This is a genomic window from Hymenobacter swuensis DY53 (genome assembly GCF_000576555.1).
In the GTDB taxonomy this organism is placed as follows: Bacteria; Bacteroidota; Bacteroidia; order Cytophagales; family Hymenobacteraceae; genus Hymenobacter; species Hymenobacter swuensis.
Window position 1 is genome coordinate 974,546 of sequence record NZ_CP007145.1, and the last position, 113,658, is coordinate 1,088,203.

Here is a 113,658-nt window from a genome sequence, read left to right on the forward strand (position 1 = left end):
GAGAACGAGCAGGCCCATGCCCTCGGCAAGCTACAACGTAAGAATTTTGACCTCGTGGTATTGAACTCCCTGCGCGACGCCGGGGCTGGTTTCCGTCACGATACCAACAAGATTACGTTGCTGGAAGCTGACGGGCAGGTGACTATCTTCGACCTAAAATCCAAAGCTGAAGTGGCTCGTGATATTGTCCGCGCCGTTTTGGCCCGTTTGCCCCATCCTCATGCGTAAGTTTCTGCTGTTGTTTTTGCTGCTGCCCGCTCTGTTGCTCACGCTTCCGGCACAGGCGCAGGAGCTGTTATCCGAGGTAACGGTGACCACCGAAAACGTGACCATATCGGACCGGCAGCTAGTGCAGGATATGAAGAACGCCATGCAGACGTTCCTGAATACCCGTGCCTTCACTAACCAGGTGTATCGCCCGGAAGAGAAGATTCGGTGCAAGGTTTTCGTGGGCATTACTGAAATTCCGCAGAACGGAACGTACAAAGCCACCGTCCGGATTTTGAGCACTCGCCCGGTGTACGGTACCGGTTACGAAACCAACGTGCTGAGCTTTGCCGACCGGGGCTGGATTTTCAACTACTCGCCCCAGAACCCGATTGACTACTCGCAGAACACGTTTGTCGGGAATCTGTCGTCTTTGCTGACCTTCTATGCCTACATCATCATTGGGATGGACCAAGATAGCTTTGCGCCCCTGAGCGGCTCGCCGTACTACGACCGCGCCCGCACGATTCTGGTAAATGCCGCCTCCCAGAACGTGACCAATGAGACTGATGAAGGCTGGAAGGACACCAACAACGGCAACCGGTACTGGCTGCTCAATAACCTGCAGGACCCGCAACTGGAAGCTTTCCGGAGCGCCATTTATGCTTACTACCGGCAGGGAATGGATATCTTCATCACCAAGCCCGAAGAGGCCCGCGCCGGTATGGCCACGGCGCTGCAGGGAGTGCAGCAGGCTGTGCAACGGCGGCCTGGCACACTGCTGGCCCGGGCCTTTTTCACCACGAAAGCCGCCGAAATTTCGGATGTATTCCGCACTAGTCCCAGTCAGGAGCAGAAAACTCAGGTAACCACGTTGCTCACGGAAATGGACCCAACCAACTCGGCTAAATACCAGACCATTCTGCGGCAACCCTAATTCGTGAAAATTCGTGAGCAAAATTAATTAGCATCTGACTAAATGAACTAGTAGCTTTGCTAAAGCTACTAGACCCGGTTTTGTGCAGCCGGCCCGTAGCCTCACTTTTTTGGCAGCTACGGCCGGCGCTCCGGCCTCATTTGGTTCACGTTATGCTGGTTGATCTACGAATTCAGAATTACGCCCTGATTGAAAAGCTGGAGCTTCGGCCCTCCGCTTTGCTCAACATCATTACCGGCGAAACAGGAGCTGGTAAGTCGATTATGCTGGGGGCCATTGGCCTGCTTTTGGGCAACCGCGCCGACTCCCGCATGCTCTTCGATACGGAAAAGAAGTGTGTGATTGAGGGGCAGTTTGATATCAGCGGGTATCAGCTTCAGGATATTTTCGAAGCCGAAGACCTGGACTATGACCGGCAGTGTATCCTGCGCCGTGAAATTAGTCCGGCCGGGAAAAGCCGCGCTTTCGTGAACGACACGCCCGTTACGCTGGAAGCCCTGCGTAACATTGGTGCTAATCTCATGGATATTCACTCCCAGCACGATACGCTGCTGCTGGGCGACTCTATGTTTCAGCTGAATCTGCTGGACCTATACGCTGGTTTGGTACCCACGCGGGGGCAGTACAGCAACGCCTATCGGCAGTACCGTAAGCAGGACGCCGACCTGAAGGCCCTGGAAGACCAGGTGGCTCAGGCTAATAAAGAGTTGGATTATCACAGCTTTCTGCTTAATGAGTTGGAAGAAGCCAGCTTGGATAATGAACATCAGGACGACCTGGAGCAGGAAGTAAAGCAGCTGGAACACGCCGAGGAAATCAAGTTCAAGCTGACCCACGCGCTGCAGGGCCTCTCGGAAAACGAGTACTGCGCCACCGGAGCCCTCAAGGATGCCGCCACGCTGCTGGGGCAAATTGCAGCTTATTCAGAACCGGTGCGGGAACTGAAGCTGCGCATTGACAGCTGCCTGATTGAACTGCACGATATTGCCGACGAAATTGAAGCCGTAGAGCGCCGCACCGAAGGCGACCCGGCCCGCATCGACGAGCTGCAGAGCCGCCTGAACGTACTCTACAGTCTGCAACGAAAGCACCAAGTGCGGGATGTGGTAGCGTTGCTGGCCGTGCGCGCCGACCTGCGCGACAAAGTAAGCTCCGTCCTCAACCTGGATAAGCAGATCAGCCGGCTCCGCCGCGACGTGGAAACCAGCCTGGCCGCCGTGCAGAAACAGGCCCTGCGTCTCTCGGAGGCCCGCCGTAAGGTGTTTCCGAAGTTTGAAAAAGAGCTGGCCGCTCTGCTCATGGATCTGGGAATGCCCCACGCGCGCATTGTGGTGCAGCACCAAGAATGCGCACCCAGCGCCAGCGGCACCGATGTTATCAGTATTCTGTTCACGGCCAACAAAGGTGCCCAGCCCCAGACGCTGAGCAAGGCTGCCTCGGGCGGGGAGTTTTCGCGCCTGATGCTGTGCATTAAGTACATGCTGGCCGATAAAACGGCTCTGCCGACGATAGTGTTCGATGAAATTGACACCGGCATCAGCGGCGAAATTGCGGTGAAAGTGGGCCGCATGATGCAGCAGATGGCCAAAAAGCACCAGCTCATTGCCATCAGCCACCTGCCTCAAATGGCCGCCGCCGGCGACGCGCATTACTTCGTGTACAAGGAAGACCGCGCTGACCGCACCGTGAGCCGCATCCGCCAGCTCAGCCAGGAAGAGCGTATTCAGGAAATTGCCCAGATGATTTCCGGTGCCAACCCCAGCCTGCACGCCACCCAGAGCGCCCGGGAACTGCTGGCCCTGCGTGGGGTAGAAATGGCGGGGTAAATGGTGATTTAGTGATTCAGTGATTTGGTGATTGTTTAACTTGCTGCCTCTTGCTGGTAATGCAACGGAAAGGGATGTACTACTTTCCTGCTCGCTAAATCACTAAATCACTAAATCACTCAAGATGTCAAACCTGCTCGCGGGCAAAGTCGGTATCATTTCCGGCGCGCTGAATGAAGAATCCATTGCCTGGAAAGTAGCCCTGAAGGCCCACGCCGAAGGTGCCCGCTTTGTGCTCACCAACGCCCCGCTGGCCATGCGCATGGGCGAAATCAACAAGCTCTCGGAGCAGTGCAACGCGCCCATCATCCCGGCCGATGCCACTTCTATGGAGGACCTAGAGAAGCTGTTCTCGGGGGCGCAGGAGCACCTCGGCGGCAAGCTCGATTTCGTGCTGCACAGCATTGGTATGAGTGCCAACATCCGCAAAGGCAAGCACTACGGTGAACTGAACTATGAGTGGTACCAGAAGACGCTCGATGTATCGGCGCTGTCGTTCCACAAGATGCTGGCCGTGGCGGAAAAGCAGGACGCCTTCAACGAGTGGGGCTCGGCCGTGGCCCTGAGCTACATTGCCGCCCAGCGCGCCTTCCTAGACTACACCGACATGTCGCAGGCCAAGGCCATGCTCGAAAGCATTGCCCGCAGCTACGGCCAGCGCCTCGGTAAGCTCAAGAAAGTGCGCGTGAACACCATTAGCCAGTCGCCCACCAAAACCACGGCCGGCACCGGCATCAGCGGCTTCGATGCGTTTTACGAGTACGCCAACCGCCTTTCGCCGCTGGGCAACGCCCCGGCCGAAGCCTGCGCCGACTACTGCATTTCGCTGTTCTCGGACCTGACCCGCTACGTGACCATGCAGAACCTCATGCACGACGGCGGCTTCAGCACCACCGGCATCTCGGAGGAAATCGTGGAACTGATTACGAACGCTAAGCAGTAGTCTGTGCGGATTTTCCAGTAAACGACAACGCCCGGCCGGTTTGGCTGGGCGTTGTTGCGTTCAGGGGCTAGGAGTTGTAGCTGCTGAAAACAGCGCGTCTATGGTTGTCCTGTCGTAGTCAAGAATCCAGTCGTTGTATTTTTGATATAGAGGCCGGATTGTTTCCGGGCTATTGCTGCTGATGACTAAGCCACGATCATCATACATGAAGAAAATAAGCCCCCGGGTCTGGTTGAAAAAGTAGAGCTGACCGTGGAGCGTTTGTCTGTTCTGGTCCGGGAAATCCAGGTGGCTGATGGCGGCCAGCAGCGTTCGGTGCGGTATTTGGGCTGCGACGGTGGAATAGAGCGCCTCACTCCAACGTCCTTCATGATACGTTTCCGGATTAGCTATGGCCCGTCGATTGCGAAACGTGACGTCGTGCTTGTGGATGCCCAATTGTCGGAACAAATAGCCGCTACTATGGATACGGTGGCGTTTGTAGCGGTGTTCCTGATACACCAGTAGCACCTCATCGGTCGGCGCAAAGGCCGCTTCGAACAAGGTAGTAGCCCGATGCAGAACCTGAGCAAAGTAGCCGGTATCATCAGGCGAAAGCAGGACTTGCAGGTCAAAGCGAATCCAAGCCGGCAAGTGATAAGACAGCAAGCGGGAATCCGGTGAATTAGTGGCGTGCTGCTGAAAAAACTGGGTTAGAGGCGAGGACATAAATAGAATACGCTCTGACGACATGGCAACGTTCCCGACATCGTTTGCGGCGAAATAACGACACTTTCGCTGTCATAAGCCAGTCGTTAGTAGTATCATGTAGCTTGATGCCGCTGAAGAATCAGCGGTGATTCCTCGCGAAGCAATGTCTGTTTTCGGTGGCCGCTGTTCAGTTCCGTTTATGTCTTTCCTTTCTTCAACAATCTGCTATCTAACCAGCCTTTCCAACCATATCAGCCTGAAGCGTCTGCTGCTTGTGCTGGCGTTGCTCTGGCCTGTACTGCGTCAGGCAGTAGCAGCCGCGCCCATCTACGATTTTGTGGTAGCGCAGGATGGATCGGGGCAGTTCCGGACGGTGCAGGAGGCGTTCAATGCCGTGCCTGATTTCCGGAAGAAAGTCACGACCATTTTCATTAAGAAGGGCGTGTACAAGGAGAAGCTGCTGCTGGCCGGCTCCAAGCAATTTGTGAAGCTGGTGGGCGAAGACCGGGAGCAAACCATTCTCACTTACGACGACTACAACCAGAAAAAGAACATTTTTGGGGAGGATAAGGGCACGTCGGGTTCGGCCAGTTGCTACATCTACGGCTTCGATTTCACGGCCGAAAACCTCACGTTTCAGAACTCCTCGGGGCCGGTGGGGCAGGCGGTGGCGGTATGGGTGGCCGGCGACAAAGCTCGGTTCAGAAACTGCCGCTTTCTCGGTTTCCAAGATACATTATACACCTACGGCTACGGCAGCCGCCAGTATTACCAGGACTGCTACATCGAAGGCACCGTAGATTTCATCTTCGGCAGCAGCACGGTGTGGTTTGAGAAGTGCACCATCTTCTGCAAAACCGGTGGCTTCGTCACGGCCGCTTCCACGCCCGACAGCACCCGCTACGGCTACGTGTTCAATCAGTGCCGCATAACCGGCGACGCCCCGGCCGGCAGCTTCTACCTGGGCCGGCCCTGGCGGCCCTACGCCAAAACCGTGTTTATAAGCTGCGAGCTGGGCCGGCAGATCAAGCCCGAAGGCTGGGACCATTGGGATAAGGAAAGCAACAAGCAAACCGCCCGCTACGCCGAGTTTCAGAGCCGCGGCCCCGGGGCCGCCCCAGCCAAGCGCGTCAACTGGGCTGGGCAACTCTCTGAGGCCGAAGCCCGGCAGTATACCCGCCAGAACGTGCTGCGCAACTGGGACCCCACAACCAACTGAAAATCAACTGAAATTCTCCTAACGGTCATGCTTCGAGCAGGCTCAGCATAACAGTTTTTGCCTCGTCCAGCATTGCACCGCCACCATCTAGAAATTCAGCTGGGCCTGCAGGCGCAGCAGGCCGCCGCGCTGGCGGTTGTCGGGCTTCTGGAAATCCTCGAAGCGGCGGTTGGAAAGGGTGTACATCGTCACCAACTCGAAGCTCGGGAACGGCTGCCACTCCACGCCCAACTCGGCCTCGCGCACCTGGTAGCTACGAGCGTCCCGCTCGTGTTTCTTGCCGCCGTCGTAGTACTGGGCGCGCAGGAAAGGGTAGAATTGCTGCCCTTTGTGCTGGAGGCGGTAGTTGAGCAGCAGGTAGCCGCCGTGTAGGCGTTGGGTTTCGATGCTGTCGGTGCGCGGGTTGAACTCGGGGCCGCGGCCCACGTTGTACTCGGCCTGGAAGCCGAAGGGCTGGGGATAGAGCACGAAGGTGGCGGCCATGCGCTGGTCGGGGTAGCGGAGGTCGGGGCGGTGCTTCACGCCGCTGGAAAGCTGGTCGCGGTTCACCACGTACTCGCCGGAATATGCCTGCAACGCCGGCTCGATGAGTTGCCCACCGATTTCCAGCGGATACGTGACGCGGGCCACAACGTGGCGCTGGTTGTTGAGCTCGGGGCGGTTGGCCGTCTGGCCGTTGAAGGCCCCGATGCCCACCACGCCGTAGTCGCCGGAGCCTTTCAGGCCGTCTTTCACTAAGCGGCTGAACCGCTGGCGCACGGCCGTCGGGGCCCAGTAAAGAAAGGCACCCAAATCCCGCTCGTTGGAAAAGGAGCTGTTGATCCCGTCGCTGCGGTCCAGGGCCAAACGGTTCTGGCTGGACTGCATGTTCTCGAAGCCGAACGGAATCTTGCTCTGCCCCAACCGCACCCGAAACTGGCTGGCCTTATCTAAACCCACGTCGAAGTAGGCGTCGCGCAGGAGGGTGGCGTTCAGGGAGGAACTGCCGCTGAGTGTGCTGGCGAAATCGGGCTGGAGGTAGAAGTACACCCGTTCATGCAGCTGCCCGAAGAAGATGATGCGAATCCGCCGCAAGGAAAACCCGCCATTACGGCCCCACGACCGGTCACACTGCTCGCAGGTAAGGTCGGGGTTGGTTTCCAGCAGCCGGTTGTAGCGGGCCTGCACGTAACCCCGAATGGAGACAGTTTGATACCACTTGGGCGTCGGGGCCGGCTCCGAGGAAACCGAGTCGGCGGCCTGACCGTGGGCGCTGCCGGCAGCCAGCAGCAGCAGAGGGATTAACAGTTTCTTCATGAAATGATAATGCTGGCACAAAGTGCGGCATTATCTATTACCTGAATGTGTCCGTCGTATTACGGCAGTGTTACCAATACCTGTATACGCCATTCGGCCCCCGACAACTAGAGTTATCGGGGGCCGAACGGTAGTTGCGCTATTGCCGAGCTACTAAAAGCTATTCAGCCGTTTCAGCTACTGCGTCAGCTTGGGTGGTAGCTTCGTAGGTGTCGGCGTATTTGAAGTCATCAAGCCAGTAAGCGGAACTGACCACGTCGAAGATTACGGAACTGTCCGTCTTCTTCGAGGGCATAAGTTGCCAGATGATGCTAGGTGCTTCGGGAAAGCTGGTGCCGTCCAGTTGCTCGTGGAAGAGGCGCTTGAGGAGCGTATTATGGGGCATGCCCTGGGCCAGCAGACGGAGTAGCGGGGCTTCGGGCTGCTGGTTGAAGATGGTTAGTGCCTCGGCATCTTCGGTAGTAAGCTGCACCTGGAATTGCACGGCCTCGGCGCGGGGAAATTTGCCGTTGTAGGCCGTGTACAGGAGTTGAGTAGCCTTGAAAAAGCCCTCGTGCTGCCCCAGTTCGGGGTTTTCCTCCCAGAGCTTTTCGGTGAGCATTTGGTGGGCCAGGTTTTCGATCTGGCCGGTAGTGAGTTGGTCCTCGAACAGATATTCCAGTACCAACTGAGCTGCCTCAGTGGGTTCCAGATCGGTGAGGGCCATGTGGGTCATGTCGGTCAGCTCGTTAGCAGCTATTTCGTCGGGGTTGTCGTAACCGGTTTTGGTGAGCAAAGCCTTATAATCGGCCGGCTCCCAGGAGTTGGGCAGTTGGGTGAGGGTATCGAAGGTGAGGCGTTCTACGGTGAACTTATGCATGAGAAAAGGCTGAATGGAGTACGCGGCCACAAGTGCGCCGCTGAGTTGCCGTATACGTTGCCTTGCAGTAAAGGCTCAGATAAAAAGCCAAACCGACGCTAACGGCCGCGTTAGCGTCGGTTTGGCTTAGATGGTAAAGCTGTTCAAAACCTAGTAGCACGTCATTCCGAGCTTGCCGAGGAATCTCGCGTGCTGACGTTAGAATTAGTGTCACAATATCAGCACGCGAGATTCCTCAGCAAGCTCGGAATGACGTGCTACTATCCCGAAATAACGTTCAGTTATGCATGCAGCCCTGCGAATTACGGAATCAGGCGGTCGGTACGGAGCTGCTCAAATAGGTCGAAAAAGGAATCTTCGGTGGACTGGTAGGCCAGGAAGCCCCGCTTGCGGCTGTTGGCCATATCCGTCATCACCTCAATGGGGCGGCCCAGGTCGAGGTCGGTATGCCAGGGGGAGGCGAGGCGATCGAGGGCGGGCTCTTGAAGCTGGTGCCGCTCGGCTATTTCGCGCCACACGGCGGCATCTTGGCTCAGTTCGGCCTCTAGTGGGTGAATCGTGCCATCGAAACCCAAGGCTTCCACGCCAAACCACGCAGCCAGGCGCGGCCACAGCCAGCTCCAGCGGAAAATGTCGCCGTTCACTATGTTAAATGCCTGGTCACGGGCAGTTTCGGCGGTGGCGGCCCAGCGCAATTGCTGGGCAATAATGCGGGCATCTGTCACGTCGGAGAGGCCGTTCCACTGGGCTTCCGAGCCGGGCCAGCGGAAGGGCCGGCCGGTTTCCTTGCAGATGCTGGCGTACACGGCCAGGGTAGTGCCCAGGTTCATGAGGTTGCCCACGGCCTTACCGATGATGGTGTGCGGGCGGTGGATGCTCCAGGTAAACCCGTCGCGAGCGGCGGCAATGTACACTTCATCTTCCTGGGCATAATAGAAGTTGTCGAGCGGGAGCCGGGGCTGTTCCTCGCGCAGGGGCGTGGGCGGTGGTGTGCCGCCGCTTACATAGGCCTCAAACGGTCCGAGGTAGTGCTTGAGGCCGGTTACCAATGCCACGTGCTGCACCGATTTTTGGGGCGCCAGCGCATCCAGCAGGTTGCGTACCATCAAGCTGTTGACGCGGATATTCTCGGCCTCCGTATCCTGGCGCATCCAGCTGGTGATGAAGACGTGGGTAGGCGCAAGACCAGCCAGCGCGTTTTGCAGACTGGCAGGGTCGAGCAGGTCGGCGGCTACGGGGTGCAGGCCGGCTATATCCGGGCGGGGCGAGCGGGCCAGGCCGTAGGTAGGCCAATTGTGAGCCAGCAGTTCCTGAGCTAGGTTGCTGCCGATAATGCCACTTGCGCCAACTATCAGGGCAATGTTATTCATGTTGTATGGAAAGGGTATGCAGTTGCGCCAGATGAGGCGGAAGCCTCTATAACAGTCCGGGGCAGGAATCTTCTTTTGTCGCCGTCAAATTCTGCGTCCAGCCTAGTAAAAAAGCCCGGCCTTTTAGGGCTGGGCTTTAACCGAAATGCCGGATAGCAATGCTATTTCGCGCTTTCGTTGCCGTCGACGGGCTGGCTTTCCTGGTGGACTTTGGCGGCAATCAGCTCGTTGGGCAGTACGTTGCTGGTAGTTACCTGCACTTTGTTCATGAGGCCGGAAACAATGCGGTTGTCACCCGCCATCAGGGCTTTATAGCCATCTTTGGCCACGTCTGCTGGCTGCATCATGCCGCTTTTTTCGGCTACGTTTTTGGCCCGGGTCATATCGGCTTTGTTGAAGAAGTCGGTATCGGTTAGCCCGGGCAGCAGGTTGGTGATGGTCACGCCCTTGTCCTTGTTCTCATTCTGAATCGACTCGGCAAAGGAATTCACGAAGGCTTTGGTGGCGTGATACACGGATTGCAGCGGCCCCGGCAGCTCGCCGGCAATGCTGCCCACCAGCAGAATTTTACCCTTGCCCCGGCTCAACATTTCCTGCAGGTACAGCTTGGTAAACACCACGTAGGCCCCGATATTCAGCTGAATAATATCCAGCTCCCGGTTGATGTCGGTAGTATCAAAGGTACCGTACTGGCCCTGGCCGGCATCGTTTACCAAGGCATCTACCTGTTTGCCGGTGGCTTGCACCTGCTCATACACTTCAAACGGGGCTTCCCGCTTAAACAGGTCTTTGGCAATAGTGGTGACTTCCACGCCGTATTGCTGCTTGATTTCCTGTGCGGTCTGGTCGAGCTCCTGCTGATTGCGGGCTACCAAAATGAGGTTGTATTTATCCTGCGCGAAGCAGTTGGCCAGTTCCCGGCCAATGCCGCTGGTGCCGCCGGTAATGAGGGCTGTCTGGGTTGTAGTTGCCATGTGGATGGAAAGGATAGGTTAGGCTATGGCTAACGCATCCGGCTACCGGTCGGTTATTGTCGGGCTGTGCGTTTTCGGCTTCTACGGTTCAGTTTCGCGCTTTTTCTGCCTTGTTGCGCCTGCTATGAAGTCAGCGGGCCGGGGCCGGAATCGATTTCGTCCGGAAGAACTCATCCACTTTGCGGTTGAACTCGTCGGCGTGCTCGTGCAGGGTGGCGTGGCCGCTGTTGGGCACCAGCCAGAGCCAGGCGCGGGACAGGCTCTGGTAAATGGCCACCGTGTGCTCCGGCCGGATTACGTCCCGGTCGCCGGCAATGATGAAGGCCGGCGCCTTGATGCCCGCCAGGGTTGGGAGCGGGATATGCGGGTGCCGCCAGTCGAGTAGAAATACTTTCCAGTCGTTGCGGCGCTTGGGGTCAGTGAAGGCTTGGCGGCGGCCTTCCTGGTAACCACGCCGCATCTGCTGCCACAGCTCCGGCATCAGGGCCGTGGAATCGGGCCAGAGGTTGGCGCCGGTGGCGGCCAGACGCTTCACTTTCCCGGGGTGACGCTGAGCCAGCAACAATGCCGTAATGCCTCCGTCGCTCCAGCCCAGCACGTACACCGAATCGAGGCGCAGGTGCGTGAGCAGGGCCGCGCAGTCGTCGGCCAGTAGCTCGAAGCTCAGCGAGTCGCCCGCATCCACCGATTTGCCGTGGGCCCGGCTGTCCAGCGCAATAACCCGGTACTTTTTCGCGAAGTAGGGAATGGTTTTCGTGAAATCCTGGCTGTTACCACCGTTGCCGTGCAGCAGTAGCAAGGGCGCCCCGGTGCCGTAGGTTTCGTAGTATAGCTTCATACCGCGCACTGTGGCGTACTTACCAGCGGCGGGGTTGCTGCCGTAAGCTACCGCCTGTTGCCCTAGCACCAGACGACCGAGTAGTAGAAACGACAGAAGAAGGAAGGTACGGAGCATCTGGAAACGCTTACGATGTTTTAGAGTCAATCAGGAACGTCATTCCGAGCTTGCCGAGCTACCGGATTCCTGCAGACACGCTTACTTTTTCTGAAGATACAGCAGCGTAGACTGGCCGGAGGGACCATACTTGTCGTTGATCAGAAAATATCCGCCCCGGTAGGCCGCCAGGCCTTCCCAGTTGTAAGTCATATACTCGCGCGGCAACTCAAACAGCGGCTTCCAGGTGATTTTATCGTGCCTGTAGCGCAGACTGATGAGGCGGCAGTAGTTCTGGTAGCCGCTGCCGTTCCGGAGGAACCGGGCGTTGGGGTCGGGGCTCGGGGTGCGGTACACGCTGTCGTCGGCACCGTTGTAGAAGTAGTTAATGGCTGTAAAGCGGTTTTTGCCTTTGTACGTCAGGTCTGTTACGCGGAAGGGCAGGCGGGCCACCGGTACGTAATGCGGAATGTCGTTCCGAATGGCGGCCGTGGGCAGCCGGAACGCCACGTTGTCGTGCGTGAAGTAGTTGTATTCGAAGAGAAACAGCAGACTCTGGTTGTAGCCGGTGGCAGCCTCAAACCCGGCGTTGCTGATGTGCGTGCCATCGGTGAGGGCCGGCTTGGCCAGCGGCACCAGATAGCGCGTGTCAATGGTGATGCTGGCGTTTTCTTCACTGAGCCGGCCTTTAATTAGATAACAGTAGGTAGAAGCCGTGGTGGTTTCGATGGTGAAATAGGCGTCGTCGCCCAGCATCGTCAGGCCCTCCAGGCCCTCGTAGAGCTGGCAGGCACTGTCAATCCGGGCCTTTATTCGGTCGAGGCCCAGAATGCTGTATTTCCTGTATCCTACGGTCTTCGCCTTCCCCGCCAGTTGGTTGTCGATGCTGCCCAGGTTGATGCCGTACACTTTCGCCTCGGCGCGCTCCTGCAAGCGGCTCTCCGAAAGCAGCAGCAGTTCATTGGGGCGCAGGTACAGGCCGGAAAACTGGTTGTTCTTGTCCGCAATTTCCGGGGGTAGCGGGATAGTGTGGAACGTAAACGGCGCTTTCTGAGCGTGAGCCAGCGTGGCCGTTAGGAGCAGGCAAGACAGCAGGAAGCGTTTGAAGTGTGACATCTGTTGGCGAGAACCAAAAAGCGAAGGGATGTGCAAAGGTTACCAAGGATTTTCGAACCCCACGAAACAGGAAACTGCCCAACCCCGAACACGGCCGATGCTTGTACGAGGTTCGATACAGCAAAATTTGTCCGGAGGCTGATTTCTGATGTCATACAGCCGTTTACATTTGCTGGGTATAGTTAGGGAAACTGAATACTGCCCGACTGCTTCCATGATGCCAGTACCGCAACTTCTGGCGAAAGCAACAACATGAAACGAACAAAGGCGGCCCTACTGGCACTGGTAAAATGGGGCGTAATTGGTTTGTGCGGCTATGGCCTAATCACTACGGCGGTTTTCGGGCAGGACAGTCTGGATGAAGAGGCGGGCGTGTATACCTACAGTTGGTCGGGGCTCGATGCCCTGTTCAACGAAGAAGAATTTGGCCTTTTCACGCATAAGCGGGCGCAAACTCCGCTGAATGGAACAGACGGGCCATATCTGCTGGGCACTACCCAGTTCAACATCGACGAGCACAACCAACTGACGAGCGCGCCGCTGGATATTCGTCGGCCGGTGCGCGTCCGGGTTCCTAACGCTGACCGGGACTCCTTCACCTGTGTGGTGCGCCCGGTGCATGCGCTACCGCCGCACACGTACCCCATGCCCGCCCGGCTGATTGCCCTTTCCGACATCGAAGGAAATTTCAATGCCCTGGCTGGTTTTCTGCAACGCAACGGCGTTGTTGACCGGCACTACAACTGGACGTTCGGGCAAGGGCATCTGGTGCTCAACGGTGATTTTATGGACCGGGGCGACGAGGTGACGCAGGTGCTGTGGCTGCTGTATAAGCTGGAGGGCCAAGCCGAGCAAGCGGGTGGAAAGGTACATTTCATCCTGGGTAACCACGAAATAATGAACCTCTACGGCGACGCTTCCTACGCGCAACGCAAATACATCGGGGCGGCCCAACGCATCAGCGGGGAGCCGCGCTGGGATAAAGCCGGACAGGCGCTGTATTCCCCGCAGTCGGAGTTGGGGCGCTGGCTAAGAAGCAAAAACGTTATTGAGCAGATTGGCCCTTACCTGTTCGTGCACGCCGGGCTTAAACCCAAACTGATTGAGAGCAACCTGGCGCTGGCGGACCTCAACCAGATTGCCCGTAAGTATTACGGTTTCCGAGCAGCCAAACGACTCGAGGGTTCCCGGGAAGGTATCGTCCTGAGTTCCTATGATAGCCCGTACTGGGATAGGGGTTTATCGATGAGCCTGCTGTACAAGGCCTTCTTTCTGGTGAATGATCCGTTGCACGCCGCGTACCATAGCACCACCCAGGCCGAGTTGGAGCAGGTGTTACAGTTCTATCACGCTTCCCGGCTGGTTATCGGCCATTCGGTAGTTGAGAATGTAATGACCGATTACGAAGGCAAAGTGCTGAAGATAGATGTTAAGCACGGCCAGGAAAAGCACAGCCCCCGCACCCAGGGCCTGCTGATTGAAAACGGGGCCGAATACCGGATAAACGCAAAAGGCGAGAAGGTCCGCATTGGCACTGCCGCTTAGCCCAGCACCATCCGCTTCGGACGCATTTCCTCCTCGTAATCCTGGATAACCTGCCGCAGAATCTCCATGTCGCGGGGGCAGCAGCGGGCAAATTCTTCCCAGTTCTTCATCGTGAGTACGGGCGGCATTTCCACAATAGCCACGATGGAATCCCAGAAGGCGTCCCAGCTTGGGCCGTACCATTCCTCAAAGCCCAGCTGCTCCTTGAATAGCTGGTGCAGCGCCACTTTGCTGGTAATGCCGGTCAGGTCGAGGGTCATAATGAGCATTAAAACACGGTTGAGAACTGCGTCAAACTGAACACACGCTGAATGCGCAGTTTTCAAAGGTGCCATCTAGTTTACAGGCGTAACTCGTGCACACCTCTTTTGCCATTCATTCCTAATCTTTTTATCGAAACAGCACCATGGTCGAAACTCAGCACAACTACTGCTGCAATTTTATTCTTTACCTCTTTCCACTGAAGTTTGCTATCAATATTCTCTTTTAAGCGTAGCCGTTTAGTTTTTAGGTTAGTGTCATTTTTTACACTTAGCAAACACGATTGGCCATTTTTTTCAACGATAATCTGTAGAGCTAGTGTGCCTGTTACATTTTTACCTTCCTCCGCGCTTAATGAAGCGGTAACAACGGAAATGAGAATCTGAGAATCAACCTTAGCTGTTTGGGGTGGTCCAGTAAAAATGGACAGTGCGCTAAGATAGGTTCGTTTTCAGGTCGTGTTCAAATTGGTGGGGCGAGCAGTAGCCGAGAGCGGAGTGGCGGCGGTCCAGGTTGAAGTAGGTATCTAGGTAGTGGGCCACTTCCAGACGGGCTTCTTCGAGGGAGGCAAACGCAGTGCCGTGGGGCAGCAGTTCGGTTTTGAGTGTGCTCCAGCCGGCTTCGGCCTGGGCGTTGTCGTAGGGGTTGCCCGGTCGGCTAAAGCTGGGCACGGCCCCGGCTTGGTCGATGCGGGTCCGGCAGGCGGCGCTGGTGTACTGACTGCCGCGGTCGGCGTGGATGATGAGGCCTGGTGCGGGCTGGCGCAGGGTCAGGGCCTGTTCCAGGGCTAGCAGCACGAGTTCGGTAGGCATCTGCGCGGCCAGGTGCCAGCCAACCACCCGCCGGGAACACGCGTCGCGCCACGTAGCCAGGTAACACCAGCGCCCGCCTACCAGGGGCAAGTAGGTGATATCGCCGACCCACACCTGGTCGGGGGCGGTGGGCGCGGGCCGGCCGAGCAGTTTGTTTTCGGCCACCACGGCGGCCGGGTCGGCCACGGTGGTACGGGGCCGATGCGGGCGGGTGCTCAACGCCCGCAGTTCATGCCGGTGTAGCCACGAGCGCAGCGCGTACCGGCCCACGGCATGCCCCTCGGCGTGTAGTTCAGCCCGCAAGCGCCGGGTGCCGTAGCGCCGGGCATGGCGTGTGAAAGCGGTATGTGCCGCTTCTTGCCACAGCCTAGCGGGCTGCGGCGGGCGGCGCCGCCACTGGTAATAGCCGGCCTTGCTCACGGCCAGTACCCGGCAGAGTACCTGCACCGGCCACGGCTCGGCACACCCCTCGATGAACCGGTAACGACTCATGATTGAGGCGGTTGCGCAAAGATGGTCACGACTTTTTTTAAATATCACGCTCCATTTCCACGCGCTTGAGCTCGGCGCGCAGGTGCTTGATTTCGTCACGTTCGGCGCTACTAGGCACGGCCTGCTCCAACGCCAGGCGCTGCCAGCGCCCCAGCAGGGCGGGCGAAATGCCTTGCGCGCGGGCCACATCGCTTTGCCGAGCACCGGTCGCCACTTGGCGCACGCATTCGGCCTTGAACGCCGGCGTATATTTCTTGCGGGTATCGGGTGCCCCGCCAGGATTCGATTTTTCAGTCATGGGCAGCGGAAGTTAAGACTTCGCACTGTCCGTTTTAGCTAGACCACCTCAGTTACAGTATCACTCTCAAGACTAAACTGATCAGTATTACAGCCGTTAAACTTCTCGGAAAAGAGATTTTGTCCATAGCTACTAGTTACTAGTAGACTAAATAAAATAGCTAGTACCAGTTGGGTAAAGGACAACTTTTTGAGTTGTGAAGGGCAATCCAGAGTGTGCATAACAGCAAATTTTAGAAGATAGCCAAAGATATAAGGTGACTAATTACTGGTTAGCTACTAGTGTATTTACCCCGCTGTGTCGCCCACTTCATCCTCGTCGTCCACCATCACGCGGGCTAGTTTCTCGATGTTGAGGCTGCGGGCGGAGGCGTCGAAGATTTCGCGGTAGGTGCCGCGTAGGTCGTAGAGGTACTCGTGGGTGCCGCTTTCCACCATGCGGCCCTGCTTCATCACGTAGATGCAGTCGGAATCGACAATCTGAGCGAGACTGTGGGAGATGATGACCACTGTGCGGCCCTTTTTGATGGCGTCGAGGGAGTTTTTGATCTGCTCGGTGGCAATGGCGTCGAGGGAAGCGGTGGGCTCGTCGAGGAAGATGATGGGTGGGTTTTTGAGGAATAGCCGCGCAATGGCAATGCGCTGCTGCTGCCCGCCGGATAGCTGCTGGGCGTCGGACTGGTAGCCGTTGGGCAACTCCATGATCTGCTCGTGCAGGTAGGCCTGGCGGGCGGCGGCCTTGATCTGGTCGAGGGTGGCATCCATCACGCCGTAGCGGATGTTCTCCTCGATGGTGCCCTTGAAAATGTGGTTTTTCTGGAGCACCAGCCCGATTTGCCGGCGCAGGGCGTGGGTGTCGTAGTCGGCCAGCGGGCGGCCGTCGAGCAGCATCCGGCCCGAGTCGGGGGCGTAGAACTTGCAGAGCAGGTTGATGACGGTGCTCTTGCCGGCCCCGCTCAACCCCACCAGCGCGGTGGTTTTGCCGGCCTCAATGGTCAGGCAGACGTCGTGCAGGGCCTGGGTGCCGCTGGGGTAGGTGAAGTCCACATTACAGATGTCGAAGGTGCCGCATAGGTGGTCGGGCCGGAGCGGGCCGGTGGGCTCCACGGCGTCCTCGGCGTCCAGAATGTCGAAGAAGCCCTCGGCATAGGTGAGGGCGTCGTTCATTTCATCATAAATGCGGTGCAGCTGCCGAATGGGGGCTGATACGTTATTGAACAGCAGGATGTGGAACATGATGGCCCCGATGCTGATCTGCCGATCCAGCACCAGATAGGCCGTCAGGATGATGATGAGCACCACCCCGATCTGTTCGGTGAAGGTTTTGAGGCCGTCGTAGAGGAAGTTGGTTTTGCGGGTCTGGAGTTGGGCTTCCTGGAGGTTCTGCTGCACTTGGGTCTGCTTCTGCTCCTCGTAGTCCTCGCGCACAAAGCTCTTGATGACCACGGCCGAGTCGATGAGATTCACGAGGCCCTGGCTGCGGGCTTCGCGCAGACCACGCAGGGCCCGGCGGGTTCCGTTGAGCTTATCGGCTTGGCGGTAGCTGAGCCAGAAGTACACTGGCAGCACCGCCACCGCCACCAGCCCCACGTACAGATTGTTGGCAAACATGACCACCAGGGCCACAATGGAGTTGGCAAACAGCGGCAGAATATCAATGAAGAAGTTCTGCACCAGCTTCATCAAACTCTCCACGCCTCTATCAATTCGGGTCTGAAGCTTGCCGGTCTGGTTGCCGCTGTCGGAGTAGAAGCCCAACTGGTAGCTGAGCACCTTGTGCACCGCGTCGCGCACCAGCGTGCTGGACACATTGATGCGGATTTTCTCACCGTAGAACTTCTGCCCGAACTGGATGCCGGTGTTGATGATTTCCTTGCCCAGCAGCAGCCCGCTCACCAGCAGCAGCAACTCCGCGCCCTCGGCCAGACCCTGGTTACGGTCCAGCAAACCCTGCACCGTGTCCACGGTGTAACGCAACACAAACGGATTGACTTGCGCCGCCAACGAGCCTACCAGCGTGAGGAGCAGCGTGGCAAGTACGAGTCCCCGGTACGGACGCACGTACGGCAGCAGGCGCTTAATAATTTCCCAAAGACTCATGCAGCAGCGGCTAAGTAAGCAGTAGCCGGTTAGACGAGCGGGGCGGGGTGGGGGTTATTCGTCAATGACTTCCGGCCAGAAATTGCCTTCTACATACAGATCAAAATCCAACGCTAGATTCAGATTACTGATCCGTTTCAATGTGCGCGCATCCAGAAAATGCCCACCGAGCACAGTGTTGCCGTTGTGGAAATACGAGGCCACGCGGATTATACACTCTGTTTCGTTAGCTAGGGCTCTGATGCCATCCGCATCCTGTTCCAGTAAATCAAGCAGCTTGCCGACATGATTTTCGAAGGTGTCAGGCTCATGGTGTGGTCGAAAATCAACCACACTATGTGTATACTTGAAAGTACCCCGACGGCTGTCTCCTCTTGTATATTGCCTCAGCGGAGTAAGTGAGGTAAGCTGTAACATGTGGGCCGTAGTTAGCTTCTCAGAAGTAGCCCGGAGCCAGACGTCGTGAAACGCCTCAGTGTGCACGTTGGTAATTTTAGCGGCCGTGGTATCTATGCTGATAGCCAGATAAAACCTGGTTTCCTCAACTGCTAGATACGCTGTAGCATATCCCTCTTTTGTATCTGCAATGTGCAGGACTACTGCTTCACCTTCTTGTTGTTCGATGCGGTGGATAGTCAAGAACTGCTTGGTTACTTCCCAAGTTGGGGTAGTGAGTTCCTGTGCAATTAACTGTTTAACCAGTGGTCTTATCATTCAATTGAATAGTGTCTGCTCCTCCACCATATAGTGGTTCATTTCTTGAATACTGGCGTAAAACGGCTTCACCAGCTGAAAAAACGCCCCGAACTCCGCGCTTTTGCGGAAGCCCTGCAAGTGCTGCTCCACTGAGGTCCACTCGATACGCCAGATGAATAGCTCGGCATCTTCCTCACAGTGGGCGAGTTCGTAGCGCAGGCAGTCGGGCGCGGCAGCCAATAGCTCGTTGGCACGCCGGATGGCTTCAATAAACGCCGGCTGCTGCCCGGCGGTAATACGGTAGCGGATGTATTCGACAGTCATGGCAGGAAGCGAAAAAGGTCAACTGAAGTTACCCTTTTCGCTCCGTTTTCCGCAGGAACTTGATCAAGGCCGGGAAGTAGTGCTCGGGGTCGTCCCACATGGCGTAGTGCGAGCCCTCGGGGCAGACGTAGGCCTGGCAGTTGGGAACGTGCTTTTGCATGTAGGCAATATCGGCCGGCGGCACGAAGTCGTGCTGCGCGCCGATGACCAGCGTAGGCGGCTTGATGGTGGCCAGCCGGTCGGAGAAATCCCAGGCCAGCATAAAGGGCATGAAGGTGGCCGCGTAGGTGCGGGTAATGTGGGCTTGGCTGCGCGTGAAGATGGGGTGCTCCGGCACCCGGCGCATCATATGCAGGCTGCGAAACTCCTTGGTAACGGCCGGCGTGATGTAAGCCACCAGCCGGGGCAGCCCCATCGTATCGAGGCCGGCAATGACCTTGCCCTCCTGCGCCGCCTGCCGCCGAATGATATCCGCGTATTGGCTGAATCGGTGTTTGTTGAACACCGTGGCCTTGTAGCCGATGTTGGATGTGATGAGTCCTTTGATATGTTCGGGATGCTTGGCCGCGTATTCCAGGGCCAGCATCCCACCCCAGGAGTGGCCCAGCAGGTAGAGCTGATCCAGCCCCAGGCCCTGCCGCACCTGCTCTACTTCCTCCACGAAGCGCGCAATGGTCCAGATGCTCAGGTCGTCGGTCTTATCAGAATGGAAGGAGTTGAGCTGGTCGTAGTAATAGATTTCCACCCCTTCCTTGGCCAAATACTGCGGGAAGTTCTCAAAGTACTCATGGGTGTTGCCGGGGCCGCCGTGCAGCACCAGCAGCTTGATTTTGCCCGCGCCCACCTTCTGGGTCCACACCTTGTACTTGCCGTCGATGGATATCATGTTCACCCCGGGGGCCGTCAGCTTGGCGGCGTAGCTGCTGTCGGGGGCGGGCGACTGGGCGCTGGCGAAAAGCGGGAGAATAAGCAGGAAGGGGAGTAGCAGCAAACGAAGTAGCACGGAAGGATAGGGTAAGAGTGGAAATCGGACGGGCCGAATATCCGCAAAGATTCCCTTTTCAGGGTAGCTGGCCGTGCGTGAGCCGTTGTTATCAGGCCGCCATGAAGGCTTCCAGGGCGGTTAGGGTCTCGGTGGGGGCACTTACGTGGGGGCAGTGGCCGGCTACAGGCAGCGTAATGAGGGTAGCGTTGGGCAGGCAGGCCTTCAGAAAATCACCTACCTCGAGGGGAGCAATCAGGTCCTGGGCGCACTGAAGCAGTAGGCAGGGTGTTTTCAGACGTGCAACGTCCTGGCGGTTATCCGAAAGAAACGTGACGCGCGCAAACTGCTTGGCAATGGAAGGGTCGTTCTGGCAGAAGCTATGCGCCAACTCGGCGGTAAGATTAGGCCGGTCGGGGTTGCCCATAATGAACGGCGCGAATGAATCGGCCCAGCCTACAAAGTCCTGCTCCATAAACCGCAGCATATCCTCCATATCCTGCCGGTCAAAGCCACCCCGATAGCCAGCCTCGTTAAGGTAACAGGGAGAAGGGCAAAGCATCAGGATCTGCTGAAAAAAAACAGGCTCCTTAATAGCAGCGAGCATGCCAATCATGGCTCCTACCGAATGCCCAATGAGCGTAACGTCATGCAGGTTTAGCTCCTGGCAGATGTCCAGTACATCCTGAGCGTAACTGTCGAGGGACGTGTACTTGCCTGGATCGTAGGCGGCCACGTCGGACAGGCCAGCTCCCACATGGTCGAAAAGTACCAACTGAAAATGCTCGTAAAAGGCTGGCGTAACGTAGTGCCAGATGCTTTGGTCACAGCCGAAGCCATTCACGAACAGCAATGTCCGGGAGCCCCGTCCGGTTACGCGTACATTGTTGCGTTTGAGCACGTTCATAGCATGTAACCAACTTAAGGAGTAGGAGTAAGGTAGTTACGAAAACCCGGTGGCAGAGTCAATATATTGTCAAAATAGGATATATGCTTTCGGGCTGTTTCTCCGGTTGGTGGCAAGAATGACCGAAGTCGTTTCAGAATAGGAAAAAACAGGGGTAACAAGCGTAACACGATTGTTCAGTGCAGCATTGTGCTGCCTACAGCCGTAAATACAGGCATACTTGGGCCAAATAGCCAATAAACATCAGCCCGGACCTCATTGAGCCGCAACTATAGCAATGGACGATAAACAACCTGCCGCTCCCAGTATCGGCCAGCCCCTCAGCCGCGTAGACGGCCGCCAGAAAGTAACCGGCCAAGCCCGCTACGCTGCCGAGCATGCCGTGCCCGGCGTGATACACGGTGTACTGCTGACGAGCAGTATTGCCCGGGGGCGCATCAAAACGCTGGATACGGCGGCGGCCGAAAAAGCGCCCGGCGTGCTGGCCGTTCTCACCCACCGCAACTCGCCCGGCGTGCCCGCATACCGGGATGCCCAGGCTAACAGCAACCCCCGGCTGGAAGGGCAGGAACTGCGTGTGTTCCACGACGACCAGATTCACTTCAGCAACCAACCCGTGGCCCTGGCCATTGCCGATACGCTAGAACACGCCCAGCACGCCGCCGCGCTGGTGCGGGTGCAGTACGAGGCCATAAAGCCTGAAACCGACCTCAGCGCCCACCGCAGCCGTGCCATCAAACCCAAAAAAGCCGACGACTACCTGCGCGGCCAGCCCGATGCCTACCGGCAGGCCCCGGTGCGAGTGGAGCAGGAGTACCGCACGCCGGTGCAGGTGCATAACCCCATGGAGCCGCACGCCACCATTGCCCGCTGGGACGGCCCGGAGCAACTCACGGTGTACAACAAAACCCAGGCCCCGGCCCTGGCCCGGCAGGATCTGATGCGCATGTTTCAACTGCCCGAAGCCGGTGTGCAGGTACATTCCCCGTTTGTAGGCGGCGCGTTTGGCGGGGCTTCCCGCATCTGGCCCCAGGAAGTAGCCGCTATTCTGGGGGCGAAGCTGACGGGCCGGCCGGTGAAGGTGGCCCTTCGGCGCGACCAGATGTTTAATCTGGTGGGCTACCGGCCCTATTCCATCCAGAAAGTGGCCTTGGGAGCTACGGCCGATGGACAGCTGACAGGCATCACGCATGAAGCCTTGGGACAGACTTCCCGCCATGAAGAGTTTGCGGAGCGCATCGTGGACCCCACCAAATCATCCTACCGCTGCCCTAACCTCAATACCAAATACCAGCTGGTGCCCCTTGACCTGAGCACACCCGCCTGGACGCGCGGCCCCGGCGAAGCCAGCGGCTCGTTTGCCATGGAATCGGCTATGGATGAGCTGGCCTATGCCCTAAAGATGGATCCGCTGGCGTTGCGGCTGCGGAACTTTGCCGACGTGGACCCCGTGGGCGACAAGCCGTGGTCAAGCAACCAGCTGCGCCAGTGCTACGAGCGGGGTGCCGAAAAATTCGGGTGGAGCAAGCGCCCTGCTCCGCCCCGCGCCACCCGTGACGGGGAGTGGCTGGTGGGCTGGGGCATGAGTATGGGCATCTATAAATCGGAGCGCACCAAGGCCAGTGCCCGGGCCCAGCTCTTTGCCGATAGCCGTCTGCTGGTACAAAGCGCCACCGCCGACGTAGGGCCCGGTACGGCTACCATTATGAGCCAGATTGCGGCCGATGCCAGCGGCATACCGGTGGAAAACATCCGGTTTGAATTAGGCGACTCCGCCTTGCCGCCCGCGCCGGGGCAGTTCGGCTCGCACACGGCCACTTCGGTGGGTACAGCGGTGCACGCCGTGTGCACCGCCCTGCGGCAACAGCTGCTGGACTTGGCTGTGCGCAACCCCGAATGGACGAAGCACAAGCTGCAACCCGATGACCTAACGCTGGAAAACGGAGTAGTGCGCCAGACGCGGCGGCCCAAGGAGCAGCTCACCAATTCCGACCTGTTGCGCCGACACAGCCTCATGGGCCTCGACCTCACCCGCGAAGCCGACAAAGGCCCGGAGCAGGAAAAATACTCGGGCAAGTCGTTCTGCGCCAATTTTGTGGAGGTGCGGGTGCACAAAGCCACCGGGCAGGTGCGGGTGAGCCGGGTAGTGTCGGCGCTGGACGTGGGGCGGGTGCTGAATCCCAAAACGGCCCGCTCCCAGGTGTACGGCTCAGTAGTATGGGGCATCGGCATGGCCCTGATGGAGCAGGCCCGCATGGACCACCGCTTCGGCCGTTACCTAAACAACCAGCTGGCGGAGTACCACCTGCCCGTGGCCGCCGACGCGCCAGATATTGACGTCCTTTTCATCGATGAGCCCGACCAGCACCTCGACCCAATGGGCGCGAAGGGCATGGGCGAAATCGGACTGATTGGTTTCACGGCGGCCGTCGCCAATGCTGTGTACCACGCTACCGGCAAGCGCATCCGGGAACTGCCCATCACGCCGGATAAGCTGGTGTAGGAGTAACAGGGGATAAGTGAAGAGTAACAGGTAAAGGAGTAACAGAAAGAACGTCATTCCGAGCGGAGCCGAGGAATCTCGCGTGCTGATGTTGCAATGGTAGTACATACGTCAGCACGCGAGATTCCTCGCGCTGCTCGGAATAGCGTTCTATTCGGAGTGATGTTCCCGCCGAAGTGATATTCTACCTGGAATGACGGTTTGTATGGCTCCCAACCCAGGCTTTTGCCTGAACTGGCTGGCGGCGCAACGTGGGCGGGTTTTCCGGTTCTTTAGCATCCTGAACATCCACTCTACAACCAACCCGAATGAACACATTCCGACTTCTCGCCCTGGCCGGTGGCTTGGCAGCTGCCGCTCCGGCGCTGGCCCAGCAAGGCACCAAAGCCGACCCGGCCATGCTCGCCAAAATCAAGGACGAGGGGATGAACCGCTCCAAAGTGATGGAAACGGCCTTCTACCTCACCGATGTGTGCGGCCCACGCCTAGCCAACTCCGAGGGCCTGACCCGCGCCAACCAGTGGACACAGAAGCAGCTCACCAGCTGGGGCCTCACCAAGGCCACCATTGAGCCCTGGGGCACCTTCGGCCGCGGCTGGGACATCGAGAAGTCGTACGTGGCCATGACGGCGCCGTACTACCACACCCTCATCGGGGCACCCAAAGCCTGGACGCCCAGTACCAACGGCCCGCTGAAAAAGCAAGTGATTGTGGTAAAAGCCACCACCGAGGCTGAGTTGGAGAAGTACAAAGGCCAGCTGCGCGACAAGATTGTGCTGCTGGACGTGGCCAATCCGCCCAAAACCAGCTTCGAGCCCGACGCTAAACGCTACACCGCCGAGGAACTGCAGAAAATGGCCGACTTCAAGCCTGAGCCGCCCGCAGCCAAGCCCGACGACGCCGAAATGGAGAAGCGTATGGCCCAACGCCGCACCATGATGGCCCTGCGCACGAAGATGTCGGACATGATTCTGAGTGAGGGTGCGGCGGCTATCCTGAGCACCCGTGGCGGCTCCGATGGGACCTTCTTCACCAGCAACGGCGCACCCTACGCCGCTGATGCCAAGCCCGTGCTGCCCGAGTTGGAAATGGCTCCCGAAGACCAGCTGCGCCTGATTCGGCTGGTAGATGCCGGTATTCCGGTAGAGTTGGAGCTGGAAACTCGCACCAAATTTCAGAGCCAGGATCTGAAAGGCTACAATGTGGTAGCTGAAATTCCGGGCACCGACAAAAAGCTGAAAAGCGAAGTTGTAATGCTGGGTGGCCACCTCGACTCCTGGCACGCTGCCACCGGCGCCACAGACAATGCCGCCGGCTGTGCTGTGATGATGGAAGCCGTACGCATCCTGAAAGCCAGCGGCGTACAGCCGCGCCGGACCATCCGCATTGCGCTGTGGGGGGAGGAGGAGCAGGGCTTGTTCGGCTCCAGAAACTACGTGAAAAACCACTTTGCCGACCCCGCCACTATGAAGCTGCTGCCCGACCACGAGAAGCTGGCCGCGTACTTCAACCTTGATAACGGGGCCGGTAAAATCCGGGGCATCTACGCGCAGGGCAATGAGGCCGCCGCGCCTATCTTCCGGGAGTGGCTTCAGCCCTTCGCCGACCTGGGGGCTACTACCGTGACGCTGCGCAACACCGGCGGCACCGACCACCTTTCCTTTGACGCCGTGGGCCTACCAGGCTTCCAGTTCATTCAGGACCCGCTGGACTACGGCACCCGTACCCACCACACCAACATGGACACCTACGAGCGGCTCCCCGCCGACGACCTCAAGCAGGCCTCGGTACTGGTAGCTTCCTTCGTGTACCAGGCCGCCATGCGCGACGCCAAACTGCCCCGTAAGCCCTTGCCTGCCGCCAAGCCTGAGCAGCGGATGTAGGGCAAAGGTGAAGTGGTGAAATGTAAAGGTCATTACGAGGCCGGAGGCCGAAGTAATCTGTCCTTCACGAAGTACAATACCTCTGACCTACACAAAAGCCCCTGACGCCAACTCGGACGTCAGGGGCTTTCTGCTGTGTAAGGCGTGAACCATGGAAGAGTAATGGACACTATGAGGCATATTCGAGCCTCACAAGTTCACCGCTTCACTAGTTTACTTTACCCTTGCTTCTACTGCACCACCAATTTCTTCGTGGATTTGCTGGTGGCGGTGGTTACCTGAATCAGGTAGATGCCACTGGTCAGACGCAGGCTGCGGTCCACCTCAAGGTAGGAGCCGAAAACTGTATTCTGCCACACCTGCTTCCCGCTCACATCCAGAATCTGCACGGTGGCGGGCTGAGTCTGGTCATGGTTCTGTAGTTGAATGGTGAGCGGCGCGCCGGCTATCTGCGGGTTAGGGAATACGGCTACATCCAAGGCTTCCGTTTGGGCCGGGGCTGCCGTGGTGCTAGCGGCGCGGGCACTACCGGCCGGCGTAATTCGAATCCAGTTGAGGTTCCAGCCGCCGGTCTGGGCAAATACCCCGAAGTTGTAGGTACCCGCATTCACGTAAACCGTCCGGGAAACCGTAGTCCAGTTCTGCCAGCCACCGGTGGCCGGAATGGCCATGTTGCCCAGTTGCACCGCACCCGCATTCAGGTCCGATGAGAGCGTGCCGCCCGAGGGGCTGGCCACGCGGTATTCCAGCAGATAGTTGCCGGAAGTCGGGAAGTTCACGCTGTTGTAGGCCATCCAGTCGCCGGCGTCAACATAGGCCACGTTCTGGCCCCCGCCGGCATCGGTAGTGGTTTCCAGCTGCACTCCGTTCATGGCCGAGTAGCTTTCGGCCTGAATAGTCTTGCTGGTGGCGGCGGTGGTTTTCTGGTAAACGCGCACGTAATCCACGTACATGGTGGCGGGAAGCTTGCTTTCATCCACCGTCTGCCCGGGCCAGTTGCCGGCCACGGCCAGGTTCAGGAGCAGGAAGAAGGGCCGCTGAAATTCCTCGGTGCCGCCCGCATTGTTGCTGATGTTGATTTCGTGGAACTTCACCCCATCCACAAACCAGCGGATATACGCCGGCTCCCACTCAATGGTGTAGACGTGGTAGTCCTGGGGCGTCGTCACGATGTTGCCGCCGTACTCGGCGTGGCCGTTATTGTCCCAGTGCACGGTGCCGTACACCTTGTTTTCGGCGTTGATGTGCTCCATCACGTCAATTTCGCCGCAGGCCGGCCAGCTAACCGTGTTGATGTTGCTGCCCAGCATCCAGAAAGCCGGCCACAAGCCTTGGCCCAGCGGGAGCTTCATGCGAGCCTCAATTTTGCCGTACCGGAACTCCTTGGTACCCTGCGTTTTCATGCGCGACGACGTGTACGGGTAGCCGCCCACATTTTCCTTCCGGGCCGTAATCTGCAGGATGCCGTTGGCCACGGTGGCGTTGGCGCGCTGGTAATACTGCTTCTCGTTGTTGCCCCAGCCGCCGCCGCCGGTTTCAAACACCCAACTCGGGCTGATGCCGGAGGTAAATTCATCGGCCCATACCTGCTGGTAGGTTTGAGCCTGGGAAGAGAAGGAGCCAAGCACGCACAAGGCAGCGGCTCCCAACAGGGAGGTAAACGAGTGTTTCATTGGTTGTGTGGGATTTGGTGGATAAGGAGCAGTGAAAACGCTCGGGCTGGGCCCAAACCGTCCCGTTGCTAAGGCGCTGGGATTGGCTAAGGTTTCACCCATTTTCCATCAAATGCAAGCCCTGCGCTAATGCGTAATTGCCATCTGCCGATGAGGTTATACACCTACCGCACAACGCTCAAACCGCCACACACCGGCAAAAAAGCGGCCCGCGCAGCTGGGTAGCTGGCGGGCCGGTGCGGCTAAAAAACAAGAAAAAAGTGCGGGCGTTGCAGTGCAGTAAGGGCGTCTGCTGTAGCGTTGCCGACCCACCTGTTACGGAAGCAGTTCCCGCAGCTCTACTGTCATACGAAGCAAAGCGGCTTTGTCAGCGGCAGATGATAAGCCGGAATAGTCGATGTGGCCCTGGTCGTAGCGGCGCAGGAAGTCCCGGATGGCTGGCTTGCTCAAGTACTGTAGCGACGAAGCCGCCGGATGCCAGCCACGTTGCGTTTTCCACCAAGTAAAGTCGGCCTCGGTATTTTTATCTGCAGCGGCGGCAGTACCCGTCGGAAATAGGGGCTGCTGCTGGATGTGCTCCACAAACTCGTCCGGTAGCCGTACCGCATGCTGCGCCAGGTAGTGTACCAAGCTTTCGGGCCAGTAATAGGTGCCGTCGGTGCAGCCGGTAATATGTAAGTTTTGGCCGCAGCCGAACAGGCAGGTTTCCATACCCATCCAGTAATGCAGTTTTCGCTCTTGTTGCAGATAGCGCAACGTTGCGAGACGCATTGTTTCCGGCCAGGTTTCGTCCACGAAGCAGGCTACATCCGGGTACTGTGGCCGCAGCAGACTGCGCCATTCCCCCATTCCAACCAACCCGACGGCCATTATCCCAACTGCTCCTTAAACAGTTTCAGGGTGCGGCCCCAAGCCAGCTGGGCGGCTTCGGCGTTGTAGCGAGCGGGGGAGGAGTCGTTGTTGAAGGCATGGTTGACGCCCTCATACACGTACTGCTCGTATTGCACGCCGGCCGCTTTCAGGGCGGCGGCCCAGGCGTCTTTGCCGGCGTTTACCCGCTCATCGAGGCCAGCATAGTGCAGCAGCAGATGCGCCTTGATGGCGGCGGCTTCGGGAGCGGCGGGCTGGGTGCCGTAGTAGGCCACGGCCGCATTCAGCTGGGCATCATGCACGGCGAGGCTGTTGGCCATGGCCCCGCCCCAGCAGAAGCCCACGCAGCCAGTCTTGCCGTTGGTGTCGGGGCGCTGGCGCAGGTAGCGTAAAGCCGCCAGGTAGTTATTCAGATTCTGCTGCTTATCCAGTTTGCCGATAAGCGTGCGGCCCTCGTCCTCGTTGGCGGGCGTGCCCCCGAACACCGACAGCGCATCCACGCCCAGCGCGAGGTAGCCGGCCTGGGCCACGCGCCGGGTTACGTCCTTGATGTGCGGCGTCAGGCCCCGGTTTTCGTGGATGACGACCACTGCGCCGCGCTTCTTCTTGCCCTTCGGATGCACCAAATAGCCTTTCATGGTCACGCCCGCGTCGCCGGGCCAAGTTACTTCTTCGGTTATCAGGTCGTCGGCCTGCTCGCTTACGGTAGCGGCCTGGGCGTAGCCCGGCTCCAGCACGGCCAGGGCCGCCGCTGCCAGAGCCGCGCCGCCCGCCAGCTTATGCAGCCGGTCCAGGAAGTCGCGCCGGCCGAGCGGGGCGTGGGTGTATTCGTCGAAGAGGTTGATAATGCGCTGATCCATGCGGCTGTGGGGAAGAAGTGGTGGTGGAGAAAGATAGACAAACCCGCCCGAAGCTGCACCGAAGCTGCCAGGCACTCGCGCCCCGGTTTCCGGCACTCGCATGATTTTTCCGGCACTCCCGCGAAAGGCCCTGTTTCGGGGCCGGCGAACCAGCAGCTTTGAGACATCAATCACCCGCAACCATTTCAGCTCATGGACAAGCACAAACTCGCCCGCGACGTAAAATTCCTCAAAGCCTACGCCCTGGGTGCCACCCTGGTGCCGGTGGTGGCGCTACTTTGCGCTTTTGGTAAGCCCGATAAGCCCGTGCGCTTCGGCGAAATAACGGTGGAGCGTCTCAACCTGGTGGAGCGCGACGGCACTGTAAAGATGATTATGAGCAACAAGGAGCGGTTTCCACAAGGTGTCACCATCGACGGCAAGCACATCGACTACAAGCGCCCGCACCCCGGCATGCTGTTCTACAACGCGAAAGGCGAGGAGTGCGGCGGCCTCATTTTCGGGGGTGAGAAAGGCCCCGACGGCAAGACCTCGGCCGGTGGCCACTTCTCCCTCGACCGGTTCGGGCAGGATCAGGTTATTGCCCTCAACTACCAGGAGCAGGGTGGGGGCTATAAGGCGGGCCTCACCTTCAATGATGCGCCGGAGGAATCAATAACCGCGCTGGAGGAAAAATACAGGAACGCCACGCCCGCGGAAAAGCAGAAAGCGGTGCAGGAAGGTAAGCTGGGCTTATTGACGCGCATGTACGTGGGCACTACTGCCGGCCGCTCCTCGGCCATGATTATGGCCGACCAGCGCGGGGCCACCCGCATGATGATGGTGGCCAACACCGAGCAGTCGACCCTCGATTTTAAGGATAGCCAGGGCCGCACCCGCCTCACTATCGGCGTCGATAAAAACAACCAGCCCGTACTCCGCTTCCTCGACGAAAACGGAAAGGATGTTAAGCCAGTCGGGCAGTAAGCGCCAGGCTGTAAGCCAGTCCGTGATGCTGAGCATGTGGCGCATCGGGCCAGGGTCCGGAGGCGAAGTCGAAGCATCTCTGCCGCTGGCTAATCAATGCCGTTGCAACGAAGCGGAAGCCATGCTTCGGCAAGCAGATGCCAGATGAAGTAGGAAGGACTGTATTCTACTACCCAAAACGCCTGTAGCTTGCAGCCGCAATTCCTTCCTCATGCGCAAAAAGCCCTGGTTTTACCTGTTCGTTCTGGCACTGTCGGTCATGCTGGCGCTATACACGCGGCTGACCATGGCGGTAACGGCGGCGGAATTTTACCTGTTTCCGGATGCGCCTTTCTGGCTGTTTCTCGAAGCCCTGCTGGTGGTGTCTATACTCGACCGGCTGCACGCCCGCGCCACGCGCCGGAGCCAGGTCAGCGGCCGGGCCAGCTACTACTTTGGGCTGCTGTGGCGCGGGGCTTTGCTGTTTGTGGGCGGGCTGCAGCTGCTGAACGGTGCACTGGTGCTGACCGGCGTTGCGCACGGCGACTTCGGCAGCTGGTATTCTCTAGTCCGGAGTTTATCGGCGGATGGGTTTCTGTACCTGCTGGTGGGCAGTGTATACCTGCCGTTTCTGTATCAACAGCACGCGGGCCAGGTGCGGGTGGAGGTAGAACGGCTGGAGAAAGAAGCCACCCAGGCCCGCCTGCAAGCCCTGCAGCAGCACGTTGATCCGCACTTTCTGTTCAACAACCTCAATATCCTGGCGGCGCTCATCGAGCCGGCCAATACCGCCGCCCATGACTACGTGACCCACTTGGCCAGCCTCTACCGCTACCTAGTGCGCACCCGCCAGCAGGATGCCGTGCCCGTAGCCGAGGAGCTGGCTTTCCTGCGTGATTACCAGTTTTTGTTGCAGCGGCGCTTTGGGGCGGCCTACGTGTTTGAGGAAGACGTGCAGGTACCGGCTGAGGAGCTGCAGCATTTGCTGATTCCACCCGGAGTGGGGCAGGAGTTACTCACTAATGCCCTCAAGCATAATTTGGGCAGCCGCAGCCGGCCCCTGCATGTATGCCTTACCCTCACCGCCACCAGTCTGCAGGTGTACCACGCCCATCGGCCCCGTCCGGTGCCCGCCCCTGGCGAGGGCAGCGGCCTGACGGGCCTGCGTGCCCGTTTGGCTCTGCTCCATGATACGCCTGTGCGCGTCGATGCCACCCCCACGCAGTTCAGCGTCACGCTGCCGCTGGTGCGCCGCGCCCCGGTTTCGGCGTAAAACAGGAAAGAACGTGTTTTGCTGCTTTTACTTTTACGTTTTCTACCCAGTTCCATCATCCAATACGCCTAGCTTTTCACTACTCACTACTCACTACTCACCTATGCTGCGCCTGCTGCTGATTGAAGATGAGGAACCGGCCCTCGACCAGCTCCGCCGCTTCGCCCTGCAGTATGCCCCGGCGGCTACCATTGTGGGGGAATGTCAGCAGGTAAGTGAGGCGTTGGAATTCCTGCGCCAGCACCCCGCCCCCGACCTGATTCTGTCGGACATTGAACTGCTGGATGGCAACGTCTTCCAACTGTTCGGGCAGGTGGCCGTCAGCAGCCCCGTCATCTTTGTCACGGCCTACGACTCGTTTTTGGTGCAGGCTTTCGAGCAGAACGGTATTGCGTATGTGCTCAAACCGGTACAGTACGCGCAGTTTGCCGCCGCCATGCAGAAGTTCGAGCGGCTGCGGCAGTCGTTTCAGGGGGCTGCGCTGCAACAACTGGCCACTACGCTGAGCAGCGCGCCCATGTCGGCCTATAAGCAGCGGCTGGTAAGCAAAACCCGTCAGGGCCTCTACTTGCTCGATGTGGCCGACCTGCCCTACTTTCAGCTGCGCAACGGCGTCACGCACGCCCTCGATGCCCAGGGCCGCGCCTTTGTGCTCAATGAAACCCTCAGCCAGCTTGAAGCCCAACTCGACCCGGCTGACTTCTTTCGCCTTAACCGTACTGAAATCGTGCAGCTCAGCGCCATTGAGCGACTGGAGCCTTATTTCAACGATACGCTGGTGGTGCATTTGCGCAATCAGCCGGTGAGCCTTACGGCCAGCACCCACCGTACCCCCAGGCTGCGCCACTGGCTGGGCCTGAAGTAACAACCGGCTAGCACAGAAAAGCCCGCCATTCCTCAATAAGCAAGGAATGGCGGGCTCTGGGCGTTGCCGAAACGGCCAGCCAGGCCTACTCTTCGCGGTGAACGGTAGCGGGTGAGAAGGCTGGCACGCAGAGGGACCAGTACTCGCACTCAGCATCAAACGGGTTGGAGTAGCGCACCCGGGCCCCCGCTTTAATCAGCAACGACTCGCCCGCGCCCAACTCAATTACGTCGCCATCTACCTCAAACTGCTTGCGGCCGCGCACCACAATAGTTACCTCGTCAAACTCGGGGCGCTGGTGTGGTTCGCTCCATTGGGGTGGTGCCACCATGTGCGCTACACTGTACGCGCCAGTGCCGGTGCTGGCCTGCCCGATATGCTCTTCTATGAGTTTGCCATCTGTGGTGGGCACTATGAATGGGTTCTGCTGGCGGAAATAGCGTTTTTCTGACATGATACAATGGTGGGTGCAGGGTGGAAAAGATTAGCTGCGCGCCTATTGGCCCGCACAGGCTCCCTGAGTGAATTTGGTAACGCCGGCGTTGGTAGCCTGACAGGCGTTGCCGTACGTTTTGCCGTCGCAGCCGCACACGGGCGCGTATTCCATGGTACACATGGCGTCCTTCCGGATTTTGCTGGTATCAATACAATCGGAAGTGGGAGCGGTTTCGCGCTGACAGGCGGCCAGCAACAGCGGCAGAGCCAGCAGAGAAAGGAATTTCTTCATGAGATGCGAAAGAAAGGCGGATACTGAGGCAAAATACGGTAGTCGTGCCCAGCCGGCCAGTATGGGTAGAATATTTTTGAACGCTAATTTTTACTTTGCCGCAAAACCCCGGCCGCGTGGCTTCGTATAGTTGCCCATATCCGACATCCGGCTATGCCAGCGCACAAAGCGGGCAGGCTCTGCTTCGGCAGCCTGGGGCGTCGCTACTCTTGCAAATCCTATTTTCAACCCTTTCTCTCCCCTACAGATCATGTCGTATCACGAAGAAGACAACTCCGGTAAAATTCTCCTCGCTGCTTTGGCTGGTGCTGGCGCTGGCATCATTGCCGGTCTGCTGATGGCTCCCGACAAAGGCAAGGCTACCCGCGATAAAATCGGCACGGCCGCTACCAAATACAGCGGCCAGCTGGGCGAGCAGCTTTCCAAATATGGTGAAGACCTCGACTCGAAGTTCAAAGGCTACATCGAAAAGCTGGAAGACCTGGGCCTGACCGGTGCCGGCTCTAAGCTGAAACTCCAGGGTGACTGGGATACTGCCAAGGGCAAGCTGAAGCAGCAGTATGCGCAGCTCACTGATGAGGATCTGGAGTATGCCGAAGGCAAAGGTGATGAGCTGGTAGGCCGCCTGCAGAACAAGCTGGGCAAAGCCAAAGGCGAAATCGTAAAAATGCTGAACGACCTGTAAGCCGTTTCAGTCACTGAAAACGCCGCCCCTTCCGAAGAAGGGGCGGCGTTTTTTATTAACCTCCGGGGGCTGGCCTGCGTTATAAACTACCCGGTCCGAAACCGGTGGCTTCATCCTGTCATTCAATCCTTACTCCTATGCAAAACGACACGAAAGGCAAAGTCATTCTCTCTTTGCTGGTTGGTGCCACGGCCGGTGTGGTGGCTGGCCTACTGCTGGCTCCCGAAACCGGCGACGAAACCCGCACAGGCCTCAAGAAATCGGCATCAAAACTCGGTGACGACCTCAATAAACTACTGAAGGAAGGCAAATCCCGGCTGGCATCCCTGAAAGACCAGGCCCCCGCCGACTCCGAGCAGCACTCCACCGACCGCACCACGGCCGATGATCTGCTGAGTTCCATGAATCAGCCCATTGACCACCAGCAGGACCTGACTGAGGAAGGTGATTCTGACTACGATGGGATAGGGGGCGATACCCGCCATTTTCCGGGATATAAAGCCTAAAAAAAATAGTTATGCGTAACCTTCTGCCTTGTATGTCGTTAGAAAATATACAATCGGCTTGAAAGAAGATTGGAGAAGTTACGGTGAGCAAAATTGCCGACCGTGGACGTTCTGGCAGGATATGGTCAAACAACCCGCCAGTAAAATCACACGCTGTCCATCGCACATTTCTTCTGTACACCCCAATCGGAAGGGTAAGCCAGTTGTTTTGATAGGAAAGCCTCCCGCACTGTATTTAGCGGGGGGCTTTCTTTTTTAGAAAAACCCCATAGTTGTTTACAACCTGTTAGCTATCAGCAGCGTAACAAAAAGTAGTAACCAGCCTTTCAGGCTGTTCAGTCCAGACCGGGAGCGAGAAATTGCTGATCATAGCTTTTGTTCCGTACTATTCCAACAGTCGGTCGGAGGCAGGTAGTTAGTAACTTTCAGTAAGCCTCTTTCCCGCACGTTCTGTCCATTTGGCAAGGCTTGGTAAAAGAAAAGCCTCCTGCTCATTCAGCAGGAGGCTTTTTGATATATTGGCTGACCAACCGGCCAAAACTACGCTTCTGGTTTTGGGGCGTTTTCCGATTTAGTATTTTCCGGCTTCATCTGCGGGAAGAAAAGCACATCCTGAATGGAGTTGGAGTTGGTCATAATCATGCTCAGACGGTCAATACCGATGCCCAGGCCGGCAGTGGGCGGCATACCGTACTCCAGCGCGCGCAGGAAGTCTTCATCCAGCACCATGGCCTCTGTATCACCACGCTTGCCCAGTTCCAACTGATCCTCGAAGCGCTGCCGCTGGTCGATGGGGTCGTTTAGCTCGGAGAAGGCATTGCAGATTTCCTTGCCGTTGCAGATGGCCTCGAACCGCTCCACCAAGCCCGGCTTGCTGCGGTGCTTCTTGGCCAGCGGCGACATTTCCACCGGATAGTCGGTGATGAACGTGGGCTGAATCAGCTTCGGCTCCACATGCTCTCCAAAAATTTCGTCGATGATTTTGGCTTTGCCCATGCTTGGGTCGAGGCCAACTTTCAGTTCCTTAGCAGCGGCGCGCAGTTCATCCTCACTCTTGCCATCAATGTTGAAGCCTGTAAAGTGCTCAATGGACTCGGCCATCGTGAAGCGTTTCCAGGGCCGTTGAAAGTTGATGAGATTTTCGCCCACCTGCACCTCGGTTTTGCCGTGCAGGGCCAGCGCAACTTTCTCCACCATTTCTTCCACCAAGTCCATCATCCAGTAGTAGTCCTTGTACGCCACGTACAGCTCCATCTGGGTGAACTCGGGATTGTGGAAGCGGCTCATGCCCTCGTTGCGGAAGTCCTTGCTGAACTCGTACACCCCATCAAAACCGCCCACGATGAGGCGTTTCAGGTACAGCTCGTTGGCAATGCGCAGATACAGCGTCATGTCCAGCGTGTTGTGGTGCGTTTTGAAGGGGCGGGCGGCGGCCCCACCGTACAAGGGCTGCAGGATGGGGGTTTCCACCTCCAGGTACCCCTTGTCGTTGAGGTAATTGCGCATAGCCTGCACCAGCTGGGTCCGCTTGATGAACGCCTCCCGGACGTGGGGGTTCACCACTAAGTCCACGTACCGCTGGCGGTAGCGCTGCTCAGGGTCGGAGAAGGCGTCGTAGGTTGTTTTCTCGCCGGTGGCCTCGTCAGTGCGCTCTTTCACCACGGGTAAAGGGCGCAGGCTCTTGCTGAGCACCGTGAGTCCGGTTACATGGATGGAGGTTTCTCCCACCATTGTGTTGAACACATGGCCTTTCACACCCACAAAATCCCCAAGGTCCAGGAGTTTCTTGAATACGGTGTTGTACAGTTCCTTGTCTTCACCGGGGCAGATTTCGTCGCGGTTGATGTAGAGCTGAATCCGGCCCGAAGCATCCTGCAACTCCGCAAACGACGCCTTGCCCTTCACCCGGATGGACATCAGGCGACCTGCCAGACTCACGTCCTGGAAGTTGTTGAGCTCGGGGTGGTAGTTATCCTTGATTTCCTGGGCGTAGAAGCTCACGTCGAACAGCTCCGAAGGGTAGGGCTCGATGCCGAGCTTCTGTAGCTCTTCCAGTTTGTTCCGACGGATTATCTCCTGTTCGCTGAGGTGCTGCATATGGCGAGGGGTAACGGGCCCCACTCGGGGCCGGACAAATCAAGCTGCAAAAATAATCAGGGATTCAGACGGATTTTCCGGATTGCCCGAATTAAATCACGGACCTAGTCGGATTCATCGGATTTATTTCCTGTGGCTCACCCACACAGGTAGCAGTTTGCGGGAATTGTCACAAGCAAAAAGTGCCAGCCCACAGGGCCGGCACTTACGTGTATATGAAGTCGGGAAGAAAAGAAACAGAGCAGAAAAGATCCGTTAAATCTGTGATTTAAGCGGCCATGCGCAACATGGGCGCATCATCGCGCAGGGTGGGGGCAACCCGAGTGCGCAGGCGTTCTTCCACAAAGGAGTTCTGCAAATGCCGGGGCAGTTCAGCCACCAGTTGTTGGTAACGCTCCAGCCCCATGGCCTTTGCCACGTAGGTTTCGTGGATGCCGTTGAGGTAGCTCACAATATTGAGCAGAGAATCGTGGAACAGCTTGAAGTCAATATCTGCCTCCACGAAACGCTCGATTTCCCGGCTGGTTTGGGAAATACGCAGGCGGCCCAGCAAATCAAAAATAGTCGTATAGCCCAGACGCCAGGTAATCTGCTGCCAGTGCGCCGTTGTCCATTTATCCAGCACTTTGCCGGTCTTCTGGCTGCGCAGGGCCGTATTCGGATTACTCTGCACCTGCAGGCGGGTAGCCTGCGCCTTGATCTTGCGGGTAGTGCGCAGAAACTGACCAATCTGGGCCTGTGCATCCAACTCCTTACCCGCAATGTGCAGCCCGGCCTTGTAGCCGGCCAGCGGCAGACGATGGATGCTGAAGTCGCCATGTGCTCCGGCCGCATAAAACGAAACCGGGCGCGGATACGCATTGCGCACCACCAGCCGGCCCACCTCCCGCCGAATCAACGAAGGGTTGGTGCTACGTACCCCGGCGGTGTACAGGAAGGCCTGCAAGCCAGCCAGGATAGCGTGATAAGCCTGCGGGAACGTCCAGTGCAGCGCGTTACGCAGGTAATCCTCATCGCCTAGCTCGGCGGTAGAGCGCAACGCATACTCTGTACTCCAGCAGGAGTGGAGCAGCTTGGTAACGGCCTGGATCTCCGTGTCGGTCAGCTCTGCCTGATGCGCCCGAAAAAACGGCAGGTGCTGCAGGCCGCCCATAGCGTCATTGGCTTCCTGAATGTGGTAATTAATGGCGAAGAAGTAGTTGAGAAACACCTGGGCGGGAATAGACTTGCGCCAGGTTTCCTCAGCTTGTTTCTGCTCCTCCGTAATCAGCGGAATGATGGGGGTTTCCATGTTCATCGTCGTCATGCTTTATAAACCAAGATACTAAGTATTTGGTTCTTGTTTGCTAAAAATATTGTCATTGATTTTTTGGCTGCAAAATGACGCTTTTGAGCTTAAAACGATGGTTTTTGCTAGCTGTGAAAAGCGTATTAAGTAAAAAAAAGCGGGCTATAATTAGCTTCGGAAAGAACCAAAAAAAAGCCTCTGCACATAGTGCAGAGGCTTCCATAACGGTATCTCCCTTACGAAGAAGGAGAAGGCTAGATCTGGTCTTTGAGTACAGCTACAGCTTCTCGCAGGGTGATGTCCTTTTTCAGGGGTTTCACAAAGCGCGAAGTGCGGTTTACCTTGATGGTGTCACTACCCAGCTGGCGCAGATCAAAGGCCAAAGGAGCAATGGTCATCGGCTGGGCCGCGTTCTGAATAGCTTCATACTTGTCAGCTTCAGTTTTTGCCTGCACCTGCTCAGTGCGGTAGTTTGCCAACTTCAATGACACTTTCGTATCGTCCTTGCGCTTGACCATACGCTGTACCATATCCGACAACTGCTTAAAGCTGGGGCTGGCGTTTACGCGGGCCGTGCTGGCCTGGCGGAGCTTGTCGATGGCAGGCGCGCCGTTCCAAGAGCGGTACTTGGCTGGTGTGATTTCATCCCACTTCAGCGGATAATCAGTTTCCTTCTCGCCCTGGTCGAGGTAGCTATACGCGTCGGGCAGAATGATATCCGGAATTACACCTTTGAACTGCGTAGAGCCACCGTTGATGCGGTAAAACTTCTGGGTAGTCAATTTCAGTGAACCAAAAGGTTTGATGGCATTGAATTCGGCGGGCATTGCATCATCTAGATCGAAAATGCGCTGTACCGTGCCTTTGCCATACGTGCTGGCCGAACCCATGATTACGCCGCGCTTGTAGTCCTGAATAGCTGCCGCCAGAATCTCGGAAGCCGATGCGCTGTACTTGTTCACCAGAATAACCAAGGGGCCACCGTACTGAACGCGCGGGTCCCGGTCATTGAGGATGGTAGCTGCACCCTGGCCGCCACGCACCTGCACTACCGGACCGCTGTCAATGAACAAACCGGCCATTTCCACAGCGTCCTGCAACGAGCCGCCGCCATTGAAGCGTAGATCAAGTACCACGCCCTGTACATTCTCCTGCTTCAATTTTTCTAACTCCTTCTTCACGTCAGCGGCCGAGCTACGGCCACCATTGTCGTTAAAGTCGGCGTAGAAATTAGGCAGCTTGATATAGCCCAGCTTCTTGCCGTTTTCATTGATGGTAGCCGACTGAGCGTAGGTTTCTTCGATAACCACCACGTCGCGGATGATGGGAATAACCTTGGTGCTGTTATCCGGCTTACGAACGGTAAGACGTACTTCCGTGCCCTTCTTGCCTCGGATCAGACCAATGGCCTTATCCAGACGCCAGCCTTCCACTGAAACCGGCTCCTCAGCTCCCTGAGCCACCCGAATAATGGCGTCGCCGGCTTTCAGGCCTCCCTGACGGTACGATGCTGAACCCGGAACAATGTCAGCTACTTTGATCTGACCATCCTTCTCCTGCAACGTTGCGCCAATGCCTTCGAATCGGCCAGTCATGGCAATATCGAAGTTGTCTTTGTCGCGGGGAGCAAAATATTCAGTGTGAGGGTCGTAAGTGTTAGCAATGACGTTGGCATACGTGGCCAGCCGGTCATTGGCATCTGTTTGCGAGAGGTCTTTGAAGTAGTCATCAAAGTATTTCAGCACCCGCTTGCGGGCTTCTGCTTCCATCTGTGCCGGCGTACGCGTGGGCTCGGAAGTAGTGGCAGCCGAAGGCGTGGCTGTAGTGGAAGCCAGCGGCTTGTCCTTTTTCTTCGTCTGTTCGTCCATCATTTCCGAAACGCGTACCAGCGTCTGGTACTTCAGAAACTTGCGCCACTCTTCGCGTTGCGCGGCGGCATTGGCGGCAAACGTAGCCTTATCCGGCTCCGTTTCGAAGGTTTCTTCGGTCGTGAAATCGAAAGGCTGGGCCAGGATTTCGCGGTACAAGCCCTGCACGTCTTTCACGCGCTGGCTCATGATGAGTGTGCTCTTGTCCAGAAATTCATGGGTGCCGCGCTGCACCTCATCATCAATTTCCTTCTGGTACTGGCTAAGCTGGGCTACATCCGTCTGAAGCAGGAATTTCTTGCTGCCATCCAGCCGCTTGAGATATAAATCAAATACGCGTTTCGAGAAGGCGTCATCAATACGCTCCGGCTGGTAGTGAGCAGCACTTAGGCCCTGCAACATGGCCTTAATAAGCACTTCGTCCTTCTGCGGAGAGTTGCCGTCGTTGCGCCGGTACAGCTTGTAAGAAGCCAGCACAAACACCGCCAGCAACACCGAGGCATATAAGCCTATTTTGAGTCGGGGGGAAGACATGAACTAACGGGGGTGAAAATGAAGAAAAGTCAGGTGGCAGACAGCAGCCCATCCAATGGCCTACGCACGTTGTGAGCTACCGGTTGTACCACTCAACGCAGATATCAGCCTAATAAGTGCCCTTCACGTAGTGGCGGTTACACTGATGAAGGGGTGAAAATGCGACTAAGGGTTGCACCGATATTCTGACTGCCTACTCGTGAATATAAGGGTTCAGCAAATAACCACCCAAAAATGAATTAGCGGTGAGCAATATTGTCTTCGACAACAAAAAAAGGCTCTTCCTGCGAGAGGAAGAGCCTTTTTTTAGAAGGGCCTGACTACTTGACTAGTAGCGACGAACTTTGTCACCGCTGTGGCGACGGAACTCGTCTTCGAAATAACGAGCATCATCTTCGTTGCGCGGACGCACGCCCATTACAATGTTGCCGTTCTTCACGTCAGTCTCGTATTCAGCGGCGTGCTCCTCAGGAATACCCGAACCTACCAGAGCACCTACTAAGCCACCCGTGAGGCCACCGGCACCGGCACCAGCCAGAGCAGCAGCAATAGGGCCGGCAATGATCAGACCCAAGCCTGGCAGTGCTACCGAAGTACCGATGGCAGCAATAGCACCGATAATGGCACCAGCCGTACCGCCAATGGCCGAACCTACGCCAGCACCTTCCATGGCTTTATCGCCGAGGTCTGTGTCAGGTGTGTTGTCGCCAAAATGACGGTCACGCGTCTCATTCGACATCAGCAGGTTCACATCGTCCTTGCTGTAGCCCCGTGAGGAAAGCGACTCATAGGCACGCTCGGCGCTGGCACGGTCACGGAAAGTGGCCGTGGCGTAATTGTTGCCTGAACCATACGTCTCGTTGTTGCCGGTTACAGCACGGGCGGCGTCGCCAGCCGTGTTCTGAACAGCATCAACACCAGCACCTACTGCGGCACCTACCGAACCAGCTACTGCAGCACCCTTCTGGGTTGCGCTATGGTCATGGTGCGGGTTAGAATCGGTAGAAGCACTGAGGGAAGAATCACCGCTAGTGGCATTGCCCATGTTGCCGCTGGATGTAGTATTAGCACCTGTGCCGTAGCCGGTACCAGCCGAACCGGTACCGTAGTTAGCGCCTGAACCAGTACCTGAATTAGTGGGGTTAATCGAATCGTTGTTCATGGGGTGGGGGATTAATGAATGAGTAGGAGAGAGTTACCCAACCGGCAATTTGGAAAGGAAAGCCGGGGTAGGTTTCGATGGTGCTTAACGCAGCCGCCGAAAACGGGGTTGCGGAAAAAATATCGACCCTTCCTCCCTCTAGTACTCATTATGCCCTTTTTAGAGCCCTGAACGCGGTTTTTGCTTACGCAAATTTTTCGAAATTACCATCATTCTGCCAGAACGCCCGGCATTCCCGACGCATATTTTTTAGAAAATCTTCCTGTTGCTTCAACTCACGCCATTCACCCAGGCCCAGCCGTTCGCACAGCTTATAGAAGTTGTCGCCCTGGCCCTTGGATCCTTCCACTTTTACCAGGCAGCTCAAAATTGGTCGGCCAGCCTGATACTCATTCTCAGAAATTTCGGCGAGGATTTCATTAAGCCGGGATTTTTCGTGGGAAATATCCAGATTGAGGCCAAGCTCAGCCTCCTGAACTAGGTTTAGGTAGCTGGTAGTGCCTACCTGAGTGCGGGAAAAACGAATTAAATGGCTGCGTACTCGGCCGGTCATGGGCGGGAATAATGGGAGGAAACAAAAGCGGAATGTAGCAAAAAAAGCCCGTCGTACCGGGGCTAAAACCGGCGCGACGGGCAACGGCAGCCAAAAACTGTGCCGTTCAACTATATAGGCTATTGAATTTTATCTAAGATCGAGCTTTTCGGCGGCTCATTTCCTTCTGAATCAGCATAAACTCCCGGCTGGTCTGGCCGGCAATGGCGGTGTTTTCATCGGCCCGCCGCAACAGGTAAGGCATAACCGCCTCTACCGGTCCGTAAGGCACGTACTTGGCCGTGTTGTAACCGGCGTTAGCCAAGTTGTAGCTCAGGTTGTCGCTCATGCCATAGAGCTGGGCAAACCAGATACGAGGGTCGCCGGGACGCAGGCTGTGTTCCTGCATCAGCTCGGTGAGCAGCAACGAGCTGGCTTCATTGTGCGTGCCGGCGCAGATGCTGATGCGGTCAGCGTGCTGCACGCAGTAACGGAGCGCTTGGTTATACAAGTCGTCAGTAGCTTTTTTGGTGGAATTGATGGGGTTCTCACGGCCCTGCTGTGCAGCTACCCGACCTTCTTTTTCCATGTATGCCCCGCGCACCAGCTTCCCACCCAGGTAGTAACCACCGGCCACGGCATCTGCCTGCGCCTTCTTGAGCGCCTCCAGCCGGTCGTGCCGATATAGCTGATACGTGTTCCAGACGATGGCTGACTCCCGGTTGTAGCGCTGCATCATCTCATAGGCCAGTTGGTCGATGGTATCCTGAAACCAGCTTTCCTCCGCATCTACAAATACTCGTACCCCGTGCTGATGGGCCCGGGCACAGATGGCATTTATGCGCTTCTTGGTCTTTTCGAAGCTGCTCTGCTCGGCAGGCGTTAGGGCTTTGCCGGCTTGCACCTTCTCCAGAATAGCGGCGTCGCCAACGCCGGTGACTTTAAATACGGAGAAAGGAATGTGCTGGGAGCGATGCGCCAAGTCAATGGTTGCCAATAACTCGGTAGTAGTCGCATCGAAGCTCTTGTCGTTGCCTTCGCCTTCCACTGAGTAGTCGAGGATAGTGCCGATATGGTAACGCCCCAGTTCCTGAATGACCGGCAGACATTCCTGAATGGTTTCACCGCCGCAGAACTGCTCGAAAATGGATTTCCGGATAAGAAACTTGGTGCCGGGAAGATGCCACTTCAGCGCGGCTTTCATGAGGCCGCCTCCGGTTTTTACCAGAGAGCTGTTGTTCATGGCCGCAAACAGGGCGTACATCTTGCGCAGCTCGCCATCCGACTTGGACGCAAAGGCTACGGCAGTATCATCGAAGGAAATGGGTGGGGCTTGCGTTACAGGCATGGGTGGTAGCGTTGAACGGCAACGCGGGTGGTACGCTGCCGGTGCAAAGATAACCGGTAAACAGTGCGTACAGGCAGATGGTTGCCGCAAGCTTTTCGCGCTGATTCAAGCTAACTCCCCCACTATATTATATCTGTATTCCAAGCCTAATTCTTGCGGGGCGAACTGCCTGTTTACCAATATGCAACTTATCGCAGGCTAGTGTCGAAACTGTTGGGTTTCAACACTAGCCTGCGGTAAGTTGCTTGGATACGCTGTGCGTTAGTAAGGTTTGTGGTCGGGCAACTGAGCCGATACCTCTGGAACTACCCGGGTATAGGTATGCGCCAGCAGCTTGCCGTTGGTGTCCTGAAGCTGAAGCTTATTGCCCGCAACGGAGTAATATTGGTTGTTCTGGTAGCCGCGGTAGATGATAAGGTGTTTGGATTGCTTACCGAATCCTCCCAACTCGCGCCGGACCGAAAAAGCGGCTGCACTGATCAAGGTGCCATCCTGATAGAACCGGGCCCGGCCCCGACGGTCAAACTCCACTACTACCCGATGGCCGGTGTTATCAGGAGTTAATAAGCGCTGACTTTGGGCGGCAGTCTGCTGCCATTCCCAGCGGCCCACCAGGCCTTCTTCAAAAGTGGGCAGTGCGTCCTTGCTACAGGATGTAATAAGACTGCCCACGGCAAGAAAGCTTGTGACGAATAAGCCACGAACAAAAGATTTCATAACTGAATAGAAAGTAAGTTGCGTTTTCATGAGCGGAATCAGACCATGATAGTTGCATCAAAGCAAGCTATTTTTGTCTGATTTCTTGCAACCGTTGGTCGAAAACTTTTAATAAAACTCATTTAATTTTGAATGATACCTTGTTCATCGGAGCGGATGCTCTGCCGGCATTAGCTGAATTAGTGGCTGGTAGAGCAGTAAGCCAGGTTTTCGTCCTCGTTGATGCCAATACCAGCCGGCAGTGCCTGCCAGTAGTGGCGGCTCTACTGCCGGCTGGCTACCACCTCATCGAAATTGCGGCCGGGGAAGAGTACAAAACGCTGGCTTCGTGCGAAGTGCTTTGGGCGGCTCTCACGGAGCAGTCGGCTGACCGCCATACGCTGCTGGTGAACCTGGGGGGCGGGGTGGTCACCGACCTGGGTGGTTTTGCGGCGGCTGTGTACAAGCGCGGCATCCGGTTTGTGCAGGTGCCTACCACGCTGCTGGCGCAGGTAGATGCCAGCGTGGGTGGCAAAACCGGCATCGATTTTATGGGCTTTAAAAACCAGTTGGGCGTATTTCAGGAGCCTACGGCCGTGTGTATTGAGCCTCGGTTTCTGCAGACGCTCGACCCGCGCCAGCTCAAATCGGGCTACGCGGAAGTGGTAAAGCACTGGCTAATTGCCGACGCGGAGGCTTTTAGCCGTAACCGCTACGTAGGCGTGCTGGGAATTGAGGACTGGATCCCGATCATTGAGGAGTCAGTAGCGCTGAAGAAGCGCATTGTGGCGCAGGACCCGCTGGAAAGCGGTTTGCGTAAGCTGCTCAACTTTGGGCATACCGTAGGCCACGCGCTAGAAAGCTACCTGCTACAACAGCCGGGCCGTGAGATTCTGCATGGGGAGGCCGTGGCCGCTGGTATGGTGTGCGAGGCTTGGCTGAGCCAACAGAAGGGCCTGCTGAGCGCCGAGGAACTGGATAACATCGAAACTTTCTTGTTCTCTGTATTTGAGAAAGTGCAGTTCGTGAGCTTGGAAACCGAAGCCATTGCGCAATTTGCCCTCCAAGACAAGAAAAACTCAGGCTCCATCATCAATTGCACGCTGCTGGAAGGCATCGGGCGCGGGGTGTACGACCAGCCGGTTACGCCGGCCGAAATTGCTGAGTCGTTGCGGTACTACCACCGCCTGTAGGTTGGCTGCGTGCCGGAATATTCACTTGTATCACTCGGGAGCACGGCTTCGGCTTGGCTCTGTAAGGCTTCTTCGTCATCAACTCTTCTCTGACTCTTACTTGGTCTACGGGCCAGCTTAGGGGTACGGCCCAGGTGCCGGCCTCTAAAAGTGAAAGCAACCGCGCCCTCATCATCCGTGCCCTGGCCGGTGGGGGGGAGCTGGATAACCTTTCCGATGCCAACGATACGCAGCTCATGCAGCGGCTGCTGGCCGATCCGACCGCGCCGGTATTCGACGCCGAGGATGCTGGTACCGTCATGCGCTTCCTGACGGCCTACCTGGCCATGACCGGTCGCCAGACTGAGCTGACTGGCACCGCTCGCATGCAGGAGCGCCCCATTAAGGTGCTGGCCGATGCGCTGCAGGAACTGGGTGCCCGCATCGAGTACCTGAACCAGGAAGGCTACCCGCCGCTGCGCCTGCTGGGCCGCACGCCCCAGCCGGCTATGGAGGAAGCCGATTTTACGGAGCTGAAAGTACGCGGTGACATTAGCAGCCAGTACATTTCGGCCCTGCTGATGGTGGGGCCTACGTTGCCTCATGGCCTGCGCATCTGGTTGACCGGTAAGGTAGGCTCGCGTCCGTATATCCGGATGACGCTGGCCCTGATGCAGCATTTCGGGGCTCAGTGCCGGGATTTGGGCGAAGTGCTGGAAGTCCGCCCGCAGGCCTATGAGCCCACCAATTACACGGTGGAAGGCGACTGGTCGGCGGCCAGCTATTGGTATGCTATGGTGGCGCTGGCCCCGGCCGGCTCGCACCTCACGCTGCCGACGCTGCGCCGCTACTCCTGGCAGGGCGACCAAGCCATTGTGGCCATTATGGCCCAACTGGGCGTGCACACTGAGTTTCTGGCTGATGAAACCCTGCGCCTGACCAAGCGCACGCCTACCGCCTCGCTCACCCAGGATTTCACCGACTGCCCCGATCTGGCCCAGACGGTGGCCGTAATAGCCGCCGCCCTGGGCGTGCCTGCCACCATGACCGGCCTGGAAAGCCTGCGCATCAAGGAAACCGACCGGATTGCCGCGCTGCAGGCGGAACTGGCTAAGTTTGGCGGCAGCCTGACCGACGAGGGCGAGGGCGTTTTTCGGGTAAGCTCGCAGGATTTCCACGTCAGCGGCCAGACGGTGGCCACCTATCATGACCATCGGATGGCTATGGCCTTTGCCCCCCTGGCTTTGCTGGGACCTCTCACCATTGAGGCCCCGCAGGTAGTGCGCAAGTCGTACCCGCAGTTTTGGCGGGAACTGGAGAAAATCGGGTTCGTGACTGACCCCGCCCCGGCTCCGGTGTTCTGAGTAGAGTTACCAGCAGCGCGCTGTTCTAGCAACTGCGTGCTGCTGGCAGAGTACGGAGAAAGTCCGTTGTTGTCTGGATTATACTATTAGCGCTGAACGATATGCGTATGATTTTCTTGGGGGTAATAGGCTTGCTGGGAGCGAATTACTGTGCCTATGCCCAGGAGCAAGTTTCGTATGTGCGTTCCGCCACTGAGCAAGCTGAACCGATATACTTACTTAATTCTACAATTATCATCAATGGCCTGTTCGCCGATTTTTCGCCGAATGACATTCAGGGAATTGAGGTATACAAGCCCTCGATGCGCACCGATGATAGTACTCTACTGCCTTGGCAAGTAAGTTTGGGAACTGGGGTACTAATTATTAACTCAAAGCGGCGAGTGGCTGCAGAATCTTTATCACAGTTGGCACGGCGGATGAAAATCTCTGGTCCGTTGCAGTTCGCCATTAACGGCCATTGGTTAAGTTCAGAAGCAACAAGTAATCTGCGCATAACCCCAGCGGCAATTGCGCAACTGCACATCATTCTCCCAACAGCCATTCAATCGGCAACGGTGGTTGATATCTGGCTAAAGCGGATGCCCAAGAAGGATCATCCGCCGGGCTCTATTTTTATTCGTTAACGGTCAGTGCAAAGCCTTCCTGCTCCCGCAACTGCCGGAAGTACTCGGCCGAGTGACGCAGGCGGCTGCCGTACCAACTGAACAGCTCCCCGTCAACGATGCGAATCTCGGCCGCGGGGCAGATTTCCCGGAACTCGTTTATGTGTTTTTCACCAAAAGGGTAGGGCTCTGAGGACAGCAGGATATGGCGGGGCGCAGCCTGTTGCAACTGCTCGGGCGTTATTTCGGGGTAGCGGCCCATGTTTCTGAACACATTGCGGAAGCCGGCCTGGGCCAGCATATCATCAATGAACGTGCCGCCGGCTGCCACCATATAAGGCTTACGCCAGATAAAGTACGCAGCAGGCACGGGTTCCGCCACCGACGGCAGCGCCGCGAAGGAACCGGCAATTTCAGTGCTCAGAGCTTCAGCGGCGTCCTTGCGGCCAGTAAGCAGACCCACTCGCCGGATCATACCCAGTGAATCGGCCAGGGTGCTGATGTCACTCATCCAGACGGGGTACTTCTCCGTTAGCTGCTCGATGCCAGCCTGATAGTTTTCCTCCTTGTTGCCGATGATAAGGTCGGGCCGGAGAGCCTCAATCTTCTCGAAATCGAAGTTTTTAGTACCCCCAATTACTGTGGCCGACTGGCGGGCTTCCGCCGGGTGGATACAGAATTTGGTAACGCCCACCACCCGCTTGCCCAGTCCCAGGTCAAACAGCAACTCCGTCTGTGAAGGCACCAATGACACAATGCGCTGCGGCGGGAACGGCACAGCTACTCGCCGGTCCATCTGGTCGGTTACGGTGAGCGGAAGGAAAGGTAGGGGAGGTTGCATCTGGGAAAAGAAGAGCGTCATGTTGAGCGAAGCCGAAGCATCTCTACCGCTTCGTTGTAACAGATAAGTTACTTAACGGTAAAGATGCTTCGGCTTCGCTCAACATGACGCTCTACGCCACGGTTTACGCGTTTGATTTACTTGAAATACCGAAAATCGTGCTTGTCCTCGATGCGCAGCAGGGTCTCGTAGATGAGCTGGATAACGCTCTGCACGTCGTCTTTGTGCACGGTTTCCACGGTGGTGTGCATGTACTTAAGGGGCAGCGAAATCAGGGCCGAGGCCACGCCCGAGTGGGAGTAGGCAAAGGCGTCGGTGTCGGTGCCGGTGGCGCGGGTGGCGGCGGCCCGCTGGAAGGGAATCTCGGCACTCTGGGCCGTTTCAATGATGAGCTCCCGCAGGTTGTTCTGCACGGCCGGACCGTAGGTAATTACGGGGCCTTTGCCACAGAACAGGTCGCCGGAGGTCTTTTTCTCATACATCGGCGACTGGGTATCGTGAATTACGTCCGTCACGATGGCCACATCGGGCTTGATGTGGTGGGCAATCATCTCCGCGCCCCGCAGCCCGATTTCCTCTTGCACCGCATTCACGATATAAAGGCCGAAAGGCAGTTTCTTCTTCTCCTCCTTCAGCATGCGGGCTACCTCGGCAATCATGAAGCCTCCGATGCGGTTATCAAGCGCCCGGCCCACGTAGAAGCGGTCATTGAGCACCGTGAATTCGTCCTCGAACGTCACCACCGAGCCCACATGAATGCCCATCTGCTCCACTTCTTCCTTGGAGGAAGCGCCGCAGTCCAGGAATACAGTTTCGATGGTAGGGGCTTTGTCCTGCTCCACTTTGCGCACGTGAATGGCCGGCCAACCAAATACGGCTTTCACAATACCCTTCTTGGTGTGAATGTTTACCCGCTTGCTGGGAGCCACCAGAGGGTCGGAGCCGCCGTTTTTGCGCAGGTACAGGAAACCTGATTCCGTGATGAAGTTCACGAAGTAGCTGATTTCGTCGGCGTGGGCCTCAATCACCACCTTGTATTCGGCCTCGGGGTTGACGATGCCCACCACCGTGCCGTAGGTATCCACGAAGTATTCGTCGATGTACGGTTTCAGGTAGTCGAGCCAGAGTTTCTGGCCTTCCATCTCGAAGCCGGTGGGAGAGGGGTTATTGAGGTATTTCTGGAGGAAGTCGAAGCTTTCTGGACGCATGAGTTGAAGAATCAAAAGATAAAATACAAACGCCGGGCCTGATGGTTTAATTGACCGCCACCCGCTGCGGTGCGTGCCAAGCCATCGGAATATCCGCTTCCAAGCCCCGCGCACCGGCCACCCGGCCCTCGAAGCGGCCTTCCTGCCTGAAACCCAACTGCTCGTATAGGGCAATGGCACGGGTGTTGCTTTCCCGCACCAGCAACTCTACCCGATGCACCTGCGGAAATTGAGCCTGAATCCGGGTGAGTAGCTCAATAAACAGTCGTCGCCCCAGCCCTTGGCCTTGCGCGGCGGGCGCAATGGCCACTGTCAGATCGCCGAGGACGTGGGCGAAAATCCGTAAGCCCGCCTGATAGACGTGGATTTCCGCCACCAGTTCGCCCGCCTGTTCGGCCACCAGTCCGATACCTTGGCTCACGCTCCGCGTCAGAAAGTGCTGGACATATTCCTCTGTCATCTCATCTGGCTGCCGGGCCAGCCCGCCACTCTCCGCTGACACGCGCTGGTACAGCCGCCGAATGGCGGGCGCATCCTGCAGCGTAGACGAACGAATGGTGATAGACATAGCGCGGTACTTACAGGGGAATGTTGCCGTGCTTTTTACGGGGCAGCGTGTCCACTTTATTTTCCAGCATCTTGAAGGCGCGGATCAGCTTCTGGCGCGTCTGGGAGGGCAAAATCACCTCGTCCACGAAGCCCCGGTGGGCGGCGCGGTAGGGTGTGGCGAACTTCTGCTGGTACTCGTCTACTTTCTCCTGGAGCTTGGCGGTAGGGTCTTCGGCGGCGGCAATTTCGCGCTTGAAGATGATTTCAGCCGCGCCTTTGGCACCCATTACGGCAATTTCGGCCGTGGGCCAGGCGTAGTTCATATCGGCCCCGATGTGCTTGCTGTTCATCACATCATAGGCTCCGCCGTAGGCCTTGCGGGTAATGACAGTGATGCGTGGCACGGTGGCTTCGCAGAAGGCATAGAGCAGCTTGGCCCCGTTGGTGATGATGCCGCGCCATTCCTGGTCGGTGCCGGGCAGGAAGCCGGGCACGTCCTCCAGCACCAGCAGCGGAATGTTAAACGAGTCGCAGAACCGTACGAACCGGGCGGCCTTGGTGCTGGCGTTGATGTCGAGTACGCCGGCCAGCACGGCCGGCTGGTTGCCCACAATACCAATGCTGCGGCCTCCCAGACGGGCAAAGCCTACCACGATGTTTTCGGCGAAGTTTTGATGCACCTCTAGGAAGGAACCAGCGTCGATGATGCCGTCAATCACTTCCCGCATGTCGTAGGGCTGGTTGGGATTGTCGGGGATGATGGTGTCCAGAATGGCCCGGCTTTCATCCTGGCCGGCCTCATAGGGTACCATGGGAGCGGTTTCCTCGCAGTTCTGGGGCATGTAGCTCAGCAGCTGCTTGAGGTGGTTGATGCAGGCCACCTCGTTGGCGCACGAAAAGTGCGTGACGCCGCTCTTGGCCGAGTGGGTGCTGGCCCCGCCCAGCTCCTCGCTGGTCACGTTTTCGTGGGTGACGGTTTTCACCACGTTGGGCCCGGTCACGAACATATAGCTCGTGTCCTCCACCATCAGAATAAAGTCGGTGATGGCCGGCGAGTACACCGCGCCGCCCGCGCACGGCCCCATAATGGCCGAGAGCTGCGGTACTACGCCCGAGGCCAACGTGTTTTTGTAGAAGATATCGGCGTAGCCGCCGAGGCTCACCACGCCTTCCTGAATCCGGGCCCCGCCCGAGTCGTTCAGGCCCAGAACGGGCGCGCCGTTCTTCATGGCGAGGTCCATGATCTTCACGATTTTCTCGGCGTGGGTTTCGCTTAAAGAGCCGCCAAACACCGTGAAATCCTGCGAAAACGCGTACACCAGCCGGCCGTTCACGGTGCCGTAGCCCGTTATCACGCCGTCGCCGAGGTAGTACTCCTTGTCCAGCCCGAAATCCTTGGAGCGGTGCATTACAAACTTGCCGATTTCCTCAAACGAGCCCTCATCAAACAGCAAATCAATTCGCTCCCGGGCGGTGAGCTTGCCTTTCTTATGCTGGGCATCAATGCGGGCCTGGCCGCCGCCGAGCAGGGCCTCCTCATTTTTGCGGGCGAGAATTTCGGTTTTGCTTAGTTGGGCGTCAGCGTGCGGATCAGACATCGTGGGGTGGGAAGGTCAGGGTAGCTACTTGGGAACAGGTTCAAAGGTAACGTACGGGTAAAGAAAAGCCGCACCAGAATTCTGGTGCAGCTGGGTACTATAAAGAAGGTTAGTCGCTTCCTTCATAGGTAACCTGCCCCGTGCTGCGTTCAATACTCAAGAAGCTGTGTTTCCCATAAGGGGCTTCCAGTTTCTTAGAAGTGAGCTTGAGGTAACGAACGGTTTAATGAACTGTCGTCAATCGACATTCACTGGAAGCGTTGACTCGCCATATAACTTTGTTATTGCGGCAAGCAATGATGACTGATTTGCCAGAATCAGGAACGAAGTAGATGGTCCCATCTGCTGACAAAATGCCCCGCTTATCGGTGGAAGCAAAATTGATTTTGGTTTCTTTAGTAATAAGCTTTGGATTGTACGAATACGGTGGGGGCTGCTGACAACTTACGTTTGACAGTACGATTATTAATGCGGCTGTGAAAACGGAGAAAATATGCGGACAGGTGTAAACGATACCAGGCACAATAAACAAAAACGGCCGGCTCCCTCACAGGAACCGGCCGTTTTCATTTCCAGACAAACTTAATTACTCGCCTTTCTTCTTCGAGTCTTTCGGCTCGTCGTCGCTTGGCTCGGGAGCTTCCTCGGGCCGCTCGTCGCTGGCGAGGTTGGTCTGCTCGCCGCTCTTGCTTACCGAGAAGGTCAGTTCCTCCGCGCCGGCCGTGTAGTCGGCGGTGATGACGTCACCTTGGGCAATTTCAGCCTTCAGGATTTCCTCGGCAATCGGGTCTTCAATGTACTTCTGGATGGCCCGGTTCAGCGGACGTGCGCCGTACTTGGGGTCGTAGCCTTTTTCGGCCACGAAGTCCTTGGCAGCTTCGGTCAACTCCACACGGTAACCCAGCGTCTGGATACGACCCAGCAGTTTGCTCAGGCTGATGTCGATGATCTTATGGATATCGGCTTTTTCCAGCGAATTGAACACAATGACGTCGTCCAGACGGTTCAGGAACTCGGGCGAGAAGGTTTTGCGCAGGGCGTTGGTGATGGTGCCCTTCGTCAGCTCGTCCATGTTCTCCTGCCGGGCCTTGGTACCGAAACCGATACCGGCGCCGAAGTCCTGCAAATCACGCGCCCCGATGTTCGAGGTCATGATGATGATGGTGTTCCGGAAGTCCACCTTGCGGCCCAGGCCGTCGGTCAGAATACCGTCGTCCAGCACTTGCAGCAGGATGTTGTACACGTCCGGGTGCGCCTTCTCAATCTCGTCCAGCAGGATAACCGAGTAGGGCTTACGGCGGATTTTCTCCGTCAGCTGACCGCCTTCCTCGTAGCCCACGTAGCCGGGAGGCGCGCCCACCAGGCGCGAGATGCTGAATTTCTCCATGTACTCCGACATATCAATCCGCACCAGCGAATCTTCCTTGTCGAAGAGGTAGGTAGCCAGCACTTTCGCCAGCTCCGTTTTACCTACGCCCGTGGGGCCTAGGAATACAAAGGAGCCGATAGGTTTCTTGGGGTCTTTCAGGCCTACACGGGTGCGTTGGATGGCTTTCACCAATTGCTTGATGGCCTTGTCCTGCCCGATTACCTTACCTTTCAACTCTTCGCCCATGTTCAAGAGCTTAGAGCTTTCCTTCTGGGCCACGCGCGAAACGGGAATGCCGGTCATCATGGCAATAACCTCGGCCACATTCTCCTCCTTCACGGTGTAGCGCTTCTTCTTGGTCTCCTCTTCCCAGTCCTTCTTGGCTAGTTCGAGCTGATCAATAAGCTTTTTCTCCGTGTCGCGGAGCTTGGCGGCTTCCTCGTACTTCTGCGACTTCACCACACGGTTTTTCTCGCCCTTGATGTTCTCAATCTGCTCTTCGAGCTTGAGAATATCCTCGGGCACCACGATGTTGTTGATGTGCACGCGGGCACCGGCTTCGTCGAGAATGTCGATGGCCTTATCGGGCAGGAACCGGTCTGACATATAGCGGTCCGACAGCTTTACGCAGGCCTCAATGGCCTTGTCGGTGTACACTACATGGTGGTGGTCCTGGTACTTGTCCTTGATGTTGTTCAGGATTTCAATCGTCTCCTCGGGCGTGGTGGGGTCCACCATCACCATCTGGAAACGACGGGCCAGCGCGCCGTCCTTCTCAATGTATTGACGGTACTCATCAAGCGTCGTGGCACCGATGCATTGGATTTCGCCACGGGCCAAAGCCGGCTTGAACATATTGGAGGCATCGAGCGAACCGGAGGCACCGCCGGCACCTACAATCGTGTGCAACTCGTCAATGAACAGAATCACGTCGGGCGACTTTTCCAGCTCGTTCATCACGGCCTTCATGCGTTCCTCGAACTGGCCGCGGTACTTGGTTCCAGCCACCAGCGAGGCCAGATCCAGCGTAACCACCCGCTTGCCGAACAGCACACGCGACACCTTTTTCTGGATGATGCGCAAAGCGAGGCCTTCGGCAATAGCCGTTTTACCAACGCCGGGCTCCCCGATGAGGATGGGGTTATTCTTCTTGCGGCGCGAGAGAATCTGAGCTACGCGCTCAATTTCCTTTTCGCGGCCTACAATCGGGTCGAGCTTATCTTCCTCGGCCAGCTTGGTCAGGTCGCGGCCGAAGTTGTCAAGCACCGGAGTGCGCGACTTCTCGTTGCCTTTTTTGGGTGTAGCACCGGCTCCGGCTCCGCCGCGGCCTGCACTGCCCCCAAAGAGGCGGTCGTTGTCGTCGTCATCGGCCTCAGGGCCGGAGGTGGGGTTGTTCGCCGAGTTACCGTGGTAGTCCAGCGAATCGCGGACGGATTCGTAGTTCACGTTGAATTTGCTCAGGATTTGGGACGAAATGTTGTCTTCATCACGCAGGATCGAGAGGAGTAGATGCTCCGTCCCGATAATCTCGCTCTTGAAGATTTTAGCCTCGAGGTACGTAATCTTGAGGACTTTCTCGGTCTGTTTGGTCAATGGGATAGAGCCGGTAATGCTCGTGCCCTGGGTAGCCGTGTTACGGGTGGCCTGCTCCAGGGCATACTTAAGCTCGTCAACCGATACGCCCAGCTTCTTGAGCAGACCGATGGCTGTGCCCTCCCCCTCGCGGATCATACCCAGCAGCAGATGTTCTGTACCGATATAGTCGTGCCCGAGCCGGATGGCCTCTTCCCGGCTCAGGGAGATGACCTCCTTGACTCTGTTTGAGAATTTAGCTTCCATGCAGATAAGGTAGTGAAGAAAAACGGAACCCCGCAAGGCCAAATGGGGCCCAACTTGCGGGTTTGGCCGATATAACCTGAAAACAGATTGAGTCGGGCGTTGGTTCGGGGGCGACAGTATGCACTACGAAAGAAAACTGCCGGCGGCCGGACCCTGCATAAAGAGCAGGTCTAAGATGCTGAGACCCGGTACAAAATCTTTACCAAAGCTCTGAGGGTAGGGCCGTACCGACGTCCTGTCAGGTTCAGGGGAAACAGCCGCTTTGGGGGTCAGCCAATCGCGCCGGTCCAGCAAGGGTGAGATGGTGAAGTTGTGAAGTTGTGAAGCGGCGGATGGTGCTACGTACTCCGGCGTCAGGTGAACAGGCAGGCGGAGGCGCAGGCAGCGGAAGTAGAAGCGCAATAGCAGTGTATTCAACTCAAATAGCCGCTGAGGCTTCTGGAAGTAGATATCGTGCAGATACTCGGCATAATACTCAAAGTACGGGGTGCCACCGTAAGCGGTTTGCAGGGTGCGCCAATGGCGGTGAATCCAGTTCTGACGGTAATCAATTTCAATTTCTGTAGTCAGGACTTTCTCACTGCGGTTGCCATCAATAACGGGCACGGTGAGGGCCTGGGTGCCCTGAGCGGTCAGAATCAGGCAGCGGTTACGGTAGGTTTGCTTGCGATAATGCTCGTGGGCCTCCAGCCAAAGGGCTTCGGCCCCAAGAAGCTCGGTGAAAAACGCGGCCGGTGGGTTATATTGAGATTCGAACAGAACAGCAGGCATACGAATGAAAACCGTCCCCAGGTTGGGACAAGAAAAAAAGTGAACTGCGCTAAAGAACACGCTTAATCCTGGATTTCATAGCAGAAACCGAGCTGCCGGGCTTGCGTGTCCGGTTATGGTACGGGCTGGTGCCGAAGTAGGACACCGGATTTGTGACGCGCGGACCGACGCCGCTGTTGATGGGTGAGCTAACCGAAAAATTGCCGTTTTTTGTGGTGAGTTGGCTGCCATTATTTTCTGCCGGAACTGCCAGCCGGTTTCGGCTTTACCGCCAATCTGACACTATGTGTTTCTCTAGTCGCCTTCTGCCCATTTTTTCTCTGGTGGCTGCCAGCCTTTCGGCGGGTGCTCAGCACCAGCTTCAGCTTGATGTTGCTCGATTTCGGAACGATGACATAGCGGTGAAAGGTGGGGTAGTAGAGGTGTACGCTACCGTAGCGGGCAAAAGTCTGACCTATCAGAAGCGCGGCCCAAAAATGTTTCAGGCCGGGGCTACTGTTACGCTAGAAGTAGTGCGCCCCGACGGTACAGCGGCCTATCAGGAAACTGTCACGCTGAAGCCGCCGGTGCTGCGTGATACCACGGCCGTCATTAAAAACCCCATTAGCTTTCAGAAGCGCCTGAACCTGCCGGATGGCCGCTACACGCTCCGGGGGCAGATGCGCGACCTGTACCGGGCCGGCTCTGCCGATATCGTGGAGCAGCCTCTGACGGTGGAATTCGGCGCGACGAAGCCCGTATTGAGTGATGTAATGCTGCTGGCCAAGCCAGCCAGCCGTTCGGCTGTTGAGCCGAATAATTTCATGCGCAACGGACTGAGCCTGACGCGGGCGGCCGGCGGCTTGTACGCGCGCGGCCAGGATAAGCTGTTCTTCTATACCGAACTCTACAATGCCGCCGCCAACCAACCCCTGACGGTGCGCTACCGGCTCCGGGCTGCCAAAGCGACTAAGGATGCCGCCACTGGTCAGCATACTGTGCAAGGAGCCGACGGCAAGCCCACCGTGCTGGCCGGAACGCTGGACCTGAGTAGGGTGCCCACCGGCGAATACATGCTGACTATAGAAATTCGAAACGCTAAAACCCAGTTGCTGACTACTCAGACTACCACCGTGCGCCGCAATACCGCCGATTATGCTCCAGCCGGGGCTGTTATGCCCCGATGAGTCGAAGTAAATTGTATTCCTGGTACTACCGGCCGCTGGAATGGCTGCTGATTGGAATTTCCCTGCTGCCGCTGCCGGTGCTATATGGCGTGGCGCGCGGTCTGTATTGGCTCATGGCCTACGTAGTGCGTTATCGGCAGCGGGTGGTGCTGGAAAATATGCGCAACTCGTTCCCGGAAAAGTCGGAGGCCGAAATCCGGCGGCAGGCTAACGGCTTCTACTGGCACTTTGCGCAGGTTATTGTCGAGATTCTGAAACTGCGCACGATGTCGGCACAGCAAGTGCGGCGGCGCGTACGGTTTACGAATCCGGAAGTATTAGGCCGGTTTTTTCCGGAAGGCAAGCAGGTGCTGACGCTGGGCTCACACGCGGGTAACTGGGAGTGGCTGCTGGCGGCCGCCGCCCTGGAATACCCGGGTAAGGCCGGAGGCGTGTACAAACCACTGATGAACCCGTTTTTCGAGCAGTTTATGTTACGGCTGCGGACCCGGCTGGGGGCGCATCTGGTGCCTATGCTCAATACGTTGCGCGACTTTGTAAAGCACCGGGGGCAGGGGCGTACGCTCAGCCTGCTATCGGACCAGGCGGCTGGCCCCGAGGACCACCCGTACTGGACCAACTTCCTGCATCAGGATACACCCTTTTATACCGGTGCCGATAAGCTGGCGGCTCAGTTTCAGTGCGCGGCCGTGTTTATTAGCATCCGGCGCGTCCGCCGTGGCTACTACGAAGTCACTTTTGCGGAGCTGCACGACGGTGAAAAGCCGCTGATACCGGAGCACGCTCTCATTGAAGCCTTCGCCCGCCATCTGGAGCGTGATATTCAGGCCAATCCATCGGAGTATCTATGGTCGCACCGCCGCTGGAAGCACAAGCGTCAGAAGTGAAATTGTGAAGGGTGAAGTTGTGGCGGACATTCACAACTTCACCCTTCACGATTTCATCGTTACTCACAGATACTGCTCAATGTCGCCGGCGCCTTGGCGGATGATTTCGAAGTCCTCGTTGGTACAATCCACTACGGTACTGGCAGTGTTGTTACCGAAACCGCCGTCAATGACGAGGTCAACCAAAGGACGGTACTTCTCGAAAATCAGATCGGGGTCGGTGCTGTACTCCAGAATTTCGTCGTCGTCGCGGATGGAGGTGCTGATGATGGGATTACCCAGCTCACGCACCAGCATTGTGCAGATCTGATTGTCCGGCACCCGGATGCCCACTGTTTTGCGCTTTACGCCCCCATAGCGTGGGGCTTTCGTGTTGGCTTCAAAAATGAAGGTAAAAGGTCCGGGTAACGCCTTTTTCAGAACCTTATATACCGGCGTGGTAATGCCGTTGGCGTAGTCGGTAATGTGCGAGAGGTCGGAGCAGATGAACGACAGGTTGGCCTTCTCCGGCTGTACTCCTTTGATGCGGCACAGTTTTTCCACTGCCCGGGCATTGTGAATATCACAACCCAGCCCGTAAATGGTATCGGTAGGGTAAATGACGATGCCGCCTTTGCGGATGATTTCCACGGCTTGTTGAATCCGGTTCAGCGGTGGGTTATCGGGGTGAATGCGGAGCAGCGTTGCGGACATAGCGAAAAGCAGAAATTGAATGAGCAGTTGGCCCCGCGCCGATGGACGTCAGGGGCAGTCAAGGTACAAGTGGTTGCGGTAGCCTGCTACCCTTTTCGGTAAAAAGGTCTGCGGGGTTGCTTGCCGGGAGCCAGCCAGCCGTTTTTAGAACAAAAAAAGAACCCCGACCAGTCCGGTCGGGGTTCTTTTTTAAGCATGAGGAGGCAAAATCCCTACTGCTTCACGATTTTGTGCGAAGTCAGTGTGTTAGCATCCTGCACCAGCAGAATGTACTGGCCGGCGCGCAACGAGCGCAGGCTGAACGAGCCATCGAGGGTAGAAGTGCCTTTAAGCACGGCGCGGCCCGTCAGGTCGGTTACCGTAACGGTGGCTTTGGCAGCGCGGCCGGCCACCTGAATCGTCAGGTTGTCGGTAGCGGGGTTCGGAAATACGCGCACGTTGCCGGCAGTCAGAGCCTGGCGGATACCGGTAATCACCGAGCCTACATCTTCCTTGGTGCGGGGTACAATCTGGTAGCCACCGGCGTAGGGAGCAGTGCTGGTAGTGGCGAACTGCGAGCCAATGCCCGTGAGGGAGAACGAACCGGTAGGAGCCGGCTGGTTGAACAGGGTAGAAGCCGGGTTGATGCGTACCGCGTACGAAACACCAGCGGCCGTTTGTACATCAACCGTATAGGCGGCCGTAGCAGTAGTGCTCCACTGGCTAGGGGTGGTAGCCGTTACGTTCGGCAGCACAATCAGCTGCGACTCTTCGGCTTCCGTCAGGGCGGTGGTGACTACGCGTGGGCGCATCAGCTTGCTGGTACCCAGGCGGGTAATAGCGGTAACGGTGAGCTGCGACAGACCCCGGAAGGTGCCCAGTGTACCGGTTACCTGTACGGAGTCGCCTTCAATGGGAGCAAACGACAGGTTCGTGGAGCTGAACAGGCCTAGGCCGCCGGTGCGGTCCATAATGGTGCCCTGGTAGCCCGTGGTGCGGAAGTTAGGTCCGTAAATCACGCCGGCTACGGTGAAAGAGCCGGTTTGCGTAGGTGTGCCATCCGCATTGACCGGCTTGAGGGCTGAAATAGCAGTGATAGTAGGAGCGGGGGCTGTGTCGTTGTCGGTGATGGTGATGGTGTACGAACCATTGCCGATGGTAGCCGCGCCAGCGGGCAGCACGTTTTGCAGAGACAGGATAATGGTTTCGGCCGACTCAAAAATGGCATCATCTACCACGGTCAGCGTAGCGTTCTGGGCGGCAGTAGAGCCAGCCGGGAACGTCAGGGTCTGGGTCGTGAAGGTGTAGTCGGCGGGGGAGGTAGCCGTGCCGGCCGAGGCGGCCAGGGCCACTTGCACCGTTACGCTCTGGGTTGGAGCTGCGCTCAGGCTTACCGGAATCTGAATGGTACCGGCGCTTTCGGCCACGGTAATAGCCGGCCCGAAGGAAACCGTAGGAGCGGTAGTTGTACCAGCCACTGCTGCGCCCAGGACCCGCACGTTATCAACACGCCAGCTACCTGAAGTCGCTTCGGCATTGTACCCGTAAATGCGGAACTCAACAGCCGAGTTAAGATTGGCGAAAGTTGCTGGCAGCGGCACCAGCTTGTTGGCACGGGTGTCCGTGTTGTCGGGTACATTCACCGTGATAATGTTGGTAGCGAAGTTGTCGACGCTAGAACGAATAGCCCAGTCACGAACACCCGTTCCCGAACGACGCTCATCCAACCGCAGGCTATCCAAGCGCAGGGTGTAACCAGCGCTGGGGGTAACCGAGAAGCTGAAGTAGTCGGCCGCATCCAGTGCCGTAGTGGTCCAGTCAACCGCCGTGAACGTGTTAGCCCCAGCTGAAGGCGTAACACCTGTACCGCGCGACATTACGCTGAGCGTAGCGTTGGTAGGCTGCGCATCGGCCGGGAAGGTTACTTCGCTACCTGCGGCTCCGGTAAAAGAATACTGACCCAACTGTTGGGCCTGTGCGGCCTGCGTGAGGCCTAGCAAAGCTGCCGACAGCACTACGTAGCGCACGGAAGGCAAAGAGTAGGTTTGCTTCATAAAAAAGAAAAGGAAGTGATAGAAGGAGGAACTAAGGGGAAGAGACGCAATTTCGGTGGAAAGGTTGACGCGTAGGCACACCCAGGGAAACCGTGTACTTTTGAACCGCAAAGCTACCCCTGATTGTTGGTCCTGGCCACAGATGGGTCAGTAAGCAATGTTACCGTTTTGTTACCACTTCCTGCCTCATGGCCAAAACCCGCATCGACTACAAAGCGCAGGCAACCCGCCGCCGCAACCGTTTCGCCTACACGGCCGGCATTTTCGGGCTGCTGCTCATTACCTTCTCCTACTATTTCTACCAGGTTTTCTTCACGCCCAACGTGGAAACCAAGGGCCGCCCGACTTACGTGGTGGTGCGCCGGGGCGAGTCGGCCCGGGAGGTGCTGGACTCCATTGATGCCACGGGCGTCATCGTGGATAAACTTAGCCTGCGCTTCGTGGCCAAGGTGATGAAATACGAACAGCTGGTGAAGCCCGGCCGCTACGAGCTGAAGGAAGGGTACACCAACCGCCAGCTCATCAACGACCTGCGCACTGGCCGCAACCGCCTGCCGCTGCGCCTTACGTTCCAGAACATCCGTTTGCGCGAAGACCTGGCCCGCAAGCTGGCTACCACTATCGATGCCCGTCCCGAGCGGTTCGACAGCCTGCTGACTTCGCCCGACTACACTAAAAGCCTGGGCTTCGATACCACCAGCATCCTCACCATGTTCATTCCGAACACGTACGAGTTGCCCTGGAACGCCTCCGCCGAAAACCTCATGCAGCGCATGAAAAAGGAATACGAAAAGTTCTGGACGCCAGCCCGCGACGCCAAGCGCAAAGCCCTGGGCCTCTCGCGGGCTGAGGTGAGTACCCTGGCCAGCATTGTGGAGGCCGAACAGCAGCAGCACGCCGACGAGCGGCCCCGCGTGGCGGGCGTATATCTCAACCGCCTCAAGCGCGGTATGAAGCTCCAGGCTGACCCGACGGTGGTGTACGCTAACCACGACTTCACCATCAAACGCGTACTCAACGTACACTTGGCCAAAGATTCGCCCTACAACACCTACAAGTACGCCGGCCTGCCGCCCGGCCCCATCAACCTGCCCAGCATTGCCAGCATTGATGCCGTGCTCAACCCCGAGAGTCACCAGTACCTGTATTTCTGCGCCAAGGAGGATTTCAGTGGCTACCACGCCTTCGCCCGCAACGAGCAGGAGCACTTGGTAAACGCCCGCCGCTACCAAGCTGCCCTAACGCGGAGCGGCATTATGAAGTAAGAGCACGCGAGATTCCTCAGCAAGCTCGGAATGACAATACTGACAAGATCATGTATCAATCTGACACCCAGATCCGCGTGCGGTACGCCGAAACCGACCAGATGGGCTACGTGTACCACGGCAATTACGCGGCGTATTTTGAAGTGTGCCGCACCGAGGCCTTCCGGCAGCTGGGCATCAGCTATAAGGCCCTGGAAGCCGACGGCGTGGGCATGCCGGTGGGGGAGATACGCACCCGTTTCCGCCGCCCCGCCCGCTACGACGACCTACTTACGGTGCGCCTGTTGTTGAAGCAGCCCGCCGAGGGTACGCGCGTATTGTTCGAATACGAAATCTACAACGAGGCCCACGAGCTGCTCACGGAAGGTCACACGCTGATGGTCTTCGTGAGCATGGCTACCGGCCGCCCGGTCCCTATTCCGCAGGATATTGCCGCCAAGTTGGCCCCATATTTCACCGACGATGAAATCGCTGGCCCGCTCACCCCGCCCAAAGCTCCGGGAGATGCCCCTGCTCCAGCGGCGTTTCTAAAGTAGAGTAACTGAGTAGCGGAGTATCTGAGTGATTTTTACAGCGCACATGGCGCACATTGCTCCGCCAGAACAGTTACTCAGTTACTCCGCAACTCAGTTACTCTGCCTCCATGCGTCTTCCGGTTCGCCGTTATCATATTCCCGATGTGCGCCGCCGCCGCAGCTACCGGCGCGCCATCGTGTTTCTGAAGCAGCTCCGGTTTGCCAGAGGGCGCGCCTCCGTGTATGACGTGGTGGACCGGCTGCTGCAGGAAATCCGGCTGGATGGCATTGCCAAGCGGGCCAGCTACATGGCCTTCAACCTCACTATTGCCATCTTCCCCACCATTATCTTCCTGTTCACGCTCATCCCCTACATTCCGGTGCCCAACCTGAATGTGGACATCCTCCAGTTTCTGGCCGACCTCATTCCCCGGGAAATGTACGTGGCCGTTTCCGGCACCATTGAGGATATCGTGAACATTCCCCACGGCGGGCTGCTGTCCTTCGGTTTTGCCACGGCCCTAGTGCTGAGTTCCAACGGCATCATGGCCCTGCTTGATGCGTTTGAGAAGAAATATCCCTCGTTCAAGAAGCGTACCTATCTGCGCAAGCGGGTTATTGCCACGCTACTCACGGTAGTCCTGTCGTCGGTGCTCCTGTTTGCGGTGGCAGGCATCTTTTTCGGGACCTACATCATTGATGCGCTGGTGTACCACGAAATCGTGCCCGAAGCCATGACCGACCAGCTGACCGGCGTGCTGCGCTATGGCTCGGTTGTCAGCCTGTTCCTGCTCACAACCTGCCTGGTATACTACTACGTGCCGCCGGTGCACGATAAATGGCCGTTCATCTCGGCTGGGGCAGTGGTGGCCACGCTGCTCATTTTCCTGGTGTCCTTCCTGTTTATCCTCTACGTCAAGATTTTTGACAGCTACAACCACTTCTATGGCTCCATCGGTACGCTGGTGGGCTTCATGGTGTGGCTGGATTTCGTGTGCATGACCCTGATTCTGGGCTTCGAGATAAACGTGAGCATTGATGCCGTAACGGGGCGGCTGAAGCGGCCGGCGGCCCTTGCAAAGGCTGTGGCTCAATAGGCTAGGGGAGAAGAATTTGTGCCTGGAAATGAGCTGCTAAGCCCGCCACCGGAGAAATATTTGGCCGGGCAGCTTGTTCATCTCCGAATCGTCTCTACTTTTGCCATCCCAAACCACTCATTTGGGACCTTTACAGAGAGGTGGCAGAGTGGTCGAATGCGACGGATTCGAAATCCGTTATACCTGCAAGGGTATCGGGGGTTCGAATCCCCCCCTCTCTGCACAAGGCTTTTTCATCGCTCGAAAAAGCCTTTTTCCTTGGTCAGCATAGCGGCAACGCACTTTACTTACTCTATTACAGAGGAGTGGCAGAGTGGTCGATTGCGGCGGTCTTGAAAACCGTTGAGGGTTAAACCTCCGGGGGTTCGAATCCCTCCTCCTCTGCGAAACTGCTTGGTGCATCAGGAAAATAAAAAGCCCTCTGGTTATCTACCGGAGGGCTTTTTTATGTCCGATAAACTATTGATTTCCGGCCCGTAAAACGTTGTTTTGACGCTGATGCAACCTGTGGCCCAGCGTAGGTGTTAGCCCAAAACCGTTTGGCGGCTGGCGTGCTATTTGCTGCAAAGCCGCTCGTAACTTTGCCCGTATCTATGTCCGAAGTGCTTTTCGACATCAACCTACAACAACTGCCCGACGAATTTCTGACGGGGAACTGGCGCGTGGCGGACCGGGTATTGAACCAGACAGACCCGGCCAGTATGTTGGCCCGCGCTGAGCGTTTTGCTCTCCAACCCGGCACGGTAGACGTGCTGGCGGCCAACCAGCAGGATTCCGGCCACTGGCTGGTACAGCGAGATGCGCTGCTCAACCGTCCGTATTTGGAACTGCATCTGGGCCAGGAAAAAACCCGGGCCTTGGTAACGCGGCTGCGCCGCTCCCGTAACGGGGCGGAAAGCCAGCTGCACCTTTACTTCCAGTCGGGCATGGAAATGCAGCTCACCCAGCCCTAATCCGCTTTTCGTACTTTCCTTTACGTCGACTAGGTATGGCCTCTGCCACTAATTCTGACCCTTCTCGCTTCACTCCGGTCATTCAGGAACTCCAGGACCGGGCAGGCACGGTGCTGCTCAGCATTATGGATGCGGCTGGCAAAACCATTTTCGCCAGCCCGCAGCTGCTCCAGTTTACGGGCTTTACGCTGCCCCAACTCAGTACGGAATGGATCATGCTGGTGCATCCCGACGACCAGGAACGCATAGCTGCCCAGATGCAGCACATGGTGCAAGGCGACCAGCCGTACCAGATTGAGTGGCGGATGCGACGCCAGGATGGGCAGTACCGCTGGGTGCGCTCCTCGGGCCACCCGCAGCTGAACGAAAACAGCCAGGTGCAACAGTGGATCATCAGCACGCTGGATATAGAGGACGTGCGCGCCGGCCAGACGGGTAACATAGGGTCAGATCAGGACTTTAGCTTTCTGGCTGAGCTGATTCCCCAACTCGTCTGGACGACTGACCCCACGGGCTTTCACACCTACTTCAACCAGCGCTGGACCGACTTCACCGGCTACACGTTGGCCGACAGCGTGGGACCCGATATGTGGAATAACCTGCTGCATCCCGACGACCAGGAGCGCGCCCGGCAGGTGTGGGGCCATTCATTAGCCACTGGCGACTTTTACGAAATTGAGTACCGGTTTAAGGCCCGACAGGGCAATTATCGGTGGTTTTTGGGTCAGGCGGTACCGGTGCGCAACGCGGCCGGCGAAATCGAAAAGTGGTTTGGCACCTGCACCGATATTCACGACCAGAAGATGCAGCAGCTGGCATTGCGCAAGCGGGAGCAGGACTTCACCACTCTGGCCAACGCCATTCCGCAGTTGGCCTGGATGGCCGACGAAACCGGATCTATCTTCTGGTATAACGACCGGTGGTTCCGATTCACGGGGGCCACGCAGGAGGACATGATGGGCTGGGGCTGGCAGAAAGTACACCATCCCGAGTACGTAGAGGCCGTTAGTGCTGGCTTCCGCGAGGCTGTGGCCCAAGGCCAGACCTGGGAGGATACTTTCCCGCTCCGTCGCCACGACGGCGAGTACCGCTGGTTTCTGAGCCGGGCCTTGCCGGTGCGCAACGAGGCCGGCCAGGTAGTACGCTGGTGCGGCACCAATACCGATGTAACCGAGCAGAAACAGCTCCAGAGCCAGCTGGAGCGCGCCTACACCGATTTAGAGGCCAAGGTAATGTTCCGGACCCTGGACCTGGAGCGCGAAGTGCAGGAGTTGCGTCAGCGTCTGAATGGCTGACTTAACGAGTCGACAGCCCAATAAAAAGCCTGTGGTGCAAGACGCGCCACAGGCTTTTTCATAGGCCGAAACAAACGATGTGCAGTTTTGAGGCAACACATCAAGCCAGGGGAAATCAGGCTCTGGGTGCTGGGTACTCTTTACTCTTCCGCGTCCTGGCCTTTTTTCAGCTCGGCATCAAGGAAATAGGCGCCGTGGCGGACGAGGCGGGTGGTGTCGGCTCCGGCGTCGAGCAGGGTCACGGCCACGTCGCCAGCGTCGGTGGCTCCGGTTTTTACTTTATAGCGGCGGAAGGTATTGGGGCGGGTCTGGGCGAACAGGTAGCTGAACTCGCCGGCCTGCACCAGCGCGTCTTCGGGCACGGTACGCTGGCGGGCTCCGGCCGTTTGGATGTGGGCCGCCACGTACTGGCCTGGCAGCACGTCGGCGCGCTCGGGCTCCAAGTGGGCGTGCACGCTTACGGTGCGGCCGTCGTCGTTGAAGGCCCGCCCCACCAGAAACACGCGGGCCGCCATGTCCTCATTGGAGCCCCGGCTGGGAATCTTGAACAGGATGCGTTGCCCGATTTTCACCCGGGCAATATCCCGCTCAAACACCTTTAGCTCCAGGTGCAGGTCGGAGCGGTCCACCACTTCCACCAGCACGTCCTGCGGATTCACAAACTGCCCGGGGTTGATGTTCACGGCCTTCACGTACCCTTTTATGGGCGACACCAGCGGTACGGTAGGCGAAATCTCGCCCCGGTCGAGGCGCGCCATTGAAAGGCCCAACATGCGCAACTGGCCGGCCGTGGCGCGCAGCAGGGCCTGCTCCGAGGTGTACTCGCTCTGGGCCTGCTGGAGCTTGCGCTTGGCCCCTACATCTTCGGCATCAAGGGTTTGCTGGCGCTTCAGCTCCTGCTCCAAAAACCGCACGCGGGCCTTGCTTTGCAGGTATTCCTGCTGGAGTTTGAGGTAATCGGGGTGGCGCAGCACGGCTACCACGCCGCCGCGGGCTACCTGCTGGCCCGGCAGCACGGCCACGCTCTGCACGTACCCGCCCATCACGGCCGATACTGAGGCCCGGTTCTGGGGCGGCACATCAATGCTGCCGTTGGCCTGCACATCGGTGGTCATGTTTTTCCAGACGAAGGAACCCGTTTCCAGCCCGGCGGCCCCCCGCTGCGCAGGGCTGATCTGGACCACGTCGGGGTTGGGCGGCGGGGCCGCAGCCGCCGGCGGGGCCGCAGCTTCAGTCTGCGCGGATTTGTCGGAGCCGCAGGCCGTGAGCAGGGCGGTAATCAGCAGAAAATACGTCGGTTTCATAAGGTTGAGCAAGAGGAACAGCCGGGAGGCTGAATGGGGAAGGGCGTCCCGGTCCGGCGGCTTTTTTCAGCCGTCGGGCCGGTTGCCGGTTCAACTAGAACGCCGGAACGAGGCCGGCAGCTGAAGTCACAACGTCAGCTGACAACGACCGGCCCGACGGCTGCCAGCCGCCGGGCCGGGCTGTTCTGGCTTATTGCGCGTCGGTGCCGGTGAAGGTCAGTAGGTCGAGGGCCAGCTCGTTGTACTGGCGCAGCTGGTCCAGGTAGGCGGCCCGAATCTGCCAGGCCGGCTCCGTGTTCACCACGTACTCCACGTATTCCACGTCGCCGGCCCGGAAGCTTTTCTCGGCGGTGTCCAGAATCAGGCGGGCCTGGGGCAAAGCCGTGGTTTCGTAGTACGTGAGCGAGGCGCGGGCGCGAGCCAGCAGCTGGCGCAGCCCCGCCAGCTGCCCATCCAGCTGGGTGGTGGCGTAGCGGAGCTGGGCTTCGACGGCCTGCTCGCCCAGGCGCGCGGCCTGAATGCGCGACTTCTGCACGCCGCCCAGCAGCGGCACCGCCACGCCGGCCTGGGCCACATGGAAGCCATTTTCCTTGTTGATGGTTTGGGTAAAATAGCCCAGGCGCACATCGGGCAGGCGGCGCAGCTGCTCCACGCGGGTCTGGCGGCGGCTCACGTCCACTTCCTGCTCCAGCAGGGCCAGGGTGGGGTTGGAGGCGGCCGAGAGGCTAGCCGTATCGGCGGGCAGCAGGGCCACCGCCGGCAGGGTGGTGGTGTCGATGTCGGCGGGGCGGCCCAGGTTCAGGAGCACGCCCAGCCGCTGGCGCTGCACCTGCTGCTCGGTGAGCACTCCGGCCAGCCGATTGCGCAGCTCCAGCCGCCGCGCCTCGGCCGACACCTGCTCCAGGCGGTTGGTTTCGCCGGTCTGGTAGCGGATGCGGGCGGCCCGGGCGGCGCGCTGGTACAGGCTGTCCTGGCGGCGCAGCAGGGCGGCGCGGCGGTAGCTCAGCAGCAGCTCGTAGTAGGTACCGCGGATGCTGCGGCCCAGCTCGCGCCGCTGCTGGCGCACCCGCTGCTCGGCCGTGAGCACCTGACCCTCCAGCAGCTGGCGCTGCGCCCGGTACAGCCCCGGCAGGGCCGACTGCTGCACCACATTGAGGCTTTGGTCGCGCAAGGGTCCTGAAATCTGGCCCACTTGGTAATCCACCACCGTGCGAGGCAGGTCGTAACCGGTGCGGGCCAAAGTGCGCTGGCGCTCAATTTCCAGCGCGCCGGTTTGTACCAGCAGGCTCTGGCCGAGCCCGGTTTGGAGCGCCTGCGTGAGGGTAAGCGGCCCGCTGGGCGGGGCCGCCGGGGCGGGGGGCGGCAGCGTGCGGGGCGTGGTCTGAGCTTGTGCCCACCAAGGCAGCAGGAGTAGGAAAAAGAGATATTTCATGGGATGAAGTCGAAGTGAACGAGGTAGAAACGCGACTCTTCGCGTCTTCTCGTTGAACGGTGTCGGGCAGGGGGCATCGTTCTGCCGCCGAGACGCGCAGGGCCGCGCCTCAACACCGCTCGGGATTACAACTCGTGGTTTTCCTTGATTTCGGCCAGCAGCTCGGGGGTAGGGTCGGTGGGGCTGGGCTCGCCGTCTTTGGTAAAGAAGGTGTAGAGCACAGGCAGCACCACCAGCGTAAGCAGGGTGGCCGAAATCAGCCCGCCGATAACCACCGTGGCCAGCGGCTTCTGGACTTCGGCCCCGCCGGAGGAGCTCAGCGCCATCGGCAGGAAGCCCAAGGAGGCCACGGCCGCCGTGAGCAATACCGGCCGGAACCGCTCGTGGGTGGCTTTCAACACCCGCTCGCGCACCGAGCTAATACCGGCCAGGGCCAGCTCGTTGATGCTGGCCACCAGCACGATGCCGTTGAGCACGGCCACCCCGAACAAGGCAATGAAGCCTACGCCCGCCGAGATGCTGAACGGCATGCCGCGCAGCCACAGGGCCAGAATACCACCGATGGCCGCCAGTGGAATGCCCGTGAAAATGAGGCCGGCCTGCTTCACCGAGCGGAAGGAGAGGTAGAGTAGCACGAAAATCAGCAGCAGCGACACCGGCACGGCCACCGCCAGGCGGGATTTGGCCTGCTGCAGGTTCTCGAACTGGCCGCCGTATTGCAGGCGGTAGCCTTCCGGGAGCTTCAAACCCGCGTCCAGCTTCTGCTGAATTTCCTGCACCAGGCTTTCCACGTCGCGGTTGCGCACGTTCACGCCGATGTTGATGCGGCGGCGCGCATCATCGCGCGACACCTGGGTGGGGGCGTTGCGGAACTCCACCTGGGCCACTTCCTCCAGCGGCACCTTCTGGCCGTCGGGCAGGTCCACGTACAACGCGCGCAGGTCCTGAATACCGCCGCGGCTGGTGCTGTCGAGGCGCACCACCAAGTCGAAGCGCCGCTCGCCCTCGTACACCTGGCCCGCCACGTCGCCGGCGAAGGAGGCGCGCAGCAGCGTATTGAGGTCCTGCACGCGCAGGCCGTACTGGGCCATTTTCTGGCGGTTGTAGGTCACGCGCAGCTGGGGCAGGGCCGCAATCTGCTCCACTTTCAGGTCGCCCACGCCGGCCAGCGGGCGGATGAGGGCGGCGGCCTCGTTGGCTTTCTCGAAGAGCAGGTCCAAGTCGTCGCCGTAGATTTTGATGCTGATATCCGACTTCACGCCCGAAATCAGCTCGTTGAAGCGCATCTGGATGGGCTGCTGAAACTCCAGGCTCACGCCGGGCACGCCGGCCAGGGCGGCGCTCATCTTGGTGGCCAGTTCCTCGCGGGAGTGGGCCGAGGTCCAGTCCTTCTGGGGTTTGAGCACCACAATCTGGTCGGAATCTTCCAGGCTCATGGGGTCGGTGGGAATTTCGGAGGTGCCGATTTTGGCCACTACCTGCTCTACCTCCGGAAATTGCTTCAGCAGAATCTGCTGTACTTGGGTGGTAGTGGCAATGGTCTGGGCCAGTGAAGAACCGGGGGGCAGGCCCATGTACACGGCAAAGTCGCCCTCATCCAGCTGCGGAATAAACTCGCCGCCCAAGCTGGCAAACACCCCGCCTGCCAGCACCAGCAGCCCCACGGCTGCCCCAGCCACCACGCCCCGCAGGCGCAGCGCCCCGTGAATGATGGGCCGGTAGCCGCGGTACAGAAACTTCATGATGCGGTCGGCCACGGTGCCTTCTTCCTTGATGTCCTTGCGCAACGCCCAGGCCGATACGGCCGGCACGTAGGTCAGGCACAGTAGCATGGCGCCCACAATGGCGAAGCTCACCGTGAGGGCCATGGGCCGGAACATCTTGCCCTCAATGCCGGTGAGGGCCAGGATGGGCAAGTACACGATGAGGATGATGAGCTGCCCGAACAAGGCGGAGCGCATCATGCGGGTAGCGGCCGTTTCGGCTACCTGGTCCATGGTTTCGTTTTCAGATCGGGCCCGGAAGTGCACGAGGTGGAAAATCATGGCTTCCACGATAATCACGGCCCCGTCCACAATCAGCCCGAAATCCAGCGCGCCCAGGCTCATCAGGTTGGCCGAGACGCCGAAGGTCTTCATCAGGCCCAGGGCAAACAGCATGCACAGCGGAATCATGGAAGCCACCACTAGGCCGGCGCGCCAGTTGCCCAGCAGTACCAGCAGCACCACCATCACAATCACGCCGCCCTCAATCAGGTTCTGGGCCACGGTATGAATGGCGGTGTCCACCAGCTTGGTGCGGTCCAGAAACGGCTTCACAAACAGGCCGGCGGGTAGTTGCTTGTCGATTTCGGCCACCCGGGCCTTCACGCCCTTGATGGTTTGCTCCGACGACGCGCCCTTGAGCATGAGCACGATGCCGCCCACGGTTTCGCCCTGGCCGTCGCGGGTCATGGCCCCGTAGCGCACCGAGTGGCCGAAGCGTACGTCGGCCACGTCGCGCACCAGCAGGGGCACGTTGTCCGTCTGCTTGATGACCATGCTGCCGATGTCCTGCAAAGAGCCGGCGCGGCCTTCGCCCCGGATAAAGTAGGCGTTGCGGCCGTGCTCCAGGTAGCTGCCGCCGGTGTTAGCATTGCCGGCCTCTAAGGCCGCGTACAGCTCGGCCATGGTCACGCCGCTGGCGTTGAGGCGCTCGGGGTTCACGCTCACCTCGTACTGGCGCACGAAGCCGCCAAAGCTGCTCACGTCCACCACGCCGGGCACGCCGGCCAGCTGGCGCTTCACCACCCAGTCCTGCACTTCGCGTAGGCGGGCCAACGAGTACTTTTTCTCGTAGCCGGGCTTCACGCCCAGGCTGTACTGAAAGATTTCGCCCAGGCCGGTGGTAATGGGGGCCATTTCGGGGCGGCCCAGGTCGGGGCCAAGTTCGGCTTCGGCGGTGCGTAGCTTCTCGGCCACCAGCTGGCGGGTTTGCAGCGTGGGCACGTCGTCGTCGAACACCACGGTAATTACCGACAGCCCGAAGCGGGAAGTAGAGCGGATTTCCGTCACGCCGGGCACGGTGCGCAGGGCCAGCTCCAGCGGTACGGTCAGCAGCTGCTCCACCTCCTGGGCGGCCAGGGCGGGACTTTGGGTGATAACCTGAACCTGGTTGTTGGTGACGTCGGGAATGGCGTCGAGGGGCAGGGTGGAGGCCGAATAGCCACCCCAGGCCAGCAACGCCAGGAGCATCAGCACCACAAACAGCTTGTTGTGGATGCTGGCCCGGATAATGCGGGAAAGCATAGGAAAATGGATTGCCGCCGGATGGGAGTTAGTAGTGAGTATTGAGTAGTGGGTACTGAGTATGGAGGACTGAGAACAAGCTGGGCAATACCATCAGGTTCTTACTGTCCATGCCTATACTCACTACTCAATACCAGCTACTAATGACTAACATTGCCAGCGGAATGAGCGAAAGGACTACGGGAAGCGGCCGGACGCACTGCGCCCGGGGACTTCGGGTAGCTACGCTCGGGGCGGCTGGAGCAGCGGGTTGCTGACGCAGAAGGCGTACAGCGGGCCGGGCGCCACGCGGTAGGCGGCAGCGGGCCAGGTAAGGGGGCGCGGGAGCAGCGTTAGGCGGCCGGCGGGCAGCACGAAACTGACCATCACGCAGTCGTGGTGGTGCTGTTCCAGGGGCAGCTTGTGGTGGTCCTGGGCGTCGCGCTGGGAGTAGGGGTGACGGCGGTGGTCAGAGCCGTGGGGGCCGTAGTGCAGTACTAGAAACTGCAACGGGGAGAGGTTTCCATCGGCCAGGGTACGGTGGTAGCGGTAATGGCGGGCTAGCTCGGGCAGCTTACCCAGCTCTGACAGGTCGTTCTGGGGCACCAAGCCGCTCACGAGCATCAGAATTCCCAGGAAGAAGGCTACCACCGATTTCATGGGGCAAAGGTAGGAGCCGCATTGTGGAATCAGGCAGAAAAACCTGTTGGAGCCGAAATTTGGAACCGGTCTGAATTCAGGTCATACTAAAAACTAGGCCGTTTACAGCCCGAAACAGGCTGCTTGCCGGAGGAATATGCTGTCATCCTGAAATCAGAAGCATGTACCTACACCAGCGCAACAACCACGGCCGTAAGCCGTGCGTACGTGTCTGCACCCACGGCAGAGCTTATGCGCCCGGCCGGGTGTCTTTGTCTATGTGGAAATGGATTGTAGTCGTGGTGGTCCTGCTGGGCTTGTCTGCGCGCCCGGCTTCGGCCTACTCGGTACTCACCCACCAGGCCAACGTGGATTCCTGCTGGCAGCGCTGCATGGTGCAGCTGCTGCAACAACGCTACCCCGGCGCCACCGACGACCAGCTTATCGAGGCCAAGAGCTTTGCTTACGGCGGCTCCATTCTGCAGGATATGGGTTACTACCCGTTCGGCTCCGAGCTGTTCACCAACCTTACACACTACGTCCGTTCCGGCGACTTTGTGCGCAGTCTGCTCGATGAGGCGCACAACCGCAACGAGTATGCCTTTGCGCTGGGCGCGCTGGCCCACTACGCTGCCGACCTCAGCGGCCACCCTGAGGGCACCAACCGCGCCATGCCCCATGTATATCCCGAACTGCAGACCAAGTTTGGCAACGTCATCACTTACGAGGAAGCCCCTATTCAGCATACCCAGCTGGAATTCGCCTTTGATGTGATGCAGGTGGCCGCCGGCCGTTACCGCACCGCCGAGTACCAGCGCAGCATTGGGTTTCAGGTGAGCAAGCCGGTGCTGGAGCGGGCCTTCCTGAAAACTTATGGCATGGAGCTGGGCCAGGTGATTTTCAACGTAGACTTGTCGGTGGCTTCTTTCCGATTTGCGGTGCGCAGCCTGATTCCGATTGCCAGCCGGGCCGCGTGGCAGTCGCAGAAAAAGGAAATCCGCAAGGTGAGCCCCCAGGCCCGCCGCCGCGAGTACGTGTACAAGGAAAGCGAGGAGGAATACCAGAAAAAGTACGGCAGTGGCTACGACCATCCCGGCACCGGGGCGCGGGTCCTCTCGTACTTCGTGCGGGTACTGCCCAAAATCGGCCCGCTCAAGCCGTTCGCCTTCAAAACCCCGACGCCTGAAGCCCAGGCCCTGTTCCGCGCCAGCTTCCGCACGGTGATGAATAACTACTGCGCGCTAGTGGAAAAAGAGCCCCGCGACACCACCGATACCCAACGCCCCACGCTGCCTAACGCCGACTTCGACACGGGCAAGCCCACCCGGCTTGGCGAATACGCCCTGACCGATGAAACCTATGGCGAGTGGCTGCGCAAGCTGGCCGACAAGAAATTCGAGAGCCTGACTACTTCGCAGCAGCAGCATATTCTGGCCTTTTTCAGCACGCCCATCACCCGCGAGCCAGTAGATGAGGACGAGAAGGAAAAAGACAACCGCAAAGCTACTGTTGAGGCATTGGAGCAGCTTAAAGCCCTGAAGCCGCAGTAAGCCAACCGGCAAGCAGAAACCGGTAGTCCCGGCCCGTTCTCCCATGTGCTGAGGGGTGGGCCGGGACTACCGGTTTTTCAGGAGAAGCGTGCTGACCTCACCGCAAAGCGTGGGACCGGGCTTAGTACTGGCGGTAAGCCCGGAAACGGCGGTAGTTGGGGCGGTGAACGTGGTGCTGGCCTTTCATCTTCGCCTTCACCGTGGGCAACCAACGACGGTCGAACAGGTCGCGAGCCGAAACCGGAGCAGATACGCAGAACGACAAAACGAACAAAACGAGGCTGATTTTCAGGAGGCGAGCAAACATGTGCAGCAGGTGAGGAGGCTTCTGGGGTTGTTGATGAATCAAAGCTACGGGGGCGTTCCGCGCCGTTCGCAACCCTTCGCCTGACCAGGATGATTACTCTCCGAATTCCCGGTTTTTTTATCTGAACGTTTGGGGGAGGGTAGGTACCAAAACCCGCGCCCCGACCTGTGAGGGCCGGGGCGCGCATGCCATACTATCCGATGAGGGTAAATATTACGAGGCGGGTTGCAGAAGCCAGCGCACGGCCGGGACTTCATCCAGAAAGGTTTGCAGATGGTACGGTTGGGTGGGGGCCTGTGCGGCGGCCATTGTGGCGCGCATAGCGGCATCCTGGCGCAATACCTCGGCTCGGGCCGGCGACAACAGGTAGGCTACGTGCAGTGTAGCCGGCACAACGTCGGCCGCCACGGCAGGCAGCAACTCCCGGGCTACCCAACTGGAAGAAGTGGCATCTAACTCGGTGCGGCGGCGCACATCTACCAGCCACCGGGCAGCATTCTGGGTGTAACCCTGCTCACGGGCCGCTGCAAAACCGGTTTGCAACTCGTTGAAGCTAACTGCCCGCAGCCAACGTACGGTCAGGATCTGCTGATCGGAGTGGTAGGAGAGGTCCAGGAATTCAGGTAAAGAAAAACCGGGAATGGTATGCATAGCCGCAAAAGTTAAAACCAAAAGAATAATCAGGGCGTCTTGTTTCCCTCCTGCACCAAGCCGCTGCTGAGGCGGCGGAGGATAATTTCAGCCTGCTTGGCCTGGTAGCGAATATCCAGCAGTCGCACTTCAGCATCAAGCTGGGTCCGCTGGGCCACGCGCAGATCCAGGGGCGTGAGTAAGCCCAGGCGGTAGCGCTCCAAGGCAATGGCCACGTTTTCGCGGGCCAGCAGGATGTTGGATTCTTCCAGCTCCAGCAGCTGCAGACGGTTCTGGTACTGGGCCCAGGCCTGCTCGGCTTCGGCATCCAGCTGGAGCTGGGTCTGATTGAGCTGTAGCTGGCTTTGCTCCTCCATAATGCGGGCGTTCTGCTCCAGGCGGTTGCGGTTGAAGCCGTCGAAAATAGGCACTGAGGCCACCACCCCGTAGTTGAGCCCGTAGGTGCGGCCGGTATTGGTAACCAGCTGGGTGCCGAAAAATGCGGCCCCGTTGATATTGCGGTTTAGCCCGTAGCCCGAGGTCAGGCCGATTTGTGGGAAGCGGGAGGCGCGCACCAGCTTCCGGTCGTAAGTGGCTACCTCGGTGTTGGTACGGGCCTGCTGCAAACGCGGGTTATTCTGGCGGATGGACTGCAACACGGCGTCGCGCTGCAGATCCTGGGCAACTACAATGGAATCCTGGGGCTGGAAGTTGAGGTTAGGGTTGCGGCCCAGCAGGTTGTTGAGGTTGATTTTCGCCGTTTGCAACGCTTCCTGCTGCTGGATGAGGATGGAGCGGTCGGCGTTGTAATCTACGCGGGCGGTAAGCACCTCCACCTTCGCGGCCACGCCCACATCCACCCGGGCCTGGGTGAGGTCGATGCGGGCCTGCCCGATTTTCAGAGCTTCCTCAATAGACGTAATCTTGCCCGACTCGCGCACTACTACAAAATACGCGTCGGTGATGCTGGCCACGGTTTCCTCCACGGTAGCCCGCGTGAGCTGCTGCTGACTTTGCTCCAGGGCCTGTAGTCGGTCGTAAGCAATGAACATCCCAAAACCGTCGAAAATCGTCCAGGTTGCCGCCACGTTGGCGTTCAGCAGGTTCGATTTGGCCCCGTTGGCAATGCTGGGGTCGGGCCGGCTGGAGGATTCCTGCCGCACGTTGTTGCGGTTGAAGGTGCGGGTAAAGTTGCCGTTCACCACCGGTAGCTGCCCGGCGTTGCCGCGCGTCACGTTATTCTCGGCTACGCGCATATCCTGCCGCGAGAGGCGGATGTTGTAGTTGTTCTCAATACCGATACGGATGGCCTCCGCCAGCGTCAGACTGGGGGCCGAGGACACGGTTTCGGGCTTTTCGGTCTGGGGCTTGCTTTGGGGCTGGGTGGTAGCCGGGCGGGAAGGCAACGCGGGCTGCTGCGCCAGCAAGGGGAGGGGAGCAGCCAGCAGCAGCGCGAACAGAGAGAAACGAGGCATGGGGGAAATCAACAGCGGAAAAGGGCGCGGCAGGAGAAGCGGAAAAAGACGCGGCACTAGGCGGCCACGGCTTCCTCTTCCTCCACCGGCGCGTGTTTGTGCTTCTTGGCCGTGGCGAAATACGAATACATCACGGGCACTACGTACAGCGTGAGGGCGGTGGCGAAGAACAGCCCGCCCACCACGCCGATACCCATAGCCCGGCGGCTAAGCGCGCCCGCGCCGGTAGCCACGGCAATGGGCAGAATACCCAGAATGGCGCACAACGAGGTCATCAGGATGGGGCGGAAGCGGGCCGTAGCACCCTCAATCAGGCCGGTCATGTAGTCCTTGCCGTTTTCTACCTGCTGGTTGGCAAATTCCACGATGAGGATACCGTTCTTCGTCACCAGCCCCACCAGCATAATAATGCCGATCTGGGAGAACAGGTTGAGCGTCTGGTTGAAGTACCACAGGCTGAGCAGCGCGCCGGAAAGGGCCAGCGGCACCGTCACCATGATAATCACCGGGTCGCGGAAGCTCTCGAACTGCGCCGCCAGCACCAGGTAAATCAGCACCAAGGCCAGCCCGAAGGCAAACACCAAGCTGCTGGAGCTTTCCTGAAAGTCGCGGGAGGAGCCGGCCAGCTCGGTACTGAACGTGTCGTCGAGGTTCTTTTCGGCCAGGGCCTGCATGGCGGCAATACCGTCGCCGAGGGTACGGCCGGGAGCCAGAGAGGCCGAGAAGGTAGCCGAGTTGTAGCGGTTGAAGCGGTAGAGCTGGGGCGGCGTGCTGCTTTCCTCCAGCCGAATCACGTTGTCCAGCTGAATCAGCTCGCCGTTGGCATTCTTCACCGACAGCAGGCGCACGTCCAGCGGCTGGCTCCGATCTTCGCGCGCCACCTGCCCGATAATCTGGTACTGCTTGCCCTCCCGGATAAAGTAACCGTAACGCTGGCCGCTCAGGCCCGACTGCAGCGTCTGTGAAATGCTCTGCACCGACACGCCCAGGCTCTGGGCCTTTTCTCGGTCGATGTTCACGCGCAGCTCGGGCTTGTTGAATTTCAGGTTCACGTCTACGAACTGGAAGGTGGGGTCCTGGCGGGCCGCGTCGAGGAACTTAGGCACGGCTTCGCGCAGCTTCTCGAAATCCTGGGTCTGGATAACGAACTGCACCGGCAGTCCACCGCCGCCGCCCCCGATGCTCTGGTCCTGGCTGACGGAGGTACGGGCGGCGGTGAGCTTTTTCACGCCGGCACTCAGCTTATCGGCAATGGCAGGCTGGGGCAACGCGCGGGTATCAGCTTCCAGCAGCAGCACCCGGGCCGTACCCGAGTTGGAGCCGCCCCCGAAGCCCGGCGACGTCACGGCAAACACGCTGCTCAGGTTGCCGGGGCCGGCCGAATCCATGGCCAACTGCGTAAGTTGTGTCATATACGCATCCATGAACTCAAAAGAGGCGCCCTCGGGGCCGGTAGCGTTCAGGTTTATGCGGCTGCGGTCTTCCACCGGGGCCAGTTCCGAGGGAATTGCGCCCATAAAGTACCAGATGCCCACACCCGTACCAGCCACCACCAGCCACGCCAGCCAGCGGTTGCGCAGGAACGTTTCGAGGCTGCCCTTGTAGCCGTTAATCATCTTCTCGAAGAAGGGCTCGGTTTTGCGGTAAAACCAGTTGTGCTTTTCCTCGCGCTTGAGCAGCACCGAGCACATCATGGGCGTGAGCGTAAGCGACACAAAGGCCGAAATCAGCACCGAGCCAGCCACCACAATGCCAAACTCCCGGAACAGCCGGCCCGTGATACCTGTTAGGAACACCACCGGCAGAAACACTGCCGCCAGCACCACCGTGGTACTGATAACGGCCATCAGGATTTCCTCGGAGCCCTTGATGGCGGCAGTTTTGGGGTCCTCGCCGCCCTCAATGCGGGAATAGATGTTCTCCAGTACCACAATGGCGTCATCCACCACCAGGCCAATGGCCAGCACCACGGCCAGCAGCGTGAGGACGTTGATGGAGAAATTCATCAGGTACATCACGAAGAAAATACCCACCAACGACACCGGAATGGCCACCACCGGAATAATGGTGGAGCGCCAGTCACGCAGGAACAGGAAGATGATAATCACCACCAGCACAAAGGCCTCGATGATGGTGTGCTCCACTTCCGTGATGGATTTGCGGATGAACACCGAGTTATCGAAGCCCGGCTTGAGCACCAGGTCCTTAGGCAAATCCTTGCCGTACAGCTCCAGACGCTGGTTAAACTCGTCGGCAATGTCAATCTGGTTGGAGCCCGGCTGCGGAATAACCGCCAGACCCACCATCGGCACGCCATTTACCTTGAAGATGGTCTGGTCGTTTTCGGGGTACAGCTCGGCGTAGCCAATGTCGGAAAGCCGCACCAACGAGGACTCGTCTTTGCGGATAATCAGGTTGTTGAAATCTTCCACGGAGCTCAGGCGGCCCATAGTACGCAGGGTGAGCTGGGTAGCTTGGCCCTGCACCGAGCCGCTGGGCAGCTCCACGTTTTCGCGGGTGAGGGCGGCCTGCACGTCCACGGGGCTCACACTCAGGGCCGAGAGCTTCACGGGGTCCAGCCACAGGCGCATAGAGTACTTCCGCTCCCCGTACACCCGCACCTCCGACACGCCCGGTATGGTCTGGAGGCGCTCTTTGAGGGTGTTGTTGGCGTAATCGGTCAGTTCCAGCAGGGTGCGTTTGCTGGAGCTGAGGTAGGTCATCACAATGGGCTGCGAGTCGGCGTTGGCCTTGCTCACGATGGGTGGGTCGATGTCGCGCGGGAGGCGGCCCTGCGCCCCCGATACCTTGTCGCGCACGTCGTTGGCGGCGGTTTCCAGATCGGCGTCGAGGTCAAACTCCACCGTAATCTGGGTACGGCCGTCGCGGGAGTTAGAGGTCAGGTTCTTGATGCCCTGGATGCCGTTGAGGGCTTCTTCCAGTGGCTCCGTCACCTGGCCCTGCATCACGTCGGCGGAAGCCCCGGTGTAGCTGGCCGATACGGTAATGATGGGTGGGTCGACGCTCGGGTACTCCCGCACGCTCAAATACCGGAACCCGATGACCCCGAAAATCACAATCACCAGGCTCATCACAATGGCGAGAACCGGTCTGTTTATGCTAGTGCTGGATAAGCTCATGATGGTTTTCTCGCAGAGGTCCGCAGAAGTATTCGCAGAGGGTAGCAGAGCCTCCGCACTCCTCTGCGAATACCTCTGCGGACCTCTGCGAGAGAAATATTACTTAGTCACCTTCACCGCATCGCCCGGCTTCACTTGCAGAATGCCGGTACGAATAACGGAGTCACCCACGGCTAGGCCGTCGGTAATCTGGATGAGGCGGTCGGAGCGCACTCCGATTTTTACCTTCTTCGGCACCATTTTACCTTTCTGTACAGTGTACACGCTGTAGCCGGTGGCTTCCGGAATAACGGCCTCGGTGGGTACTTGCAGCGCGTCGGCAGTCTGGCTGAGCTGCAGGTTTACTTTCACGAACGCGCCGGGGCGCAGTTCGTCGCGGGTGTTGGCGTAGCGGGCCCGCACGGTCTGGGTGCGGCTCACGGGGTCAATCTGCGGATCGAGGGCGTAGACTTTGGCTTCGTATTTTTTATTGGACGCCTCGTCGGTGATGATGATCGGGTCGCCGGTGCGCACCAGGCTGGAGAAGCGGCTGGGCACCGTGAAGTTGATTTTCACCGGCTTCACCTTGGAAAGCGTGGTGATTTCGGCCCCGGGACTCACGTACGTACCCACTGTGGCGGTGGTCAGGCCCAGCACGCCGGCAAACGGAGCCCGCACGTACGCCTTGGCCAGAGAAGCCCGCAACGACTGCAAATCGGCCTGGGCCGTGAGCAGCAGGTTGTTGGATTGCTCGTACTCCTGGGTGCTGATGTATTCCTTGTCCAGCAAGGTGCGCTGGCGCTTTTCCTGGTCGCGGTAGAGGCGGATGTTGTATTCCTGCTTTTTCAGAGCCGCCTGAATCTCGTCGGCGTTGATGCTCAGCAGCAGCTGGCCCTTGCTCACCGGCTGGCCTTCCCGGATGTTGAGGCTGGTAATCTTGCCCGAAATTTCGCTCTTGATAACTACCGATTCCTCGGCCAGAATGGAACCCGTGGCGGCTACCTCATCGGCCAGACTGGTGGCTTTCACCACGTACACCTGCACCGGCAATGCTCCGCTGCCGCCTTTACCGCCCGCTCCGCCGGGGCCACCTTTGCCCGGCGCGCCGGCTGCGCCCTTGGCACCGCCGCCTTTGCCTTCTGCGCTTTGCGAAGGGAAATACTTGATTTTGATGAACGCCAGGGCGCCTACTGCGGCCAACGCCACCAGCAGCCAGAGGATGCGGCGGCCAGCGGAGCCGGAGCGGGTTTCGGTTACTTCTGAGGTCGGGTGTTCCTGGGTTTGCATGGGGTTACTTCGGGTGGGGCCCTAAACCGGCAGCAGTCGGCGGGGCGCAACTGCCACAACGCGAACCACCTGGTTTTGGTTGACGCCGGGGCCGGAAGGGAAAGATGGAGGTAAGACACCAAAACCGCCGCCGGGTTGCGCGGGCACGGGAAAGGTGAAATAGTGAGATGGTGAGTTTAATGTTCTGCCTGCGCTACTTGCGCTATCAAATCTGGCGAAACGCCAAACTCACCATTTCACCATCTCACCACTGTGTCTATTCCCCGCAACCCTACGGAGCAGCAGCGTAACTTTTTTCAGGAGGTACACGAGGTAGTGCGGCTGGTGCCCCAGGGCCGGGTGACTACCTACGGAGCCATTGCCCACTACCTAGGAGCCCGGCATGGTGCTCGCATGGTGGGCTGGGCCATGATGGCTGCGCACACGGCCAACGAGTACGTGCCGGCCCACCGCGTTATTAACCGCAACGGGCTGCTCACGGGCAAGCACCATTTTGCCACGCCCACGGCCATGCAAGAGGCGCTGGAAACGGAGGGAGTAACGGTGGTGGAAGACCAGGTGCAGGACTTCAAAACCCGCTTCTGGGACCCGGCCGTGGAGCTGGAATAAGGGGCCGGCGGCGGCGGTATTTTCTGCTTCCTGCTACCTGTCAAAATCTTACCTTTACACCCTCAATTTCCTTTGCGGGTCGTATTTCCCTTTTTCATGAAGCACTTTTTACTTGCTGGAGCTCTGATGACTACCTCCGTGGTGGCGGTGGCTCAAACCACTTACTCCATCAAAGGACGCGTACTGGATAAATTAACCGGGGAAGGCCTGCCCGGTGCCACCGTGCAGGTGGTAGGCAATGGGGCCAACACCGGCGGCGGGGCCGAGGATAACGGCACCTACTCCGTAGCCGGCCTGAAACCCGGCACCTACACCGTGCGGGCCTCCTTTATTGGCTATAAGGTGCTGGAGCAGCAGGTGACGGTGGGCAACCAGAACACTACCGCCACCTTCAACTTGGTGGCCGATAACGCTACCTTGAACGAGGTGCAGGTAGTTGGCTCGCTGGGCGTGGCCGTAGAACGCTCTACACCGGTGGCGTTTGCGGCCGTGAATGAGGTAAAGCTGCGCGAAACCCTCTCCAACCGCGACCTGCCGATGATTCTTAACGAGACGCCCGGTGTGTACGCCACCCAGGGCGGCGGTGGCACCGGCGACTCCCGCATCAACATCCGGGGGTTCGACCAGCGCAACGTGGCCGTGCTGGTGAACGGGGTGCCCGTAAATGACATGGAAACCGGCCAGGTATTCTGGTCGAACTGGGATTTGGGCGACGTGACCAAGAGCCTGCAGGTGCAGCGCGGCCTGTCGGCTTCCAAGATTTCGGTGCCTTCCGTGGGCGGTACCATCAACGTCCTCACCAAGGGTTTCGATGATAAGAAGGCAGCTCTGGCCCGGGTAGAAACCGGCTCCAACAACTACCAGAAATACTCCCTCATGCTCAGCAGCGGCACGCTGAAGGGCGACTGGGCCTTCACCGCCTACGGCTCCCGCCGTACGTCCGATGGCTGGGTGGACAAGGCCTTTGATGATGCTTGGACCTACTTCGGCAACATCAGCAAACGGGCGGGCAACCACCGCCTTTCCCTCACCGGCATGGGCTCCCCGCAGAGCCACGGCACCCGCTCCTTCCAAGCTGCGGTGGGGCTGTATTCCACCGAAAAGGCGGCAGAAATTGGCGCTTCCCCCGTGGCCGGTGGCAACAAGGGCTTCTCCTACAACCCGTACTGGGGCACGCTCACGCGCTACGACCGGGACCCTACCACCCGGCAGGTAAGCAATGTGCAGGGTTCGGAAGTGCTGAACGAGCGGAGCAACTACTACCACAAGCCCCAGATCAACCTCAACGACTACTGGCAGGTAAACAGCAAGCTGTTCGTGAGTGCCGTGGCGTATGCCTCGTTTGGTAACGGGGGCGGGGTATCCGGCCTGACCAGCGGCAACTCCTCCACGCTCAGCCAGACAGTTGATGGCCAAACGAACTTCCAGGGTATTTATAATACCAACGTCCGCAACTACCCGTTCGTCTTCAACACCGCCACCCGTCGCAACGATACGCTGTTTACCGAGCAGCGGCAGTCGGGCTCTTTTTTGGTGAACAACGTGAACAGCCACCGCTGGTACGGCGGCGTACTAGGAGCCGATTATTCGCTCAACGACAAGGTGACTTTCTCGGCCGGGGTGGATGGCCGCCTATACCGGGGACTGCACTACCGTGAAGTGCGTGACTTGCTGGGCGGCGACTACGCCCGCACGATTGGCAACCTGAACGCCGACCCAACGACCCGCCTGTATGAGGGGGACAAAATCAGCTACAACTACGACGGCAAAACCCAGTGGCTGGGCGGCTATGCCCAACTGGAGTACAAAACGCCCGTGCTGTCGGCCGTGGTAAGCGGTACCCTTTCCCAGATCCGCTACAAGCGCATCGATTATTTCCGGGCCAAGCAGGTGACCGTGGACGGGCAGAGCTACGATGTGGGCTTCAACCAGACCCAGACCATCAATGGGCGCACGTACACCAGCGCCGATGGTCAGACAGTGGAAACGCCCTGGGCCGAATTCACGGGGTACAGTGTGAAGGCCGGAGCCAACTACAACGTAACGGAGCGCAACAACCTGTTCGTGAACGTGGGCTATAACAGCCGCGTACCGTTTTTTAACCAGGTGTATAACACCCAGGGTATTCGCTACAAGAGCGTGCAGCCCGAGGGCATCACCAGCATGGAACTGGGCTATGGTATCAGCTACCCCAGCCTAAAGGCCACGCTGAACGCTTATTATACCTTGTGGTCCAACAAATCCACCAACTCAGTTTCTACCGCTACGGGCGAGCCGGTGTACAGCTCGGTGCGTAACATTGACGCCCGCCACATGGGCGTAGAGATGAGCGTGGCCCAGGAAATCAGCCGCAGCCTGCAGCTAAATGCCGCTATTTCATTGGGGGACTGGCGCTGGAAAGGCAAGGGCCTGCTCAACCAGGTAACAGAATCCAACGTGCAGGTAAACCAGCTGGACCAGCCCGTATTCCTGGACGGTGTGCACGTAGGCGACGCGGCACAAAACCAGTTCCAGCTGGGCCTGCGCTACGAGCCCATCCGGGGCCTGTACATCCGGCCTTCGTTCCTGGTGTTCTCGAAGTACTACGCCGCCTTCAACCCCGATAATATTCTGGAGGAAGCTTCTCGCACCGATGCTTACCGCCTGCCCACCAGCAAGAACCTGGACCTGCACTTCGGCTACGAGCTGAAGCCGGTGTACCAGGACAAGGTGCGCATCAGCTTCCGGGCCTCGGTATTGAATGTGTTGAATGAGTTCTACTTTACTGACGTTTCGAACCGCAGCAACTCCAACGTGTTCGATGCCGGCAACCTGCAGGCCTTCTTCAACCGGGGCCGCACGTTCACGCTGGGCATGGCCGTGGGTCTGTAGCCGGAACGTATCCTGCCCTGAAAACGACCAGAGCCGTTCCTGTTACAGGAACGGCTCTGGTCGTTTTACAGAAAAGCCAGGGCTAGAAAGAAGCTGTAAGAATGGGCTTGGAAGCCCCGGAGCCCGGGCGGGTATCAATAACGTGCTGAATGGCCCCAAGGACTTCCTCCGGACTGGCATTCTTGAGCAGATAACCGTGCGCGCCTTCGGCCCGCAGGGAATCAATCAGCTCGGGCTCATCGTGCATAGAAATGATGATAGAGCGCACCTGCGGGTACTGAGCGCGTAGTAGACGCACGGTTTGCAGGCCGTCCAGCACGGGCATCTGCAGATCCATCAGAATTACATCCGGAATAGTGCCCTGGTCGAGGCGTTCTAGCAGCTCCTGTCCGTCGCCGGCCTCAAACAGCACTTCCATGCCTGGAAAGCCACTTATCAGAGCCCGAAGCCCTTTACGAAACAGAATATGGTCATCTACTACGGCCAGGCGAATGGAAGGTGTGCTCATGCTAGGGAAAGGCTAGTGGGCTGGTTGGTAACAAGATACGGCAAGGGCAGGGAAATCCAAACCCGGGTGCCCTGGCCCGGAGCCGACTCATGGCGGAGAGTTCCGCGTAATACGCCCACGCGGCTGCGTAGGTTGGTGAGGCCCAGGCCGGTGCGGGAGCCGGGCAGGGGAGGTTGGTCGGAAATGGTGGGGTCGAAGCCCACGCCGTTATCGGAGTAGCGCAGGGCCAGCGAATCGGCTCCGTATTCGACGGTAATCTGGATTTGGCTGGCGTGGGCGTGGCGCAGCCCGTTACCCAGTAGCTCCTGCACCACGCGGTACACAATCAGCTCATACTTAGGATCAAGACGGCGCGGAATGCCGGTTTGTTCTACCTCCACCTGCGTGGGTCCGTCGGCGGGCATGGTGCGGGCCAGGGCTTCGAGGGCGAAGGAAAGGCCGAATTTCTGGAGTGCGGCCGGCAGCAGGTTGCGCGAAATCCGGCGCACCTCGTTGATGGCCTGGTCGAGCAGGATGGTGGCTTCCTGGGTGAGGTCGGGTTGGTTGAGCGTGTTCAGGTGCAGCTTCACGATGGCCAGGGTGGTGCCCACCCCGTCGTGCAAATCGGCGGCAATACGGCGCCGTTCTTCTTCCTGGGCCAGCAGCGCCGCCTCCAGGGCCTGCTGCTGGGCACTTTCGTGCAGCTCCTGTACTTCCTGCTGCTGCTGAATCAGCCGCCGCTGGTAGCGCACCACAAAGCCCACGATGCCCAGTGCCAATAACAGCAGAATGGGCGTCACCAGAACCAAGGGTAGAATTGCGTCGGGCATTGAAGAAAAGCAGGCGGCTGCATAACTATTCGGCTAAAGTAAACTAAACGCTTCTATTTCGAATGGTTAACCGACTGGGAAATGGGTGAATGAAGCGGTACCGGCCGCTTCCCAAAGCGGAAACGTAGCCATCCGGGCAACGCCCGGCGCGGAGCCGGACCGCCCGGTAAAATGCTCAGCAGGTAAATCAGCAGCCCCACTTGTAGTACCCGGAGCGGCGGATAAAGCAGCATGCTGCTAATAGTCGCACTATTTCCAGGAAAGCGGGCTGAGATGCCAGCAGGCAGTAACTCCTGCACAATAAACACCAGCGTTGAGCATGGATAGTACAGCAGAACCATTGCCCCCAGAACAAGCTCTGGGTTCTTTTCTGGTGGGCCGGCCGGCTGTAAATTCCAGACATGGTACATGGCCAGCATTGTTAGGAGGCTGTTGCCGGCTATGCGGCTTACCACGTTGATGCTGCTCATGAATGGATCAAACCACAATGCATCGCTGAGGGCTATCAACACAAATATGGCCCAGCACCAGCCAAGTATTTGTCGCTGCTTATAGGGAAGTAACACACCAAACGCCCAGCAAAGCGTAGTGACATCGAAAGCAGTAGAGAGATGATAATTGAAGATGTTGTTATGTAAAATAACCCGGCCAAACATGTCCAACAGTAGGCAAATTACGTCACCAGCCAAATAGAAATATACCGGCCGAAAGCTTTGTGGTAGCAAAGACTTTCGGCCGGTATAGATGACAAACGGAATTACGGTAAGATTACCGCATATCCTTAACAGAAGAACCAGATTGCTTAGTGATATAGGCACATCAGGTATTCATTGGGCTCGTAGGGTCACACACAGGTGGACATTTTAGGGTCGAATCCCCCACAATACCGTCCTCATTCAGCAACTCGCCGGTTGGGCCGGTGCGGGGTATCAGGTCGTAGCCGTTCACGTCTACGCCCACGGCCAGCAGTTGGTACTCGTCTTTGCTCTTGTCGCCGGTCAGGTCCTGCTCCAGGCCCATGTAGAAGCGGATGCCCACGCAACCGGGCTGCTTCTGAATGGTGTCGAGCATCTCGTTACCAAAGTAATACGCTTTAATACGCTTCCGGCCGGCCAGCTCCTCCTGGGTCTGGGGCTGGTTGCGGTAATTGGCGGTCCACTGCTCGGCCTCAGCGGGTGGAATGGGGGCTCCGGCGTTGGGGTTGAAACCGGGAATAGGGTCGGTGAAAAGCATACGGTGTGTGTGGGTAGGAGAGAAGAGGTATTTCGGGGTAATATAGAACTATCAGAATCAAAAACGTGACCTCCTGGCTATGCTCATCTGATAACTTGTAATTCACTAGCTGGTATCCGGCAACTGAGCCAGAAAGCCCGCGTGAAGAAAGCAGCTAGTACAAGTAGCAGCATGCTGTTGATGGAATACAGCAACGACATGCCTACTCCGTCATCGGTTTGCAGAAACGTATTGCTCCCTAGGTAAATGGCGACCGTGCCGGCCAGATACAACACAATGCCAGTGCCGGCAATCAGGAGCGGCCGACGATGGGTGTTAGTCGGCGCCAAGTGGCGGATTTCCTGTTCAAAATACAGTAGCACCAGCAGAATGCCCAGAAAGCTTTCCAGGGCGATGGTGTAGCTGTTGAGTTGCGTTAACCCTTCCAACACCAAGGAATCAAGCGCGGCGAAGGCTAGAAAGCCTCCCAGTAGCCACCGCCGCCACGGCCGCAACCGAGGCAACAGTAAGCTAAAGGCACAGATGTAGCACACCGTCTCGCCAATGGCGGCAAGGTGTGCTAGCCAGATGTTCTGCAAACCAAAGGCTACCGTCAGGCGCATCAACGTAAAAAGAACTAACATAAAGGCCGGTACAACAGCCAAAAGTTGTACCGGCCTCGTAAGCCGTTGCCAATGCACCAATGCCACACCCGCCGGAATGCTGAGGCTGCAGTAGGCCAGCACTTCCAGATAATCCGCTACCCGAGGTAGCCAGGCGGCTAGGGCACCATCGGTCATTTAGCTGTTGAGTAGATTGGTAACACTGCAGCAGGGCGGGCAGGTTTTACCCGGACCTACTATCGGGTCGTCATCAGAACTACTCAGGCTGGCGGTGGCCATTAGCATCGACTCTCCTTCCGTTGGCATCTGTCGGAGTGGTGTGTCTACTAAATCGTTGCCATCGACATCCACGGCCACCATCACCAGTTGCGGATGATTCTCTTCGTCGCGGCCATAGTAGAACCGTAAGCCCGTCGCATCGGAGCGGGATAGTAAGGCTTCCAGCGCGGCGCGGTCGAACAGGTGGCCTTTCACGGCGTGCTCACTTTGCTCCCGGAAACGGCGGGTCCATTCGCCGGCCTGTTCGAGGGTGAAGGGTTGTTTGGGCGCTTCGGAAAGAGAATCCATACGGTGTGCAAGAAATAGGATGGTAGAAAGAGCTGTTTGGCGGATTCAAATATAGCCTCCTTGCTACATATCCTTGCTATGCCGGATCAGGCATCTTCCGGATCTTCCTCCTCCAGATTTTCAAACACCTGGTCAATGGCCGTTTCAGCCGAGCGGAGCTTCTGCTTGCAGAGGCGAATAAGCTCGGCGGAGCGCTGCACGCGGGCCGTAAGGTCATCCACATCCACCGCATCGGTTTCGAGGGCGCGCAGAATAGTTTCCAGCTCTTCGATGGCCTGGCGGTACGTTAAGTTTTGGGGCGACATGAAAGCAAATGAAGTTAGGGAAGAAACAACGGGAGCTGCCCTCCGATACGGGCCGGCACCACCGAATCGGGCAGACGAAGCAAAATTTCCTGTCCCGGGCGTAACGGGCCCTTCACCGGCCGGCCTTTCGGCGTGAGCAGCTGAATACGAGTGGTGGCTGCCGGCGCAGCCGAGAGCTGGCTCAGTTGCAGTTCCTGGCGGTGCAACAGCTTCACGGCTGCCAGCTGCACAGCAAACCGCTGGCGCAGCAACTGCTCGCGGCGGCGGCGGTGCAGCCGGCGGAACCGCTGGGCCAGGAGCCGCCCGCGCTGCCGTAGCGTCTGCTCCTGGTGGCGCAGCGTGGTGCGGGCCGCCCGGTGCAGCTGGTGCTGCCGTCGGGTGAGCTGGTGGTTTTGCTGCCGAAGCTGGGCCCGGGGAGCAGTTGCCGCCAACCGAATGCGCTGGTGCAGCAGCTCCCGCTGGTCCTGCAGCTGGTTCTGGGCCGCCAGGTGGGCGTGGCGCAGCAGCCGGCTGAGCTGCATAGCTGCCTGCTGCACCTGTGCCTGGGCTACTTCCCGAATACGGGTGCCGTAGCCTTCCAGGGCTGCTTCCAGCCGGGCCAGCCGCTCAATCAGGAAAGCCGCTACGGCCGTGGGCGTTTTGAGGGCAATATGCGCCGTGAGGTCCACTACAGCCTCATCCCGCTCGTGCCCTATACCGGTCAGAACGGGCAGCGGAAACGACCCAATAGCCGCCGCCAGCCCGTAGTCATCAAACGCCAGGAGGTCGGTTTTAGAGCCCCCGCCCCGGATTAGCACCACGGCATCAAACTCGTGGCGGCGGGGCCGGATGCCGTCCAGCGCCGCCCGGATGCTGGCCGGGGCATCGTCGCCCTGCATGAGGGCGGGGAAGAGCGTGAGGGCAAAGTCGTAGGGCGCTTCCTGCAGCTGCTGCACGAAGTCCTGCCAGCCGGCCGCCGTGGGCGAAGAAATAACGGCCACGCGCTGCACCCCCAACGGCAACGGCAGGCGTTTTTGGCGCTCCAGCAGGTCTTCGGCCTGCAGCTTGCGCAGGGTTTCGAGGCGCAGGCGAGCCAGGTCGCCCACGGTGTAGGTGGGGTCGAGGGCCAACACGTCGAGGCTGAGGCCAAACTGCTCGTGGAACTTCACCTGCACCCGCAGCATCACTTTCAGACCCGTGCGCAGGGTGAGGCCGGTCTGCTCCTCGAAAGCCGCCGCCAGCTGCTGGTAGCGCGCACTCCAGATGGTAGCGCGGGCCTGGGCCTTGAGTTGGGCCCCACGGGCAGTAGTATGCTGGTCGGTGAGGGTGAGGTAACAATGCGCGCCGTAGGAGCGGGGCAAAGTGAGGTCGGCAATTTCGGCCACCACCCAATACGAATCGGCAAACCGCTCACTCAGCGTCTGGCGCACCCGGGCCAGCAGCTCACTGAGCGGCAGCGCGGCCGGGGGCAAGGCAGAAGGAGCGGATAGTCCCGGGTCAGGACGACGGTTATATAGCGGCATTGCAAGTGTAAAGATAGCGCCTGGATGCTTGGCCTGGCCTGATGCGGCACATGTCTCGCAACGTCACTCCATCAGTTAAACCGTTCGCCTGTCTGCCAGTTCACCCGTTCACCCAAAAATGGCAACGGGAAATTCTTTTACCTTGCCCGAACGTTTCATGGTCCCACTGTCCCTCTTACTCGCCCTATGAAAAACCGTAATACCCTGACGCTGGCTGCTATGGCCGCCGCCGGCCTGTCGTTGGCCGGCTGCGCTTCCAGCAAAACGGCGGCGCCTACGGCCTCGGCCACTACTACTGCTACGCCGGCTGCTCCTGCTCCGGCCCCCGACCCCAAAGGCACCGGCCTCAACGTGGCCAACATCGACCAGGCCGTAAGCCCCTGCGACGATTTCTTTCAATACGCATCGGGTAACTGGCTGAAGAACAACCCGATTCCGGCGGCGGAAGTGCGCTGGGGCGCGTTCAACGAGCTGGCCGACAAAAACAACGCCGTGATGCGGCAGATTCTGGACGAAGCCGCTGCCAATACCACGGCCGCCAAGGGCACCAACGCCCAGAAAGTAGGCGACTATTACGCCTCGGCCATGGATTCAATGGCCATCGAAAAGGCTGGCCTGAAGTATTTGCAGCCCGAGCTGAACCGCATTGCGGCCGTGAAAGACCTGAAAGGCTTGCAGAGCGAAGTCGTACACGCCCAGAAAATCCAGACCGGCGCGTTCTATAACGGCTACGTGGGTCAGGACGATAAAAAGAGCGACGAATACGCCGTGAACCTGTACCAGGGCGGCCTGAGCCTGCCTGACCGGGACTATTATCTGAAGGATGATGCCCGCTCCAAAGGCATCCGGGCGGCGTACACCACCTACCTGGTGAACACCTTTAAGATGCTGGGCGACAATGAGGCTACGGCCGCTAAAAACGCCGCCACCGTAATTCGCCTCGAAACCCGGTTGGCCAAAGCCAGCAAGAGCCGCGTGGATCTGCGCGACCCGAACGCCAACTACACCAAAATGACGGTAGCCGATGCCGCCAAGCAGTTCCCCAACCTGAACCTGCCCGGCACGCTGGCCCAGATGAAGCTGGGAGCCGCCAAAACGGTGATTGTAGGCCAGCCCGCTTTCTTCAAGGAAGTAAGCACCATGATGAAGCAGGAGCCCCTCGGCGACCTGAAAACCTACATGCGCTGGCACTTGGTAACCTCCCTGACCCCGGCCCTGCCCAAAGCCTACGGCGACGAGTCGTTCCGGTTTGCGCAGGTGCTCACGGGCGCTAAAAAGCAGCAGCCCCGCTGGAAACGCATGTTGCGCTCCACCGACGGCGCACTGGGTGAAGCTTTCGGCCAAGTGTACGTGGAAAAAGCCTTCACGCCCGCTACCAAGGCCAAGGCGCTGGAAATGGTGAACAACATCAAAGAAGCCATGGGGGAGCACATCCAGAAGCTGGACTGGATGAGCGACGTGACCAAGGCGGAGGCCCAGAAAAAGCTGGCGGCCTTCACCGTCAAAATCGGCTACCCGGATAAGTGGAAGGACTACTCGGCCCTGACCATCTCACGCGAATCGTACCTGAAAAACGTGCTGGCGGCCCGGGAGTGGGGCATCAACGACAACGTGAGCAAGTTCGGCAAGCCCATCGACCGGCAGGAGTGGGGCATGACCCCGCCCACGGTGAATGCCTACTACAACCCGTCGATGAATGAAATTGTATTTCCGGCCGGCATTATGCAGCCCCCGTTCTTCGACCCTAACGCCGATGACGCCGTGAACTACGGTGGCATGGGCGCGGTTATCGGCCATGAAATCACCCACGGCTTCGACGACCAAGGCCGCCAGTACGATGCTCAGGGTAACCTGCGCGACTGGTGGACCAAGGAGGACGCCGCCAAATTCGAGCAGCGTGCCGACATGGTGGGTAAGCAATATTCCGCCTTCTCGCCTCTGGATTCGGTAAACGTGAACGGCAAGCTGACCATGGGCGAAAACCTGGCCGACTTCGGCGGACTGGCCCTGGCCTACTCAGCACTTGAAAAGCAGCTCGCCAAGCAGTACGGCTCCGAAGCTCGTCCCAAGTTTGATGGCTTCACTCCGGAGCAGCGTTTCTTCCTGGCCTGGGCGCAGGTGTGGCGCACCAATGCGCGTCCCGAGTACCTGCGCCAGCAGGTAATGACGGACCCGCACTCCCCGGCGCAGTACCGCACGGTGGGCCCGCTCATGAACATGCCAGAATTCTTTGAAGCCTTCGGCTGCAAGGAGGAAGGTAAAATGGTGCGCGCCCAAGCCGACCGCGCCAAAGTATGGTAGCGGTTAGCGGCTAACCTGCCACTGAGTAAAAAGCCGGCCCGCACACTGTGCGGGCCGGCTTTTTTGTGCCGCTGCTGGGTATTGCTGGTTATCTTGCTCCATGCAAAACCTCGTTCGTACCCTGCTGGGCGGAAGTATGTTGCTGTTAGCGGCCTGCCGGCCCGATGTGCAGGAGCTGGTACAGCAGCCGCAGGTCGGCGATGTGTACGTGGTGCAGTTTCAGCCGCCGGGCAGCCCTCAGCCGCAGTTCTACGTGTACCGCGTGCAGACTGTGCGCCCTGATGCGGTAGATCTGGCTGCCGCCCGCCAACCGTTGCCGGCACCACCCACCACGCCGCCCGCCCCTGCCATATTCTCCACCACCATTACGGAAACCTACACTCGCGCCGAAGCCCGGGAACTTCTCCATGAGCAACCCGGCGACGTCAACCACGCCCGGCTGATTGAGGTGCTTAGGTAGAGCGGTGGCGTCTTTCGTTGCGAGGCCGGATTCCAAAGTAATCCTTCCTCCTCCAAATGCACAACAGCAGCCTGTTCCCATGCTCCTGATGTTAAGGCCTTTCTACATTTGGATGGTCTGCACGCTGAAAAGGACGGCTTGCTTCGACACTGGCTTGATGCGCCACATGCTCGCAGTGACACGCCCCACTGAGCCACCAGCCTGTTATTTCAGTACCTTCACCTTAATGCCCACGTCCTGGATGGGCCATTTGTCGTTGCCGACGGGTTCAGCGGCAATTTTGTCGATAACATCCAGTCCTTCTACCACTTCCCCAAACACCGTGTACTGCCCATCGAGGCTGGGGACGCCGCCGATGGTGGTGTAGGTGCGTAGCTGGGCCGGCGTGAGGGTGCGGCCGGTGCTGGACTGGGCCCCGTACTCGGTAAGTTTCTGGCCCTGCACAATGTAAAAATCGTGGCTAGAAGACAGGCGGCCGGGGTTCTGCTCGTCGTCGTATCGGGCCATGCCCACGGCCCCGCGCTTGTGAAAATGCTCTGCCCGAATTTCCGGGGGCAGCCGGTACCGGCTTAGGCGCAGGGCCAGCTTATCGGACGTGCCACCCTGAATGGCAAAATCCTTCACTACCCGGTTGAATACGGTCTGATCGAAATATCCTTTCCGGCTCAGTAGCAGGAAGTTGGCTGTGTGTAGCGGCGTGTCGTCATACAGCCGGATACGCAGGTTACCGTGGCGCGTCTGGAGGAGTACTTCGCGGGCCGGGTACTGGCGGCCATACTCGGTCAGCAACTGCACCACGTTGGAATCGGCCAGGGCGCGCAAATCGGGACCGGGTACGGGCGGCGGGGCGGTGGTCGTACCCGTGTCGGTCGGCTGAGAATTGCACGCTGCCAGCAGACTCAGGACGGGGATACACAAAAAACGAAGCTTCATGGCGGGGAACTGGGGTGGGAGAGAGGCACAAGAAACCAAAAAAAGTGCGGCCTCGCCGTAGCAGAGCCGCACTCAAACTAATACTGACTGCCGCTGCCGGGGGTTACCAGCCCGAGCCGCTGGGCGTGTCCCAGCCGTCGGAAGCGGGCTTTTTCTTGGTTTTGGCCGGCTTGTCGGCTTTGGCTTTCTCCTTTTGGGCGGGGCCGTTGGCGGGCTTGGTTTTCGTCTTGACTTTGGTGGTGCCTTCGGGCAAGGCGGGAGCACCGGGTACGGGAGTAGGACTTGGGGCGGCCGGGGCCGGTTTCACGGCTTCAGCCTCCGCAGGCAGCGGCTGCATGTCGCGGGCGGCGTTGATGAGGTCAGGGCGTTCCTCGGCCTTTACCTTCTGCATGGCCAGCAACAGGCCCTGCTCCACCAGCAGGTTGTCTTTCCAGGCGTCCAACTCCACGTCCAGCTTTTCCTTTTCTTCTTTGCCGGGGACCTTTTTCAGCAGGGCATCCAGGTCGGGCGAGCCGGCATCCTTCCAGGCTGTAATCCACATCGAGGCTACCATGGAAGGGGCCTTTTTCAGGCGGAAGGCCACTTCACCGCCCACTTTTTCGTGGTAGGAATCAGCAAAAGCATCGGAGTAGGAGCGGCGGGTTTTGCCGTACTTATGGCTGAACACGTACTTGGTTTCGGGCGTGTACTTGCGCGTTATTTCCTCTTCCCGGTCGAAGGTGTCGCCCAGAAAGCCGTACGATTCCTGTACCACCTGCCAGATGCTTTTCAGGGCGTCTTTCTCGTAGCGGCCGGGCTCATTATCCAACTTGTACTTGCCAATGTTACGCTCAGGAAGCTTGCTTTCCCACAACGCATGAATGCCCTCCTGCTTGGTGAGCTGACCGTCGTAGTTTTCGGTGGTATGCAGCGGCACGTAGGCATCGGCCACGTAATGGCCCAGATCAGCCGAAAGGGCCAGAATGGCGGTGGTGTCGCGCTGTTTGAAAGCTTCGGTCAGCTTCTCCTTGGTTTCCATAATGGCCCAGGGCAACGTACCGTATTTGCGTAGGGTGTCGGCGGTGTACTTGGCTACGGCTTTGTCCCAGGCTTTGGGCATGAGGCCAAACGGGTCGTCGCCGTAGTGGTCGATGTCGATGAAGTGGCGGCCGGCTTCTAGCGGGTCCTGGTCGCGCCGTTCATCGGGAGCCGTGCTGAGTTTCACCAGCTTCACCATGTTGCGGTAATAGAACCCACGCATGGGACTAGGCAGCGAGTACACGGCCAGCTGCGTAATGGTTCGATGGCCAAAAAAGCCCCAGCCCGGTGACAGCACCGGGCACAACAGCACGATAAGAAGGGCAAGTAGTAGTTTTTTCATGGGACAGATCGGGCATGCGAAAGTCGAACGACGAAGGTACAATACAACCGATTGACGCGCTGATTTTTTGCGCGTTACCATTTTCGTTTCTCCACCTCAGCTCCTGATAAAGCCGTAGTATTATGCTTGGCCTTGTACCGCTGCTTCCCGTGTTTCTTTGCTCATGACGCTCATCTCCAAAAAGAAAATTAACTACCGCATTGGCGAGCGGCTGCGCCAGTATCTGCACCAGTATGACCGGGAAACCCACCTGCCCGTCACCTACCTCGACCTGACCCGCTTTACCGGTTCCTTCCCGCTGCTCAACCGCCAGGGCCGCGACACGCTCTGGGAAACGGTGTATTACGAGCCCCAGGCCCTGCGCGAGCTAAGCGAGGGGCTGGCCCAGGTGTACGCTCTGCTCAAAACTGCCGGCGACCTATCGTTTACCGACCACTTGGTGGCCGACCGGGTGGACTACTGCCGCTTCGGCAACAGCCACCCGTTCCGGGTGCGCATCGTGAACCAGCTCAACGACAACTACGACTACTTCTACGTGAAGCGGGCCGATGCCTCGCGGGTGTACGGCCTGGAGCTGGAGCACCTGTTGAGCCCCAACAGCATGAACTACCTGGTGCAAGGCGACTCGCTGATTGAGGAGCACATTGCCGGCATTCCCGGCGACGACTTCATCCGGGAGCATCTGCAGCGGCCTCACCTCAACCAGGTGCGCATTGCCAAGGAGTTTGTGAAGTTCAATGAGCGGTGCTTTGCCCGTTTGTTGGGCGATATGCGAGCCTACAACTACGTTATCGACGTGACGCCCGACTTTGAGGACGAGCAGTACCGCGTGCGGGCCATCGACTTCGACCAGCAGTGCTACGAGGGCAAAAAAACGATGTACATGCCCCAGTTCTTCAAGGACAACCGGGCCGTGGTGCAGCTGTGCAGCCGGCTGCTCACGCCCGAAAGTATCCGCCAGTACCAGACCGAGGAGCGCACCCTGATGGCCCGGCGCGTGCGCTCGGAACGGCACCGCCTCAAGGACCTGATGGATTGCCTCCGCCGCGACGAAGTATCACCGCCCGAGAAGGTGGAGCAGTTGCGTCAGCAGCTTAACCAGCACCACCGCACCCAGCAGTTCAGCCGCTGCCGCAGCATGGGCGACGTAGTGCGCCTCAACTTGAAAATCATGCTGTTGGCCCCCAATAAAGCGCTAGAAGGCTAGCCCGGTGCCAGCTGTTGCCGCTCCAGCAACTCGGTCAGTTTTTCATAGATAAACTCCGTGGCGCGTTGGCGCAGGGCGTCGCCAGTACCGGCAAATGCCTCCCGGTACTCGTGAGCTTTGCCTTGGAAAAGAATGGTGACAAATACGGTACCCACCGGCTTTTCAGGTGTTTCCGATCTGCCGGGGCCGCACAGGCCGGTAACGGCCACGCACACGTCGGCTTTGGGTAGGTGCCGGTGCAGACCCAACGCCATTTCGTTAGTTGTTTGCTGACTCTCGGCCGAATAGGTGGTGAGCGTAGCCTTTTTCACGCCCAGCAGCTGCTGTTTGGCTTCCGGATGATAGGTCACAACAGAACCCAGCAGCACCTCGCTAACGCCAGTAGCCGGGGCTAGCTGCGCCGCTACGAGTCCGCAAGTACAGCTTTCGGCCAGCGCCAGCGTGAGCTTGTGCTTGAGGAAATTCTGAATTAGCTCGTTAGGAAGGGACTTTTTCATAGGTAGGCAGAAAGTATGCTACCTACGCAGGCACCAACGGGAAGGGTGCGGCCGAGCTTATTCTCTCTAAAGTATTTGCGGGTGGTACGTTGCCGGTGCACCACCAGCAACGTACCACCCGTAAGCTACCCATAGCTACATGTGCCGCGCAGCCTGTAGACCACTGGCCCTACCGGCCCAGTCCAATTACCAGTCCCACCGAAACCTCCACGCCGCCGGGATTGATGATCTGCACCACATTACGCAGCCGCTGCGACGGATTGTACCCTATATCATACGTGACCGGGTCGCCGGTGAGCAGGATGCCGTAACCACCCGTCGCCAGCAGCCCAATGCGGCCCGGCTGCCAGCGCAGGCCACCACGCAGGTGCAGCGTGCCGCTGGGGCTCATGGAATACACGGCCTGCTCCCCATCCACCTCCACCGAAACGTCACTGATGCGGCCGGTGCGTACCAGGTTGGCCCCCACGTAAGGCGTGAATGGGCGGTCGGGGTTGAAGTAGTAGCGGGTGCCAATGCCAACCTTACCGCCTATGCCCAGGCCCAGTCCACCGTTGATATCCCAGTTGGGCGAGAGATGGTGCGCGTAGGAGACGCCAAACCCGTAGGGCGCGCCCCAACCCAGTTCCAGCGTCAGGCTGCCCTGGTAACGCGGCGCGGCGTCGGCGGCCGGGCGCTGGGGCATCTGCGGATACGTGGGCGTGGGGGCCGCGGGCTGGGGCGTGGTGCCGGGCTGCGGGACGCTGTTCAATTCTGTCTGGGCCAGGGCCTGGCCCGTAATCAGATACGCTAGCCCACCGGCCAGCAAAAGCGTAGATAATTTCTGCATGAGATAGGGTAAAAAATGTGTCTATATAGTCTTGGGCAAATATAGAGCCAGAATGCCCGGTTTCTTCGCCAGATTATTCCTGCCGGTACACCACGCCTTGTTTCATCACGAAGCGGACCTGCTGCATGGCGTTGATATCCTGCGTCGGGTCGCCCTGCACGGCCACCACGTCGGCCAGCTTGCCGGGCTCCAGCGTGCCCAGGTTGCTGGTCTGGCCCAGCAGCTCGGCGGCCCGCACGGTGGCACTGCGCAGCGCCTCCACGGGCGGCATGCCGGCCTCCACCATGTAGCGGAACTCCAGCGCATTCACGCCGTGCCGGAACACGGCCGCATCGGTACCAAACGCAATTTTGACCCCCGCCTTGTACGCCCGCCCGAAGGTGGCCTGCAGCTTGGGGCCGATGGCCAACGCCTTGGGCGTCACCAGCGGCGGGTAGTAGTTGGGGATGGTGGCCGAGTCGGCTACCGATTTGCCGGCCGTGATGGTGGGCACGTACCAGGTGCCGTATTTCTTCATCAGCCCGATGGTTTCGTCGTCCATCAGCGTGCCGTGCTCGATGCTGGTGACGCCCGCCCGGATGGCGCGCTTCATGCCCTCGGCCCCGTGGGCGTGGCAGGCCACGGCCAGGCCCAGGTCGCGGGCGGTTTCCACCACGGCCCGGATTTCGGCTTCCGTGAACTGCGGGGCCGAGCCGTCCTTGGCCACGCTGAGTACGCCGCCGGTGCTGGCAATCTTGATGAGGTCGGCCCCGCGCTTGTACTGCTCGCGCACGGCCTGACGGCCCTGGTCGGGGCCGTTGGCAATGCCATCGGCGGGGCCGGGCATGCCCATCAGGTCGAGGCGGTAGCCGTTGGTGGGGTCCATGTGGCCGCCGGTACCCGAAATGGCCTTGCCCGCCGTGAATACGCGCGGCCCCGTCACCTGTCCCCGGTTGATGGCGTTGCGCAGGGCGATGTTCACGCCGGAGCCGCCCAAATCACGCACCGTGGTAAAGCCGGCCAGCAGGGTTTTACGGGCGTAGTCGAGGGAGCCAAACGCCACGTCGGCCGGGTTCTGGGTGAATTCCTTGAGGTAGTTGTCTTTGCTGGTTTCGTTTTCCAGGTGCACGTGGCAGTCGATGAGGCCAGGCAGCACGGTGCGGTTCTTCAGGTCGATGACCTTATCCTGCGCCCCGGCCGGGGTCGAGTAGCCGCGTTCCACAGCTAACACGCGGCCTTTTTCTATTACCAGCGTCATCTCCGTCTGGGCGCGCTCAGAGCGCATATCCAGCAAACGGCCGCAGTGGAGGTAGGTTTTCTGCGCGTGCGCGGTCGTGCAGGCCAGTAGCAGGCCGCCGAGGGCCAAAGGCAAACGAAAGGAAAAGGGCATGATTGGGAGGGAGGCAAAGAATGAAGCAGGGCGGAAGATACAGCGGAAATAAACGCTGCATGCAGCCTAAAGTCGCGGCAATTCGTACCTTTTGGCACCCGTCCGGGCCTCCCGGATGACACACTCACTATTTCACCATCTCACCACTTTCCTTATGGCCTCTCCCGAAGAATTTGAAGCCGCTGCCGCCCGCAGCAAAGAGCTGCCCGCCAAGCCTGATAACACCACCCTGCTCAAAATGTACGCCCTCTACAAGCAGGGCAGCGAAGGTGACATCAGCGGCGACCGGCCCGGCGGGTTCGATTTCAAAGCCATTGCCAAGTACGACGCCTGGGCCGGCCTGCGCGGCAAATCCCAGGAGGAAGCCCGCCAAGAGTACGTTGACTTCGTAAACTCCCTGTTCTAAGCTTTCTGTCAGGAAGCTACAAGCCCTCAGCTACAAGCGGCAAGCCTTCTAAAAGGGACTTGCTGCCTGCAGCTGAGGGCTTGCCGCTTGTAGCTTGCCGCCTACGCCAGCGGAGCTGCGCCGGCGTCGGGCGTAGCGGGGGGCGTTACGGGAGCAGCGGGCTTGGGCGCAGGCAGGTCGAAGGCAGTGGCGTCGTGCTCGAAGTGGCCTTTGTGCGAACCGTCGCAGAAGGGCTTGTTCTTGGAGAGGCCGCAGCGGCAGATGCTGATTCGCTCCCGGCCGGCGAGGCCGTAGGGCTGGCCCTGGGCATCTACCAGCTCGAAATCGTTGCCATCAACGCGCAGAGAGCCATTGCTCAGGACGGTAAGTTTGGTTGCCATGGGGCGGGGAAAAGTAAGGTGAGAAAACAGGTGATTGGAATGCCGGAGTGGCGTCACAAGGAGCTATAGTGCCTTGCGCATCACATAGTCATTCATCCAGTAGGGGCCAATGGCAATGTCTTCCTCGTGGTGACGATGGAAGCCCAAATGCTCATAGAAGGCCTGGGCCGGGTTATGGCGGTTTACGTTCAGATCCAGCGTGTGGCCACCCGCCGCCCGTACAGCCTGTTCTACGGCCGCTACCAGCCGTTGGCCCAGGCCCTGGCCCTGATGCGCGGGCAGCACATAGATTTTCTGGAGCTTGTACAGGCCAGCCTCCGACTGCGCCGAGAAGGAGGCATAACCACCGGCCTGCCCTTCTACGTACACCAGCAAAAACGTGTGGCCTTGCTCCGTCATCTGCCGCTCCAACGATGCCGGCGTGTAAATCACCCGGTACATGTATTCCAGCTGCTCCCGCGAGATGATAAACCGGTACGTGGGCTCCCAGGTGGCTTCCGCCAGCCCCACAATCACCGGAATGTCGGCTAGGGTAGCGGGCTGGATGTGAATGGAAGGCGCGGTGGAAACTGACATAGCGGGCAAAAAACGGTATTTTTCGGCGTAAAACCGCGCCAAAAATCCAGAGTCGCGTGTTTTGGGCCGGAAATTGCCCAGGCCCCTATACGGGTTCGGCACCGGGGCCGTTCCTATTCTACTTCTTCCTCACCTACTCCCGCCAACTCCTGCTCTATGAAACTTCCTTTTTCGGGTGCGCTACTAACGGCTGCCGGCTTGTTGCTGACTACGGCGGCCACCGCCCAGCAAACGCCTAAAACAACGACCAAGCCTTCGGCTTCCACCTCGAAAACCTCTACTGCCACCACGGCCGGTGTGGAGCGCGACCTGCGTGACTTCAGTGACTGGGTGAACGACAAGGTGGACCGCGCCGCTACCACGGCCCGCCGCGAGCTGCCGCGCATCAGCGAGGAGTTTGACCGCCAGAGCAAGCGCATCGATAAGGCCGTGGACAGTCTCACGGTGGAAGGCAAACGCGAGTACAGCACCCAGAAAGTGCGCTACCAACGCTGGGCTACTCGTCAGGACAGCCTTGATGCCTCCGCCCGCCGCCCCGCTACCGCCGACCAGGCCCAGCGCCGCCTGCTGAACGAAGACGTGAACATCAGTAAGGCCCGCCCCACCGAACTATCAGACCTGTATTTCCGCCTGATCGAAACTATGCGCTCCGATAAGCAGAACTGGACGCAGGCCGACTGGAGTGCTGCCAGTGCCGTGCTGACCCGCCTGAACACCCGTTATGAACAGGTGCGGGAGCAGATTCCGCTGGAAGAGCGCCTGCGCATCCGTACGCTGCAGGGCGAGTTCCGGACCCTGGAGAAAGCCCGCGACGTGAAAGATGTGATTCGCGAATAACCGCTTTTTATTATGCACATGTACCGCCGCGCCCGATGAACAAGTTGTTCATCGGGCGCGGCTGGTTTTGAATGTTTTAGGTAGGGTTGGCAGTATGGGGAGGCCTGTGCAACGGCTGGGGCTGAATACGGAGCCATTGCCAAGCGGCCGGCACATCGTAGAAAAGCTGAATGGGAATATGCTTTCGGACGCGTTCAAAGAAAGTCAGGCTGGCCAGCTGGTTGTGCATATCGGGGGAGAAGACGTAGGCAATGGCGCGCAGCCCACCCTCCATTGCCTGCGGCAGCCACTCGTACTCCAGCCAGTCCATGGCCTCATTCCAGTCGCCGGTAGCCTGGCTTTTATCATTGAGCAGGAGCGGACAATAAAGGGTAGTCTGCGCCCTGAGATACTCCTGGGCCACATGGGTAACCTCGCGGCCTGTGAGGTTGCCGTACCAGCGGGCGCACAATACTTTCTGGGTTGGTGAGTGCAGGAAGTCCACCAGCGGCTTGCCATTCGCGTCAGCAACAGTGCCTACTGGCTCTAAATGAAGGGATGACATGGCGCGGGTAGTTAAAAAGAACATGCAGGAAAGGCTATATGGTTCTACGGCCGGGTTAGCGTAGCGTTGAGTTCGTTTGGCTTGCCTATTTTTGGGGCTCCGTTTTTTTCTGCACCTCGCTCATGCACATTGCAATCGTCGGCAACATTGGCGCCGGCAAAACCACGCTGGCTAACAAACTGGCCCATCACTTCAATTGGGAAGTATTCCTGGAGGACGTCGACCATAATCCGTATCTGAAGGATTTCTACGACGATATGCCGCGCTGGGCGTTCCATCTGCAGGTATATTTCCTTAACAGCCGCTTCCGCCAGACCCAGCGTATCAAGGAGCTGCAGAAAACCGGCAAGGGCGTCATTCAGGACCGCACCATTTATGAGGATGCTCACATCTTCGCGGCCAATCTGAACCAATCGGGCCTGATGACGGAGCGGGACTACCAGAACTACCTGAGCCTGTTCAACTCCATGATCAGCATGGTGAACCCGCCCGACCTGCTGCTCTACCTGCGCGCCGACCTACCCAAGCTGGTTCAGCAGATTGAAAAGCGCAACCGCGACTACGAAAACAATATCAAAATCGACTACCTCAAGCACCTCAACGAGCACTATGAGGAGTGGATTCAGCAATACGACCACGGCAAGCTGCTCATCGTAGACGTGAACAACTTGGACTACGTGAACAACCCCGAAGATCTGAGCGTCATCATCGAGAAGATTAACAGCAAGCTGTTCGGGTTCTTTTAATTGAAGTAGAAGAGAAAAAAGTAAAAGCGCCGCTTTTACTTTTTTCTCTTTGACCTCCCTTACTCCCCCGTCATAGCCTCATTAAGGAACTGCACGAAGGGTTTGGCGGCCTGCCAGGCTTCCAGCACCCGGGCCGGGAAATCGGGGCGGCGCACGTCGGCGTCGGAGAAGGAGCGCCACACGAAGAAGCTTTTCAGCCGCAGCCACTCAATGTCGGGGTCGGTTTTGTCGTAGCCCTTGGGAGCCGTTTTGAGGGCCTGTGACTGATCGAGGCCGTGGGGAAAGTGGTGCACTAGCTCGGGGTGCTGGCGGATGGCGTGGAAGGCGGCCCCATTGTAGTGGATTTCCTGGCGGATGCCAGCTAGCTGCTGGGGCTCGGGCATCCAGCGGCCGGCACCTACGTATGTTTCGCCATCGGGCTGCAGGGCAATAAAATAGCCGGCCTGGGGGCTGTGCCGGCCGCCGGGCTTGATGCCCGCACCCATATGGCGCTTGTACGGCTCGTCGCTCTGCTGAAACCGGTCGTTTTTGTTAATGCGGAACATTACCTCGGAAGGCGAGAGGCCGCGCAGGCCGGGTTCCAAATCGGCGGAAGCATCGCGCAGCAGTTGGGCAATGAAGGCGGTGTACTCGGCGCGGGCTTGGTGGTAGTCGGCGCGGTGCTGGTCCATCCAGGCTTTGTTGTTGTTGGCGGCCAGGGCACGCAGGAAATCCAGAATGAGGGCAAGATTCATAAGCAGAAGGAAGAAAGGCGGGCAGGGCCTGAAAAGCAGCCGCCCCGCACCGCTAAGCGGTACGGGGCGGCCGTGATGCGGGTTGGCGGTGGCTAATGTTTGCCCAGCGCCTGCGAGTTGCTCAGACCGGTCCGGTCGTTGAGAGCCCAGTTAAACGAGCGGTATTCCACCTTGGCCGTGGGTAGCACCGGTACCAGCGCGTAGCGGTTCACAAACTCGAGTACCTGCGCTTCGGGACCGAATTCGGCTGCGTAGGATTCAAACAGGCCCGAGAGCTGCACCTGTTGCGGGGTGAGCTGGTTGAAGGCCGGGTCGTTGAGGAAGCGTTTGGCCTGGGCGTCGAGCTGCTCGTTGACACGGGTGCCGGTGTAGGCTTCGGCCAGCACCGGGGGGCAGGAGGCCGCGCCGTACATTAAGGCAAAGTGGACGCGTGGGTCGTGAAACTGATTGCGCAGCACTTCCCGCTCAATCTGGTTGAGCGAATACGACTGGCCGCCCACGTTGACTACAGGCGCTTCCCAGGGCGACTTCAGCCCTCCGATTTCCTTCACCCGGATGTCGTTGATGCTGGCCAGCGGGTAATACTGCAGAATAAGGGAAGCGGCGGCGGCGTTGTAAGTGTTAATCCAGAAGGCCTTGGTGTCGTCCGCGGACCAGGTTTGCGGGTCGGGCTTTATTTTGCGCAGGCTTTGCAGGTAGTCCAGCAGCTGGGTTTCCTCGTCCAGCATGGCTTCGTAGTTGAAGCGGCCATCGGTGGTGACGTGGTGCTGCAACAACTGGTTCCAGGGTTGCTGCAGCTTGTCCAGCGCTGGGTTTGCTGCCGCGTTGCTCAAGGCCGGCCACCAGCTCAGCAGCAGGATAACCAGGAAAAAGCGGGAAACCAGACGGGGCAGCAACGGCATGAGCAAGAACGAAGGGCGGCGGAGAAAAAGCAAAGATAAGCAGCTGAACCAGAACCGCCCTAAGTCCTTGTCTCAGTCAGGTGCCCTTGTTTCACCATTGAGTTTATTCAAGATTGAAAAGGGAGCAGCAAATAGTTCGGATTCGCCGCAACTGGTCAACGAGCAGCAAACAGCCAGCCCGGGTTACGCCTTATAACTGACCACCGTCAGCGTGTCGCCGACGCGCACGCTACCCTGACCAGTGCTGGTTACGTTTTGCCCGAACATGACTTTGCTGCCTTCTGTGCGGTAGGTGGCCAGGGTGCGGAGCGGCTCGCCACCCGGGTTTTTTTTGGCAGTAGTCTGGTCGATGGTCGTGAGCACGCACCGGCCGCAGGCACGCACGGCCCGGAAGCTGACATCGCCGACTTGGAAGCTGGCCCAGTCGTCCTCGGCAAAGGCCTCGCCGCCGCTGAACACCAAGTTGGGCCGGAACCGGTCCATGCCCACCGCCTCCGCTAGCCGCGTGTTCAGCTCTGCCAACGACTCCTGCCCGATCAGCAGAAACGGGTAGCCATCGGCAAAGCTCACTAGCTGGCCCTCGGGGTTGTGCTCGGGCTCCACGTCGCGCCGCACCATATCCGACATGTACACCAGCTTGCACTCTTCGCCTAAAGCCTCCGTCAGCCAGGTATCGCACTCGGGCTTACCGCGCCAGGCAAACACCATATCGTCCCAGATGGTCACGAACAGGGTTTTTTCGGGCGTGGCCTCAAAGGGCACGTAGAGCGGCAGCAGCTCGGGCCGCTGCTGGTGGCTAAGCAGGAAGCCGTTGTAGGCCGGGGCCACTTTCAGGTGGGCCATGGCGGCGGTCTGGCGCTGCGTCATGAACTGATTGCGCGCATTCACAATCAGCCAGCGCCGGTCGTGGCGCAGGCCGCGTGGTTCCACGGTAGCCTCGGTGAGGCGAATACCGCCCAGGGATTTTACCGGATAGATGTACAGATCGGAGAGCAGAAGGGGAGCAGCCATGCTGCAAAGATTGTTGAATTGTTGGAGTGTTGGATGGCTGGATGGGTGCATGGTTGGGCACTTCACCAATTCACCCATCCAGCCATCTAACCATCCAACCATCCAACCATTCACCTAATGCAACGGCCGCTTTTTGATCATGCCGCCTTTGGTTTCTTTGACGCTGTGCATCACCATGAAGGCATTCTGGTCGATCTGCTCGACTTCGGCTTTGAGCTTGGTGAGCTCCAGACGGGTGATGACAGTGAAAACAATGTCGATGGCATTGGCCTGGTGGCCGTGGGTGCCGTAGCCGCCTTTGCCGCTATATACGGTGGCACCCCGGCCCATTTTCTCGGTAATCATGCGCCGGACGGCATCAGCCTGACCCGACATGATGGTAACGCCGGTGTACTCCTCTAAACCATCAATTACGAAGTCGATGGTTTTGGCGGCGGATAAGTAGGCCAGGATAGAATACAGCGCCGTTTCCAGGGACAACACGTAGGCAGCCACCCCGAAGATGACGATATTGAACACCAATACAATATCGCCGATGGTCATGCTGGATTGCTTGCTGAGGAAGATAGCCATGATTTCTGTGCCATCGAGCACACCGCCGCCCCGCATAGCCAGCCCAATACCGGCCCCCAGGAAGAACCCGCCAAAAACGGAAATCAGCAACTTGTCGTGGGTGATGATGGGGTAAGGCACCAGGGCCAGCACCAAGGCCAGGGCTACAATGCCCAGCAGTGTACGGATGGCCACGCCGGGGTCGAGCTGCCGCCAGGCCATGAATACGAACGGGACGTTGAGCAGCACGATAAGCACGGGCAGCGGCCAGCCGAAAATCTGGACCAGCAGCAGGGAGATACCCGTGACGCCGCCATCCAGGAAGCCGCCGGGCAGCAGGAAGCTCTCCAGCCCGAAGCCTGCCGACAGCACGCCTGCCACCATCAGAAGCGTATTGGTAATTTGTCGTCGCCACCAGAGCCCGTCGCGGGGCGGACTTTTCGGGGCAGCCGAAACGGGTTGGATAAGCGGTGTGGTAGTAGCCGGTTGATGCATGTTGTGCAGGAACAGAAGATAAGAAATCAGATTAAACAGCAGTGGCTGCTTAACAAGGATACGCTTACAGAAGGCGTAACGTTGGTTTTTAGCCGAATGGCCAGACTTTCTATAGAGGCTGCCTGCTCCGCTGGAAAGCCAACTGCCCCTGCCGCCGCATCGTCTTTTTAACGACCCAGTGGCAGGGGCAGGGTTGCGCGTCAGCCGCGAATCTGGCCCTTACGGCGTGGGCTGCTGGGCCAGCTGCACGGCCCGGTACAGGTTCACGATGCCGCCCGTGCTCGACAGCTCAGCGAAGTCTATCAGCTTGGTAGAGCCGGGCTGGCGCACCTTGGTGTGTACCGGCTGGGCTGAGGCCAGAATGATGCGCTTGAGCTGCGCCGCCGTCAGCTGCGGGAAGTACGATTTGAGGGTGGCCGCAATGCCCGTCACCACGGGCGCGGCCATGCTGGTGCCGCTCAGGTTGCCATATTTGCCGCCGGGTAGGGTAGAGTAGATCTGGTGGCCGGGTGCAAATACATCCACCTGCGTCTTGCCGAAGTTGGAGAAGTCGGCGGCCAGGGATTCGTCGTTGAGGCGGGCCGAGGCGCCCACGGTAATCATGTTCGGGATGCGCTGGCCGCTCTGGAACACCGGGGCCGGGTACTGCAGCGTCTTGTCGAGGTCGTTGTTCTCGTTACCGGCTGAGTGGATGAGCAGCACACCCTTCTGGTCGGCGTAGCGAATGGCTTCCTCCACGGCCGGCCGCTGGGGCGAGTAGTACTTGCCGAAGCTCATGTTGATAATCTGGGCCCCATTGTCCACGGCGTAGCGGATGGCGTTGGCCACATCCTTGTCCCGCTCGTCGCCGTCGGGAATGGCGCGCACGGCCATCAGCTGCACGTTGGGCGCAATGCCCAGGATGCCTTCCCGGTTTTCCCGGTCGGCCCCAATGATGCCGGCTACGTGGGTGCCGTGCAGGGCGTCGGGGCCGGTTACGTCACGGTTGCCGTAGTCGCGCTGCTTCACATTGTCGGGCTGGTCGCCGACGATGGGGCGGGGGTTGAACTGCAGGTTGAGGCCGTACTCCTGCTGGTCCTGAGTTTCCTGGAGGCCCTTTTTCATTTCCATCAGCACGTCGTCCATCGAGGCGAAGCCGGTCTGCACCAGCATCTGGTAAATACCCCTTGACACCTGGCGCAGCTCAGGGTCCTGGGTGGGTGGGGTGCGCAGGGTGGCCGTATCGAGGCGGGCTACTCCGAGGGCGACCCTGAGGCCCTCAGCACCTTGGGCGTTTTCGGCGTAGGCTTGGCGGTAGTTCTGGAGCTGTTCCACATTCTCCTTCACCTTGGCCTCGTAGCTCTTCTTTACCTTCAGGTAGAGGTCGTACTCGGCGCGCTTGGCAGTGGGCACGGCAGTGCGGGTTTTGCCTTTGTAGAGGGGCTGCAGCCGGGCCAGCAGGCGGGTTTCCTCCAACGCTTCCTGGTTGATGTTGCGGCCGTCGGCCCCACCCAGGTAGTTCCAGCCGCGCACGTCGTCGGCGTATCCGTTCTGGTCATCGTCCTGACCGTTGCTCACTATTTCCCGGGGGTTGCGCCAGAGCACGCGCCGCAGGTCAGCGTGGGTGGTGTCGATGCCGGCATCAATCACGGCCACTACCACGGGCGTGGAGGCTTTGCCTTGCAGCAGCTCTTGGTAAGCGCGCGTCACGCTCACGCCCATTACGCCGCCATCTTGCTCCGCATCGAGCAGGTACCACTGCGGGGCCGCTGGCACCGGGGCGGCCACGGTAGTAGGGGCTGAAACCGACGGGGGCGTACTCTGGGCCGAAGCCAGGGCAGGCAATAAAAACGAAAAACCCAGCAGCCGAAGCCGGGCGGAGAGGGGATATGCCATGCGAGAGAAGTCAGAGACAAAGGTAACGCCCGCTGTACGCAAGCACCGGGCCAACAGATTAAAGCAGTGGTTCAGCCGGAAGGTAACTGGTATAGGCAAGGCTGCAACCGCAACAGGCCGTAACGGACGCGGGACTTTTCAGCGGGTTGCCTGTTGTGCCCGGCTGTCTGTCTGCCTGCAACCTCCCGGCTGGCCGCCTATCTTTACTGCCCGGCCACCTCAACTGCCTCTTTCATGCGCCTCCGCTACTTCCGCGCCGTTTTATCGGCATTCTTACTTCTTACTTCTCAATTCTTAGTTGGCGAAGCCCAGGCCCAGGCCCCCAAAACCTGGTCGTCCTCCGAGATTCTGCTGGGGCTCAAGAAGCTGAACGTGCTGGGCTCGGCTCTGTACGTGGCCGCTCACCCCGACGATGAGAACACCCGCCTGATTGCCTACCTCGCCAACGGCCGCCTGGTGGAAACCGGCTACCTCAGCTGCACCCGCGGCGACGGGGGCCAGAACCTCATCGGCCCGGAGCTGCGTGAGGGGCTGGGCGTTATCCGGACGCAGGAGCTGCTAGCGGCCCGCCGCATCGATGGGGGCCGGCAGTTCTTCACCCGCGCTAACGACTTCGGCTTCTCGAAAACGCCCGAGGAAACCTTCACCATCTGGGACAAAGAGCAGGTGCTGGCCGATATGGTCTGGGTGATCCGGCAGCGCCGGCCCGACGTGATGATTACCCGCTTCCCGCCCGACGCCCGGGCCGGCCACGGCCACCATACGGCTTCGGCCATGCTGGCCATTGAAGCCTTCTCGGCCGCCGCCGACCCCAAGCGCTTCCCTGAGCAGCTGCAATACGTGCAGCCCTGGCAGGCCAGGCGGCTGCTCTGGAATACCGGCAGCTTCTTCGTGAAGGCCGGCGAGGACATGAGCCAGTACCTGAAGCTGGATGCCGGCGGCTACAACCCGCTGCTGGGGCAGAGCTACGGCGAAATTGCCGCCCGCAGCCGCTCCCAGCACCGCAGCCAGGGCTTCGGCAGCAGCGCCCAGCGCGGCGAGGCTCTGGAGTATTTCCAGCCCCTGAAAGGCGACAAGGCCACTACCGACCTGTTCGAGGGCGTGGATATGACCTGGAACCGGGTGCCCGGCGGCGCGGCCGTGGGCAAGCTGGTAGACGAGGTAATCCGCAAGTACGACCCGGCCAATCCGTCAGCGAGTGTGGCCGGGTTGCTGAAGGTGCGGACGGCGTTGCAGAAGCTCAAAGAAGAATCTAGTAACTACTGGTTTAGTGAAAAGCAGACAAGTTTAGATCAGCTAATTCAGGCTAGCCTTGGATTGCATTTAGCGGCAACTGTAAGTGAGCCTAATGTTGCGCTTGGACAGACTATCAAAATCAATAGAGAAGCACTTAATACCTCAGATATACATATCACTTGGCACCGAGATGTGTACAAGTCGGATGGCCAAGCAGCAACTGGAGAATTACCAAAAGGCAAAGTTGTAAGTGATCCTGTGGACTTTGAGGTGCCATTAGCCACGAGCATTTCTCAGCCTTTTTGGCTCACATCTCCGGGTACAATTGGTATGTACCGAATAGATCTAACAGGTATCAAAACAGTGCAAGGGTTTGGGTTCGGTAAGCACCAATGGACTATTCAGGAACTGATAGGTAAGCCAGATAATCCTGCTAGCATAAGTGTTTGGAATGAGTGTTTGATCCTCGCTCCGGGCATGAAAGAAAGCCAGACTTTGAGATTTGAAGTCCCCGTCCAATACAAAAGCACCGACCCGGTGGAAGGGGAGAAGTACCGCCCGCTGACGGTGGTGCCGCCGGTGATGGTGAACGTGGGCGGCCACGCCTACGTGTTTGCCGATAACCAGCCCAAAACCATTCCCGTGACGCTGCGCGCCGGCAAGGCGGGTGTGAAGGGTACCCTGGCCCTGAACCTGCCCAAAGGCTGGACCGCCGAGCCCGCCAGCATTCCGTTCGAGCTGGGAGCTAAAGACGCCGAGCAGACCGTGCAGTTCCGGGTGCAGCCCGACGCGGGCGCGGCGGAAGGCAAATCGGAGCTGCGGGCCGTGGCTACCGTGGACGGGCAGGCGTACTCGCGCGGCTACCAGACCATAGCGTACACCCACATTCCCACCCAAACGCTGTTCCCCGAAGCCGTGGCCCCGCTGGTGAAGCTGGATTTGCGGCGCAAGGGCCAGGAAATCGGCTACCTGATGGGGGCCGGCGACGAGGTGCCCGACGCCCTGCGCCAGATTGGCTACACCGTGACCCTGCTCAAGCCCGAAGACCTCACCGAGCCGAACCTGCGCCGCTTCGACGCCGTGGTGCTGGGCGTGCGCGCCTACAACACCCTGGACCGGCTCAAAACCCTGCAGCCCACGCTGCTGAAGTACGTGGAGCAGGGCGGCAATCTGGTAGTGCAGTACGTGGTAAACCGCGGCACCGTGCTGCCGCAAATCGGCCCCTACCCGCTCACCCTCAGCACCGACCGGGTGACGGTGGAAAACGCTCCGGTTACCTTCCTCAACCCCACGCAGCCCCTGCTCAACACGCCCAACAAAATCACCAGCAAGGATTTCGAGGGCTGGGTGCAGGAGCAGGGCCTCTACTACCCCAGCCAGTGGGACCCCAAATACCAGACCGTACTCAGCAGCAACGACCCCGGCGAGAAAGCCAAGGAAAGCGCCATCCTGGTAGCCGACTACGGCAAAGGCCACTACATCTACACCGGCCTCTCTCTGTTTCGGGAGCTGCCCGCCGGCGTACCCGGCGCGTACCGGATCTTGACCAATATGGTGTCGTTGGGCAAGTAGCGCGCAGCTCTGCTTCGCGCATCGTTGTGAAAAGGTAAGTAGTCAGTACCGCATCGGGCAACGTTGCGCCTCACCCCCCCCGGCCCCCTCTCCGAAAAGGAGAGGGGGAGCCGAACGACAGTGATATTCCAGTTATGTACTCGTTTACTGTGCCTCTGCGTTTTTATGTATGGTCTTTGATTTTCGGGTTACTCTCTATCCCGCTTGTTCTACTGCTGATTATAGCCGTGGACGAGCCGCTGGCCGGGCTGTTGCACCGGCACGGCGCGCCGCTGCGGCCGTTTTTTGCGGGCATTATGCGGGCGCATGATGCGATTACGGATAAGCTGATGCCGCTGTGGCTGTGGCCGCTGCTGCTACTGCTGTTTGCCGTGGCCCGGCTGCGGTGGTGGCCCCACTGCACCATCTGGCTGGTGGCGCTGCTGACGATGGTGAGCAGTCAGGGACTGCGCCACCCTCTGGCCATGTATTTCAACCGGCCCCGGCCGGGGCAAGTGTTCGGGCATTTGGTCACCAACGCTGATTTCTGGCAGGCGGCCGGGCGGTTTGACGCGTTTCCGTCGGGGCACGCGGCCGGCACGGCGGGGCTGCTGCTGCCCTGGGCGCTACGGTTTCCGAAGGCGCGGCCCTGGCTGTTGGGCTGGCTGGGGCTGGTGTGCCTGGGCCGGGTGGTGCTGGAGTTTCACTGGCTCAGCGACGTGGTGGCGGGCGCGGCGCTGGGGCTGCTGCTCACCTGCGGCTGGGACCTGACCACCGGCTGGCTGCGCCCTAGTAGCGCGCTACTGGAAGCTACGGTTTCGTGCGTTATCTTGCCACTGTCAATTCCTTTCCTAATCGTGCCGCACCCCGCAACTCCCGAAACCGAATCTGATTTGCCGCCGCTGCTGCCTTCGTGGCGGGCGTGGTACTGGCTGGTGCTGGGGGCGCTGGCGCTGGAAATCGGGCTGTTTGTGTACCTGACCCAGGCGTTTGCATGAGCGGGCTCGACTGGCTGATTCTGGGCGGAACGCTGCTGTTCATTGTGGGCTACGGCACCTGGCGCACCCGCCGCGCCGGCGAGTCGCTGGATGGCTATTTGCTGGGCGGGCGGCAGGCTTCGTGGTGGGCCATCGGGCTCAGCATAATGGCCACCCAGGCTTCGGCCATTACCTTTCTGAGCACCCCCGGCCAGGCCTACGACGACGGGATGCGCTTCATCCAGTTCTACCTGGGGCTGCCGGTGGCCATGGTGCTCATTGCCATTTTCGTGGTGCCCATCTACCACCGCTTGCAGGTATTTACGGCCTACGAGTACCTGGAAGGCCGTTTTGACCGGCGCACGCGCACGTTTGCGGCACTGCTGTTTCTGGTGCAGCGGGGCCTGAGCAACGGCCTGAGCCTGTACGCGCCGGCGCTGGTGCTGTCGGCTATTCTGGGCTGGGATATTCAGCTGACGGTGTGGCTGCTGGGTACCGTGATGATTGCCTACACCGTATCGGGCGGCACCCGAGCCGTGATGGTGACCCAGCAGGGGCAGGTGGCCGTAATATTCGTGGGGCTGTTGGTGGCGGGCTACCTGTTGGTACATTACATGCCGGCTGAGGTCGGGTTTACCGATGCCATGCGCGTGGCTGGGCACCAGGGTAAGCTCAACCTCATCGACTTCCACTTCGACCCCACCGACCGGTACAACTTCTGGTCGGGCATGACGGGCGGCCTGTTCCTGGCCCTCTCGTACTTCGGCACCGACCAGAGCCAGGTGCAGCGCTACCTCACCGGCCGCAACGTGACGGAAAGCCGCCTGGGTTTGCTGATGAACGGCCTGCTCAAGATTCCGATGCAGTTCGGGATTCTGCTGCTGGGCGTGCTGCTGTTCGTGTTCTATCAGTTCAACCCCGCCCCGCTCACCTTCAACCGGCCGGTGTACATGAAGGTGGCCCACTCCGAGCAGTACGGGCCGGCGTTGCGGGAACTGGAGCGCGAGCACGCTACGCTGTTTGAGGTGCGCCGCCGCGCTACCGGCCGCCTGGTGCAGGCCCTGCAGGCCGACGACCCTGCCGCCATTGCCGCCGCCGAAACGCACCTGCAAGCCACCCAGGCCGCCAACCTAGGCCTGCGCCAGCAAGCCCAGCAGCTGCTCAAAAAAGCCGAGCCCACCACCGAAGCCAAAGACACCGATTATGTGTTCCTCACCTTCGTGCTCAACTACCTGCCCCAGGGGCTGGTGGGGTTGCTGGTGGCCGTGGTGCTGAGCGCCGCCCTGGGTTCGGCCGCCGCTGGGCTCAATGCCCTAGCCTCTACCACGGTGGTTGACTTGTACAAGCCGCGTCGGCCGGGGCAGCCGGAGGTACACTACGTGCTGGCCTCGCGGGCCGCGGCCGTGGGGTGGGGCGTGCTGGGTATCGGGTTTGCCACCTTCGCCGCCCGCCTCGAAAACCTGATTCAGGCCGTCAATATTTTGGGCTCGTTGTTCTACGGCACCATTCTGGGTATTTTCATGGTGGCGTTTTTCCTGAAAGCCGTGGGCGGCCGGGCCGTGTTCTGGGCCGCCGTGGTGGCCCAGGCCGTGGTGCTGGTTCTGTTCTTCACCACCGACATCGGCTACCTCTGGTTCAACATCATCGGCTGCGGCGTGGTGGTGTTGGGGAGTCTTTTAGGACGCAAGACTACAAAAGGCTAAAAAGCCAGTTCCCCTCCTTGGAAAGGAGGGGAACTGGCTTTTTAGCCTTTTGATCTTACAGCTTGCCGGCTTTCTTGGCTTCCATCATCAAGTCCTCGTTCATCTTCACGTAGTCAGCGTTTTTGTTGTCGAGGGCCAGCTTTTTGGATTGTTCGGCGGCGGTGATGGTGCCTTTGTAATCCTTCATTTTCATGCGGATTTTGGCCTCGGTGTGCAGGTTCCAGAACTTGGGGTCGGTGGCGTTGGCTTTCTGCATCCAGGCCAGGGCCTGCTTGAGGTCCTTGTCGTTGTCGAGGTAGTAGACGGCGGCGGCGGCCATGTCACCGGTACTGGCGCTAGCGTTTTTGATGACTTTCTCATCAATCTGGGCCATTACCTTGGTTTCCACGTCGGTGGTGATTTTGAACTTAGCGCCGGTCATTTCCCACTGCATGTCCACGTTGGCGGTGGCGGGCGTGAGGTCGGTGAAGTTCATGGTGAAGGTTTCCACCTTGGCGGGCACCTTGTAGGTTTTGATGGTGAAGCGGGCCACGTCCTCATCGTCCTTGAAGCCGTCCACGTTGGCCCCCATCTTGGTGCTCTTGTTCAGTACTACAATCCACTCCGTCTTGCCGGGAATGGTGTAGATGCCGTACTCGCCGGCCGGTACCTTTTTGCCTTCCACGGTTACATCATCCGAGAATTTGATGCTGGTGGTGGCGTTGGCACCCGTGCGCCACCGCTTGCTGAATGGTACCAGGTTACCGAAGGCAGCACGGCCCCGTAGGTTGGGGCGGGAGTAGACCAGCGTTACATCGGTGAGGCCCACGCGCTGCTGAATGGTGCTTTTGGGGCTGGCCTGGGGCGTGCTGATCTGGGCCTGGGCGGCGGTGCTCAGGAGCAGGCCGCTCACCAGCAGCGTCGCGCTCAGGGCGCGGGAAGAAGACGTGCGAAAAGTCGAAGTAATCATGCGAGAGAGAAAAGAGGCGTTGGGAATTCGATGCGAAAGTAAGGGAAATCTGCCCGGGTAGTTGGTGGGGGTAACCGGCCCACAGACGCACCGGGCCCCGGCCGGGTTGCGGCTACAAAGTTTGCTGGGCAATGTGGTGGCGGGTGAGCAGCGCGGCTACCTCGGCGGGCGTGGCGGGTGGTTGCAGGCGGCGCATATCCAGGTAGTAGCAGGCGGCCTCGGTAGGGTAGAGTAGTAGCCAGTGCGGCTGCACCCATACTGCTCGTCGGATCAGGCTCCACTTGCCGGAAAATTGCCCCAGCAAACTGCGTCCGATGATTTCGGTATCAGTCAGCGTAAATTCCACGGGCTGTTGCAGCGTTGTGTTTTTGGCGTAGCCCTGGCGCAGCTGGTAGCGCACCAGCCCGGCTCGGAACAGCGCATATAGCACTGCCACGGCCAGAAAAACCAGGGTGGAAGGCTGGGTAAGCCGGCCGTGCTGGTACGCATCCAGCCCCACACTCACGCCTAATAGTGCCATGGCCGCGCCCAGAATCCAATGGTTGAGGCGGGTGCGTGGCCGAGCCCGCCACAGTCGGAAGTTCACGGCCACAAACTCCTCGGCGGAAAGCTGCACGCCGGCCAGCGTAATCGGGGTTAATTTCATCAAGAGGCGAAGGTAGCCGCTGGGCCGCTTTCTTTGTGTTTGCCAATGAGAACCAGCACATCTACGGCCGTATAAGGTTCCGGTACCTGCCGCAAATCCAGGTAGTAGGCGAAATCGGGGCCGGGGTAGAGCAGCAGCCAGTCGCCGACCTGCTGCACCCGGGTGAGGGAGTGCCAGTGCAGCCGCTGCCAGCCCTGGGGCCATTGCACAGCTAGGCCGGTTTCGGAAACCCGAAAGCCCAGCGG

At 58.9% G+C, this 113,658-nt stretch carries 103 protein-coding genes and 2 tRNA genes (2 of these 105 only partly in view); 37 read left to right on the forward strand and 68 right to left on the reverse strand.

The window, feature by feature from the left end; all coding sequences use genetic code 11:
* From HSW_RS25165 to HSW_RS05675, 4 genes are all read left to right on the forward strand, one after another.
* On the forward strand, positions 1-228 hold the 3' portion of the coding sequence (locus HSW_RS25165; RefSeq protein WP_044001177.1) for a phosphopantothenoylcysteine decarboxylase domain-containing protein. Its footprint begins 426 nt before the window's first position; the window shows 228 of its 654 coding nt (coding positions 427-654); its start codon lies off the left edge, out of view; the stop codon is at positions 226-228.
* Complete coding sequence (gene porD, locus HSW_RS05665) at positions 221-1,144, forward strand: type IX secretion system protein PorD (RefSeq protein WP_044001178.1); 924 nt, start codon at positions 221-223, stop codon at positions 1,142-1,144. The genes HSW_RS25165 and porD overlap by 8 nt, the downstream gene beginning before the upstream one ends.
* Positions 1,145-1,296: 152 nt before the next feature.
* Complete coding sequence (recN, locus tag HSW_RS05670; RefSeq protein WP_044001179.1) at positions 1,297-2,970, forward strand: DNA repair protein RecN; 1,674 nt, start codon at positions 1,297-1,299, stop codon at positions 2,968-2,970.
* Between the two features lie 124 nt (positions 2,971-3,094).
* The gene (locus HSW_RS05675) at positions 3,095-3,913 is read left to right on the forward strand and encodes an enoyl-ACP reductase FabI (RefSeq protein WP_044001180.1); all 819 of its coding nucleotides are present in this window, start codon (positions 3,095-3,097) and stop codon (positions 3,911-3,913) included.
* 60 nt (positions 3,914-3,973) lie between these two features.
* Here the strand turns inward: HSW_RS05675 and HSW_RS05680 are convergent, their stop codons facing one another.
* Positions 3,974-4,621, reverse strand: a complete 648-nt coding sequence (locus tag HSW_RS05680) for a DUF3885 domain-containing protein (protein WP_197031947.1) — start codon at positions 4,619-4,621, stop codon at positions 3,974-3,976.
* A 181-nt stretch (positions 4,622-4,802) separates the two neighbouring features.
* On the opposite strand from HSW_RS05680, the gene HSW_RS05685 reads away from it, so the two are divergent.
* A complete protein-coding gene (locus HSW_RS05685; protein WP_197031948.1) occupies positions 4,803-5,822 on the forward strand; it encodes a pectinesterase family protein in 1,020 nt (339 codons plus the stop codon).
* A gap of 87 nt (positions 5,823-5,909) precedes the next feature.
* Here HSW_RS05685 and HSW_RS05690 read toward each other — a convergent pair whose 3' ends face one another.
* The 6 genes from HSW_RS05690 to HSW_RS05715 all read right to left on the reverse strand — a co-directional run bounded on the left by HSW_RS05690 (position 5,910) and on the right by HSW_RS05715 (position 12,371).
* A complete protein-coding gene (locus HSW_RS05690) occupies positions 5,910-7,118 on the reverse strand; it encodes a porin (RefSeq protein ID WP_044001182.1) in 1,209 nt (402 codons plus the stop codon).
* A 160-nt stretch (positions 7,119-7,278) separates the two neighbouring features.
* Positions 7,279-7,977, reverse strand: a complete 699-nt coding sequence (locus HSW_RS05695; protein WP_044001183.1) for a hypothetical protein — start codon at positions 7,975-7,977, stop codon at positions 7,279-7,281.
* 302 nt (positions 7,978-8,279) lie between these two features.
* A complete protein-coding gene (locus tag HSW_RS05700) occupies positions 8,280-9,347 on the reverse strand; it encodes an SDR family oxidoreductase (RefSeq protein ID WP_044001184.1) in 1,068 nt (355 codons plus the stop codon).
* Between the two features lie 161 nt (positions 9,348-9,508).
* A complete protein-coding gene (locus HSW_RS05705; protein ID WP_044001185.1) occupies positions 9,509-10,321 on the reverse strand; it encodes an SDR family NAD(P)-dependent oxidoreductase in 813 nt (270 codons plus the stop codon).
* Between the two features lie 130 nt (positions 10,322-10,451).
* Positions 10,452-11,276: an alpha/beta fold hydrolase gene (locus HSW_RS05710; protein WP_044001186.1), complete on the reverse strand. Its 825-nt coding sequence runs from the start codon at positions 11,274-11,276 to the stop codon at positions 10,452-10,454.
* Positions 11,277-11,357: 81 nt separating this feature from the next.
* On the reverse strand, positions 11,358-12,371 hold the full coding sequence (locus HSW_RS05715; protein ID WP_044001187.1) for a hypothetical protein: 1,014 nt from the start codon (positions 12,369-12,371) through the stop codon (positions 11,358-11,360).
* Between the two features lie 252 nt (positions 12,372-12,623).
* Between HSW_RS05715 and HSW_RS05720 the strand changes: the two genes are divergently transcribed.
* Positions 12,624-13,916 carry a metallophosphoesterase gene (locus HSW_RS05720; RefSeq protein WP_044001188.1) on the forward strand — a complete coding sequence of 431 codons (1,293 nt, stop codon included), beginning with the start codon at positions 12,624-12,626 and terminating at the stop codon, positions 13,914-13,916.
* Here HSW_RS05720 and HSW_RS05725 read toward each other — a convergent pair.
* From HSW_RS05725 to HSW_RS05760, 8 genes are all read right to left on the reverse strand, one after another.
* Entirely contained in the window at positions 13,913-14,185 is a 273-nt protein-coding gene (locus HSW_RS05725; RefSeq protein WP_044001189.1) for a barstar family protein, read from the reverse strand. The two genes, HSW_RS05720 and HSW_RS05725, sit on opposite strands and share 4 nt — an antisense overlap.
* Before the next feature lie 426 nt (positions 14,186-14,611).
* Positions 14,612-15,481 carry an IS3 family transposase gene (locus HSW_RS05730; RefSeq protein ID WP_044001190.1) on the reverse strand — a complete coding sequence of 290 codons (870 nt, stop codon included), beginning with the start codon at positions 15,479-15,481 and terminating at the stop codon, positions 14,612-14,614.
* A 37-nt stretch (positions 15,482-15,518) separates the two neighbouring features.
* Entirely contained in the window at positions 15,519-15,779 is a 261-nt protein-coding gene (locus HSW_RS05735) for a transposase (RefSeq protein ID WP_052346148.1), read from the reverse strand.
* A gap of 287 nt (positions 15,780-16,066) precedes the next feature.
* Complete coding sequence (locus HSW_RS05740; RefSeq protein ID WP_044001191.1) at positions 16,067-17,878, reverse strand: ABC transporter ATP-binding protein; 1,812 nt, start codon at positions 17,876-17,878, stop codon at positions 16,067-16,069.
* A 54-nt stretch (positions 17,879-17,932) separates the two neighbouring features.
* Complete coding sequence (locus HSW_RS05745; protein WP_044001192.1) at positions 17,933-18,592, reverse strand: DUF4279 domain-containing protein; 660 nt, start codon at positions 18,590-18,592, stop codon at positions 17,933-17,935.
* On the reverse strand, positions 18,593-18,898 hold the full coding sequence (locus HSW_RS05750) for a putative quinol monooxygenase (protein ID WP_044001193.1): 306 nt from the start codon (positions 18,896-18,898) through the stop codon (positions 18,593-18,595).
* Positions 18,899-18,926: 28 nt separating this feature from the next.
* Positions 18,927-19,901: a proline iminopeptidase-family hydrolase gene (locus tag HSW_RS05755; protein ID WP_155832839.1), complete on the reverse strand. Its 975-nt coding sequence runs from the start codon at positions 19,899-19,901 to the stop codon at positions 18,927-18,929.
* A 91-nt stretch (positions 19,902-19,992) separates the two neighbouring features.
* A complete protein-coding gene (locus tag HSW_RS05760; protein ID WP_044001194.1) occupies positions 19,993-20,787 on the reverse strand; it encodes an alpha/beta fold hydrolase in 795 nt (264 codons plus the stop codon).
* A 277-nt stretch (positions 20,788-21,064) separates the two neighbouring features.
* On the opposite strand from HSW_RS05760, the gene HSW_RS05765 reads away from it, so the two are divergent.
* On the forward strand, positions 21,065-23,290 hold the full coding sequence (locus HSW_RS05765) for a xanthine dehydrogenase family protein molybdopterin-binding subunit (protein ID WP_044001195.1): 2,226 nt from the start codon (positions 21,065-21,067) through the stop codon (positions 23,288-23,290).
* A 308-nt stretch (positions 23,291-23,598) separates the two neighbouring features.
* On the forward strand, positions 23,599-25,173 hold the full coding sequence (locus HSW_RS05770) for a M28 family metallopeptidase (RefSeq protein WP_044001196.1): 1,575 nt from the start codon (positions 23,599-23,601) through the stop codon (positions 25,171-25,173).
* A gap of 230 nt (positions 25,174-25,403) precedes the next feature.
* On the opposite strand, the gene HSW_RS05775 is transcribed toward HSW_RS05770, so the two are convergent.
* The 3 genes from HSW_RS05775 to HSW_RS05785 all read right to left on the reverse strand — a co-directional run bounded on the left by HSW_RS05775 (position 25,404) and on the right by HSW_RS05785 (position 28,576).
* Positions 25,404-26,846: a carbohydrate-binding protein gene (locus HSW_RS05775; protein WP_044001197.1), complete on the reverse strand. Its 1,443-nt coding sequence runs from the start codon at positions 26,844-26,846 to the stop codon at positions 25,404-25,406.
* Between the two features lie 315 nt (positions 26,847-27,161).
* A complete protein-coding gene (locus HSW_RS05780; protein ID WP_155832841.1) occupies positions 27,162-27,557 on the reverse strand; it encodes a hypothetical protein in 396 nt (131 codons plus the stop codon).
* A 158-nt stretch (positions 27,558-27,715) separates the two neighbouring features.
* Positions 27,716-28,576 (reverse strand): dienelactone hydrolase family protein, encoded by an 861-nt coding sequence (locus HSW_RS05785; protein WP_044001199.1) that lies wholly within the window; start codon positions 28,574-28,576, stop codon positions 27,716-27,718.
* A 192-nt stretch (positions 28,577-28,768) separates the two neighbouring features.
* Between HSW_RS05785 and HSW_RS22545 the strand changes: the two genes are divergently transcribed.
* The 3 genes from HSW_RS22545 to HSW_RS05800 all read left to right on the forward strand — a co-directional run bounded on the left by HSW_RS22545 (position 28,769) and on the right by HSW_RS05800 (position 31,659).
* On the forward strand, positions 28,769-29,542 hold the full coding sequence (locus HSW_RS22545) for a hypothetical protein (RefSeq protein ID WP_052346150.1): 774 nt from the start codon (positions 28,769-28,771) through the stop codon (positions 29,540-29,542).
* A gap of 211 nt (positions 29,543-29,753) precedes the next feature.
* Complete coding sequence (locus tag HSW_RS05795) at positions 29,754-30,794, forward strand: sensor histidine kinase (RefSeq protein WP_044001200.1); 1,041 nt, start codon at positions 29,754-29,756, stop codon at positions 30,792-30,794.
* Between the two features lie 103 nt (positions 30,795-30,897).
* Positions 30,898-31,659 carry a LytR/AlgR family response regulator transcription factor gene (locus HSW_RS05800; protein ID WP_044001201.1) on the forward strand — a complete coding sequence of 254 codons (762 nt, stop codon included), beginning with the start codon at positions 30,898-30,900 and terminating at the stop codon, positions 31,657-31,659.
* Between the two features lie 85 nt (positions 31,660-31,744).
* On the opposite strand, the gene HSW_RS05805 is transcribed toward HSW_RS05800, so the two are convergent.
* Together HSW_RS05805 and HSW_RS05810 are read right to left on the reverse strand one after the other, a co-directional pair.
* Complete coding sequence (locus tag HSW_RS05805; RefSeq protein WP_044001202.1) at positions 31,745-32,113, reverse strand: cupin domain-containing protein; 369 nt, start codon at positions 32,111-32,113, stop codon at positions 31,745-31,747.
* 42 nt (positions 32,114-32,155) lie between these two features.
* Complete coding sequence (locus HSW_RS05810) at positions 32,156-32,386, reverse strand: Kazal-type serine protease inhibitor family protein (protein ID WP_044001203.1); 231 nt, start codon at positions 32,384-32,386, stop codon at positions 32,156-32,158.
* A gap of 250 nt (positions 32,387-32,636) precedes the next feature.
* Between HSW_RS05810 and HSW_RS25065 the strand changes: the two genes are divergently transcribed.
* Positions 32,637-33,071, forward strand: a complete 435-nt coding sequence (locus tag HSW_RS25065; protein WP_071883067.1) for a CsbD family protein — start codon at positions 32,637-32,639, stop codon at positions 33,069-33,071.
* Between the two features lie 137 nt (positions 33,072-33,208).
* A complete protein-coding gene (locus HSW_RS05820; RefSeq protein ID WP_044001204.1) occupies positions 33,209-33,577 on the forward strand; it encodes a YtxH domain-containing protein in 369 nt (122 codons plus the stop codon).
* A gap of 540 nt (positions 33,578-34,117) precedes the next feature.
* On the opposite strand, the gene lysS is transcribed toward HSW_RS05820, so the two are convergent.
* The 7 genes from lysS to HSW_RS05855 all read right to left on the reverse strand — a co-directional run bounded on the left by lysS (position 34,118) and on the right by HSW_RS05855 (position 43,123).
* Positions 34,118-35,674, reverse strand: coding sequence for a lysine--tRNA ligase (lysS, locus tag HSW_RS05825; RefSeq protein ID WP_044001205.1), 1,557 nt, complete (start codon positions 35,672-35,674; stop codon positions 34,118-34,120).
* 268 nt (positions 35,675-35,942) lie between these two features.
* Positions 35,943-36,980, reverse strand: coding sequence for a hypothetical protein (locus tag HSW_RS05830; RefSeq protein WP_231501358.1), 1,038 nt, complete (start codon positions 36,978-36,980; stop codon positions 35,943-35,945).
* 236 nt (positions 36,981-37,216) lie between these two features.
* A complete protein-coding gene (locus tag HSW_RS05835; protein ID WP_052346151.1) occupies positions 37,217-39,364 on the reverse strand; it encodes a carboxy terminal-processing peptidase in 2,148 nt (715 codons plus the stop codon).
* 328 nt (positions 39,365-39,692) lie between these two features.
* Entirely contained in the window at positions 39,693-40,526 is an 834-nt protein-coding gene (locus tag HSW_RS25070; protein WP_316931413.1) for a hypothetical protein, read from the reverse strand.
* A gap of 184 nt (positions 40,527-40,710) precedes the next feature.
* Positions 40,711-41,079: a hypothetical protein gene (locus HSW_RS05845; protein WP_044001206.1), complete on the reverse strand. Its 369-nt coding sequence runs from the start codon at positions 41,077-41,079 to the stop codon at positions 40,711-40,713.
* Between the two features lie 133 nt (positions 41,080-41,212).
* Positions 41,213-42,406: a proline dehydrogenase family protein gene (locus HSW_RS05850; RefSeq protein ID WP_044001207.1), complete on the reverse strand. Its 1,194-nt coding sequence runs from the start codon at positions 42,404-42,406 to the stop codon at positions 41,213-41,215.
* 261 nt (positions 42,407-42,667) lie between these two features.
* Positions 42,668-43,123 carry a hypothetical protein gene (locus tag HSW_RS05855; protein ID WP_197031950.1) on the reverse strand — a complete coding sequence of 152 codons (456 nt, stop codon included), beginning with the start codon at positions 43,121-43,123 and terminating at the stop codon, positions 42,668-42,670.
* 128 nt (positions 43,124-43,251) lie between these two features.
* On the opposite strand from HSW_RS05855, the gene aroB reads away from it, so the two are divergent.
* The 3 genes from aroB to HSW_RS05870 all read left to right on the forward strand — a co-directional run bounded on the left by aroB (position 43,252) and on the right by HSW_RS05870 (position 46,264).
* Positions 43,252-44,295 (forward strand): 3-dehydroquinate synthase, encoded by a 1,044-nt coding sequence (gene aroB, locus HSW_RS05860; protein WP_231501359.1) that lies wholly within the window; start codon positions 43,252-43,254, stop codon positions 44,293-44,295.
* A gap of 134 nt (positions 44,296-44,429) precedes the next feature.
* Positions 44,430-45,638, forward strand: coding sequence for a 3-phosphoshikimate 1-carboxyvinyltransferase (locus HSW_RS05865; RefSeq protein ID WP_231501360.1), 1,209 nt, complete (start codon positions 44,430-44,432; stop codon positions 45,636-45,638).
* Positions 45,639-45,739: 101 nt separating this feature from the next.
* The gene (locus tag HSW_RS05870) at positions 45,740-46,264 is read left to right on the forward strand and encodes a hypothetical protein (RefSeq protein WP_044001210.1); all 525 of its coding nucleotides are present in this window, start codon (positions 45,740-45,742) and stop codon (positions 46,262-46,264) included.
* On the opposite strand, the gene HSW_RS05875 is transcribed toward HSW_RS05870, so the two are convergent.
* The 6 genes from HSW_RS05875 to HSW_RS05900 all read right to left on the reverse strand — a co-directional run bounded on the left by HSW_RS05875 (position 46,254) and on the right by HSW_RS05900 (position 54,418).
* Positions 46,254-47,084 (reverse strand): ABC transporter substrate-binding protein, encoded by an 831-nt coding sequence (locus HSW_RS05875; protein ID WP_052346782.1) that lies wholly within the window; start codon positions 47,082-47,084, stop codon positions 46,254-46,256. The genes HSW_RS05870 and HSW_RS05875 overlap by 11 nt on opposite strands.
* Positions 47,085-47,221: 137 nt before the next feature.
* Complete coding sequence (locus tag HSW_RS05880; protein ID WP_044001211.1) at positions 47,222-48,292, reverse strand: M42 family metallopeptidase; 1,071 nt, start codon at positions 48,290-48,292, stop codon at positions 47,222-47,224.
* A 46-nt stretch (positions 48,293-48,338) separates the two neighbouring features.
* Positions 48,339-48,860: a GNAT family N-acetyltransferase gene (locus tag HSW_RS05885; RefSeq protein WP_044001212.1), complete on the reverse strand. Its 522-nt coding sequence runs from the start codon at positions 48,858-48,860 to the stop codon at positions 48,339-48,341.
* A gap of 10 nt (positions 48,861-48,870) precedes the next feature.
* Complete coding sequence (locus HSW_RS05890; protein WP_044001213.1) at positions 48,871-50,439, reverse strand: acyl-CoA carboxylase subunit beta; 1,569 nt, start codon at positions 50,437-50,439, stop codon at positions 48,871-48,873.
* A gap of 586 nt (positions 50,440-51,025) precedes the next feature.
* Complete coding sequence (locus HSW_RS05895) at positions 51,026-53,647, reverse strand: ATP-dependent Clp protease ATP-binding subunit (RefSeq protein ID WP_044001214.1); 2,622 nt, start codon at positions 53,645-53,647, stop codon at positions 51,026-51,028.
* A 123-nt stretch (positions 53,648-53,770) separates the two neighbouring features.
* Complete coding sequence (locus tag HSW_RS05900) at positions 53,771-54,418, reverse strand: WbqC family protein (RefSeq protein ID WP_044001215.1); 648 nt, start codon at positions 54,416-54,418, stop codon at positions 53,771-53,773.
* A gap of 323 nt (positions 54,419-54,741) precedes the next feature.
* On the opposite strand from HSW_RS05900, the gene HSW_RS05905 reads away from it, so the two are divergent.
* Together HSW_RS05905 and HSW_RS05910 are read left to right on the forward strand one after the other, a co-directional pair.
* Positions 54,742-55,584, forward strand: a complete 843-nt coding sequence (locus HSW_RS05905) for a hypothetical protein (RefSeq protein ID WP_044001216.1) — start codon at positions 54,742-54,744, stop codon at positions 55,582-55,584.
* Positions 55,581-56,471 (forward strand): lysophospholipid acyltransferase family protein, encoded by an 891-nt coding sequence (locus HSW_RS05910; protein ID WP_052346153.1) that lies wholly within the window; start codon positions 55,581-55,583, stop codon positions 56,469-56,471. The genes HSW_RS05905 and HSW_RS05910 overlap by 4 nt, the downstream gene beginning before the upstream one ends.
* A 63-nt stretch (positions 56,472-56,534) precedes the next feature.
* Here the strand turns inward: HSW_RS05910 and HSW_RS05915 are convergent, their stop codons facing one another.
* Together HSW_RS05915 and HSW_RS22550 are read right to left on the reverse strand one after the other, a co-directional pair.
* Positions 56,535-57,164, reverse strand: a complete 630-nt coding sequence (locus tag HSW_RS05915) for an L-threonylcarbamoyladenylate synthase (protein ID WP_044001217.1) — start codon at positions 57,162-57,164, stop codon at positions 56,535-56,537.
* 212 nt (positions 57,165-57,376) lie between these two features.
* A complete protein-coding gene (locus HSW_RS22550; RefSeq protein ID WP_052346154.1) occupies positions 57,377-59,197 on the reverse strand; it encodes a Calx-beta domain-containing protein in 1,821 nt (606 codons plus the stop codon).
* Positions 59,198-59,385: 188 nt separating this feature from the next.
* Here HSW_RS22550 and mltG point away from each other — a divergent pair, with 188 nt between their 5' ends.
* The 7 genes from mltG to HSW_RS05955 all read left to right on the forward strand — a co-directional run bounded on the left by mltG (position 59,386) and on the right by HSW_RS05955 (position 64,322).
* The gene (mltG, locus tag HSW_RS05925) at positions 59,386-60,462 is read left to right on the forward strand and encodes an endolytic transglycosylase MltG (protein ID WP_044001218.1); all 1,077 of its coding nucleotides are present in this window, start codon (positions 59,386-59,388) and stop codon (positions 60,460-60,462) included.
* Positions 60,463-60,512: 50 nt separating this feature from the next.
* Positions 60,513-60,998, forward strand: coding sequence for an acyl-CoA thioesterase (locus HSW_RS05930; protein WP_044001219.1), 486 nt, complete (start codon positions 60,513-60,515; stop codon positions 60,996-60,998).
* A gap of 107 nt (positions 60,999-61,105) precedes the next feature.
* Positions 61,106-62,074: a YihY/virulence factor BrkB family protein gene (locus HSW_RS05935; RefSeq protein WP_052346155.1), complete on the forward strand. Its 969-nt coding sequence runs from the start codon at positions 61,106-61,108 to the stop codon at positions 62,072-62,074.
* 134 nt (positions 62,075-62,208) lie between these two features.
* A tRNA-Ser gene (locus HSW_RS05940) sits at positions 62,209-62,295 on the forward strand.
* Between the two features lie 78 nt (positions 62,296-62,373).
* Positions 62,374-62,458, forward strand: a tRNA-Ser gene (locus HSW_RS05945).
* 209 nt (positions 62,459-62,667) lie between these two features.
* The gene (locus HSW_RS05950) at positions 62,668-63,027 is read left to right on the forward strand and encodes a hypothetical protein (RefSeq protein ID WP_044001220.1); all 360 of its coding nucleotides are present in this window, start codon (positions 62,668-62,670) and stop codon (positions 63,025-63,027) included.
* A gap of 35 nt (positions 63,028-63,062) precedes the next feature.
* Entirely contained in the window at positions 63,063-64,322 is a 1,260-nt protein-coding gene (locus tag HSW_RS05955; protein WP_044001221.1) for a PAS domain-containing protein, read from the forward strand.
* Positions 64,323-64,462: 140 nt separating this feature from the next.
* Here the strand turns inward: HSW_RS05955 and HSW_RS05960 are convergent, their stop codons facing one another.
* The 4 genes from HSW_RS05960 to HSW_RS22555 all read right to left on the reverse strand — a co-directional run bounded on the left by HSW_RS05960 (position 64,463) and on the right by HSW_RS22555 (position 70,984).
* Entirely contained in the window at positions 64,463-65,626 is a 1,164-nt protein-coding gene (locus HSW_RS05960; protein WP_052346156.1) for an efflux RND transporter periplasmic adaptor subunit, read from the reverse strand.
* A gap of 190 nt (positions 65,627-65,816) precedes the next feature.
* Positions 65,817-67,058: a TolC family protein gene (locus HSW_RS05965; RefSeq protein WP_044001222.1), complete on the reverse strand. Its 1,242-nt coding sequence runs from the start codon at positions 67,056-67,058 to the stop codon at positions 65,817-65,819.
* Between the two features lie 125 nt (positions 67,059-67,183).
* Positions 67,184-70,345: an efflux RND transporter permease subunit gene (locus HSW_RS05970; RefSeq protein WP_052346157.1), complete on the reverse strand. Its 3,162-nt coding sequence runs from the start codon at positions 70,343-70,345 to the stop codon at positions 67,184-67,186.
* A gap of 222 nt (positions 70,346-70,567) precedes the next feature.
* Entirely contained in the window at positions 70,568-70,984 is a 417-nt protein-coding gene (locus HSW_RS22555; RefSeq protein ID WP_052346158.1) for a hypothetical protein, read from the reverse strand.
* A gap of 161 nt (positions 70,985-71,145) precedes the next feature.
* Here HSW_RS22555 and HSW_RS05980 point away from each other — a divergent pair, with 161 nt between their 5' ends.
* A complete protein-coding gene (locus HSW_RS05980) occupies positions 71,146-72,513 on the forward strand; it encodes a zinc dependent phospholipase C family protein (RefSeq protein ID WP_081768271.1) in 1,368 nt (455 codons plus the stop codon).
* Positions 72,514-72,634: 121 nt separating this feature from the next.
* On the opposite strand, the gene HSW_RS05985 is transcribed toward HSW_RS05980, so the two are convergent.
* The 5 genes from HSW_RS05985 to HSW_RS06005 form a co-directional block, all read right to left on the reverse strand.
* A complete protein-coding gene (locus HSW_RS05985; RefSeq protein ID WP_044001224.1) occupies positions 72,635-72,820 on the reverse strand; it encodes a hypothetical protein in 186 nt (61 codons plus the stop codon).
* 213 nt (positions 72,821-73,033) lie between these two features.
* Positions 73,034-73,471, reverse strand: a complete 438-nt coding sequence (locus HSW_RS05990; protein ID WP_044001225.1) for a hypothetical protein — start codon at positions 73,469-73,471, stop codon at positions 73,034-73,036.
* Positions 73,472-73,500: 29 nt separating this feature from the next.
* A complete protein-coding gene (locus tag HSW_RS05995) occupies positions 73,501-74,925 on the reverse strand; it encodes a TolC family protein (RefSeq protein WP_052346159.1) in 1,425 nt (474 codons plus the stop codon).
* Positions 74,926-74,981: 56 nt separating this feature from the next.
* Positions 74,982-78,065: an efflux RND transporter permease subunit gene (locus tag HSW_RS06000; RefSeq protein ID WP_044001226.1), complete on the reverse strand. Its 3,084-nt coding sequence runs from the start codon at positions 78,063-78,065 to the stop codon at positions 74,982-74,984.
* Between the two features lie 99 nt (positions 78,066-78,164).
* A complete protein-coding gene (locus HSW_RS06005) occupies positions 78,165-79,331 on the reverse strand; it encodes an efflux RND transporter periplasmic adaptor subunit (RefSeq protein WP_052346161.1) in 1,167 nt (388 codons plus the stop codon).
* A gap of 252 nt (positions 79,332-79,583) precedes the next feature.
* Between HSW_RS06005 and HSW_RS06010 the strand changes: the two genes are divergently transcribed.
* On the forward strand, positions 79,584-79,940 hold the full coding sequence (locus tag HSW_RS06010; RefSeq protein WP_231501361.1) for an MGMT family protein: 357 nt from the start codon (positions 79,584-79,586) through the stop codon (positions 79,938-79,940).
* Positions 79,941-80,066: 126 nt separating this feature from the next.
* On the forward strand, positions 80,067-82,811 hold the full coding sequence (locus tag HSW_RS06015) for a TonB-dependent receptor (protein ID WP_044001227.1): 2,745 nt from the start codon (positions 80,067-80,069) through the stop codon (positions 82,809-82,811).
* A gap of 82 nt (positions 82,812-82,893) precedes the next feature.
* Here HSW_RS06015 and HSW_RS06020 read toward each other — a convergent pair whose 3' ends face one another.
* The 8 genes from HSW_RS06020 to xseA form a co-directional block, all read right to left on the reverse strand.
* Positions 82,894-83,319, reverse strand: coding sequence for a response regulator (locus HSW_RS06020; RefSeq protein ID WP_052346162.1), 426 nt, complete (start codon positions 83,317-83,319; stop codon positions 82,894-82,896).
* The gene (locus tag HSW_RS06025) at positions 83,316-84,128 is read right to left on the reverse strand and encodes a sensor histidine kinase (protein ID WP_044001228.1); all 813 of its coding nucleotides are present in this window, start codon (positions 84,126-84,128) and stop codon (positions 83,316-83,318) included. Before HSW_RS06025 ends, HSW_RS06020 begins: the two co-directional genes overlap by 4 nt.
* Before the next feature lie 53 nt (positions 84,129-84,181).
* Positions 84,182-84,784, reverse strand: coding sequence for a hypothetical protein (locus HSW_RS06030; protein ID WP_155832843.1), 603 nt, complete (start codon positions 84,782-84,784; stop codon positions 84,182-84,184).
* 163 nt (positions 84,785-84,947) lie between these two features.
* Positions 84,948-85,361: a hypothetical protein gene (locus tag HSW_RS06035; RefSeq protein ID WP_044001230.1), complete on the reverse strand. Its 414-nt coding sequence runs from the start codon at positions 85,359-85,361 to the stop codon at positions 84,948-84,950.
* Positions 85,362-85,444: 83 nt separating this feature from the next.
* Positions 85,445-85,984 (reverse strand): hypothetical protein, encoded by a 540-nt coding sequence (locus tag HSW_RS06040; RefSeq protein WP_155832844.1) that lies wholly within the window; start codon positions 85,982-85,984, stop codon positions 85,445-85,447.
* A 156-nt stretch (positions 85,985-86,140) separates the two neighbouring features.
* Complete coding sequence (locus HSW_RS06045) at positions 86,141-86,530, reverse strand: hypothetical protein (RefSeq protein WP_044001232.1); 390 nt, start codon at positions 86,528-86,530, stop codon at positions 86,141-86,143.
* A gap of 86 nt (positions 86,531-86,616) precedes the next feature.
* The gene (gene xseB, locus HSW_RS06050) at positions 86,617-86,835 is read right to left on the reverse strand and encodes an exodeoxyribonuclease VII small subunit (RefSeq protein ID WP_044001233.1); all 219 of its coding nucleotides are present in this window, start codon (positions 86,833-86,835) and stop codon (positions 86,617-86,619) included.
* A gap of 14 nt (positions 86,836-86,849) precedes the next feature.
* Entirely contained in the window at positions 86,850-88,337 is a 1,488-nt protein-coding gene (xseA, locus tag HSW_RS06055; protein WP_081768273.1) for an exodeoxyribonuclease VII large subunit, read from the reverse strand.
* Between the two features lie 186 nt (positions 88,338-88,523).
* On the opposite strand from xseA, the gene HSW_RS06060 reads away from it, so the two are divergent.
* Both HSW_RS06060 and HSW_RS06065 read left to right on the forward strand, forming a co-directional pair.
* Positions 88,524-90,638: a M13 family metallopeptidase gene (locus tag HSW_RS06060; RefSeq protein ID WP_044001234.1), complete on the forward strand. Its 2,115-nt coding sequence runs from the start codon at positions 88,524-88,526 to the stop codon at positions 90,636-90,638.
* 100 nt (positions 90,639-90,738) lie between these two features.
* Complete coding sequence (locus HSW_RS06065; RefSeq protein ID WP_044001235.1) at positions 90,739-91,098, forward strand: hypothetical protein; 360 nt, start codon at positions 90,739-90,741, stop codon at positions 91,096-91,098.
* Between the two features lie 204 nt (positions 91,099-91,302).
* Here the strand turns inward: HSW_RS06065 and HSW_RS06070 are convergent, their stop codons facing one another.
* Complete coding sequence (locus HSW_RS06070; protein ID WP_052346164.1) at positions 91,303-92,031, reverse strand: peptidylprolyl isomerase; 729 nt, start codon at positions 92,029-92,031, stop codon at positions 91,303-91,305.
* 103 nt (positions 92,032-92,134) lie between these two features.
* Positions 92,135-93,391, reverse strand: coding sequence for a zinc dependent phospholipase C family protein (locus HSW_RS06075; protein ID WP_052346165.1), 1,257 nt, complete (start codon positions 93,389-93,391; stop codon positions 92,135-92,137).
* A 163-nt stretch (positions 93,392-93,554) separates the two neighbouring features.
* Here HSW_RS06075 and HSW_RS06080 point away from each other — a divergent pair, with 163 nt between their 5' ends.
* Complete coding sequence (locus HSW_RS06080; RefSeq protein ID WP_044001236.1) at positions 93,555-94,598, forward strand: hypothetical protein; 1,044 nt, start codon at positions 93,555-93,557, stop codon at positions 94,596-94,598.
* Here HSW_RS06080 and HSW_RS06085 read toward each other — a convergent pair.
* The 3 genes from HSW_RS06085 to HSW_RS06095 all read right to left on the reverse strand — a co-directional run bounded on the left by HSW_RS06085 (position 94,595) and on the right by HSW_RS06095 (position 97,293).
* Positions 94,595-95,095: a CinA family protein gene (locus tag HSW_RS06085; RefSeq protein WP_044001237.1), complete on the reverse strand. Its 501-nt coding sequence runs from the start codon at positions 95,093-95,095 to the stop codon at positions 94,595-94,597. The genes HSW_RS06080 and HSW_RS06085 overlap by 4 nt on opposite strands.
* Positions 95,096-95,264: 169 nt before the next feature.
* Positions 95,265-95,924: a hypothetical protein gene (locus HSW_RS06090; RefSeq protein WP_044001238.1), complete on the reverse strand. Its 660-nt coding sequence runs from the start codon at positions 95,922-95,924 to the stop codon at positions 95,265-95,267.
* 73 nt (positions 95,925-95,997) lie between these two features.
* Positions 95,998-97,293, reverse strand: coding sequence for an amidohydrolase family protein (locus HSW_RS06095; RefSeq protein WP_044001239.1), 1,296 nt, complete (start codon positions 97,291-97,293; stop codon positions 95,998-96,000).
* Positions 97,294-97,447: 154 nt separating this feature from the next.
* Here HSW_RS06095 and HSW_RS06100 point away from each other — a divergent pair, with 154 nt between their 5' ends.
* Positions 97,448-97,699 carry an acyl-CoA-binding protein gene (locus tag HSW_RS06100; RefSeq protein WP_044001240.1) on the forward strand — a complete coding sequence of 84 codons (252 nt, stop codon included), beginning with the start codon at positions 97,448-97,450 and terminating at the stop codon, positions 97,697-97,699.
* A gap of 101 nt (positions 97,700-97,800) precedes the next feature.
* On the opposite strand, the gene HSW_RS06105 is transcribed toward HSW_RS06100, so the two are convergent.
* Both HSW_RS06105 and HSW_RS06110 read right to left on the reverse strand, forming a co-directional pair.
* On the reverse strand, positions 97,801-98,079 hold the full coding sequence (locus HSW_RS06105; RefSeq protein ID WP_052346166.1) for a CDGSH iron-sulfur domain-containing protein: 279 nt from the start codon (positions 98,077-98,079) through the stop codon (positions 97,801-97,803).
* A gap of 63 nt (positions 98,080-98,142) precedes the next feature.
* Positions 98,143-98,655: a GNAT family N-acetyltransferase gene (locus HSW_RS06110; RefSeq protein WP_044004186.1), complete on the reverse strand. Its 513-nt coding sequence runs from the start codon at positions 98,653-98,655 to the stop codon at positions 98,143-98,145.
* Positions 98,656-98,811: 156 nt separating this feature from the next.
* Between HSW_RS06110 and HSW_RS06115 the strand changes: the two genes are divergently transcribed.
* Positions 98,812-99,492, forward strand: coding sequence for a DUF6565 domain-containing protein (locus HSW_RS06115; RefSeq protein WP_044001241.1), 681 nt, complete (start codon positions 98,812-98,814; stop codon positions 99,490-99,492).
* Positions 99,493-99,568: 76 nt separating this feature from the next.
* On the opposite strand, the gene HSW_RS06120 is transcribed toward HSW_RS06115, so the two are convergent.
* Positions 99,569-100,036, reverse strand: coding sequence for a hypothetical protein (locus HSW_RS06120; RefSeq protein WP_155832845.1), 468 nt, complete (start codon positions 100,034-100,036; stop codon positions 99,569-99,571).
* 122 nt (positions 100,037-100,158) lie between these two features.
* Here HSW_RS06120 and HSW_RS06125 point away from each other — a divergent pair, with 122 nt between their 5' ends.
* On the forward strand, positions 100,159-100,782 hold the full coding sequence (locus HSW_RS06125) for a deoxynucleoside kinase (RefSeq protein ID WP_044001242.1): 624 nt from the start codon (positions 100,159-100,161) through the stop codon (positions 100,780-100,782).
* Positions 100,783-100,841: 59 nt separating this feature from the next.
* Here HSW_RS06125 and HSW_RS06130 read toward each other — a convergent pair whose 3' ends face one another.
* The 5 genes from HSW_RS06130 to HSW_RS06150 form a co-directional block, all read right to left on the reverse strand.
* Positions 100,842-101,516: a DUF2461 domain-containing protein gene (locus HSW_RS06130; protein ID WP_044001243.1), complete on the reverse strand. Its 675-nt coding sequence runs from the start codon at positions 101,514-101,516 to the stop codon at positions 100,842-100,844.
* A 92-nt stretch (positions 101,517-101,608) separates the two neighbouring features.
* Positions 101,609-102,418 carry a DUF547 domain-containing protein gene (locus HSW_RS06135; RefSeq protein ID WP_052346168.1) on the reverse strand — a complete coding sequence of 270 codons (810 nt, stop codon included), beginning with the start codon at positions 102,416-102,418 and terminating at the stop codon, positions 101,609-101,611.
* Positions 102,419-102,601: 183 nt separating this feature from the next.
* Positions 102,602-103,429 (reverse strand): MOSC domain-containing protein, encoded by an 828-nt coding sequence (locus tag HSW_RS06140; protein WP_044001244.1) that lies wholly within the window; start codon positions 103,427-103,429, stop codon positions 102,602-102,604.
* A 114-nt stretch (positions 103,430-103,543) separates the two neighbouring features.
* Positions 103,544-104,476 (reverse strand): YitT family protein, encoded by a 933-nt coding sequence (locus HSW_RS06145; protein WP_081768275.1) that lies wholly within the window; start codon positions 104,474-104,476, stop codon positions 103,544-103,546.
* A gap of 219 nt (positions 104,477-104,695) precedes the next feature.
* Positions 104,696-106,351, reverse strand: a complete 1,656-nt coding sequence (locus tag HSW_RS06150) for a S8 family peptidase (protein ID WP_081768276.1) — start codon at positions 106,349-106,351, stop codon at positions 104,696-104,698.
* A 234-nt stretch (positions 106,352-106,585) separates the two neighbouring features.
* Here HSW_RS06150 and HSW_RS06155 point away from each other — a divergent pair, with 234 nt between their 5' ends.
* From HSW_RS06155 to HSW_RS06165, 3 genes are all read left to right on the forward strand, one after another.
* Positions 106,586-109,159: a PIG-L family deacetylase gene (locus tag HSW_RS06155; protein ID WP_044001245.1), complete on the forward strand. Its 2,574-nt coding sequence runs from the start codon at positions 106,586-106,588 to the stop codon at positions 109,157-109,159.
* Between the two features lie 176 nt (positions 109,160-109,335).
* Positions 109,336-110,136 carry a phosphatase PAP2 family protein gene (locus HSW_RS22560; RefSeq protein WP_197031951.1) on the forward strand — a complete coding sequence of 267 codons (801 nt, stop codon included), beginning with the start codon at positions 109,336-109,338 and terminating at the stop codon, positions 110,134-110,136.
* Entirely contained in the window at positions 110,133-111,818 is a 1,686-nt protein-coding gene (locus tag HSW_RS06165; protein WP_044001246.1) for a sodium:solute symporter, read from the forward strand. The genes HSW_RS22560 and HSW_RS06165 overlap by 4 nt, the downstream gene beginning before the upstream one ends.
* Positions 111,819-111,873: 55 nt before the next feature.
* Here the strand turns inward: HSW_RS06165 and HSW_RS06170 are convergent, their stop codons facing one another.
* The 3 genes from HSW_RS06170 to HSW_RS24110 form a co-directional block, all read right to left on the reverse strand.
* On the reverse strand, positions 111,874-112,767 hold the full coding sequence (locus HSW_RS06170; RefSeq protein ID WP_044001247.1) for a DUF2911 domain-containing protein: 894 nt from the start codon (positions 112,765-112,767) through the stop codon (positions 111,874-111,876).
* A gap of 112 nt (positions 112,768-112,879) precedes the next feature.
* Positions 112,880-113,413: a hypothetical protein gene (locus HSW_RS06175; RefSeq protein WP_044001248.1), complete on the reverse strand. Its 534-nt coding sequence runs from the start codon at positions 113,411-113,413 to the stop codon at positions 112,880-112,882.
* Positions 113,413-113,658, reverse strand: the 3' end of a protein-coding gene (locus tag HSW_RS24110) for a hypothetical protein (protein WP_155832846.1). It continues 309 nt past the right edge of the window; the window shows 246 of its 555 coding nt (coding positions 310-555); its start codon lies off the right edge, out of view; it ends in the stop codon at positions 113,413-113,415. Before HSW_RS24110 ends, HSW_RS06175 begins: the two co-directional genes overlap by 1 nt.

Coding starts and splice junctions, on each gene's coding strand:
- porD (WP_044001178.1), top strand. CDS start 221: ATGCGTAAGTTTCTGCTGTTGTTTTTGCTGCTGCCCGCTCTGTTGCTC.
- recN (WP_044001179.1), top strand. CDS start 1,297: ATGCTGGTTGATCTACGAATTCAGAATTACGCCCTGATTGAAAAGCTG.
- HSW_RS05675 (WP_044001180.1), top strand. CDS start 3,095: ATGTCAAACCTGCTCGCGGGCAAAGTCGGTATCATTTCCGGCGCGCTG.
- HSW_RS05680 (WP_197031947.1), bottom strand. CDS start 4,621: ATGTCCTCGCCTCTAACCCAGTTTTTTCAGCAGCACGCCACTAATTCA.
- HSW_RS05685 (WP_197031948.1), top strand. CDS start 4,803: ATGTCTTTCCTTTCTTCAACAATCTGCTATCTAACCAGCCTTTCCAAC.
- HSW_RS05690 (WP_044001182.1), bottom strand. CDS start 7,118: ATGAAGAAACTGTTAATCCCTCTGCTGCTGCTGGCTGCCGGCAGCGCC.
- HSW_RS05695 (WP_044001183.1), bottom strand. CDS start 7,977: ATGCATAAGTTCACCGTAGAACGCCTCACCTTCGATACCCTCACCCAA.
- HSW_RS05700 (WP_044001184.1), bottom strand. CDS start 9,347: ATGAATAACATTGCCCTGATAGTTGGCGCAAGTGGCATTATCGGCAGC.
- HSW_RS05705 (WP_044001185.1), bottom strand. CDS start 10,321: ATGGCAACTACAACCCAGACAGCCCTCATTACCGGCGGCACCAGCGGC.
- HSW_RS05710 (WP_044001186.1), bottom strand. CDS start 11,276: ATGCTCCGTACCTTCCTTCTTCTGTCGTTTCTACTACTCGGTCGTCTG.
- HSW_RS05715 (WP_044001187.1), bottom strand. CDS start 12,371: ATGTCACACTTCAAACGCTTCCTGCTGTCTTGCCTGCTCCTAACGGCC.
- HSW_RS05720 (WP_044001188.1), top strand. CDS start 12,624: ATGAAACGAACAAAGGCGGCCCTACTGGCACTGGTAAAATGGGGCGTA.
- HSW_RS05725 (WP_044001189.1), bottom strand. CDS start 14,185: ATGCTCATTATGACCCTCGACCTGACCGGCATTACCAGCAAAGTGGCG.
- HSW_RS05730 (WP_044001190.1), bottom strand. CDS start 15,481: ATGAGTCGTTACCGGTTCATCGAGGGGTGTGCCGAGCCGTGGCCGGTG.
- HSW_RS05735 (WP_052346148.1), bottom strand. CDS start 15,779: ATGACTGAAAAATCGAATCCTGGCGGGGCACCCGATACCCGCAAGAAA.
- HSW_RS05740 (WP_044001191.1), bottom strand. CDS start 17,878: ATGAGTCTTTGGGAAATTATTAAGCGCCTGCTGCCGTACGTGCGTCCG.
- HSW_RS05745 (WP_044001192.1), bottom strand. CDS start 18,592: ATGATAAGACCACTGGTTAAACAGTTAATTGCACAGGAACTCACTACC.
- HSW_RS05750 (WP_044001193.1), bottom strand. CDS start 18,898: ATGACTGTCGAATACATCCGCTACCGTATTACCGCCGGGCAGCAGCCG.
- HSW_RS05760 (WP_044001194.1), bottom strand. CDS start 20,787: ATGAACGTGCTCAAACGCAACAATGTACGCGTAACCGGACGGGGCTCC.
- HSW_RS05765 (WP_044001195.1), top strand. CDS start 21,065: ATGGACGATAAACAACCTGCCGCTCCCAGTATCGGCCAGCCCCTCAGC.
- HSW_RS05770 (WP_044001196.1), top strand. CDS start 23,599: ATGAACACATTCCGACTTCTCGCCCTGGCCGGTGGCTTGGCAGCTGCC.
- HSW_RS05775 (WP_044001197.1), bottom strand. CDS start 26,846: ATGAAACACTCGTTTACCTCCCTGTTGGGAGCCGCTGCCTTGTGCGTG.
- HSW_RS05780 (WP_155832841.1), bottom strand. CDS start 27,557: ATGGAAACCTGCCTGTTCGGCTGCGGCCAAAACTTACATATTACCGGC.
- HSW_RS05785 (WP_044001199.1), bottom strand. CDS start 28,576: ATGGATCAGCGCATTATCAACCTCTTCGACGAATACACCCACGCCCCG.
- HSW_RS22545 (WP_052346150.1), top strand. CDS start 28,769: ATGGACAAGCACAAACTCGCCCGCGACGTAAAATTCCTCAAAGCCTAC.
- HSW_RS05795 (WP_044001200.1), top strand. CDS start 29,754: ATGCGCAAAAAGCCCTGGTTTTACCTGTTCGTTCTGGCACTGTCGGTC.
- HSW_RS05800 (WP_044001201.1), top strand. CDS start 30,898: ATGCTGCGCCTGCTGCTGATTGAAGATGAGGAACCGGCCCTCGACCAG.
- HSW_RS05805 (WP_044001202.1), bottom strand. CDS start 32,113: ATGTCAGAAAAACGCTATTTCCGCCAGCAGAACCCATTCATAGTGCCC.
- HSW_RS05810 (WP_044001203.1), bottom strand. CDS start 32,386: ATGAAGAAATTCCTTTCTCTGCTGGCTCTGCCGCTGTTGCTGGCCGCC.
- HSW_RS25065 (WP_071883067.1), top strand. CDS start 32,637: ATGTCGTATCACGAAGAAGACAACTCCGGTAAAATTCTCCTCGCTGCT.
- HSW_RS05820 (WP_044001204.1), top strand. CDS start 33,209: ATGCAAAACGACACGAAAGGCAAAGTCATTCTCTCTTTGCTGGTTGGT.
- lysS (WP_044001205.1), bottom strand. CDS start 35,674: ATGCAGCACCTCAGCGAACAGGAGATAATCCGTCGGAACAAACTGGAA.
- HSW_RS05830 (WP_231501358.1), bottom strand. CDS start 36,980: ATGACGACGATGAACATGGAAACCCCCATCATTCCGCTGATTACGGAG.
- HSW_RS05835 (WP_052346151.1), bottom strand. CDS start 39,364: ATGTCTTCCCCCCGACTCAAAATAGGCTTATATGCCTCGGTGTTGCTG.
- HSW_RS25070 (WP_316931413.1), bottom strand. CDS start 40,526: ATGAACAACGATTCGATTAACCCCACTAATTCAGGTACTGGTTCAGGC.
- HSW_RS05845 (WP_044001206.1), bottom strand. CDS start 41,079: ATGACCGGCCGAGTACGCAGCCATTTAATTCGTTTTTCCCGCACTCAG.
- HSW_RS05850 (WP_044001207.1), bottom strand. CDS start 42,406: ATGCCTGTAACGCAAGCCCCACCCATTTCCTTCGATGATACTGCCGTA.
- HSW_RS05855 (WP_197031950.1), bottom strand. CDS start 43,123: ATGAAATCTTTTGTTCGTGGCTTATTCGTCACAAGCTTTCTTGCCGTG.
- HSW_RS05870 (WP_044001210.1), top strand. CDS start 45,740: ATGCGTATGATTTTCTTGGGGGTAATAGGCTTGCTGGGAGCGAATTAC.
- HSW_RS05875 (WP_052346782.1), bottom strand. CDS start 47,084: ATGCAACCTCCCCTACCTTTCCTTCCGCTCACCGTAACCGACCAGATG.
- HSW_RS05880 (WP_044001211.1), bottom strand. CDS start 48,292: ATGCGTCCAGAAAGCTTCGACTTCCTCCAGAAATACCTCAATAACCCC.
- HSW_RS05885 (WP_044001212.1), bottom strand. CDS start 48,860: ATGTCTATCACCATTCGTTCGTCTACGCTGCAGGATGCGCCCGCCATT.
- HSW_RS05890 (WP_044001213.1), bottom strand. CDS start 50,439: ATGTCTGATCCGCACGCTGACGCCCAACTAAGCAAAACCGAAATTCTC.
- HSW_RS05895 (WP_044001214.1), bottom strand. CDS start 53,647: ATGGAAGCTAAATTCTCAAACAGAGTCAAGGAGGTCATCTCCCTGAGC.
- HSW_RS05900 (WP_044001215.1), bottom strand. CDS start 54,418: ATGCCTGCTGTTCTGTTCGAATCTCAATATAACCCACCGGCCGCGTTT.
- HSW_RS05910 (WP_052346153.1), top strand. CDS start 55,581: ATGAGTCGAAGTAAATTGTATTCCTGGTACTACCGGCCGCTGGAATGG.
- HSW_RS05915 (WP_044001217.1), bottom strand. CDS start 57,164: ATGTCCGCAACGCTGCTCCGCATTCACCCCGATAACCCACCGCTGAAC.
- HSW_RS22550 (WP_052346154.1), bottom strand. CDS start 59,197: ATGAAGCAAACCTACTCTTTGCCTTCCGTGCGCTACGTAGTGCTGTCG.
- mltG (WP_044001218.1), top strand. CDS start 59,386: ATGGCCAAAACCCGCATCGACTACAAAGCGCAGGCAACCCGCCGCCGC.
- HSW_RS05930 (WP_044001219.1), top strand. CDS start 60,513: ATGTATCAATCTGACACCCAGATCCGCGTGCGGTACGCCGAAACCGAC.
- HSW_RS05935 (WP_052346155.1), top strand. CDS start 61,106: ATGCGTCTTCCGGTTCGCCGTTATCATATTCCCGATGTGCGCCGCCGC.
- HSW_RS05950 (WP_044001220.1), top strand. CDS start 62,668: ATGTCCGAAGTGCTTTTCGACATCAACCTACAACAACTGCCCGACGAA.
- HSW_RS05955 (WP_044001221.1), top strand. CDS start 63,063: ATGGCCTCTGCCACTAATTCTGACCCTTCTCGCTTCACTCCGGTCATT.
- HSW_RS05960 (WP_052346156.1), bottom strand. CDS start 65,626: ATGAAACCGACGTATTTTCTGCTGATTACCGCCCTGCTCACGGCCTGC.
- HSW_RS05965 (WP_044001222.1), bottom strand. CDS start 67,058: ATGAAATATCTCTTTTTCCTACTCCTGCTGCCTTGGTGGGCACAAGCT.
- HSW_RS05970 (WP_052346157.1), bottom strand. CDS start 70,345: ATGCTTTCCCGCATTATCCGGGCCAGCATCCACAACAAGCTGTTTGTG.
- HSW_RS22555 (WP_052346158.1), bottom strand. CDS start 70,984: ATGAAATCGGTGGTAGCCTTCTTCCTGGGAATTCTGATGCTCGTGAGC.
- HSW_RS05980 (WP_081768271.1), top strand. CDS start 71,146: ATGTACCTACACCAGCGCAACAACCACGGCCGTAAGCCGTGCGTACGT.
- HSW_RS05985 (WP_044001224.1), bottom strand. CDS start 72,820: ATGTTTGCTCGCCTCCTGAAAATCAGCCTCGTTTTGTTCGTTTTGTCG.
- HSW_RS05990 (WP_044001225.1), bottom strand. CDS start 73,471: ATGCATACCATTCCCGGTTTTTCTTTACCTGAATTCCTGGACCTCTCC.
- HSW_RS05995 (WP_052346159.1), bottom strand. CDS start 74,925: ATGCCTCGTTTCTCTCTGTTCGCGCTGCTGCTGGCTGCTCCCCTCCCC.
- HSW_RS06000 (WP_044001226.1), bottom strand. CDS start 78,065: ATGAGCTTATCCAGCACTAGCATAAACAGACCGGTTCTCGCCATTGTG.
- HSW_RS06005 (WP_052346161.1), bottom strand. CDS start 79,331: ATGCAAACCCAGGAACACCCGACCTCAGAAGTAACCGAAACCCGCTCC.
- HSW_RS06015 (WP_044001227.1), top strand. CDS start 80,067: ATGACTACCTCCGTGGTGGCGGTGGCTCAAACCACTTACTCCATCAAA.
- HSW_RS06020 (WP_052346162.1), bottom strand. CDS start 83,319: ATGAGCACACCTTCCATTCGCCTGGCCGTAGTAGATGACCATATTCTG.
- HSW_RS06025 (WP_044001228.1), bottom strand. CDS start 84,128: ATGCCCGACGCAATTCTACCCTTGGTTCTGGTGACGCCCATTCTGCTG.
- HSW_RS06030 (WP_155832843.1), bottom strand. CDS start 84,784: ATGTTTGGCCGGGTTATTTTACATAACAACATCTTCAATTATCATCTC.
- HSW_RS06035 (WP_044001230.1), bottom strand. CDS start 85,361: ATGCTTTTCACCGACCCTATTCCCGGTTTCAACCCCAACGCCGGAGCC.
- HSW_RS06040 (WP_155832844.1), bottom strand. CDS start 85,984: ATGTTAGTTCTTTTTACGTTGATGCGCCTGACGGTAGCCTTTGGTTTG.
- HSW_RS06045 (WP_044001232.1), bottom strand. CDS start 86,530: ATGGATTCTCTTTCCGAAGCGCCCAAACAACCCTTCACCCTCGAACAG.
- xseB (WP_044001233.1), bottom strand. CDS start 86,835: ATGTCGCCCCAAAACTTAACGTACCGCCAGGCCATCGAAGAGCTGGAA.
- xseA (WP_081768273.1), bottom strand. CDS start 88,337: ATGCCGCTATATAACCGTCGTCCTGACCCGGGACTATCCGCTCCTTCT.
- HSW_RS06060 (WP_044001234.1), top strand. CDS start 88,524: ATGAAAAACCGTAATACCCTGACGCTGGCTGCTATGGCCGCCGCCGGC.
- HSW_RS06065 (WP_044001235.1), top strand. CDS start 90,739: ATGCAAAACCTCGTTCGTACCCTGCTGGGCGGAAGTATGTTGCTGTTA.
- HSW_RS06070 (WP_052346164.1), bottom strand. CDS start 92,031: ATGAAGCTTCGTTTTTTGTGTATCCCCGTCCTGAGTCTGCTGGCAGCG.
- HSW_RS06075 (WP_052346165.1), bottom strand. CDS start 93,391: ATGAAAAAACTACTACTTGCCCTTCTTATCGTGCTGTTGTGCCCGGTG.
- HSW_RS06080 (WP_044001236.1), top strand. CDS start 93,555: ATGACGCTCATCTCCAAAAAGAAAATTAACTACCGCATTGGCGAGCGG.
- HSW_RS06085 (WP_044001237.1), bottom strand. CDS start 95,095: ATGAAAAAGTCCCTTCCTAACGAGCTAATTCAGAATTTCCTCAAGCAC.
- HSW_RS06090 (WP_044001238.1), bottom strand. CDS start 95,924: ATGCAGAAATTATCTACGCTTTTGCTGGCCGGTGGGCTAGCGTATCTG.
- HSW_RS06095 (WP_044001239.1), bottom strand. CDS start 97,293: ATGCCCTTTTCCTTTCGTTTGCCTTTGGCCCTCGGCGGCCTGCTACTG.
- HSW_RS06100 (WP_044001240.1), top strand. CDS start 97,448: ATGGCCTCTCCCGAAGAATTTGAAGCCGCTGCCGCCCGCAGCAAAGAG.
- HSW_RS06105 (WP_052346166.1), bottom strand. CDS start 98,079: ATGGCAACCAAACTTACCGTCCTGAGCAATGGCTCTCTGCGCGTTGAT.
- HSW_RS06110 (WP_044004186.1), bottom strand. CDS start 98,655: ATGTCAGTTTCCACCGCGCCTTCCATTCACATCCAGCCCGCTACCCTA.
- HSW_RS06115 (WP_044001241.1), top strand. CDS start 98,812: ATGAAACTTCCTTTTTCGGGTGCGCTACTAACGGCTGCCGGCTTGTTG.
- HSW_RS06120 (WP_155832845.1), bottom strand. CDS start 100,036: ATGTCATCCCTTCATTTAGAGCCAGTAGGCACTGTTGCTGACGCGAAT.
- HSW_RS06125 (WP_044001242.1), top strand. CDS start 100,159: ATGCACATTGCAATCGTCGGCAACATTGGCGCCGGCAAAACCACGCTG.
- HSW_RS06130 (WP_044001243.1), bottom strand. CDS start 101,516: ATGAATCTTGCCCTCATTCTGGATTTCCTGCGTGCCCTGGCCGCCAAC.
- HSW_RS06135 (WP_052346168.1), bottom strand. CDS start 102,418: ATGCCGTTGCTGCCCCGTCTGGTTTCCCGCTTTTTCCTGGTTATCCTG.
- HSW_RS06140 (WP_044001244.1), bottom strand. CDS start 103,429: ATGGCTGCTCCCCTTCTGCTCTCCGATCTGTACATCTATCCGGTAAAA.
- HSW_RS06145 (WP_081768275.1), bottom strand. CDS start 104,476: ATGCATCAACCGGCTACTACCACACCGCTTATCCAACCCGTTTCGGCT.
- HSW_RS06150 (WP_081768276.1), bottom strand. CDS start 106,351: ATGGCATATCCCCTCTCCGCCCGGCTTCGGCTGCTGGGTTTTTCGTTT.
- HSW_RS06155 (WP_044001245.1), top strand. CDS start 106,586: ATGCGCCTCCGCTACTTCCGCGCCGTTTTATCGGCATTCTTACTTCTT.
- HSW_RS06165 (WP_044001246.1), top strand. CDS start 110,133: ATGAGCGGGCTCGACTGGCTGATTCTGGGCGGAACGCTGCTGTTCATT.
- HSW_RS06170 (WP_044001247.1), bottom strand. CDS start 112,767: ATGATTACTTCGACTTTTCGCACGTCTTCTTCCCGCGCCCTGAGCGCG.
- HSW_RS06175 (WP_044001248.1), bottom strand. CDS start 113,413: ATGAAATTAACCCCGATTACGCTGGCCGGCGTGCAGCTTTCCGCCGAG.